This is a genomic window from Pseudomonas sp. CCI1.1 (assembly GCF_034348165.1).
In the GTDB taxonomy this organism is placed as follows: domain Bacteria; phylum Pseudomonadota; class Gammaproteobacteria; order Pseudomonadales; family Pseudomonadaceae; genus Aquipseudomonas; species Aquipseudomonas paracarnis.
This window is the reverse complement of sequence record NZ_CP133780.1, coordinates 6070984-6185877: the sequence shown is the minus strand read 5'-3', so window position 1 is coordinate 6185877 and position 114894 is coordinate 6070984. Positions and strand designations below refer to the sequence as shown.

Genomic DNA, 114894 nt, shown 5'->3' with positions numbered 1-114894 from the left:
TCATGTGCAGTCACCTGAATTACTACCTGCAAGCCAGCACGGCGGGAGATTTTTGTTCATTTTGCAAAGACCTCCAGCAATCGGGGCGCAATTCTATCCAGTGGGCGAATTTCAACAGCAGCATCAATCGCCGCCGCCGCTTTGGGCATGCCATACACCGCCGAACTCTGTTGGTCCTGGGCGATGGTCAAATATCCTTGTTCCCGCATCAGCTTAAGGCCCTGGGCGCCGTCGCGCCCCATGCCCGTGAGCAAGACGCCGACGGCGTCACCGTTCCAGTGGCTGGCGACGCTTTCGAAAAACACGTCGATCGACGGCCGGTAAATCTCGTTCACCGGCTCTGCGGTATAGGCTAGCGTGCCATTTTTCAACAAGCGAATATGGTGGTTGGTGCCGGCCAGCAATACCACGCCGGGTTGAGGCGGCTCGCCTTCACAGGCCAGGCGCACCGGCAGGCCGGAAGCGCTGCTCAGCCACTCGGCCATGCCAGCGGCAAACACCTGGTCCACATGCTGCACCAGCACGATGGCGGCAGGGAAATCCCGGGGCAACCCCTTGAGCAGAACTTCCAGGGCCGCCGGCCCACCGGCCGAAGAACCAATCGCCACCAGCCGTTGACGCTTGCCGGTGACCCGCTGCGGCGGGGTTTCGGCACGCACCCGCGTGCCGCGCTGGCCGATCAGCCAGCCAATATTGAGGATCTTGCGCAACAGGGGCGCCGCCGCATCCTTGGGGTTGCCCACGCCCAGTGCCGGGGTGTCCACCACATCCAGGGCGCCGTGGCCCATGGCTTCGAATACACGGCTGACGTTGGCCTGGCGGTCAACGGTGACGATCACGATCGGGCATGGCGTGTCGGCCATGATCTGGCGGGTAGCTTCCACGCCGTCCATCACCGGCATGATCAAGTCCATCAGGATCAGGTCCGGGGTCAGCTCGGCGCAACGCTGCACCGCTTCCAGGCCATTGCTGGCTACCCACACCACCTCGTGGGCGGGCTCGTAACTCAAGGCACGGCGCAATGCCTCTACGGCCAGGGGCATGTCATTGACGATCGCAATCCTCATGCCCGCGCGCCTCCAATCAGTTCAACCACGGCGTCGAGCAAGGCGTCGTCATGGAAACTGGCTTTGGCTAGATAATAGTCGGCCCCGGCGTCGAGGCCACGGCGGCGGTCTTCTTCACGATCCTTGTAGGAAACCACCATCACCGGCAATGATTGCAGGCGACTGTCACGGCGCAAAAGTGTGACCAATTCAATACCGTCCATGCGAGGCATATCAATATCCGTGATAAGCAGGTCGAAGTCCTCGGAGCGCAATGCGTTCCAGCCATCCATGCCATCGACCGCCACGGCAACTTCATAACCCCGGTTGAGTAACAATTTGCGTTGCAGCTCGCGCACCGTCAGTGAGTCGTCCACCACCAGCACGCGCTTGCGCGGCGCTTCGGTGGCCTGCTGGTTGCGCCGGGCGATGCGCTCCAGGCGGCCGGTATTGAGCAGCTTGTCCACTGAACGCAGCATGTCTTCGACATCGACGATCAACACCACCGAGCCGTCATCGAGCAAGGCCCCGGCAGAAATGTCCTGGACCTTGCCCAGGCGATCATCCAGCGGCAACACCACCAACGTGCGCTCGCCGATAAAGCGCTCCACGGCAATCCCGTACACGGCATCGCGTTCGCGGATCACCACCACTTTCAAGGTATCTGAAGGGGTCTGCCCCGGCGGGCGCTGCAGCAACTGACTGGCGGCAACCAGGCCGACGTGTCGGCCTTCATGCCAGAAGTGCTGGCGGCCTTCCAACTGCACGATGTCGTCGGGGGCCAGGTCGCACATGCGTTCGATATGCGCCAGGGGAAACGCATAGGCTTCTTCGCCGACTTCCACCACCAGGCTGCGCACCACCGACAGGGTCAGCGGCACCTCAAGATGGAAGCGACTGCCCTGCCCCGCCGTCTGTTCCAGCACCACTGCGCCGCGCAACTGGCGAACCATATGCTGCACCGCGTCCAAGCCCACACCGCGCCCGGACACTTCGGTGACTTTGTCCCGCAGGCTGAACCCCGGCAGGAACAGGAAGGTCAGTAGCTCCTCTTCGCTCAGGCGCAGAGCCGTTTCCACCGGAGACAAATTCCGGTCGACAATAGTGCCGCGCAGGCGCTCGAGGTCGACACCGTTGCCGTCATCGCTCAATTCCAGCACCAGCAACCCGGCCTGATGGGACGCGCGCAGGCGAATCAAGCCCTCCGCCGGCTTGCCCGCCAGCACGCGCTGCTCAGGGGTTTCGATGCCGTGGTCGACGGCATTGCGCAATAAATGGGTGAGCGGCGCTTCGAGTTTTTCCAGCACGTCACGGTCGACCTGGGTCTTTTCGCCTTCAATCTCCAGGCGCACTTGCTTGCCCAGGCTGCGACCGAGGTCACGCACCATACGCACCTGCCCGGCCAGCACATCGGCAAACGGCCGCATGCGGCAGGCCAACGCGGTGTCGTAGAGCACCTGGGCGCGCTGGCCGGCCTGCCAGCCGAACTCATCCAGCTCGGCGTTTTTTTCCGCCAGCAGGGCCTGAGCTTCACTCAGCAGGCGACGGGTATCGGCCAGGGCTTCCTGGGCTTCCAGGTTCAGATCCAGGGATTTTAGCTGGCCATCCAGGGCATCCAGTGCACGCAAGCTGTTGCTCTGAATGCGCTTGAGGCGTTGCAGGCTGGCCAGGTACGGCTTGAGCCGCTGGGTTTCCACCAGGGATTTGCTGGACAAGTCCAACAGGCTGTTCAAGCGCTCGGCCGTCACCCGCAGCACGCGCTCGCCGCCTTCAGTCATGCGTTTGCTCTGGCGCGGCGCTTCACTGCTGACCGGCGCGGGCTCCAGCTCGGGCTCCAGCAGCAATGCGTCAACCCGCGTGGGGATGGGCTCGGGATTTGGCACGGGCGTGGCAATCGGCTGCGAGGGATCGAGCAAGCGCTCCATCAGCGCTACGTACGCCTCGATATCCGCCGGCCCCACGTCATTGCCCGGCGTGGCGATTCGCATCAGCAGGTCGGTGCCTTGCAGCAACGCGTCGATATGTTCAGGTTGCAGGTACAGGCGGCCTTCCTGGGCACTGACCAGGCAGTCTTCCATGACGTGGGCCACGCTGACCCCGGCATCCACGCCGACAATCCGCGCCGCCCCTTTAAGTGAATGCGCGGCGCGCATGCAGGCTTCGAGCTGGTCGGCCTGGGTCGGGTTGCGTTCCAGCGCCAGCAGGCCCGCGCTCAACACCTGGGTCTGCGCATCGGCTTCCAGGCTGAACAGTTCCAACAGCGAGGCATCGCGCATCTGGTCGGGGGTCATGCGAGGCTCCGGGTCACGGCGGACAACAATTGCGCTTCGTCCAGCCAGCGCAGACTGCGGCCTTTCCACTGCAACACGCCTTGGGTGTAGCGTGCGCTGGCCTGGGTGCCGGACACCGACGCAGCGTTCAAGGTGCGCTCATCAATGGCGTGGATGCCGTCTACTTCATCTACCGGTACGACGACCGGGCCGTCCTGGGCAGCGATGATCAGCATGCGCGGCATGATCCGCCCGCCGCTGGCGCCGGCACTGGTGCTGTCCAGGCCCAGCAGTTCCACCAACGACAGGCACGCCACCAGCGCCCCGCGTACGTTGGCCACGCCCAGCAGCGCTCGGGAGCGCTGGTGCGGCAGCGAGTGGATCGGCTGCAACGGCGCCACTTCCACCAGGCAACGGGTGGCGATACCGAGCCATTCTTCGCCGAGGCGGAACATCAACAGCGAACGGGTGACCACCTCGTTATCCGCTTCGGCAGTTGCCTGCGCGTGATGGTCGTCCTGTTGCAGTGCGTAGCGGTCGAGCAGGCGTGTGGCGGCGGCGGAATACACCGAGCAATTGCGGCAGTGGATATGCTCGGCCAACAGCGGGCAGGACTTGTCGCCATGAATACCGATGCGGTTCCAACAGTCGTCAATGGCTTGGGTATCGGTCAGCGTCAGGTCCAGGCCTGCGGTGTCGAGCGCGTCAGGGCTACTCATCGTTTGGTCTCACTGTCAGCTCGCTCGCTACGGGCGGCGCGTGCCTGAAGACGACGCGCGCCGACACTGTCACCCTGGGACTCGAGCAACGCGGCCAGGTGCATCAGGGCCTGGGGATGCTGCGGTTCCAGATACAGAGCTTTTCGGTAATACCCCTGGGCCTCCAGGGCACTGCCAGCCACATCGCTGAGCAGCCCCAACCAGTAAAACACCTGGGCGGCCGGCGGGTGACTGCTCAAATACCGCTCGCAGGCCGCTCGGGCCTCGGCACTTTTGCCCTCGTTGGCCAGGGTTGCGATCTGGCTGAGCAGATCCCCTGCATCGGTATGCGTAGCTTTGACCGGTGGCACGTGGGGGGTGACCGAGCTGAACGGTCGCGGCTTGAGCGGTATCGGCGCCGCCCTGCGCTGCGGTAGCGGCGCGGGCGTCGGTTTGATCACAGGTGCAGCCGGCGCGGCCGGTTCTACATGCCGACTGAAGGCAAAGGACTGCGGCACGCCGATGGAGCGCATGCCGTGGCGCCCCAGCAGGCTGCCCTCGGCCGGGCCGATAAACAGCACGCCGTCCACGTGAGTCAATGCCTTGAGCACATCAAAGACCTGTTTCTGGGTCGGCTGGTCGAAGTAGATCAGCAAGTTGCGGCAGAACACAAAATCGTAGGTCGGCTCGTTCGCCAGCAGTGCCGGGTCCAGCAAGTTGCCGACTTGCAGGCGCACTTGTTCACGCACCCGGTCGGCGATGCGGTAAACGCCTGCGTCTTCAGTGAAGTGGCGGTCGCGAAATTCAAGATCGGCGCCGCGAAACGAGTTCTTGCCATACACGCCCCGCCGCGCGCGCTCCACCGACAGCGGGCTGACGTCCATGCCTTGCACTTTGAACTGGTGGGGCGCCAACCCCGCATCGAGCAAGGCCATGGCAATCGAATAGGGCTCTTCGCCGGTCGAACACGGCAGACTGAGAATACGCAGGGCGCGCATCTGGTTGATCTCGGCCAAGCGTGCCTGGGCCAGGCGAGCCAGGGTTGCAAAGGATTCGGGATAGCGGAAAAACCAGGTCTCGGGGACGATCACCGCTTCGATCAGCGCCTGCTGCTCGTCATGGGAGGTTTGCAGGTGTTGCCAGTAAGCCTCCGCCGACGGCGACTGGGACGATTGGCAGCGCTGGCGCACCGCGCGCTCGATGATCGCCTCGCCCACCGAAGCGACGTCCAGGCCGATGCGTTCTTTCAAGAACGCGAAAAACCGCGGGTCATTGCTCATAGGCTCAACTCGGCGGAAAACAGCAAGGCACGCACTGGCGCGGTCAACAGATCGGCGACGCCAATCCACTGCATCAAGCCCTGTGCGTCCTCGCGCACCGGCCCCAGGTATGGCGCCTGCTGATTGTCCAGGCCATAGGGCTGAAATTCGGCGGGGTCGCAACGCAGGGTGTCGGTGGCCTGTTCCAGGATCAGCCCTAGCCAACGCGCCTCACTCCAAGGCTGCGGCTGATAATTGACCAACACCAGGCGCGTACTGGTACGCGCCTGGGCCGAAGTGCCGAACGTCAGGGCGCTCAAGTCGATGACCGGCACCAGCGCCCCACGATGGGCGAAGATACCCGCCACCCATAAGGGCGCTTGGGCGATAGGTTTAAGCGCCAGGCGCGGCAGCACCTCGGCCACTTCTGTGGCCTTGAGGGCAAAGCGTTCGTTGCCGATGCGAAACACCAGAAACAATGCCTTTTTCGCTGCCGGGACGGCACCGCGTTTAGCCGCGAGCTCACTCATCAGACTTTGAAACGCGAGACGCCGCTGCGCAGACCGACCGCAACCTGGCTCAGTTCATCAATGGCAAAGCTGGCCTGGCGCAGGGATTCGACGGTCTGGCTGCTGGCATCGCCCAATTGCACCAGCGCATGGTTGATCTGCTCGGCGCCGGTGGCCTGGGCCTGCATGCCTTCGTTGACCATCAACACCCGCGGCGCCAGGGCCTGTACCTGATGGATGATCTGCGACAGTTGCTCGCCCACTTGCTGCACCTCCGACATGCCACGGCGCACCTCCTCGGAGAACTTGTCCATGCCCATCACCCCCGCCGACACCGCCGACTGGATTTCACGCACCATCTGCTCGATGTCGTAGGTCGCCACAGCGGTCTGGTCGGCCAGGCGGCGCACTTCGGTGGCAACCACGGCAAAGCCGCGCCCGTACTCACCGGCTTTCTCAGCCTCGATGGCCGCATTCAGGGACAACAGGTTGGTCTGGTCGGCCACCTTGACGATGGTCACCACCACTTGGTTGATATTGCCGGCCTTCTCATTGAGGATCGCCAGCTTGGCGTTGACCAGGTCGGCGGCGCCCATCACCGAGTGCATGGTTTCTTCCATGCGGGCCAGGCCCTGCTGGCCGGAACCGGCAGCCACCGAGGCCTGGTCGGCGGCGGTGGACACTTCGGTCATGGTGCGGACCAAGTCCTTGGACGTGGCGGCAATCTCGCGGGAAGTGGCGCCGATTTCGGTGGTGGTGGCTGCGGTTTCTGTCGCGGTCGCCTGTTGCTGCTTGGAGGTCGCGGCAATCTCGGTGACCGAGGTGGTGACCTGCACCGATGAACGCTGCGCCTGGGACACCAGGGCAGTCAGCTCGGTCATCATGTCGTTGAAGCCGGTTTCAACCGCGTTGAATTCGTCCTTGCGCTCCAGGTTCAGGCGCTTGCTCAGGTCACCGGTGCGCATGACTTCGAGGATTTGAACGATGCGCTGCATCGGCGCCATGATCGCGCGCATCAGCAACAGGCCACACAGCGCGGCGGCGAGAATCGCCAGCAACAGCGAGACGCCCATGCTGATCTTCGCGGCCGCTACCGCATCATCGATGGCGGCGGTGGCGTTGTCGGCGACCTGCTTGTTCTCATTGATAATGTCATTGAGCTTCATGCGGCCTGCTGTCCAGGCGGGGGTCAGTTGCTCGTTGAACAACCTCAGTGCTTCGGCGGCGTTATTGCTCTGATGGGCCGCCAAAACCTGGGCGAGAATCTGGTTGTAGCTCTGGTGCAGTTTTTCGAAGGCATCGAATTCGGTGCGATCCTGGGTGATATTGATCGTCCCTGCGTAGCTGGCCATATGTTGCTCAAGCCGAGCCTCGAAAGACTTGTAGTCCTGTTTGTCGGTTTCGGAAATACCCTGGTTCTCGTGGATTCCGACCAACTCCTGGGTTTGCAGGTAGCTGTCGACCCAGGCGCTGCGAATCATCGAGCTGAAAAACACCCCGGGCACCGCATCGTCCCGCACTGAGTTTTCGCTGATTTCGATTTTCAGCAAGCGCGAATACGAGACCACGACCATCAGCAGCATGATCGCGATAATTACCGCAAAGCTCGCCAAAATCCTTTGGCGCAGGGTCCAGTTCTTCACAGTAATTCCTCGCAGGGCCATTCAAATGGAGGGGAGTATAGCTGAGCGGCTGCGCGCTTTTATCAAGGCTTTTGATGTGCAGTGCACAGAATGCAAAAGTGGGAGCGGGCTTGCTCGCGGATGCGGTGAGTCAGCCAGAAATAGAGTGACTGGTCTACCGCATTCGCGAGCAAGCCCGCTCCCACATTTTTGATGAGCGTGTGGCCTTGTTTATGCGTTAAGCCGTACTTGTTTTTCCAACTCAAGCTTCAAGCCGGGCTCAAGTTTCAGTTGGCGTGCCAGTTCGTCCAGGTAGGCTTTTTCCATGAAGTTTTCTTCGTCCACCAGCATCACGCTGGCGATGTACATTTCGGCGGCCATTTCCGGGGTGCTGGCGGCGCGGGCGACGTCGGTGGGGTCCAGGGGCTTGTTGAGTTCGGCGTGCAGCCAGTGTTGCAACTCCTGGTCGTTATCCAGCTTGGTAAACTCGCCTTCGATCAAGGCACGCTCGCGCTCATCCACATGGCCGTCAGCCTTGGCCGCGGCCACCAATGCCTTGAGAATGCCTTGGCTGTGTTGTTCAACCTGGGCCGCTGGCAGGCGGTCGATGGTTTGCGGCTCGCCTTGGGGCGCGCTGGCCTGCTGGGACTGCCAGTTGCCGTAAGCCTTGTAGGCAATCACACCCAGTGCGGCCAGGCCGCCGTAGGTGAGCGCTTTGCCACCGAATTTACGCGCCTTCTTGTTGCCCAGCAGCAAGCCCATGGCTCCCGCCGCCAGGGCCCCGCCGCCTGCACCGCCGAGCATGCTGCCGAGCCCGCCACCGCTGAGCAAGCCGCCGAGGGCGCCCTTGTCATTCGACTTAGGCTGCCCACCCGCCTTGTTTTGCAACATATCCTGGCCAGACTTAAGCAGTTGATCGAGCAATCCACGGGTATTCATTCGTAGCCTCCAGACACTTGGGTTCGTAGGACCAATAGGCCTCCAGCGTAAAACTAAGTGCCAAAAAGCCGCGATCTAGAGTGCTTCCAGATGTAACGTTCTACTGCGATGCTGGAAATGTCTTGTTGCATATGCAACGCCATCATCCCGCCATCAATCAATTTGCCTTGTTCATCGAACCGCTTAAGCTATCCGGCGTCTGTTTATTGTCCGTTGCGTTTGGCCGAAGGCATGTCCGAACCGTTATTTCTGATCCGCTACGTGCCAGGAACGGCGCGGGATTTGCTCACGACAGGTTGTCTCTATGCACCGCAGGAATTTGCTCAAAGCATCCATGGCCATTGCGGCTTACACCGGTTTGTCGGCCAGTGGCCTGCTGGCCGCGCAGGCCTGGGCCGGGAATCGGGCTGCCGATGGCAAGGCCGTGGCGTTCGATTTCGAAGCGCTCAAGGCCCAGGCCAAGCAATTGGCCACCCGTGGCTACCAGGACACTAAGCAGGTGCTGCCGCCAACCCTGGCTACCATGACCCCGCAGAATTTCAACGCCATCGGCTATGACCGTAACCATTCGCTGTGGAAAGAGTTGAACGGCCAACTGGACGTGCATTTCTTCCACGTCGGCATGGGCTTCAAGACGCCGGTGCGCATGCACAGCGTCGACCCCAAGACCCGTGAAGCCCGCGAAGTGCATTTTCGCCCGTCGTTGTTCAACTATGAAAAAACCACGGTGGACACCCAGCAATTGACCGGCGACCTGGGTTTCTCCGGTTTCAAGCTGTTCAAGGCGCCGGAGCTGGACCGCCATGACGTGCTGTCGTTTCTGGGCGCCAGCTACTTCCGTGCGGTGGATTCCACCGGCCAGTACGGCCTCTCGGCGCGTGGCCTGGCGATTGATACCTACGCGAAAAAACGCGAGGAGTTCCCCGATTTCACGCAGTTCTGGTTCGAAACTCCGGACAAGGACGCCACGCGCTTTGTGGTCTACGCCCTGCTCGACTCGCCAAGCGCCACCGGTGCCTACCGCTTCGACATCGACTGCCAGGCCAACCAAGTGGTGATGGCGATCGACGCGCACATCAATGCGCGCACCGCCATCGAGCAACTGGGCATCGCGCCCATGACCAGTATGTTCAGCTGCGGCACCCATGAGCGCCGCATGTGCGACACCATCCACCCGCAAATCCACGACTCGGACCGCCTGGCCATGTGGCGCGGCAACGGCGAGTGGATCTGCCGCCCCCTGAACAACCCGGCCAAGTTGCAATTCAACGCGTTCGCCGACACCAACCCCAAAGGCTTCGGCCTGGTGCAGACCGACCATGAGTTCGCCAGCTACCAGGACACCGTCGACTGGTACAGCAAACGCCCAAGCCTGTGGGTTGAACCGACCACGGCCTGGGGCGAAGGCTCCATCGACTTGCTGGAAATCCCCACCACTGGCGAAACCCTGGACAATATCGTGGCCTTCTGGACCCCGAAAAAGCCTGTGGCCGCCGGTGATTCGCTCAACTACGGCTACAAGCTGTACTGGAGCGCACTGCCGCCAGTGAGCACGCCGCTGGCACAGGTCGATGCGACCCGTTCCGGCATGGGCGGCTTTACCGAAGGCTGGGCACCCGGCGAGCATTATCCGAAGGTATGGGCGCGGCGTTTCGCCGTGGACTTCAAGGGCGGCGGCCTGGATCGCCTGCCAGCGGGCACCGGCATCGAGCCCGTGGTGACCTGTTCCCATGGTGAGGTGAAGGACTTCAGTGTGCTGGTGCTGGACAACATCAAGGGCTACCGCATCCTGTTCGACTGGTACCCCACCAGCGACAGCGTGGAACCCGTCGAATTGCGCCTGTTTATACGAACCCAGGACCGCACCCTCAGTGAAACCTGGCTGTATCAGTACTTCCCACCTGCCCCAGAGCAACGCAAATACACCTGATGCCACACTGCACGATCATTCCCACGCAATAACGTGGGAATGATCGGATTTGGCTCAGAATCGCGACACGCTTTTCATCGCGCCAATCAGATAGCGCATCGCCACCTGATCGCTCTCGGTCAGCGCCCGGTATTGCACCAGCAACTCCATCTCATCTGAACTCAACCTTCGACCCCGCAAGGACATCCGGCGACTCAGAAAAGACGCCACCGCACCCGCTACGCCATAGGACTTGGCCATGGACCGCTACTCCTGATATCAGTCAAACACTCCTGGTGCCCATTTCCCAACTCCCGGGAAGCGCAACGGCTTCGCGGACCAACCGCCTGTCTCCCTGGGCCAGGAGTCGGGCTTACCCTTAGCGTAGAAACTATCTCACCATTCGTGGGATTTTTTTAGAGTATTAACTTAAAAAAATAACGTCGGTAATAAAAGCCTACAGCCATTACTCACGCAGGGGTCGATACAGGTGGATGTCTAGCGGTTCTTGCGCATAAAGCTCAGCGTGGGGTTGCTGCAACAAATGGCAACCATGGCGCAGGTAAAAGTCCACGGTGTTACGCGACTCCGTCGCCGAGATATAGAGCGCTTGGACCTCCACTTGCCGGCCGTGCTCGCAAGCCAGCGCCAACAACCGACCGCCCAGGCCAGTACCGCGGGCACTATGGCTGACATGCAGGAATTTCAACTGCCGCATCAGCAAGCCCTGGTGATGGAAGGACCGATTGTCCACCACCACTGCGGCGACCAGCACCGGGCCGTCGAATACGCCCCACAACCACCCGCCGCGCTGGAGGCAGGCATGCAGCGCCACCGCATCCTGTTCAGCCTCGCCTTCAGGCCAGCCGCGCATATCATGATGTGTGGCATACAACACCAGTTCGCCGCAGTCCATGCGATAGCACGCCGGGATCAGCTCCGTACGATCGATGGTTGCCAGCAAAGGGATATCGTCTTCGGTTAACGCGCGTTCCACCAGCATAAGCTTCTCCTGCTTAACAACCGCCAAGGATCAGCCTTCCTATAAACGCGAGATCGAGTAGGAGGCGGATTCACATCCGCCGTCCTCTCACACCACCGTACGTACGGTTCCGTATACGGCGGTTCAGGTTATACGGTTAAGTCGGTTTATCGTATCCAGTATCGAGACCAGCCCGAGGCGGTCCCACAGCTTCTTCGGCAACGCCTGATTCATATGGGGCGCTCCCGAGTTCCACCATGGGCCTCGGCCATTGACTGCCGATTTCCACGCCCGCGCCGCATTAAGTCCCAAGCGTATCAAGTTGCGCGCCCTCGTAGAGGGCCGCTTCCATTGACGCCAGACGATACAGCGAAGCTTGTGACGCACCCAGCCGTCCAATTCCTCAAGTGGCCGTCTGCTCTGGCTCAGCTTGAAGTAGCCCGCCCATCCGCGCAGCACGGGGTTTATCCGCTCGATGACAGTCGCCACCTTGTGGCCCCGCGCTTTACGTAGCAGCTCTCTGAGCCGGTCGCGCAAGCGACCCAGGCTCATCGTCGCCACTCTCAGTCTCGGTTGCTGATGCCAGCTCATCCCGTAACCCAAGTAATCACACATCCAAGACCCGGCTACTCGGCTCTTATCCCGATTCAGCGTTAGTTTCAGGCGCTGATTCAGGAAGCGCTCAACACTGGCCATCATTCGTTCGCCAGCACGAGGGCTGCGCACATAGATGTTCGCATCGTCGGCATAACGCACGAAGCGATGACCCCGCCGTTCCAGCTCGCGGTCGAGTTCGTTGAGCAGGATGTTCGACAGCAACGGCGAGAGCGGGCCGCCTTGCGGCGTCCCTTCCTGCCGTCGGCTGGCGATCCCACCCGACATCTCACCGGCTTGGAGGTACCGCCGGATCAGTCTGAGCACGCGTTTATCTACGATTTGGCGCGCCACGTACGCCATCAGGAGATCGTGGTTGACCCGGTCAAAGAATTTCTCAAGATCGAGTTCCACGCACCAGCGATGCCCTGCCGCCACATGGGCGCGGGCTGTCTCGATGGCTTGGTGGGCGCTTCTGCCCGGACGGAAGCCGTAGCTGTAATCCGAAAACAGCGGGTCGAAGATCGGCGTGAGCTGTTGCAGCAGTGCCTGTTGGATCAGGCGATCCACGACGCAGGGAATGCCCAGTTGTCGGGTGCCGCCTTTGGGTTTGGGGATGTCGACGGCGCGTACACCTTGCGGGTGGTATTCGCCGGCCAGCAACCTCCTCTGGAGGATCGGCCAATACTGATTCACGTAGTCCGCCAAGTCGTCGACCGTCATGCCATCGGCACCCGGCGCGCCCTTGTTGCTGACCACGCGCTGATACGCACGTCTGAGGTTGGCCGGTGCAAGCACCCGCGCCATCAGCGTGTCCGGCTCCGCGTTCGTCCACGTCACAGATGCCGTCGATACCTTTGCGCTGTCAGCCGTCATCCTCGGATTCTGTCCGGGACTCGGAGTCACAGTCTTCTCTTGGAGAAATTTCTGCATTTCGGTATTCAACGAGACTCTGACGCCTACTGGCGGCATAACCTGTTCGGCCCTTGGTGGCGCGGTTATTCGCCACTTACTACGGCTTCGGCTGACTTCTGCACGCTCATCCCATCGCCTCTCGACGCTCGGTAGCACACTGGCAAACGTGCAGATCTCCCAGGGTAATTCGCGCGACCTTCCTGCTTATGCCTGTCGGATCTACGTCACAGCGTTCCGTGCAAGTATTGGGCTTTGAAGATTTTGGCCTTCTTACCCCGCTGCGCCGCCTCTATCCGCTTCCTGTTCGTCAGGCCAGCATTTTGCCTCGGGCTTCCTTCAGATTCGCAGTCACCCGCGACACCCTTGCCTCTGGCTAACACTTCCCCTTGCCGGGTGTGTAGAGGACTTTCACCTCCCAGTCACCAGCGTGGCCACCACAGCCAAGCTGGTTGCGCTTGCGCGCAACGCGCCATGCCTGGCGCACCAAGAAAAAACCCACCGTGTCAGGGTGGGTCCGGTAGGGCCGTGTGCAGGATCAATCGCGCAGATCCGACTCATGAATCGGCTGGTCGCGGTGGGTGGCGCGCTGGTATTGCGCGGGCCAGATGGCCTTGCGCCCACCCAGATCATCGTCGGCATGCAAAGGCCAGTACGGGTCGCGGAGCAGTTCCCGGGCCAGGAAGATGATGTCGGCCTGGCAAGTGCGCAGGATATGCTCGGCCTGGGCCGGTTCGGTAATCATGCCAACCGTGCCGGTGGCGATGCCCGACTCCTTGCGCACTCGCTCGGCGAAGCGCGTCTGATAGCCGGGGCCGGTGGGAATCTCGGCATTGGCAGCGGTGCCGCCAGAGGACACGTCGATCAAGTCAACGCCCAAGTCTTTCAGGCGGCGCGCCAACTCCACGGTTTCATCCGGGTTCCAACCATCTTCCACCCAGTCGGTGGCCGACACGCGCACAAACAGCGGCAGCTCCTCTGGCCACACGGCACGCACGGCCCTGGTCACTTCCAGCACCAGGCGAATGCGGTTTTCGAAGGAGCCGCCATAGTGGTCCTGACGCTGGTTGCTGATCGGCGAGAGGAACTGGTGCAGCAGATACCCGTGGGCGGCGTGGATTTCCACCACTTCAAAGCCTGCGGTCAAGGCGCGCTTGGCGGCGGCGACAAAGTCGGCGATCACTTGCTGGATCTGCCCTTCGTCCAGTGGCTTGGGCTGGGTGTGATTGGGGTCGAAGGCAATCGGCGAGGGCCCCACCGGCACCCAGCCGCCCTCCTCCGGCTTGACGCTACCGTGTTTGCCGATCCATGGCCGATGGGTGCTGGCCTTGCGCCCGGCGTGGGCCAGCTGGATCCCAGCCACCGCGCCCTGGGCCGCGATAAAACGGGTGATGCGCCGCAACGGTTCGATCTGGGCGTCGTTCCACAGGCCCAGGTCCTGGGCGGTGATACGGCCATCGGCGGTCACCGCCGTGGCCTCGGTAAAAATCAGCCCGGCGCCACCCACGGCCCGGCTGCCGAGATGCACCAGGTGCCAGTCATTGGCCAGGCCATCGTCGCTGGAGTATTGGCACATGGGTGAAACCGCGATGCGGTTGAGCAGGGTCAATTGGCGCAGGGTGTAAGGTTCGAGCAGCTGACTCATGGCGCACCTCTTCTGGGCTTCATAGGCATTTTTGTAGGAGCGAGCTCGCTCCTACCAGCCTAGTCGACAACCATCGTTTGCACAGGGTTCAGAAGGAAAGCGGGAGCCGATTGCCGGCTCCCGGTAGGCAGCGCCTTACATCTCGACCTGGGTACCCAGCTCGATCACACGGTTGACCGGCAGTTTGAAGAACCGCAGGTTGCCGTTGGCGTTTTTCAACATGAAGGCAAACAACACTTCGCGCCAACGGGCCATGCCTTTGATGCGCGAGGCAATCACCGTTTCACGGCTGAGGAAGTAAGTGGTGCGCATCGGGCTGAAGTCCAGGTCATCCAGATGGCACAGTTTCAGCGCTTCAGGCACATCCGGCTCATCGGTGAAACCGAAGTGCAGGATCACGCGGAAGAAGCCTTCGCCGTAGGCATCCACCTCGAAGCGTCGCGCCGCTGGCACCCGTGGAATGTCTTCGTAAACCACGGTCAACAGTACCACCTGCTCATGCAGCACTTGGTTATGCAGCAGGTTATGCAATAGAGCATGGGGCACGGCGTCGGGCCGCGCGGTGAGGAACACTGCCGTACCCTGAACGCGATGGGGCGGCTGTACGCGGATGCTGCTGATGAAGATCGGCAACGGCAGGCCACCCTCGTCGAGACGGCCGACGAGCAATTGCTTGCCGCGCTTCCAGGTGGTCATCAGCACAAACAACACGATCCCCGCCAGTACCGGGAAGGCGCCGCCCTGGAGGATCTTCGGCGCGTTGGCTGCGAAGAACAGGCCATCCACCAACAGGCAGCAGAGCAACAGCGGCACGGCCAGCACCGGTGGCCATTTCCACAGCAGCAGCATCACCGCCGACACCAGGATGGTGGTCATCAGCATGGTGCCGGTCACCGCTACACCGTAGGCCGAGGCCAGAGCGCCGGAGGATTCGAAACCCAGCACCAGCAAGATCACGCCGACCATCAACGACCAGTTCACTGCACCGATGTAGATTTGGCCCTGTTCGGCACTGGAGGTGTGCTGGATATGCATGCGCGGGATGTAACCCAGCTGGATCGCCTGGCGGGTCAACGAGAACGCGCCGGAAATCACCGCCTGGGAAGCAATCACCGTGGCCATGGTGGACAAGCCCACCAACGGGACCAGTGCCCAGCTCGGCGCCAGCAGGTAGAACGGGTTGCGCGCCGCCTCCGGATCGCCCAGCAGCATCGCGCCCTGGCCAAAATAGTTCAGCACCAGCGCCGGCAGCACCAGCAGGAACCAGGCGCGGGCGATGGGTTTGCGGCCGAAGTGGCCCATGTCGGCGTACAACGCTTCAGCGCCGGTCAATGCCAGCACCACCGCGCCGAGGATCGCCACGCCAATACCGGGGTGAACCATGAAGAAGCGCACACCCCATGCCGGGTTCAGTGCATTGAGCACTTCGGGTTGCTGCAGGATGCCGTACACCCCCAGGCCGCCCAACACCAGGAACCAGGTCACCATCACCGGGCCAAACAGCTTGCCGATGCGGTCGGTGCCGTGTTTCTGGATCAGGAACAGCGCCACCAGCACCACCAGGGCAATGGGCACCACCCATTTTTCCAGGCCGTCGAACGCCAGTTCCAAGCCTTCGATGGCCGACAACACCGAAATTGCCGGGGTGATCATGCTGTCGCCGTAGAACAACGCCGCGCCACACAGGCCACACACCACCAGGAAACTGCGCAATTTCGTGTGCTTCCCGGCAGCTCGCCGGGCCAACGCGGTGAGGGCCATGATGCCGCCCTCGCCCTGGTTGTCGGCACGCAGCACGAACAGCACGTACTTGATCGACACCACCCAGATCAGCGACCAGAAGATCAGCGCAAGGATCCCCAAGACACCGTCATGGTTGACCTGCACCCCATAACCGCCGTTGAACACCTCTTTAAGGGTGTAGAGCGGGCTGGTCCCGATATCGCCATAAACCACCCCGACCGCCGCCACTAGCATGCCAATCGGCTTGGCTTTTGAATGCTCGGCACCTGCTGCCTGACTACTTGCCTGACCCATCAACCACTCCTGCCCTTTGACCTGAGGTCTTTTATAAACAGCGCTTCTAAGCTGACCCTAGCATGCGCTGTTTTACTTCTCGTAACAGACGTTTTATTGACCCAAGGGCTTTACCCGTGCGCAACGGCGCGAAGCATAGCGCAGCACTCGTCGTATTTCCCCGTTCAAGTGAACGGGGTGTCGTTTTAGGCAATCAGTCATAGCGGGCACAGCAGCACTTTGGCGCCTTTTTGCCTGCATTGATCACATTTACGGCCAACCGTATATTCCTGGCCCGGCTCAGTCGTGCTGCCTGGGTGGTGTGAGCAGGAGCGCCTTGGCCGGATTACCTGATCAGTCAATCGTGCATTCGCAGGGCGCGCAGTCGATACATATAAAGCCGTCTCTTTTAAGGTACATGCCTCATGCGCAAGGTGAGACACGCACTGACATCGATCAGGCCAAAGGCTCTTTGGAAATCCTACAAGGTGCAGCAAACATGACCATTCGTACCCGACCGCACGAAGATAGCGTTCTGGAAATGCTTCGCAACGACGAGGCATTTGCCCTCGAATATTTGTCTGTCGCGCTTGAGGAAATAGATGAAGCCGGTGGCGAGGACGCTTTCCTTGTTGCTATCCGTCGAGTGGCGGAAGCCCGTGGTGGGATGCTCAGCTTGTCGCAGAACACCGGACTCAATCGAGCAAACCTCTACAGGTCCATCGGCGTCGGCGGCGATCCTAAGCTCTCTACTTTGCTTAAAGTCCTCCAGGCGTTAGGTGTGGGCATGTCTAAAGTGGTATCGCACCGAACCGAACAAGACATCCAGGCTTAAGCGCGCGCCAGTGTGGCTATGGGGATGACCCGGCGCAGCACTCGTCGTATTTCCCTGCATAAAGCTGGTCAACTGCGTTGCCCACCGATAGAATTGCGCACTTTTTGATCAGAGGCGCACCAAGCGCCCATCCGTTGCCTTGTCGTGCACGACCGGCAGCGTCATTCAATACCGAGGTTAGACATGTCCACCACCATCGCAAAAGCCAACCCCAAGGTTGGCTTTGTTTCCCTGGGTTGCCCGAAGGCGCTTGTCGACTCCGAGCGCATCCTCACGCAATTGCGTATGGAAGGCTACGACGTCGTGTCCACTTACCAGGACGCCGATGTGGTGGTGGTCAACACCTGCGGCTTCATCGACTCGGCCAAGGCCGAATCCCTGGAAGTGATCGGCGAAGCCATCAAGGAAAACGGCAAGGTCATCGTGACCGGCTGCATGGGGGTGGAAGAAGGCAATATCCGCAACGTGCACCCGAGTGTGCTGGCGGTGACCGGCCCGCAGCAGTACGAGCAAGTGGTCAACGCTGTGCACGAGGTGGTGCCGCCACGCCAGGATCACAACCCGCTGATCGACCTGGTGCCGCCTCAAGGCATCAAGCTGACCCCACGCCACTACGCGTATCTGAAGATTTCCGAAGGCTGCAACCACAGCTGCAGCTTCTGCATCATCCCGTCGATGCGCGGCAAACTGGTAAGCCGCCCGGTGGGTGATGTGCTCGACGAGGCCCAGCGCCTGGTCAAGTCTGGCGTCAAGGAGCTGCTGGTGATCTCCCAGGACACCAGCGCCTACGGCGTCGATGTGAAATACCGCACCGGTTTCTGGAACGGCGCGCCGGTGAAAACCCGCATGACCGAGCTGTGCGAAGCCCTCAGCAGCCTGGGCGTGTGGGTGCGCCTGCACTATGTTTACCCTTACCCGCACGTGGACGAGTTGATCCCGTTGATGGCCGCCGGCAAGATCCTGCCGTACCTGGACATCCCGTTCCAGCACGCCAGCCCGAAAGTGCTCAAGGCGATGAAACGTCCGGCGTTTGAAGACAAGACCCTGGCACGCATCAAGAACTGGCGCGAGATCTGCCCGGAGCTGATCATCCGCTCCACCTTCATCGTCGGTTTCCCCGGCGAGACCGAGGAAGACTTCCAGTACCTGTTGGACTGGCTGACCGAAGCGCAGCTAGACCGCGTCGGTTGCTTCCAGTACTCGCCGGTGGAAGGTGCACCGGCCAACCTGCTGGACTTGGCCGTGGTGCCGGACGACGTCAAGCAAGACCGTTGGGAGCGCTTCATGGCGCACCAGCAGGCGATCAGCTCGGCACGCCTGCAACTGCGCATCGGCAAGGAAATCGAAGTGCTGATCGATGAAGTCGACGAGCAAGGCGCGGTGGGTCGTTGCTTCTTCGACGCCCCTGAAATTGACGGTAACGTGTTTATCGACGATGCCAGCGGCCTGAAGCCGGGTGACAAAGTCTGGTGCACCGTGACCGACGCCGACGAGTACGACTTGTGGGCTGAAAAGCGCGACTGATCGCACGGTGATAAAAAAGCCTCGCCTCTGAGAAGATGCGGGGCTTTTTTAGGTCTATCGTATTGTCCATCAACCCCGAATACAGCAAGGGACAGCGGGTATGCGTCAGCATTCGGTGATTCACACACCTAAAACCAGCGACTACGCACGCCTGGTGCAGATCTGGGAGGACTCGGTACGCGCCACCCACGACTTCCTCCCGGACAGCTATATCGACATGTTGAAAAACCTGGTGCTGAGCCGCTATCTCGATGCGGTCATGCTGATCTGCACCAAGGACGTGCGCCAGCACATTACCGGCTTCGCCGGGGTGTCGGCGGGCAAGGTGGAAATGCTGTTTATCGACCCGCGCTACCGTGGCCAGGGGCTGGGCCGGCAATTGCTGGGCTACGCGATCGAACACATGAACGCCGATGAACTGGACGTCAACGAACAGAACCCCCAGGCCCTGGGTTTTTACCTCAAGCAAGGCTTCGAGGTAATCGGGCGAACAGAACATGATGGGCTTGGGCAGCCTTATCCATTGCTGCACCTGCGTCTGCGCCAGCAGCAACAGGCCCGTAATGCCTGAACTGTGGGAGCTGGCTTGCCTGCGAAGGCGTCGGGTCAGTCTACCCATCCGGTGCTGGTATACCGCCTTCGCAGGCAAGCCAACTCCCACATTTGACCCGTGTTGCGTCAGTTAAGTAATTGTTATGGCCCATGGGCTGAAATGGGGCCGGGATTAACCGGCGCCAGGCAGGTACAATAGTGGCCCCCTTTTGTTACGGCCCTTGTCATGACTGACCCCATACGCCTCTCCAAACGCCTTATCGAACTGGTCGGTTGCTCCCGTCGGGAGGCTGAGCTGTTTATCGAAGGCGGCTGGGTCTCGGTGGACGGCGAAGTGATCGACGAGCCGCAGTTCAAGGTCACTGACGAGAAGGTCGAGCTGGACCCGGAAGCTAAAGCCACCGCGCCAGAGCCGGTGACCATCCTGATGCACGCCCCCGCAGGCATGGATGCTGAAACCGCCATGGCCTCGATCAGCGCCGAAACCCTCTCTGAAGAACACCGCTTCGGCAAGCGTCCGCTCAAGGGGCATTTCCTGCGCCTGAGCGCCAGCGCCGACCTGCAAGCTAAGGCCAGTGGCCTGCTAGTGTTCACCCAAGACTGGAAGATTCTGCGCAAGTTGACCGCCGATGCCGCCAAGATCGAGCAGGAATACGTGGTGGAAGTCGAAGGCGACATGGTTGCCCACGGCCTTAACCGCCTGAACCACGGCCTGACCTACAAAGGCAAAGAGCTGCCTGCCGTCAAAGCCAGCTGGCAGAACGAGAACCGCCTGCGCTTTGCGCTGAAAAACCCGCAACCCGGCGTGATCGCGCTGTTCTGCGAAGCCGTTGGCCTGAAAGTCATCGCCATCCGCCGCATCCGCATCGGCGGCGTGTCCATTGGCAAGGTGCCAGTGGGCCAATGGCGTTACCTGTCCGGCAAAGAAAAGTTTTAAGCCGTTCCCTTTTCCCGACACCGCCTGATTCCGGCGGTGTCATCAGTTGAATACCAGGATTGCCCACCATGATTCACAACGACGTACTGCGCAGCGTGCGCTACATGCTCGACATCAGCGACAACAAGATGGTCGAGATCATCAAGCTCGGCGGCATGGACGTGACCAAGGAAGACCTGCTGACCTACCTCAAGAAAGATGAGGAAGAAGGCTTTGTGTTCTGCCCGGATGAAGTCATGGCCCACTTCCTCGATGGCTTGGTGATTTTCAAGCGCGGCAAGGACGAAAGCCGCCCGCCGCAGCCGATCGAAACCCCGGTGACCAACAACATCATCCTGAAAAAGCTGCGCGTGGCCTTCGAACTGAAGGAAGACGACATGCATGCAATCCTCAAGGCGGCGGAGTTCCCGGTGTCCAAGCCAGAGCTGAGCGCGCTGTTCCGTAAGTTTGGTCATACCAACTACCGCACCTGTGGCGATCAGTTGCTGCGTAACTTCCTCAAGGGCCTGACCTTGCGGGTCCGTGCCTAAGCCCATGAGTTACCAGGTCTCGCCCGTCGGCTTCGTACGCTCCTGTTTCAAGGAGAAGTTCGCCATCCCGCGCCAACCGCAACTGGCACCGGCTGCCCGTGGCGTGCTGGAGCTGGTGGCGCCGTTCGACCAGGGTGAGGCGGTGCAGGGGCTGGAGCAGGTCAGCCATGTGTGGCTGCTGTTTCTGTTTCATCAGGCACTGGAAGACAAGCCACGCCTGAAAGTGCGCCCGCCACGCCTGGGCGGCAATACGTCCATGGGTGTGTTTGCCACCCGCGCAACCCATCGTCCCAATGGCATCGGCCAGTCGGTGGTGAAGCTGGACAAGGTGGAACCGGGGCGGTTGTGGATATCGGGCATAGATTTGCTCGATGGCACGCCGGTGCTGGATATCAAGCCGTATGTGCCGTATGCCGATATCGTGGATGCGGCCACCAACGACATCGCCAGCAATGCGCCCGCGCTGATCGGCGTGCAATGGCTCAAGGCTGCACTGCAACAGGCGCAAGGCCATGCACAGCGCCTTGGTGAACCGTTGGTGGAGTTGATTGAACAGTGTCTGGCACAGGATCCGCGGCCGGCGTATCAGGTTCCTACCTCAGAACGGGAATACGGTGTGCGGTTCTGGGATGTGGATGTGCGCTGGCACTACCCGGAGCCGGGGATGATTTGTGTGCTGGAAGTGGTTTCGGCTAAATAGGGCGAAAACCAAATGTGGGAGCTGGCTTGCCTGCGATGCAGACACCTCAGTGGTTCAGTTGAACCGAGGTGATGCTATCGCAAGCAAGCCAGCTCCCACATTTTTTGGGATCGCTGGTGTTACTGACTCTCGTATTACTTCTCGACGAACGCACGCTCGATCAGGTAGTCACCCGGCTCACGCATCCGTGGCGAAACCTTCAGGCCAAAGCTGTTCAACACTTCGCTGGTCTCGTCCAACATGCTTGGGCTGCCGCACAGCATGGCGCGGTCGTCCTCGGGATTGATTGGCGGCAGGCCGATGTCGCTGAACAGCTTGCCGCTGCGCATCAGGTCGGTCAGGCGGCCTTCGTTTTCGAACGGCTCGCGGGTCACGGTCGGGTAGTAGATCAACTTGTCACGCAGGGCCTCACCGAAGAACTCGTTCTGCGGCAGGTGCTCGGTGATGAATTCGCGGTAGGCAACTTCGTTGACGTAACGCACGCCGTGGCACAGGATCACTTTTTCGAAACGCTCATAGGTCTCCGGGTCCTGGATCACGCTCATGAATGGAGCGAGGCCAGTACCGGTGCTGAGCAGGTACAGATGCTTGCCCGGCTTCAAATCGTCAAGTACCAGGGTGCCTGTCGGTTTTTTGCTGATGATGATCTCGTCGCCTTCCTTCAGATGCTGCAACTGGGAAGTGAGCGGGCCATCGGGCACCTTGATGCTGAAGAACTCCAGATGCTCTTCCCAGTTCGGGCTGGCAATGGAGTAAGCGCGCATGAGCGGGCGGCCGTTGGGCTGTTGCAGGCCGATCATCACGAACTGACCGTTCTCGAAGCGCAGGCCCGGATCGCGGGTGCACTTGAAGCTGAACAGAGTGTCGTTCCAGTGATGAACACTGAGGACACGCTCGTGGTTCATGTTGCTCATGTACGGGGGACTCCTGGAAATGGGTCTGCGCCAAAGGTAAGGATGCGCAATTGCACAGCATTCTAATGGCGGCGACAATATCTGTTAACTGGATTATTAAGATAAGGGTTATCGGTTATATCGATATGCGATTTACTCTCCGTCAACTGCAAGTGTTCGTCGCCGTCGCCCAGCAGGAAAGCGTCTCGCGCGCTGCTGGCCTTCTGGCCTTATCTCAATCCGCCGCCAGCACCTCAATCACCGAGCTGGAGCGTCAATCCAGCTGTCAATTATTCGACCGCGCCGGTAAACGCCTGAGCCTCAACGCCCTCGGTCACCAGCTGTTGCCCCAGGCGGTGGCATTGCTGGACCAGGCCAAGGAGATCGAAGACCTGCTCAACGGCAAGTCAGGCTTCGGTTCCCTGGCGGTCGGCGCCACGCTGACCATAGGCAATTACTTGGCGACGCTGCTGATTGGCAGCTTTATGCAGCAACACCCCGAGAGCCAGGTAAAGCTGCATGTGCAGAACACTGCCCATATCGTGCATCAGGTTGCCCACTACGAAATTGACCTGGGTCTAATTGAAGGCGACTGCAGCCACCCGGATATCGAGGTGCAGACGTGGGTAGAAGATGAGCTGGTGGTGTTCTGTGCGCCCCAGCATCATTTGGCCAAGCGTGGCGTGGCCACCATGGACGAGTTGACCCACGAAGCGTGGATCCTGCGGGAACAGGGCTCGGGCACGCGACTGACCTTTGATCAGGCAATGCGTCATCACCGCAGCGCGCTGAATATCCGCCTGGAGCTGGAACACACCGAGGCGATCAAACGGGCAGTGGAGTCGGGCTTGGGGATTGGCTGCATTTCGCGGCTGGCGCTGCGCGATGCCTTCCGCCGTGGCAGCCTGGTGCCGGTAGAAACCCCGGACCTGGACCTGGCCCGGCAGTTCTACTTCATCTGGCACAAGCAGAAGTACCAGACCTCGGCGATGCGCGAGTTTCTCGAACTGTGCCGCGCCTTCACCGCTGGGGTGCAGCGCAGCGACGAGATCGTGCTGCCGAGTATCGCGTGATCGTCAGATCAGGATCACCGCCCATACCAGTGTGATCATGGTCAGGGCCACGAACTGCGCGGCGCTGCCCATGTCCTTGGCGTTTTTCGACAGCGGGTGGCGGTCCAGGGAAATACGGTCAATGGCCGCTTCTACCGCTGAGTTGAGCAATTCGACGATCAGCGCCAACAAACACACTGCAATCAGCAGCGCCCGTTCAACCCGGCTGATCTGCAGGAAAAAGCTCACGGGAATCAGGATGACATTCAGCAATACCAGTTGGCGGAATGCCGCCTCGCCAGTGAAAGCCGCACGCAGGCCATCCAGGGAATAGCCCCCTGCATTGAAGATACGTTTGATACCGGTTTGACCCTTGAAAGGCGACATAGATGTAGGCAACTGAACCAAAGAAGTGGGGAAGCTAGATCACGCAAAGTCAAAAAAGCGTGAAGCGGCTGTAACTTAATGTTGCGAGATGGACTCGAGTTGCTGCAAAAGCAACGCCGCCTGAGTGCGCGTACGCACGCCCAACTTACGGAAAATCGCCGTAACGTGGGCCTTGATGGTCGCTTCCGACACACTCAATTCGTAAGCAATCTGCTTGTTCAACAACCCTTCGCAGACCATGGTCAATACTCGGAACTGCTGGGGCGTCAAGCTGGCCAGGCCATCGCGGGCGGCCTTGGCTTCATCGGACACATTGATTTCTTCAAACGCCTGGGGTGGCCAGGACACATCGCCGTCCAACACCGTGCGCACGGCTTTCTGGATATCTTCCATCGCGCTGGACTTGGGAATGAAGCCGCTGGCGCCAAACTCTTTGGAGCGCACCACCACGTCGGCTTCTTCCTGGGCCGACACCATCACCACGGGGATCTGCGGGTATTGACCACGCAGCAGCACCAGCCCGGAGAAACCGTACGCGCCCGGCATGTTCAGGTCGAGCAACACCAGATCCCAGTCGGATTTTTCAGTCAGGCGGGCTTCCAGTTCGGCAATGCTGGCCACTTCGACCAGACGTACATCGGGGCCAAGGCCCAGGGTTACGGCCTGATGCAGTGCGCTGCGAAACAGCGGGTGGTCATCGGCAATCAGGATTTCGTATGTGGCCATTGGTTAAATGATCCTGTTTTTTATGGGAGCCCTGATGGGTTCAGGGGTCACCAATACACGAGGCGACGGCCAGGCAGCGATCGCCACAGGGCCCGTTCAACGTCAAAAACACATGAAACGACGTCGATAATTCACGGTTGCGCCCAATCGGCGCACAGCATGCCCAGCGTAGCCTGGAGGGTCAAGCACTACGCCCGTGGGGATTTTAGCGGGTTGCGGGCTTACAGTGCCATCATGCAAACGTCGTCTGGTTATCCCGCCGGGATGTAGGGTGCAAGGCGGGTATGCACGGTGTCCTCCGCATCCAATGACAGTTGGAATTTGGCAGCCAGGTAATGGGTGCTGAACACATCAAGGTAGGCATCCAGCACTTCGCTGGCGGCCAGGTCATCGGCCAGCTCCAGGCACAGCGCCGCCACCTCGGCGGTGCAGAAATGGTCATCGCGCTTGGAGCGCCGTAGTTTGTAGCGTGACAACTGTTCGGGCGCCAGGCTCAGCACCGGTAAATGTTCCAGATAGGGACTTTTGCGAAACATCTTGCGCGCTTCGCTCCAGGTGCCGTCCAACAGGATGAACAGTGGGCGCTTGCCCTCCTCCACGCGCACTTCACTGACCACCCGTTGCGGCGCCACGAATTCACCGGGAAATACGATGTAGGGTTGCCACTGCGGGTCGGCCAGCAACCTGAGCAACTCGGGGTCGACTTCGGTACGCGACCAGGCAAACGCGGTGGTGTCGTGTATGACATCGGCGATCAGCCAGCCCGTGTTACTGGGCTTCATCGGTTCAACGTCATGCATCAACAGGCACATGGCGGACTTGGCTTCTACCTGAGGCCGCCAGGCACACAGGCAGTACTCAGGAATGACCCGACAGCCGGGACAGCGCTCAGCACGGGAACCCCGATTGAGAAACGGCCTGACGGCACGCGCCAGACGCTGGGTACGCAAACGGGAGACGGCGTGACTCATCGGGCACGCGGCGAAGTAGAAGAAATCGACACGGAACAAACTCGTGAAAAACAGAAGTCCCGCAGTTTACCAGCGATACGCCTGGCTGTAGTGGCAAGGGCTCACCTATAATTGCGCGCCACTGAACGCACAGCCCAGTGGCTGGTCTATGCACCAGTAACCGAATCAGGAGAGTTTCATGCTGCGTTCCATGCTGCGCCTTGTTGCCCCATCCGTCGCCCTTGCGCTGGTCTTGCCTATGGGCGCCCACGCGGCCTCGCTGCTGGAGGCTCAAATGAACAAGAAGCTGCAAAGCGTCGCGGCCGAAAGCAACAAGGACCTGCCCCGGGAAATCGATGAAAAAACCCTGGAAGTCGCCTACACCGTTGAAGGCATGCAACTGATCGATCACCTCAGCGTGTTGCCTGACCGTGCCGAACAGATGCGCGCCAACCCCAAGGCTGTGTATTTCCAGCTGGGCCGCAGTGTGTGCACCAACCCGGGCTACCGCGAGCTGATGGCCAAGGGCGCAGTGATGCGCTATGAAATCACCGAGAACAAGACCAATCGCCCGGTGGCCTCGGTCAAGTTCGCAGAGGCCGATTGCCCGGCTCCGACGAAGAAGAAAAAGTAACCTTTGCTTGCCCCTCCCGCGCCGCTGCCCAGCGGCGCGCACGCCCCCGCCGCGTTTGCTGTCAACGACTAAACTGCCTAATGAGCCATCAATAAGCGGTTGCCAGCCAAGGGTTTTTCGGCCCATGATCAGCTCATCCCAGATGCCCGCCCACCACAGTTTTTAACGCTGTTCTGTCATATTTTCAGGGCAAAAAAGGCCTGCCCTCCTGCGGCATGCCGCGACACAAGCAGTGTCGTGGCCCAGGCGACGTTCTCGTCGACTACCCAGGCCCTGTAGAGAAGGAGAAATTGAATGCCTTATGAATCGAATGATTTGTTGCTTCGTCATTTTGAAGAAAACGGGACCGACCTCGCCCAGCAGGTCGACGCACAAATTCAGTTGATCGCCCCCAACAGCCCGAATATCTCCCTTTATCGAGACATGATTCTCACCGTCCTGCGCATGGCCCAGGACGACCGTGATCGCTGGAACGCCAAGATCACCCTGCGGGCCATCCGCGAACTGGACCATGCCTTTCGGGTGCTCGAACAATTCAAGGGCCGGCGCAAAGTCACGGTATTCGGCTCGGCGCGTACGCCAGTGGAAAGCCCGCTGTATGCGCTAGCCCGAGAGGTAGGTGCGGCGTTGGCACGGTCCGACCTGATGGTCATCACCGGTGGCGGTGGCGGCATCATGGCCGCGGCCCACGAAGGTGCGGGCCTGGAGCACAGCCTAGGGTTCAATATCACCCTGCCCTTTGAACAGCATGCCAACCCAACCATTGATGGCACCGACAACCTGCTGTCATTCCACTTCTTCTTTACCCGCAAGCTGTTCTTCGTCAAGGAAGCCGACGCGCTGGTGTTGTGCCCTGGCGGTTTCGGCACCCTCGACGAGGCATTGGAAGTGCTGACCCTGATCCAGACCGGCAAGAGCCCACTGGTGCCGGTAGTGCTACTGGATGCGCCGGGCGGTGGGTTCTGGCAAGGCGCCCTGGATTTCATCCGCAGTCAGTTGGAAGCCAATCGCTATATCCTGCCCACCGACCTCAAACTGGTCCGCCTGGTCTACAGCGCCGAAGAGGCCGTAGACGAAATCAACCAGTTCTACGCCAACTTCCACTCCACCCGCTGGCTTAAGCGTGAGTTTGTGGTGCGCATGAATCATCCCCTGAGTGAGCGCGCCCTCGCCCATATGCAGCAAGCGTTTGCCAGCCTGCGGCTCAGTGGCGAATTCCAGCAACTCGCCTATACGGGCGAAGACCATGACGAACCGAGATTCAGCCATTTGACGCGCCTGGTGTTCAATTTCAACGGTCGCGATCAGGGGCGATTGCGGGAGTTGGTGGATTACATCAACCTGCCGGAGAACTGGGCACAGGCTCAGGGCAAGGCCCAGCAACGGATGACGCCAGAGACAGCGTGATTTTTTGCAGGATCGAGTAGGAGGCGGATTCACATCCGCCGTCCTCTCACACCACCGTACGTACGGTTCCGTATACGGCGGTTCAGGTTATACGGTTAAGTCGGTTTATCGTATCCAGTATCGAGACCAGCCCGAGGCGGTCCCACAGCTTCTTCGGCAACGCCTGATTCATATGGGGCGCTCCCGAGTTCCACCATGGGCCTCGGCCATTGACTGCCGATTTCCACGCCCGCGCCGCATTAAGTCCCAAGCGTATCAAGTTGCGCGCCCTCGTAGAGGGCCGCTTCCATTGACGCCAGACGATACAGCGAAGCTTGTGACGCACCCAGCCGTCCAATTCCTCAAGTGGCCGTCTGCTCTGGCTCAGCTTGAAGTAGCCCGCCCATCCGCGCAGCACGGGGTTTATCCGCTCGATGACAGTCGCCACCTTGTGGCCCCGCGCTTTACGTAGCAGCTCTCTGAGCCGGTCGCGCAAGCGACCCAGGCTCATCGTCGCCACTCTCAGTCTCGGTTGCTGATGCCAGCTCATCCCGTAACCCAAGTAATCACACATCCAAGACCCGGCTACTCGGCTCTTATCCCGATTCAGCGTTAGTTTCAGGCGCTGATTCAGGAAGCGCTCAACACTGGCCATCACTCGTTCGCCAGCACGAGGGCTGCGCACATAGATGTTCGCATCGTCGGCATAACGCACGAAGCGATGACCCCGCCGTTCCAGCTCGCGGTCGAGTTCGTTGAGCAGGATGTTCGACAGCAACGGCGAGAGCGGGCCGCCTTGCGGCGTCCCTTCCTGCCGTCGGCTGGCGATCCCACCCGACATCTCACCGGCTTGGAGGTACCGCCGGATCAGTCTGAGCACGCGTTTATCTACGATTTGGCGCGCCACGTACGCCATCAGGAGATCGTGGTTGACCCGGTCAAAGAATTTCTCAAGATCGAGTTCCACGCACCAGCGATGCCCTGCCGCCACATGGGCGCGGGCTGTCTCGATGGCTTGGTGGGCGCTTCTGCCCGGACGGAAGCCGTAGCTGTAATCCGAAAACAGCGGGTCGAAGATCGGCGTGAGCTGTTGCAGCAGTGCCTGTTGGATCAGGCGATCCACGACGCAGGGAATGCCCAGTTGTCGGGTGCCGCCTTTGGGTTTGGGGATGTCGACGGCGCGTACACCTTGCGGGTGGTATTCGCCGGCCAGCAACCTCCTCTGGAGGATCGGCCAATACTGATTCACGTAGTCCGCCAAGTCGTCGACCGTCATGCCATCGGCACCCGGCGCGCCCTTGTTGCTGACCACGCGCTGATACGCACGTCTGAGGTTGGCCGGTGCAAGCACCCGCGCCATCAGCGTGTCCGGCTCCGCGTTCGTCCACGTCACAGATGCCGTCGATACCTTTGCGCTGTCAGCCGTCATCCTCGGATTCTGTCCGGGACTCGGAGTCACAGTCTTCTCTTGGAGAAATTTCTGCATTTCGGTATTCAACGAGACTCTGACGCCTACTGGCGGCATAACCTGTTCGGCCCTTGGTGGCGCGGTTATTCGCCACTTACTACGGCTTCGGCTGACTTCTGCACGCTCATCCCATCGCCTCTCGACGCTCGGTAGCACACTGGCAAACGTGCAGATCTCCCAGGGTAATTCGCGCGACCTTCCTGCTTATGCCTGTCGGATCTACGTCACAGCGTTCCGTGCAAGTATTGGGCTTTGAAGATTTTGGCCTTCTTACCCCGCTGCGCCGCCTCTATCCGCTTCCTGTTCGTCAGGCCAGCATTTTGCCTCGGGCTTCCTTCAGATTCGCAGTCACCCGCGACACCCTTGCCTCTGGCTAACACTTCCCCTTGCCGGGTGTGTAGAGGACTTTCACCTCCCAGTCACCAGCGTGGCCACCACAGCCAAGCTGGTTGCGCTTGCGCGCAACGCGCCATGCCTGGCGCACCAAAAAAAAGGCCCACTATTTTCATAGTGGGCCTTTTGTTTTTTGGCGTTCAGTCGTCCATATCCCGGCCGCTCAACAAGCGGCTGATCATGTCCATCGAAAACCCGCGATAACTCAAGAAGCGACCTTGCTTCGCACGTTCTTTGGCATCAATCGGAAGATGCCCCGCAAATTTGCGACGCCAGGTGTCTTCCAACTGCGACTGCCAATTGATACCGCACTCACGTAGCGCAAGGTCAATATCGGCACGTTGCAGTCCACGTTGGCTTAACTCCTCGCGAATCCGCGCAGGGCCGTAACCGGAACGTGCGCGGTAAGACACAAAGCTTTCAAGGTAACGGGCTTCCGACAACAGCCCTTCTTCCGTTAACCGGTCGAGGGCTGTTTCGATCATCTCTGGCTCTGCGCCGCGCTGACGCAACTTACGTGTCAGCTCGACTCGACCATGCTCGCGGCGAGCGAGCAGGTCCATCGCAGTGCGCCGAACGGCGACGAGTGTATCCAGTACAACAGTCATCGTTTGCTTCAGACGTCAGTATCGGCTTCTTCCATTTCATCTACCGGCTCGCGGTTGGCAGCCGCTTTCACGTCCGGCGCTGCGGTCAGAAGCTTGTCGCGGATCTGCTTCTCAAGCGTGGCAGCGATATCCGGATTGTCTGCCAGGAACTTGGCCGAGTTGGCCTTGCCCTGACCGATCTTGCTGCCGTTGTAGGCATACCAGGCACCGGACTTCTCGACAAAACCGTGCAGTACGCCCAGGTCGATCATCTCGCCGTTCAGGTAGATACCCTTGCCGTAGAGAATCTGGAACTCAGCCTGACGGAATGGCGGGGCCACTTTGTTCTTCACGACCTTGACGCGGGTTTCGCTACCGACAACCTCGTCACCTTCCTTCACCGCGCCAGTACGACGGATATCCAGACGGACCGAAGCGTAGAACTTCAGCGCGTTACCACCGGTGGTGGTTTCCGGGCTGCCGAACATCACGCCGATCTTCATACGGATCTGGTTGATGAAGATCACCAGGCAGTTGGCGTTCTTGATGTTACCGGTAATTTTACGCAGCGCCTGGGACATCAGGCGGGCTTGCAGGCCCACGTGCATGTCGCCCATTTCGCCTTCGATTTCAGCCTTGGGCACCAGGGCCGCCACGGAGTCGACCACGATCACGTCGATGGCGTTGGAGCGCACCAGCATGTCGGTGATTTCCAGGGCTTGCTCGCCGGTGTCCGGCTGGGAAACCAGCAGGTCATCGACGTTGACGCCCAGCTTGCCGGCGTATTCAGGATCCAGGGCGTGCTCGGCGTCGACGAACGCGCAGGTAGCGCCCATCTTTTGCGCCTGGGCAATCACCGACAGGGTCAGGGTGGTTTTACCGGAAGATTCAGGACCGTAGATTTCAACGATACGGCCTTTTGGCAGGCCACCAATGCCGAGCGCGATGTCCAGACCCAGAGAGCCAGTGGAAATAGCCGGGATCGCCTGACGGTCGTGATCGCCCATACGCATTACGGCACCCTTGCCGAATTGACGTTCGATCTGACCCAGGGCCGCAGCCAAGGCTTTCTTCTTGTTGTCGTCCATTAAAGTCCTCACGTAATCAATAAGGCCTGACGGCCAACACCTGTATAAGTAGACAGTATTGTTCCACAAAGATCGGTGATCGCCTACCCCTGATTGTCTATTTCTGCTGCAGCTCGTCGCAACAAGCCCTCCAGCGCGGCTTTTACCGTTTGTCGGCGGACCTCGTCGCGGTTGCCGGGGAAGTGCGCAAGCTCGGCGGTCACCTCGTCGCCCACGGCAAAGGCCAGCCAAACGGTGCCCACCGGCTTGTCCGGCGAACCGCCATCGGGGCCGGCCACACCGCTGACCGCCACGGCAAATCGCGCCAGGCTTTTTTCCTGCGCACCGCGGGCCATCGCCTCCACCACTTCCTGGCTGACAGCCCCGACCTTGACGAACAGTTTTTCCGGCACATTCAACTGTCGGGTCTTCTGCCGGTTGGAATAGGTGACATAGCCCGCCTCGAACCAGGCCGAGCTGCCCGGAATTCGCGTGATGGCTTCGGCAATGCCACCGCCGGTACAGGACTCGGCAGTGGTCACGTGAGCACTGAGCACCTGCAAACGGCGACCCAGTTCGGCAGCCAGTTGAGTGATTTCCTTCACGGTCGTCTCCAGGAGTGGGCGGGGGTTCGCCTACCCTACAGGAGCCTATCGGCCATGCAAGGTACAGAGTGCATCAAGAGGCTAATGCGCGACGGCCTGCACCTGCCACACATGCGCCATGAGCAGGCGCGCACCGATCAGGCGAAACGCACCTAAGAAACGCAGAGCACCGCCTTCGCCCGCGCCCACAACTGCAAACGGTCGTCCAGGCCATTGAGGCCGCCGTTGATCCGACGGGTGATGGTGGTGAACTGATCGTTGTCGGCAAGTTCGTTAAGGCCGTTGCTTTGCCAGAACCAGGCGGCGGACTCGCAGGCCCATTGCGGTTGTTCCAGCAGTTGCGGCTGGAGCAGCAGGCGATCATCGCCGAACAGTGCTTGGCTGCACGCAAGGTAATTACGGCGGCCGGTTATCTGGATCAACCCTCTGCCGCGATACTTTTGTCCATCTCCGTCCGCTTCCGGGGTGTTGCCCAGGCGCGCGCCCAAGACGCCGGTGTCATATTTGCTCAAGTATTGATCACTGCCCAATTCGCGCACGTACTGCAACTGGGCAGACTCGTGGCCGATTTGGGCGAGGAAGGCGGCGACGCGACGGGCCGTATTGATCTGATGCCCCGCAAAGGCCGCATTTAGAAAGGTTAAAAAAATGCCCGCGCGAAGGCGGGCTCCAGGCATGACACCCAGAAGCTGAGCATGTGTGATTACCATGGGTTTTACTCTAAGGAAGGATCTACACCGACAAACCGCTGGCCTGGACCGTACTCCGATAGCCACCTTTTCGCTCGCCCCTGGATGTCACCGTTTTAATCGACCAGCGCCCTTGCATGAACCCCGGCCACGACTCATCCAGCAGCAACAGGCCTTCAGCAGCCAACGAAGGATTACCAGGGCAGACCACATCAATCTGCAACCCTTCGCGCCCCACCCGCCGCATCTCTCCCTGCGCCGCCGAGCGTGCTTCGTCCTCGCTCTGGTAGCGCTGTGTCACCACTTTGAAGGGTGCGATGCCCACCTTGACGACACGCTGTTTTCCGGCTGCCGCGTCCCACCATGACGTTTGCGCGCCGTTGTATTTGGCACGGCTGGTTTCGGTGAAACTGGCGCTGATGAACGCGCGGTCACCTGGGCGATTATCATGGGTGATCGACAACCGTACATCCGGCAATGCCTTGCCCGACAGCGTCTTGATCTGGCCTTTGCGCCCCAGTACATACAGCTCATCGACAGGCTTGGCCACCGCATCGAAGCGCTTGGCCAGGCGCGTCAGAAAAGCCATGTCGCTTTCATTGGTCTGATCGATGTGCGCGATCGGCTCACCGTCGAGTTCAGGCGCCACACGCGGTGAAAAACCGTATCGGGTGGTCAGTTGGCGAAACAGCGCACCCAGGGTTATCGGACCATGGCTGGCGGTGCGGCGCTGTTTGAATTCGTGCTCGTCGAACGGTGCCGCCGTGGCCACCAGCACCAGTCGCAATGGGAACATCGAGGGCGTGCGCTGGGTGATCTTGAACACGCCCTTATCCACCAGGCCCGATTCCAGGTACCCAATACGCAGGCCAATTTTGCCGCCCAGATCGGGCAGCCCTTCAAGCCCCTCGATATCGAGGGTCAGCTTCAGTTGATCAGATACAAACCCCGCTGCGTCGGTATGTTCCCACTCCAAGAGCCGCTCGTTGAATAACGCGGCATTGGCTCCGTATAGCTCCACTACAGGTGTAAATCCGAGTGCCATGATGGCTCCTTAATCCCAGGCGGAAACCGGCCGGCTCGCAACTGGTTGCGCGTCCAATTCGGGCACCAGCACGCTGACGCCCGCCGGCAGTACCGCGCCCTGTTCGGCCAGCTCCGGGTTCAAGCGCCACAACGCTTCTTCTGCGGCGTCGTCACTGCGCCCCAGTTCGCGGTAGAGCAACAGGTTCACCGAGTCGCCGGCAATACTTCGAACCCTACGCATTGACGAACTCCTCCAGTAACAATGTCCAATTGATCACCATGGCCGTCCCGTCGTCGATCACGCTGGCTTGTTTTTCACTGATCGACTGGATGGTCCATAGCCCCCAGTTACGCCCTAACCCGTCCACCAAAGGCAACGGCGCACGCAGGGCCTGCAGGGTGCGCAACTCATCCAAGCGCGCCATGCCATTGGCACGGGCAGCCTTGCCGCCCAATGCCAGGGTTTCGAGCCCCTGGCCGACCTGACTGGATTTAGGTTTGCCGGCAATGATGTCGAGACTGACCCAGCCCCCGCTGCTACCACGATCAAGCGTGTCGTAGGCGAACCCACGGGACAGCCCGAAAATAAAAGTACCCAAGACCATCTGTTGTCGCATCACACAGCTCCATCGGTGAGTGCTGCGCCGCGTCGGGTCGCCAGCAGGTTGTCCATCGACAGCGGGGTAAATTGCGCTTCGATCTGTTGCACCACGAGCGCCGCCAGTTGTTGATGGCTGGCTTGCTCAGGCGCGGTGATGGTGATTTGCGGGGCGAAGTTGATTTGGCGGTTGTCGGCTTGAGGGGCGTTGAGGTTTTTGCTGACCTCTGTGGGGGATGGCAGGCGATCGCCCGCCCCCATCACTTTTTCAGCCAGCCACGCACCGACGTCACTGCCTACGAAAGTGCCCACGGCACCACCGACTACCTTACCGATTGCGCCCCCGGCGACGCCGCCCATCACACCGCCCAACACTGTGCCGGCACCCGGAACGACCGAACCGATAACAGCTCCCGCCAGCGTGCCGACCGCTCGGCCTATCGCCATCCCAGCCACATCACCGACGACACCGCCGGCAACACCGCCGCCGATAGAGCCCACGCTAGTGCCAACCGCTTGACCCAGGTTTCCGGTCATCGCGCCTTGCGTCATCTCGACACCGGCCTGGGCCACCACCAAACCCAGGGGGACCCCTTTGGCCAGCTTGCTCACCTTCGCCGCTTTGCCAGAGATGCCAGGGCCGGAAGCAGGCGGGCGATTACCGCTGTGCTCGTCATTGCTCGGGGCTTTGCGCTGGCTGTCCGGCGGTGTGGTTTTATTCCCTGCTGCCGGCCCCTCTCCGAGCACTTTCCCTGCGACCTTTTCGAAAATCTTGTCCTTCACGGCACCGAAAACACCAGAAACCACCGGGATCAGCACCGCCCCCGCCAGGGCGACGGCAGCGGCAGCCTTGGGCAGGCCTTCCGCGAGCCAAGCCACGCCACTGACCAGGCCGTTCATTGCGGTCAGCGAGGCATCTACAACGGGGGCAAGCGCTGTATCAGAGGCGGTGCTCAAGCGTGTGGTACTGGCCTCGTAGGCTTGCCGACGCGCGTAAGTAGAGTCCGCACGAACCGCGGCCGAACGCAGCACCGAACCTTGGTCGCCCAGCGTCGAAGTGGCGTAGGTGGATTTTTCTGCGACCAGCGAAAAGGCCTGTTTCACGCTGTCGATCACCGGTACCAGGCTCAGAATCGTCTGGTTGCCGTCGAACAACTGCGTCGCCAGCACCGCCTGCCTTTCGGCAGGTTGCGACTTGAGCGCCTCCAGCACCGTAAGCACGGCCTGTGGGGCGTCCTGTTTCATGCGCGCCGCGAGTACTTTTGGATCAAGCTTGAGCTCTGCCCAGGCACTGCGTTGCCCTGCAGAGGCGTTGTCGCCTTTAGCCAGGACGGTGCTGATTTTTTCCAGCCCGGCACCAGCAACAGCCTTGCTGTTACCTGCGCTCAACAACGCCGCCGAAAGCGCTGCAGCCTGTTCGGGACTCATGCCCGCAGCCTTCGCGGCAGCGCCCTGGAGTTGCACAACAGCGCCGATATCCGCCGATTCGGCCTTGAGCGATACCTGGGTGCCCAGCACGTTTGTTGCGTCGGCAAGGTCCAAGGCTTGTGCGCGATCAAGGTGCATTGACTCGCGCCAGCCGCCCATGATTTCGCCGGCATTTTTGACGTCGATCTTGAACGCCGTCGCCATGATCGCAGCGTCGCGAGCGAACTGCTGCAGGTCTGCCCGGCGCCCAACGGGGTCGATATTGCCCGAAGCGTCCTTACGATCACTGCCGATACCGGAACGGGCGGCGGCATACTCGACCTTCGCGAGGTCGACGGCATTGGCACCACTGGCAGCTACCACCGGCTCGGACGCCATGGCAAGGTTGGCTTCACGCAATGCCTTGCGCTCATGCCGGGCAAACATCAACAGTTGATCAATATCAGTCATCGCGGCGTCCAGCGCCTGCGAGGGTGTACGCTTGTCTGTAGCCGCGACGGTCTTCGTGCCCTCTGCGTTCCCGGCAGTTTGAGCTTGCCGGGCGTCCATCACCTTGAGCAACGAGACGTTGAACAGCTCCAGCGTATCGACCAACCGTACCTGCCCGTCCGCCAGATGCTTGATCTGCAAGCTGGCATCGGCCAATGCCAGGGCCAAACTCGCCGCACTCCCCGGGGCCACCTCAAGCGGGCTCGGCAGCGCTTGGGTGATAGGTTTGAGACTGGCCTGCATTCCTGTCATCTGAAGGGCGCCCTGAGTCATCACGCCGTCCTTGGCAATGGCTGACCCTGCTCCATGATTACTATCTGCCATTGCGCTCTACTCCTGTTTGACGCCAAGACGACTGATTGCGATGTCGTAGCGGCGCAATGCTTTGCCGGCTTCCCAATCGAGGATTTCCGCTTCGTTCACCGAGTAAACCAGCGGCACTACATCGAGAATCACTTCGATGTCGCGCTCCGAAAGAAGTCCGCCGGTTTGTTTAAAAAATCGTCGATGCGCTCCTGCAGCTCGGTCCAGTCGGGCACGGTCAGGCCGGCAAGATCGGGAATCATCAGGCCCGTGCAATGGGCGGTGATGAACTCGGCGCGCTCTTTGTTAGTGGCGAGTTTTTTCATCACCTTGGTAGCGCGCAGGGCGGGCATTTCCAGGGGCAGTTCCGACAGGTTTCGGCCGGCGGCTTCCAGGGGTAATAGCAGGTGGACAGGCTGGTCGTGGGTCGTCACGTCCTGTTCTTTCAGGAAGAACGAGGCCGGGCGTGTCGACATTTCGTGTACGTACTGCGCAATGCTCACGTAGTCCGGGCGCTTGAGTTGGTCGAGCTCTTTTTCCGACAGGCCGGTGGCGAGTTTCGCCAGTTCGAAGAACTGGTCGTCCTCGTCATCACCGGCCCGGGCCAGCGCGTCTTTTTGCGCGGCATAGAACAACGGTTTGAGTTGAACCTGCTCGATCATTGCACCGGTGTCGGCGGTGATCGGGGACAGCAGGATGTGCAACGGTGGCATCCAGGCCATGGGGAATTCCTTGTTGAGCGGTGTTGAAAAGTGCAAAAAATCTAAACCTGAGCACGGCCCCTGCGGGAGCTGGCTTGCCTGCGATGGCATCCACTCGATGCTCCAGAGATACCGAGTCGCCTGCATCGCAGGCAAGCCAGCTCCCACCTTGACCGTGCTCGCTTCAGATTGCGCCGGCCCTTAAGGCATCAGCACGGCGCGGCGGGCATCGCCAAGGATGTCGACGCCGTTGAGCACGAACTTCTGGGTGCGCACATCGATATCGATCACCGAAATGCCATTTTCCAGACGGTTGTAGGTACGGCAGGACAGCTCCAGCGTGGTGGTGGCCTTGTCGCCCATTTTCAGCTTCGCCTCCTCCAGGGATTTGAGCTTGCCGCCCACGGTGTGGTAGGTGAAATAGGTCTTGCCGTCTTGATCCTGGCCGGCTTCACGCACGTTCAGCAAAATGTCGTCGCCCATGCGCACGCCCAGGGCCAGCATGATTTGCGGGCCGGCACCTTGCAGCACCAGCTTGGCATTGAGCACCTTGCCGCTCTTGGCCATTTCCTCGGCGATAAAGCGCCCGCCGGACATGGCCTCCATGTCGAACTCGATCTTCGGCGGGGTGAATTCTTCCACGGTTGCGGACAACGGCAGGCCTTGAAGGGTGGCCGCAATGGCCTGTCTGACTCGGTTGGTAAACATTAGAGAACGTCCTCCAGGAACTGCTCGATGATTTCATCGCGGGCGTTGAGTTGATAAACCATGTGTTCGTTCGGCGCGTAGCGGCCGTAGTCGATGACGATGAACCAGGTGCCGTTCTTGTATTTCTCGACGCTGTTCAGTTCCGGGTGCAGGTACACGCTGCCGCCGGGGATGGTTTCGTCGGCCACCAGGGTTTGCAGCCAGTCGTTGATGCGCTTGACCTCCTGGTCCATGAAGGACTTGGTGAGGTTCTTGGCCATGGCTTTCTGGCCGGCCTTGACCAGCTTGCGGCTGATGGCATCTTCCAGGCCGACGTAGCTGATGAACTTGCCGGTGATGGAGCGGTTGCCCAACAGCGAGAAGCCGCCGAGGATGGTGCGGGCGTAGTAGCTCACGCCGTAGCGGTTGAGCAGGTCGCCTTCGGTGGAGGTGTCGAGGATGTTGTACTCGACCACGCGGGAAACGTCCTCGGCGAAGGTCACCTGGTTACCTGGACTCTCCCACTGCTTGACCTTGGCCAATGCGGCGATGGCCAGCGAGGATGGCGACAGGAACACGTTCTTCTTCGCGGCTTTGGAGTACACCGACGGCATGTTGTGCACCAGCAGGCAACGGTCGAAGCCGAGGTCGGCCCCGCCCAGTTCACCGCTGTAGGTCACTTGGTCGGCAACGGACGCGTCCTTGCCATCCAGTACCACACGGGCCTTGATGCGCTTGCCGAAGGAGGCGAACTCACCAGCCACGGCCTTGGTGCCGGTAAAGCCTGGAGCGCCGATGATGGTCAGGTCTTCAGGCACGCTGCTCAGGGCCGCCAGGCCCAGCTTGCGACCGGTGACCGGGTCGTTGCCGCCGATCACATTATTGATCGTATCGGCCGGGGTGGCGCCTTCTTCGACGATGACCACATAGACCGGCACCTTGACCACCTTGAGGATCTGGTACACCGCCTGGAACAAGGTGCCCGACTCAGTGCCGGTAGGGTCCAGCAGCGCCTGGGCGGTGAAGCTGTTGATGCGAAACGGCGCGTTTTTCGGGATTGACGCATGGGCATTCGGCGCAGTGCCGACCAGGCCGATGACGTTATCGCCAAGGCCACCCATGGCCTCGGGGGATTCAGTGGCATTCACAGTGATGCCGTTGTGCTCGAAGTTCAGGACTTCTGCCATGGTTATTCAGCCTTCTTGGGGGTGGAGTTGAGGACGCTGGTCAGTTCCAGACGGCCAGCGGTGCGCAGGGCGGATGCTTCGACGTCGAGCAGTTCCAGTTCCTCGCCGGCGGTGGACCAATGGCCGTTGCCGATGGGGAATGGGATGAGGACGGTGTAGGTTTGGCGGGTGGGCATGGGTGGAAATCTCCGGGTGGGAAATGCAAAAGCCCCTGCGGGGAGGGGCTTTGGGGAGGCGAAAAAAAACCGCTTTCGCGGTGGTTTATTACTTATCTTCAGGTAATGGGAAACGCGCCTTGATTTCGGCTACTTTGGCTCGCCATTCTTTTTCCTTTTCAGCCGTACCGTCGAATTGCCATTCGAGGTACATCGGGTCAGCTTCGCTGACGTAGGCAGAGCGGCGGGCAGCAATAGTGCTAGCGAGTGCGGCAGCGGCAGCGGCGTTCTCGATCAGCTCCTGCGCGGCCTTATCACTAAAACCCAGGCCCTTGAGGGTCTGCGCGCTAGCAGGTACGTTGATCAACGAGTCACCAGCAGGCGTTACCAACTTTTCGATAAACAAAGTCATTTGATCAGTCCTTAAACCTTGGCGGTATAGCGAGCGTCGTTATCGTGGGAATAGGCCAGGCGTTTCTCTTCAAAGGCTTTGCCGAGCACAGCATCAGCCTGCGTCAAGCTATAAGGTTTCACCGCCCAACGAACTTCCCAATCGGCGTTAACGTCATCTTTCATAATCACTTCAGTATCTAACTTGCTGTAATTAACAGGATAATCAAACGATTTAGTGATGGTATAGCTCAGCCCACCCCTCAGGTACATCCCGGAAAACTGTGGAGCGTTCGTTTGTTGTCCAGCGACCAAACCTAAGTACATGGGTTTGAGCCCAGTAATGGCACGTGCTGTACAAATCATTCCAAACGAAACACCTCTCACCGTTTCACGGTAAGTTTGGGATATCCGCTTAATCGCTAGAAAGTTAGCATCACCATTCCATATATATCCGACACCCTCAAGTTGCAAGTTCAAGCCAGCAATGTGATAAATCCCTTGACCAAAGGGAGCTTTCTCCTGGTCTCGATAATATACCCGCGAAACGGTAATTTCTGTTTCGCCCGCCTCGTTACCAGGCATGGTCCACCAAACAGGATAGAAGACCTCCGTAGACAAGCCAGTGAGGTCAATGTCCTGTTTGTAAAGCGCACGACCATTAATATCTTTAGCCTGCACACTATTACGCCAAGCAGTAAACTGACTTGAAGCGGCCTCTACCCGCGCATCAATCTTCCCAATTTGGTTGGTAACCGTCTCAGTAAGTTTATTACATGCATCCACAACTTTCGTGATAGTCGTTTCAAGTCCCATCATCAACTCCCTGTCAGTTAATCTTTCCAGCACTTTTATCAGTGCTACTACTTCGCTTCGAGCTGCATAACCCGAAACATCAAATCAACGTGGCGGGACATATTGCCAACCGAAGCCGCGGCCATAATCGCGATCTCCTCCGCCAACAACAGATTCAAGTTCTCACTCCCCACCACAATCGTCACGCTATCCGCCGGCAACGGCGAAACATCCAGCGTAAACTTCTGCAGCACCCGCGCCGCCGCCGCTTTATACGTCAGCAACTTCCCCGCCACGGAATACACCGCCAGCAAGGTGCCGCTGGCGAGGTAAAACCCGAACTCGCCAATCTCATACTCACCGTCGCCATCAAACAGCGCGGCCATCCTGAGTTGGCGCTCGCCCAGGTCTTCGTAATCGACGATGGCCACCCGTTGGCGCTCGTCACGCAAGGCCACTTCCGTGCCGTCGGGGTTGTAGCGGCCGGTGCCGGCGCCGATGTGGGTGATTTCGCCTTTGAGGCCTTGGTTCTTTGCCTGCAGCACTTCATCCAAACCTTTGGAGGTGAAGCGCACCAGGCGCGTGATTTCATCTGTCATGGCTGCGCCCTGAGGTCGTAATCGTTAATGGTGTAGTGCTGGGCAACCCCGGCACTGTTTAGGCGAGCCACCAGCGCCAGGTCCGGCAATGCGCCGTTCAGGTAGAACTCGCCGTCGCTTAAAGGCGCGTCGAGCACTTGCGTGAGCGCGAGCTGGCCTTCGGTTTCATGCACGATGGTAATCGTCGCCTGATCGCGCTCGCTTTTCGCCGCGTTGATGCGACGGATCAGCCGGTTGTGGTCGCCGCTGGACCAACTGCGCCCGATGATCGCCTGCACGTCGAAGGTGTAAGGCACGCCCAAGGGGCGCTGCTGATACCAAGCGCTGATATTCGGCGTGAAGCCCAATGACTCCACCGCATGGCTCAGTGCCTTGGGTGTGCCGGCCTGGCGTTGGATCTGCCAGGACAAGGCCACGGTCAGGCGTTTTTCCGCTTCGCTGGCCTCGGCATCCCATTCGCTGACGCCACGGTCGGCGGCCAGGTAAGGCAGGAACTCGCTAGGGGTATACAGCGGGTTCATCAGCGCCGGAAACGGCGGGGCGACACGCTCAAGCAATGTGCCGAAGCCCAGGTCCAACGCCTTTTCCAGCGGTGAGCTGTTGGCGGGCAGCAAACTCGCTTTGGGTTCACTCATAGTGTGCGCACCTCCACCTCGACGCCCGTGCAATACGGGGCCTGGAACGCCGTGCTGACAATCGGCGCCAGCGGTTCGAGGATGTGCAGTTGCGCGGCCCCGGCACTGTGGATGGCGTAGTCGATCCAGCTGGGGTCCACCCGACCTTCCAGACGGTGGCAGGACTCGGCGTAGTCTTGCAGCAGTTTCTGCGCGGCCACTTGGGTCAGCCCCGAGTCCGGGCCGGCGTTGATCTTGGCCACCACACGAATTTTATAGGGTTGAATCTGCGCGCCTTGGACGCTGACAAGATCGGTTTCTGGCCGTACATCCGGCCGTGCGAAATGTCGACGTACACCGTCAAGCAAGTCGACAGATGGCGTGCCGTCGCCCTCCCTGGAAAGCACGGTGACCATGACTTCCCCCGGTGCGGTGCGGCGAGCGTTGCCGTCCTTGACCTGGGCCGCGTAGCCGTCGGGGTCGAAGGTGTAGGTGACCGTGACCACACCGGGCGTCGCGCTTTGTACTTTCACTGCTGGGCGCTCGCCCAAAGTGAACACTTCGCGGCGATACTGCATGCGCGAGCCCGCCGCTGGGGCGTGGGGTGCCAGGTAGTAGCGCAGGCGGGCGTCGTCGTCGCTTTCCAAGGTGGGCGGCACCGGCGGGAAAGCCGCCGGGTCGCCTGGGTCGAGCACTTGGCGTTCCAGGCCCATATCGGCCAGGCGCGCATCCAGGTTGCTACCGGTGGCCCACCACGCCAGCATCTGCTTGATGCGGGCGTTGTATTTGCGCTCATGGGTTTGCAGGCGCACGCAAAAAGCTTCCAGGGCCAGGGTCAGCAGTTCGCTTTCGTTGTCGAGGCTGACCTGGAGTTTGGCTGCGCTTTGCGGCGCGCGAGTGGCGACGTAGTCGATGACAAACGCTTTGAATTCGGCCAGCAACGGCTCGAACTCATCGACTTTAATGATGGCCGGTTCCGCCAGTTGGTTCTGGCCGGGGATCAGCATACTCATGTCACGACCTCGAAGGATTGTTGGCGGTTTTTCCAGGTGCCGGCAAACCGCAGCAGCAGGCCGGCGCCCTGGCGGGTAGCGACAATGACCTGAGGGTCAAAATCGCCAATGCCGTTATGAATGTTGTAGAACGCTTGGGCGGCGTGGCTTTGGGCGAGGATCAGCAAGTCATCGCCCAGGTTCTGGCCGAGCAATTGCGGGATCAGTGAGCCGTACAGCGGGCGTTTTTGCCGCGTTCCGATGGGGGTGGTCAGCGCGCGGGTGGCGCGCTGCACAAATTGCAGCCAGTCGTCGACGGCCGCCCCGGTGTTCCTATCGATTCCGAGCATGGGGTGTCCTTATCGGGGGCTGATGACGCGTCCTTGATGGTCCACCACCGGGCCGCTGAAGTGCGCGCCGCCGGCATCCAGCAACAGGCTGGTACCGCCGATTTGCAGGGTGATGCTCTGGGCATTCATGGTCAGGCTGGCAGCGCCGACTTTAATGTCGACCTGTTCACGGGAGCCGCTGACGGTGGTTGGGCCGTTGACCCAGTTGAAGGTATGGCTGGCATCGTCGTAGTCGCTTTGGGTGCCGTCTTGATGGCGCCGCCGGGTCAGCGTTGCCACGCTGGAGACCGGCGGGAAGCGATCACTGTTGAGGCCGAACAGGGCCACGGATTGCACACCGCCCTCCCCCCCGCCGTAGTTGAGCAGCAGGCATTGCTCACCCACCGTGGGGATGCGGGTTTCGGTTTGTGCACCGGCACTGGGGTTGAAAAAGCGGATCGCCGGGGTGAGCAGGTCACCGTGGCTGACCTTGCAGGTGTTGCTGGCCGCATCGACGTGCTGGCAGATGCCGATCCGGCAGAAGCTCTCGGCGCGGCGGTAGAGGTCCTCAAGCTGGGACTCCATCTCAGCCAGGCGTTCGACGATCGGTCCCAATTGCATGCGTAACAGCGCGTCGAACATGGGCTACTCCGCCAGTGGCTGGTATTGGGTTGGGTCGTCGATGTTGGAGACGTCCCAAGTGCAGGCAAATAGCGGTTGGCCTGTGGGATCGTCGAGTAACACCGGCCCCAGATAGAGGGTTTGCGTGAAGGAAACCGTCCAGGTGTCGTAGTCCGTTTCCACGGAAGTGCGCGCAGCGGGAGCGGCGACGATATTCGCCGGCAAATCGCACTGCGTCTGGGGCAGGTTCCAACGGTTATCCAACACCAGGTCCATGAGTTGGCTGGCCAGGTCGCAGGCATCGAACGGCAATGCACCGGGGGCGACCATGGCCCTCAGTGAAATGCTCAGCACGTGAGCCTTGCGCCCTTCGCGAGAGCGAATGCCCGGGCCATTGCCTTCGACCGTGACCTGCACACCGGTTTTTTCGGCGTCGCCCTTAAAGTCCTGGTGGCTACCGACCTTGATGTCGGGGAAGGCCGCGTGCAGCACCGCGCCGATGGCCTGGGGCAGTTGGGATGGCTTTTCGATAAGCGTCATTTTAAGTAGCGTCCTTGCAACAATTACTGCGGGTCCTGGCGGGAGCCTTGGTTGATCCCGATGCGCTTGGCTGCCCACCGTTCATAAAGACCGATGGCCACGTCGGCACCGGCCATGGCGGTCAGGCAACCAATGGCGCCGGCGGTCCAGATCGACATTCCGGCGGCGTAGCACAGCATCAGGGCGGAAACCCCGCAAACCATGCACGCCCCGGAACGCAGGGCCAGACGGCGGATCAGTGACCAACCGCGGGCGCCCTCCTTGTCGGCCCGCCACATCTCGCCGGATACGCCGCCGATCACTGCCAATACGATCACCAGCCAGATAGGCATTTCCGCTAACGCTTGCTGTTCATTTGTCATGTCACGCCTCCTGGCTGAGCAATAGATAGTCCGTATTTCATTTACAAATGCTTGAGTAGGTAGGCATTCCAAAAAGCCCGGTCGCCCGGGCTTTTCAGTAATGATGTCCTCGGACTTTCGGCGCTACTGGCGCGGTACGGTCCTTTCCTCGATGTTTTTCCGACCACGATCCCTGTCTGCCGGATAACTGCTTCTGGTGCTTTACGCTGCACACCCGGGTCAGTTGCCAACCCTCTGAACCGTTAAGGCCGGTTCATCGCTGCCTGTTGTTGAAGCGGTGAAACTAAAGAGCGTCGGCATCCTTGCCGGTGTTGCCTGGCATCCCTGCCATCGCTTCGATGGCGTCCTTGCCGATGTTGCGTGCCTTCCTTGTCTTCCTTGGCAGCATCCTTGCCGCCTCCACCAGGCCTTGTTGGCTGGCTTGAGATGAAGAATATGCATGTATGCATATACAGTCAATGCACAAATGCATTTTTTTTGCTGCGGAAATGCGCATATGCATTAGAAGGCCTACTGGCTTGGGGTTTGCCGGTTTTCTGCGGGTGAAAAAAAACCCGCACATGGGCGGGTTTCTTCTTACGAGTGGGAGTTAGCGGGCGTACATACCCCACCAGAAAACATGACCGAGGATGCTAATCTGCTCGTCCTGGATATCCTGGAAGCTGTAGTCCTCATCGGGGTGTTCATCACGATTGAAGCTGCGCAGGCGGATACCGGAAGGCAGGCGGTAGAGCTGTTTAACCCGCAACTGGCCGTTGTGATTGATGGCATACAGGTCGCCATCGACGATGTCGCCAATGCCGCTCTTGCCGGCATTCACCCCCACCGTGGCGCCGTCGCGCAACACCGGCAACATGCTGTTGCCGCGCACCGTCACGCACTTGGCCTGGTCGAACTGCACACCGTTATGCCGCAGGCTGCGCTTGCCGAACCGCAGGCTGGCCTTTTCGCTTTCCTCGATGACGAATCTTCCTGATCCAGCAGCCAATTCAACCTCGCGCAGAAAGGGGATCGACACCTCGTCATCATTGACGGGGGTGTCGTCGTCCCACAGGCTTATGTCCTTGAGTTCCGAATGCATCGGGTCGCGCCCGTCATCGCGCAAAGCGCCCACTGCTGCGCGCCCGCGCAGGTAATCAGTGCTCACGCGAAAATACTCGGCGATACGGGAGATGTGTTTATCCGACGGATCAACGATCTTGCCGCTGAGGATCCGGGACAGTGTGGATTGAGGCACGCCAGTGCGTCGGTGAAGCTCCGTGGGGGAGATCCGGTCGCGGTCCAGCAGCTCTCTTAAGACGATAGAAACGTTGCGTTTTTGCATAGCGCGGATAGTGACGGGAGTTTGGGGGGTTGGCAAATGCTAATTTGCATATTTATGCATTAAACATCCGGACCTCACTTAATTCGAATCAGAATACTGTATATACAACCAGTTATCGACACTCTATTATTTCGACAGCTTGGTATTGCTGCCGATCAACACCTTGCATGTCGACAACTCAAGGCCTATGTATAAAACTCTTTGACAACGTAGCCAGCAACGACGGAGGTGCTCATGGCTTATTCAGCGCTAGCTGTCGCTAACGCCTTCATTGAACGTGCGAAGGAAGGCAAGCTTTCGGGCCTGACGCCCATGAAGCTGCAAAAACTGCTGTTTTATACGCAGTCCTGGCATTTGCGCGAACGGGATCAGCCCCTCATGGATGATCACTTCGCCCGCTGGCAATATGGCCCGGTCATTCCGTCGCTTTACCATGAGTTGAAATCCTACGGTAATCGCCCGGTGACCGCGTTGCTCAGCAACCTGAAGCCCGACGCTGAAGACATTGTCTTCGTGACACCGAGAGTGCCTGAGAGCGATACCTACACCCATCGTTTGATTGACCGGATCATCAACAAATACGGCAAGTGGTCTGGCACCCAACTGTCCAACCTCTCCCACGAGGACGGCACAGCCTGGGCCCTCAAGGGCGCCGACGGTTCGGCCATCGACTGGGAAGACATGGCCACACTCATTCACCCAAAGAGCCGCATCCGTGAGTGAAGAACTCGACAACCTGGAACTCACCTTGCCCCCCGTGGCAGGGCCTGACCAGGACACCCAAGCCGGTGGCGAGCAAGCCATAGGCACCGACGATGAAAGAAGCCAGAACCTCAAAGACCAGAAGGCTGAAAGGCAACTGCGCAAGAAATATGCGGGGCGTGCGTTTTGGTTCGCTGCGTGCGGGGTGATCTTCTGGGGGGTCCTGCTGGTGTGGAATGGCTGGTCGACGTATTACTCGGGTAAAGCGCCGTTCTCGGACAATGTGTTGATTGCCATCACTACGGCGACTTCAATCAACTTGTTTGCGGCGTTTCTTGGGGTGATCAGAGGGTTGTTTCCGGCTAGTGGGCGTAAATCCAAATAGTCTGGTCGTACTCATACCCTGACTTCTCTCTATCCGGCATTAAGGTGTGAGCACGCAAAAGTCAGTTAATCATCTTCAAGGCACTGATCTTTTTTTTAGTTTTTGCCGAGCTTATCCAGCAGCGACCGGCTGCAAAAATCGCACCGAGGTGGAGTTTCATCTTGCGGCCAACACCTCGGATTTCCGCCACGTCTGTATTGCGCAAGACCCGGTCCCGCTTAACCGGGTCGGTGCTATTGACCACCCCGACCAGCATCAACTGAAGCCGCAGCCGCGGCGGCTTCTGTCGTCGGCCAGTCAGCGGCGCGGAGTCTGCAAGGCGTGGTAGCCGTAATCGGCGCGAGCTTTGCGTAAAGGAACGCCCGCCTCGATAGCCGTACGAATATGTTCTTCGGCCTGGTGGATTTCTTCGGCCACCTCCAGCACTTCGCTCAGTGAGCCGGCCGGAATCACCACTAGGCCGTCAGCGTCGCCGCGCAACCAATCATCGGGTTGTACCCGCACGCCACCCAGCGTAACGGGCGCCTGGATCGCTTCGACACGCACGCGATCCTTGCCGGTGCGCATCCAGTTCCCCCGGGAAAAGATCGGGTAGTTAAGCTCCAACGCACGGTCGACATCGCGGCAGATACCGTCAATCACCGTCCCGGCCAACTGCTTACGGGCGGCGGTAGAGGTCAGTAAATCGCCCCACACGGTGGTGTCGAGCCGCGCCTGGTTGTCGATCACTACCACCTGGCCAGCCTCAAGGTCGTCGATGTAGTCACCCACCGAGCCGCCGTCCAGGCCAATAGGGCCGTAGCGCAGGGTCCAGGCTTTGCCTGTGAGGTTGAACGACCGGTCCAGAGGCATGATGTCGGTGCACTGGCAAACGATTTTCAGGCGGTCCATCGCATCGCTGAGGTCGGTGCAACTCAGGGCGTCGAGGCGGGTAACAATAGAGGTTTGCATGATGTGGCCTTCCTTGTGTCCTGTGGGTTAACGCGCGGTGGCGTCGGCACTGAATGCGTGGATCTTGTCGACGATCTGGCGTGACGCCGTCCGGATTGCCGTGGTGGTATTGCCAGCGATGTGCGGCGTCAATTGCGCATTGGCAATAGCGGTCAATGGCGAGTCGAAGCGGTCTTTTTCAAGGGCAAAGGTATCGATGGCGACGGCTTTGATATGCCTGGGAAACTGGCGCATGAAAGCGGCCAACCGGTGTTCGTCGACGATCCCGCCGCGCGCGGTATTGATGAGGATTGATCCCTGGCGCATCTGCTGGAACTCGGCGGTGCCGAACAAGCCTCGGGTCTGCGGGGTGAGCGGTACGTGGATCGAGACGATGTTCGCCTCGGCCAGTAACTGTTCAAGACCTGCCCGCCGCTCAAGCCCAAGGCTGTGCGCCACCGGTTCGGTAAAACGTTCGGACCCGGTGGCGATCACCCTGATGCCCAGCGCCGCAGCCTTGCGCGCCACCTGCCGGGCAATGCTGCCGGTGCCCACCAGCCCAAGCGTCAGTTCGGCGTATTCGCAGGCAGGTGCCAAGGAGCCTTTTGCCCAATGGCCGTTGTGCGTTTCAGCGTTGTAGTCATCCAGGTCGCGCGACAGAAACAGCGCCTGGGCCACGACGTATTCGGCAACAGCGGTCGCGTTGGAGCCCGGAGTGTTGAGGATCGCCACGCCACACTGCTCGCACGCCAGCCGATCAATATGATTGATCCCTGTGCCAGCCTGGGCAATGGCGCGCAGTGGCGTGGCCAACGCCGGCGAGGTGGCAGCGCGGATCAGGCCAGCGCCCAACGGGATGTTCAGGCGCGTCTTGAACACGCTGTAACCCCCGGCCTGACTCACGGCGGCAATAAAGCCAGGCTCGTCATGGCAGTTGATCTCGGCATAGTGAATGCGCGTGCCGTAGTGCTGCCGGATGCACTCTTTGTCCGCGAAATAATGCAGGTTGAGGGTGACGCCCAGGCCCAGTTCAAGAAAGCGATCGACTTCCTCAAACAGTAACGGCGGCCCGGGGGCATCCAGTATCAAGGTGGTAAATGCCATACAGTTGATCCTCTTGGAGGGTAGCGCCTGCCGATACCCAGGTTGCCCTGGGCATCGGGGTTAATCACCAGGTGAAATGGTGGGCGCTTGCGGGATCGACCAAACCTGCATCGGTACTCACGGCCGCGAGGAACCCGCTGTAGAAATCATTCAGCGATGACGACTGGATGAACGCGGGATTGCTTTTGGCGTAGAGCAGAAACAAGCGATAGATTCGCAAGTTCTTTTCCTTGAGATAGACCTCGGCCCTGAGGCTGGGCCAGAGGTTGAGCAAGCTGCCTTCCTTGATTTTCCATGGATCCGCCGGCTCGGTGCCGTTGGTGGCTTTGTACACGAAGCGCTTACCTTCAATCACTTCCAGGTGCAGGCTGGCCAGCAGCTGTTCGGCGGTACCGACGGCTTCGGTCTTCAAGGCTTGCGCCAGCCTCTGGATGTGGGCCTTTTCCGGGATGCTGCCGGTCAGGGTCAGCCAGGCGCATTTGAGGTCGGTTCGCGCAATGGCGTAGGCCATGCCTTTGACGTAGGTGTGAAAGCTCTCATCCTCGTTGAAGGCCTTGGACAAGCAAGTTGCCGGCTCTTGCGCAAACTGCCCGACGCCGATCAGTTCGCTGTGCAATCCACCGGCCAGCAAGGCGCGGGTCCAGGGAATCGCACGAATGGCATCGGGACGCGACTCGAACACCTTGATGTTGAAGATACGAGAAGGCGGCCGGGTGCCTTTGGCGGTGGCCCTGACCACATCGAATCGCGCCAGGTCCAGCAGCAGGGAAGGCAGCGCCGGATGCTCGAAGAACGTCGCCTGGTAGCGGCGCACCACGCCCCCCCAACGTTGAACCCTGCCGGCAATGACCTCCTCGGACGGCTGCGGCTTGGGCTCGGCGTGCATACGGTACAACTGGCTGAGAAAGTTGACGGACTGGTTGCGGGTCAGCAGATGAGCGCGCATCTCCGCGCAGCCGGCCAGCATGAAGCGGGTTTCCGGGCCCTCCAGCGCGCCGAACTCCTGCAAGGTCTCGGCGATCACCCCATTACACCGTGCGTGTTCCCCGCCCATGATGACGTGGACGACCACCTCGATGCCATAACGAGCCGCGATCAACTTGTGCTGGTTGGCAATCGCCATGTTCAGCTTGTGCATGGCCTTGCCGCCTTGCTTGCCCGTGTCGCTGGGGCCAAACGTGATGTATTGGCGGTTGCCGCGCGTTGCCAGGTGCTGGCGGTACACCGGGTTTTCGTACACCTCATGCACCGTGGCCACCGTGCGCTCGGCACCTGCCAGGTCTTCAGGTTGCAGAGCGATGTCAATCCCGTCCCGTACCTGGGCCGCTTTCATCAGGAACAGCACCTCCAGCGCGCTGAGGGCCGAGGTGTACTCGGCGATCCCGTGGATTTTCATCCGGTCGCGATAACGGTCAATCATTTCAAACCGTTCCACCGCGTTGCGCGCATCGTGCATGCGGATATAGCTCGGATCCTGCTCCATCAGCGCAATGTAATCCTGGCCGGCATATTGCTCGACTTTCCGCGTGTAAATCGGCGTGGTGCGTTGCAAATACTCCTGCCACAGGGCAGCGGGCGTCCGGGCCGCCCCGCCCTCCAGCGCGACCTCAAGGGCGGCCTGACGCGCACGCTCATCCAGCTCGTGATAGTGCCGGCCCTGGCCCAGGCCGATGGTTTCCAGCCACTGACTGGAAAGGATCTCATCGACCACGCAGCTGAACATCTCGGCGTTTTCACGAAGCTCGATATCCAGATAGTGAAAGCCAAACGCATGCACCCGCAGCAGCAGACGGTCGATGGCGGCGGGCTGGGTAAAACGGATGCTGCTCAGTGCGTCGATCAGTTCGGCGGGACGCTTGAAATGCTCGGGATGATCCTTGCCCACGCGAGCACGAATCTCTTCAAGGCGATGCCGTGCGCCGCCGTCCTTGATCAGACTGTCGATATCAGCGATGTAGCGATTGCGCAGCGCCGTTTCCAGCGCCACCACCAGGGTTTCGGTGTGCTGGTTGGTGTCATAGGGGCGGCCATCCTTGTCGCCGTATAACCAGGTGAACAAAGTCAGCCATTTTTCCTGCGGCGCCAGGCCCAGGGCGTGATGCACGTCGGGCAACGCGTCATACACACTGTCGGCGTAAAAAATCTGTGACTCGATATCGGTGCCATTACTGCCCGACCACACGGCGTTGTACAACTCCAGCAGAAGCTGCGCAGTGACTTGAGGCTTTTTCAGGCCACGATCCTCGACGTGCTGTGCCAGTTTCTGCAAGACCAGCACAACGGAATGCTTGAGCTGGTCGGTTTCTTTGCACAGCACTCCCAGGCTGATATTCACGCCCGCAGGCGCTGCAATCAACTGCGGATCGAGCGTGAGCAACTGACGAGGCAGACTGGCTTGCGAAGCAATCTGGGTCGCCACACCCCTGACCGACAATTCGAACAGCAGTTGCTTGATCAGTAACAACTTCCAGAATGCCTCGACGTCTTTGCTGGAGCGCGATTCGAAGAACGCCTTGCCCAGCGCTGCGGCCAATTTCGAATCACCCTTGTCCAGATACGACAGCGTATCGATTTCAGCATAGATCCTGAGACAGGCACGGGCATGCGGGGTGTGGGAAGCATCATCCGTGTTGGCCTTGAGTACGTGCTCCAGGGCTCGCCATAGGACGTCATGCAATAGCGCGGGGTTGGTATGGCCGATTGAGGGGCGAGTTGATGCATTTTCCAGTATGGAGTTGATCACATGATTCATGGGTTCAAGCCTCGATAATTGTCAAATCCCTTGTTTGCAGTGCGCCGAACAGACACACGCAAAATCATCAATGTCCCAGGCTTAACCCACTGCGTCGCAACGAACGGAACTCACCTGTTCGCCGACAGAAAGCCCCCTTGTCGATACCGAAAAACGGCAAAAAAATGAAACAATTTGTTACATCTGTGAGCAATAAAACATGCTCCGATTTTTTCGACAAAAGACCTTTTTGGAATAGAGAGCCAGAAAAAAATGATAGGAAGCTAATAAAAATCACATCAACGATTCTTTTTAGTGCGGATGTTTTTTCTAAAACCCTGATTATTCGAAATTATATTCACCCGCTCAAAAACGCTCGCCCCGGAAAGAATCTCGCGAAGGCACGACCTGCGAGCGCAACTTAAACAATTCTTCATAAACACGGCTTTATGAAAAACCAGAGCAGGTTCACGCATTAACAGCGGTGTCTCCTTGCAAAACGCCTTGCACCCCACCTCCAATCTTCTCCACGTCGCCAAGCTGCTCGCAGAAGATGCGGCGATGACCAAGGAGACGGACCGTTACGCCTGGGCTTCGCATGACTTGCAGGAAATGGTCAAGGCGGTGGTTGATGATGGGGTGAAGGTGTTGGATTCGCCGGTTAATACCCAGTAAGCCGCGAAAATAGAAAAGGCGGGCAACCGCTAACCTGTGGCGGCGCCGCTCCTTTAGTGGTGGATATCGGGGCGGCACCGCTTTTGCTTTTTACCTATCCGTTTGCGACCTGCGAACCCCCGACCTCGCGTGTTAACCTTGCCGCCATCGCAAAAAATGCTGGGCCAAGCGCCCCCTTTGCCCCATCACTTTCAACGAATTTGCCTACTACCCAATGAGTAAAAACACTTCAGACCTGTCCTCCCACACCCCAATGATGCAGCAGTACTGGCGCCTGAAAAACCAGCACCCTGATCAGTTGATGTTCTATCGCATGGGCGACTTCTACGAGATCTTCTACGAAGACGCGAAGAAGGCCGCCAAGCTGCTGGACATTACCCTGACCGCGCGCGGGCAGTCGGCGGGGCAGTCGATTCCGATGTGTGGGATTCCTTATCACTCGTTGGAAGGCTACTTGGTCAAGCTGGTCAAGCTGGGCGAGTCGGTGGTGATCTGTGAGCAGATCGGTGACCCGGCCACCAGCAAAGGGCCGGTGGAGCGCCAGGTGGTGCGCATCATCACCCCAGGCACGGTGAGTGATGAGGCGTTGCTGGATGAGCGTCGCGATAACCTGATTGCGGCGGTGTTGGGCGATGAGCGTCTGTTCGGCCTGTCGGTGCTGGATATCACCAGCGGCAACTTCAGCGTGCTGGAGATCAAGGGTTGGGAAAACCTGCTGGCGGAGCTGGAGCGTATCAATCCGGTGGAGTTGTTGATCCCGGATGATTGGCCCAAGGACTTGCCCGCCGAGAAGCGTCGGGGAACCAAACGTCGTGCACCGTGGGATTTTGAACGTGATTCGGCACTGAAAAGTCTGTGCCAGCAGTTCTCGGTGCAGGACCTTAAAGGCTTTGGTTGCGAAACCCTGACCCTGGCTATCGGCGCTGCCGGCTGCCTGCTCAGCTACGCCAAGGAAACCCAGCGTACCGCCCTGCCGCACTTGCGCAGCCTGCGCCATGAGCGTCTGGACGATACCGTGGTGCTTGATGGCGCCAGCCGTCGCAACCTGGAACTGGACACCAACCTGGCCGGTGGCCGCGATAACACCCTGCAATCGGTGGTAGACCGTTGCCAGACCGCCATGGGCAGCCGTTTGCTGACCCGTTGGCTGAACCGTCCGCTGCGGGACTTGACCGTGCTGCAAGCACGCCAGTCTTCTATTACTTGCCTGCTCGACGGCTATCGCTTTGAAAAGCTGCAGCCGCAACTGAAAGAAATCGGCGATATCGAACGTATCCTGGCACGGATCGGTTTGCGCAATGCACGGCCCCGTGACCTGGCGCGCCTGCGTGATGCCTTGAGCGCCCTGCCTCAGTTGCAAGTGGCGATGACCGAACTGGACACGCCGCACCTGCAACAGCTGGCAGTGACTGCCGGCACGTACCCGGACCTCGCGGCACTGCTGGAAAAAGCCATCATCGATAACCCGCCAGCGATCATTCGTGACGGCGGCGTGTTGAAAACCGGCTACGACAGCGAGCTGGATGAGCTGCAATCCCTGAGCGAAAACGCCGGGCAGTTCCTGATCGACCTGGAAGCCCGCGAAAAAGCCCGTACCGGCCTGGCTAACCTGAAAGTCGGCTACAACCGCGTGCATGGCTACTTTATCGAGTTGCCGAGCAAGCAGGCGGAGTCTGCGCCTATCGACTATCAACGTCGCCAGACCCTCAAAGGCGCCGAGCGTTTTATCACCCCAGAGCTCAAAGAGTTCGAAGACAAGGCGCTGTCGGCCAAAAGCCGCGCCCTGGCGCGGGAAAAGATGCTGTACGAAGCCTTGCTCGAGGACCTGATCAGCCGCCTGGCGCCGTTGCAAGTCACCGCCGCCGCCCTGGCGGAGCTGGATGTGTTGAGCAACCTCGCCGAACGGGCGCTGAACCTGGACCTCAACTGCCCACGGTTTGTCAGCGAACCGTGCATGCGCATCGTGCAAGGCCGTCACCCGGTGGTAGAGCAGGTGCTGACCACGCCGTTCGTCGCCAATGACGTGTCGCTGGACGACGATACCCGCATGTTGGTAATCACCGGTCCGAACATGGGTGGTAAATCCACCTACATGCGCCAGACCGCGTTGATCGTGCTGTTGGCGCATATCGGCAGCTTCGTACCCGCAGCCAGTTGCGAATTGTCGCTGGTGGACCGCATTTTCACGCGGATCGGCTCCAGCGATGACCTGGCCGGTGGCCGTTCGACCTTTATGGTGGAAATGAGCGAAACCGCCAACATTCTGCACAACGCCACCGAACGCAGCCTGGTGCTGATGGACGAAGTAGGTCGCGGTACCAGCACCTTCGACGGCCTGTCCCTGGCTTGGGCCGCGGCCGAACGCTTGGCGCATTTGCGTGCGTACACGCTGTTCGCCACGCACTACTTCGAGCTGACGGTGTTGCCGGAAAGCGAGCCGCTGGTGGCCAACGTGCATCTCAATGCCACCGAGCACAACGAGCGCATCGTGTTCCTGCACCATGTGCTGCCAGGGCCTGCGAGCCAGAGCTACGGCCTGGCCGTGGCGCAGTTGGCCGGTGTGCCGAACGAGGTGATCACCCGTGCCCGCGAACACCTCAGCCGCCTGGAAACCACGGCCCTGCCCCATGAAACCGTGGTCGCCAGCCCGGCCAAGGCCAGCAAGAAACCTGCCGCGCCGCATCAGAGCGATATGTTCGCCAGCCTGCCCCATCCGGTGCTGGATGAGTTGGCAAAGCTTGACCTGGATGACTTGACGCCGCGTAAAGCGCTCGAAATGTTATATGCACTGAAGACTCGGATATAACGCAGACGCTTGCAAGCTGATAGAATCTCGCGCGGTTTGGGATGCTGCGGGCTTTTAGCCTGGTCCGCAGACTATCGCTCTCAAACCTCGCGAACCCCACCACAAGGGGTTTCGCTGCCGCCGCCTGAGGAGAAAATTAGAAATGACCTTCGTCGTCACCGACAACTGCATCAAGTGCAAGTACACCGACTGCGTAGAAGTCTGTCCGGTGGACTGCTTCTACGAAGGCCCGAATTTCCTGGTTATCCACCCGGATGAGTGCATCGACTGCGCCCTGTGTGAACCAGAATGCCCGGCCGTCGCGATTTTCTCCGAGGACGAAGTGCCTGCGGGCATGGAGCAATTCATTCAGTTGAACGTCGAGTTGGCAGACATCTGGCCAAACATCACTGAGCGCAAAGATCCGATGCCGGACGCCGCCGAATGGGATGGCAAGCCCAACAAGATTGAGCAACTAGAGCGCTAAAGCGCCACTGCCCAACAAAAAAAGGCCCTTGAGGGCCTTTTTTGCGTTCGGGTGCCTGGGTTCACTTTTCTACAGGCAAAAAAAGGGGCGGTATGACCCGCCCACATTTTTTCCCTAGTCCCTGTATTCCTTTTCATCATCCTGATGAATCGCATCCTGCGACGTTCCTTCAAACCATCGTTCCTTGATGGCTGTGCCAATCCGTGGACACAGGGCTGATGTTAGAGCGTTCCAAGGGAAGTTCAACGCGATCCCCACGGCGGGCTGACAAAAGTTGCCGCTCGCCAGCATGAAAATAATCGTTATTTTTCAAAAAGATAGATAATAGCTTCGTCGATTCAAGACGTACGCAACCGCTAAAAAAACCAAACACTTACGAAAAAGTAAGCGAATGCTTACACGTGCATTGCGCAAAGTAGCAACAAGCCCTATTGGCGCCCCACCTGTAGGAGCGAGCTCGCTCGCGAAAAACCTGAGAGCACCACGGATCGTCAGGCTTTTCGCGTAACCGTTAAAGCCTAATCAATCGTCGCTCACGGTAATGGTCGGCATTGCCGGCGCCGTCGCTTCCTGCAAAACAATCCGCGCACCGACGTGACGGGCCAATTCCTGATAGATCATCGCGATCTGCCCATCGGCCTCTGCCGCGACGGTAGGTTTGCCACCATCGGCCTGCTCGCGAATCTCCATCGCCAATGGCAGCGATGCCAGCAGTTCAACGCCATACTGGGTAGCGAGCTTCGCCCCCCCGCCCTCACCGAACAGATGCTCGGCATGCCCGCAGTTGGAACAGATGTGCACCGCCATGTTTTCCACGACGCCCAACACCGGGATGTTGACCTTGCGGAACATCTCCACACCTTTCCTGGCATCGAGCAGCGCCAGGTCCTGAGGCGTGGTGACAATCACCGCACCGGCCACCGGCACTTTCTGCGCCAGGGTCAGTTGAATGTCGCCGGTGCCTGGCGGCATGTCGATCACCAGGTAGTCGAGGTCGCCCCAAGCTGTTTGTGTGACCAGTTGCAGCAACGCACCGGAGACCATTGGCCCGCGCCAGACCATCGGCGTGTTGTCATCGGTGAGAAACGCCATGGACATCACTTCCACACCCAGCGACTCGATCGGTACAAACCATTTCTGATCCTTGACCTTCGGCCGTGTGCCTTCGGCGATGCCGAACATCACGCCCTGGCTCGGCCCGTAGATATCGGCATCGAGAATGCCCACGCGCGCCCCTTCCCGGGCCAAGGCCAGGGCCAGGTTGGCCGCGGTGGTGGATTTACCCACGCCACCCTTGCCGGAAGCCACCGCCACCACATTCTTGACGTTGGCCAGACCCGGGATCTGCGCCTGGGCCTTGTGCGGCGTGATCACGCATTGGATGTCGACCTTGGCCGAACCCACACCGTCGAGGCCCTCGATAGCCATTTGCAGCATCTGCGCCCAACCGCTTTTGAACAGGCCCGCGGCATAACCCAGTTGCAACTGCACCGACACCTGGTCGCCCTGGACCTCGATGGCACGTACACAGCCGGCACTGACCGGGTCCTGGTTCAAATAGGGGTCGGTGTACTGGCGAAGAACGGCTTCCACCGCTGCGCGATTGACGGCGCTCATGGGCTACTCCCGAAAAAAGACTGACTGAAACAGGCGGCTATCCTAACCGTTCCGACGGTTGAACGGCACGCTTTCGAGGTTCCGGAAGATTCTGAAACAGCGTCACGGGGTGAAATAAATTTCCCGGCGCTTTATAGTGGCCGACCTCCGTTTCATCAAGTAGCCGAGCCCCATGTCCGAGCCACGCAAGATCCTCGTCACCAGCGCCCTGCCCTATGCCAATGGTTCCATCCATCTTGGCCATATGCTTGAGTACATCCAGACCGATATGTGGGTGCGCTTCCAGAAGCATCGCGGCAATCAATGCATTTATGTCTGCGCGGACGACGCCCACGGTTCGGCCATCATGTTGCGCGCCGAAAAGGAAGGCATCACCCCGGAACAACTGATCGCCAACGTGCAGGCTGAACACAGCGCCGACTTTGCCGAGTTTCTGGTGGACTTCGACAACTTCCATTCGACCCACTCGGACGAAAACCGCGAGTTGTCGAGCCAGATCTACCTGCGCTTGAAAGAAGCCGGGCACATCGACCAACGTTCGGTGACCCAGTATTTCGACCCGGAAAAGAAGATGTTCCTGGCCGACCGCTTCATCAAGGGCACCTGCCCGAAGTGCGGCACCGAAGACCAGTACGGCGACAACTGCGAAAAATGCGGCGCGACCTACGCACCGACCGACTTGAAGGACCCCAAGTCGGCGATCTCCGGCGCCACTCCGGTGCTTAAAGACTCGCAGCACTTCTTCTTCAAGCTCCCGGATTTCCAGCAAATGCTGCAAACCTGGACGCGCAGCGGCACCTTGCAGGACGCCGTGGCCAACAAACTCTCCGAATGGCTCGACAGTGGCCTGCAGCAGTGGGACATCTCCCGCGACGCGCCGTACTTCGGCTTCGAGATTCCGGGCGAGCCAGGCAAGTATTTCTATGTATGGCTGGACGCGCCGATCGGCTACATGGCCAGCTTCAAGAACCTGTGCGATCGCACCCCGCAGTTGGACTTCGACGCGTTCTGGGGCAAGGACTCCACCGCCGAGCTATACCACTTCATCGGCAAGGACATCGTCAACTTCCACGCGCTGTTCTGGCCGGCAATGCTTGAAGGCTCGGGCTACCGCAAGCCGACCGGCATCGCCGTGCACGGCTACCTGACGGTCAACGGCCAGAAAATGTCCAAGTCCCGTGGCACCTTTATCAAGGCGCGCACCTACCTGGACCATCTGTCGCCGGAATACCTGCGCTATTACTACGCATCCAAGCTGGGCCGTGGCGTCGACGACCTGGACCTGAACCTGGAAGACTTCGTACAGAAGGTCAACTCGGACCTTGTAGGTAAAGTCGTCAACATCGCCAGCCGTTGCGCCGGGTTCATCCACAAGGGCAACGCCGGTGTACTGGTAGCCGAGAACGCCGCACCGGAACTGACCGACGCGTTCCTGGCCGCCGCGCCGAGCATCGCCGACGCTTATGAAGCCCGCGACTTTGCCCGCGCCATGCGCGAGATCATGGGCCTGGCCGACCGCGCCAACGCCTGGATCGCCGACAAGGCGCCATGGTCGCTGAACAAGCAGGAAGGCAAGGAAGCTGAGGTTCAGGCGATCTGCGCCACCGGGGTCAACCTGTTCCGTCAGTTGGTGATCTTCCTCAAGCCGGTGCTGCCATTGCTGGCCGCTGATGCCGAGGCGTTCCTCAACGTGGCGCCGTTGAGCTGGAACGATCACACCACATTGCTCGGTAATCATCAGTTGAACGCGTTCAAGCCCTTGATGACCCGGATTGACCCGGTGAAAGTCCAGGCAATGACCGACGCTTCGAAAGAAGACCTGGTGGCCAGCCAGACCGATACCGGCCAATCCGCGCCGGCGGGCAATGGCGAGCTGGCCAAGGACCCGATTTCCCCGGAAATCGATTTCGACGCCTTTGCCGCCGTGGACCTGCGCGTGGCGCTGATCATCAAGGCCGAAGCCGTGGAAGGCGCCGACAAGCTGCTGCGCCTGACCCTGGATATCGGTGACGAACAGCGCAACGTGTTCTCCGGCATCAAGAGCGCGTACCCGGACCCGTCCAAGCTCGATGGTCGCCTGACCATGATGATCGCCAACCTCAAGCCACGGAAAATGAAGTTTGGCATTTCCGAAGGCATGGTGATGGCGGCTGGCCCTGGCGGCGAAGAAATCTACCTGCTGAGCCCGGACAGCGGTGCCAAGCCGGGTCAACGCATCAAGTAACCTCTGCAAAATGCCCCGCTGTTGCTACAGCGGGGCTTCTCAGCTTGCCCTCCTCCCTGGACCGGGCATCAACGCTATGATCACAGCATGAACCTCATTCAACGTATCGACGCGCTGCTGCCGCAGACTCAATGCGGCAAGTGCGGGCACCCGGGCTGCAAGCCCTACGCAGAAGGCATCGCTAAAGGCGAAGCCATCAACAAGTGCCCGCCCGGTGGGCAGGAAACCATTGCCGGGCTCGCGCAACTGCTGCGCCTGCCGGTACTGGAGCTGGACACCAGCCGTGGAGATGCGCCTGCGCAAGTCGCCTATATCCGCGAGGCCGAATGCATCGGCTGTACCAAATGCATCCAGGCCTGCCCGGTGGACGCCATTGTGGGTGCCGCCAAGTTGATGCACACCGTGATTGTCGACGAGTGCACCGGTTGCGACCTGTGCGTTGCGCCTTGCCCTGTCGACTGTATCGAGATGCGCCCACTTGCTGACGTTCTGCCTATCGTCGGTGACTTGGCCAGCAACGATGATGAACGGCGTGTACGCGACCTCAAACGCAACCGGGCGCGGCGGCGCTTCGAGCAACGTAACGCCCGCCTGCAACGTGAAGAAGCCTACAAGCTCGCCGAACGCCTGGCACGAGCCAAGCGCACAGCGCCGATGGAGGTGGCACCGGTTGATAACACTCAGGCCGCTCAGGACGCTGCGATCAAGCAGGCCAAAAGCAGCGTCGCCATGAGTCGCGCTCAGTTGCACAAATCCTTGAAAGCGTTTGGGCATCCGCCGACCTTTGAGCAACAGTCGCAATTGATTATGCTGCAGCGGCAGTTCGAGGCATCCGAGCAGGCGCTTGCCGCACTGGAGGCCAACAGCTCACCGCAGCCACCAAAGACGACCACTAAAAGCGCCGAGTTCAAGCGCGCAAAAATCCAGCTGGCCATGCGCCGTGCAGCGTTGAAAAAGGCTCAGGATCACCATGCCGACGAGCATCAATTGGCAACCTTGAAAGCCGCATTGAATGCCGCCGAGCAAACGCTGCAAGATGCCGAGGCCAACGGCTGACCCAGTGCGCTGTGTATTGCTAACATCACGCCGACCGCCTGCAAGGAAACGCCTGTCCCTATGAATGCCGCAAAACGCCTGGAAATCTTCCGCAGGTTTCACGAAGACAATCCGGAACCGAAAACCGAACTGGCCTACTCCTCACCGTTCGAATTACTGATTGCGGTGATCCTATCGGCTCAATCCACAGACGTAGGCGTTAACAAGGCCACGGCGAAGTTGTACCCCGTGGCCAATACACCCGCCGCGATTTACGCCCTGGGTGTGGAAGGCTTGTCCGAATACATCAAAACCATCGGCCTGTATAACAGCAAGGCCAAGAATGTGATCGAAACGTGCCGCCTGTTGTTGGAGCTGCATGGGGGTGAGGTGCCACAAACCCGCGAAGCCCTCGAAGCCTTGCCAGGCGTGGGCCGCAAAACGGCGAACGTGGTGCTCAATACGGCGTTTCGGCAGTTGACCATGGCGGTGGACACGCACATTTTCCGCGTCAGCAACCGAACCGGCATTGCACGGGGCAAGAATGTGGTTGAGGTGGAAAAGCAATTGATGAAGTTCGTGCCCAAGCCCTATTTGCTCGACTCCCACCATTGGCTGATCCTGCACGGACGCTACGTTTGCCAGGCCCGCAAGCCGCGCTGCGGCAGCTGCCGTATCGAAGACTTGTGCGAATACAAGGACAAGACCTCCGACGATTGAGCGATCATTGCTTTTTGTGATCAGGCGATTGAAAAAATCTTTTTTACCCGTTCGCGGATTATCGCTATAAGGAGCCCCAACGGCAGTCTTAGCCTGGAGTTGACCTTATGAGCGCTGGCAACGAACAACTGGAAGTGGAAGACGACCTCGTTGAGTCGGATGACGATGTGGTAGAGGCACCTGTGGCAGAGGTGGCCAAGACCAATTTAAGCAAACGCCGCACTATCGACAATCTTCTGGAAGAGCGACGCTTGCAAAAACAGCTGGCCGATTACGACTTCGATCTCTGATCGAGCCGTTGGCGGCCGGAAGCCTCCCTGACGGAGGCTTTTTTCTGCCGGTTACACGGGTATTCAAGAGATGCAATATCCTCCTAGACCAGGCCGTTGCGCTGGGCCAGTTCGATCAAGTCCACGAGGGACCTGGCATTGAGCTTGAGCAGCAAGCGCGTCTTGTAGGTACTGACGGTTTTGTTGCTGAGGAACATGCCATCGGCAATCTCCTTGTTGGTTTTGCCACGGGCCAGTTGCTGCAGCACCATCATCTCCCGCCCCGATAAGCGTTCGACCATGTCGGCTTCACTGGCATTGCCCATGGTTGACCGCACTGAGTTGAGCGCCTGGTTCGGGAAATAGCTATAGCCGGAAAGCACCGCCTTGATGGCACTGAGCAACTCTGTCAGATCCTGCTGCTTGCACACATAGCCGGCGGCACCTGCCTGCATGCAGCGCATGGAAAAATGGCCAGGCGCCTGGGACGTCAGCACCAGCACCTTGAACGAGACGGCTTGCTTGGTCGAAGCCAGCCGACAAATAACTTCCAAGCCGTCGAGCTTGGGGATTCCGATATCCAGTATCACAATATCCGGCATATGTTCCCGTGCAAGTTGCAACGCATCGACACCGTTATCAGTCTCGGCAACGACCTCATAACCATGACGCTCCATTAGCATGCGCACAGCAAGACGAATGACGGGATGATCATCCACGATCAGCACTTTATTCATGAGAAAGTCCAATTTCGCTGTTCGAATTATTTAGAGCAAACACAATAGCCTAGTCGATTACTAGTTGGCATAGCATTCCACCCCGAGCAAGAGCAGGCAGAGACCCAACCCACAAGAAGATAGGAATTAACCTACAAAAACTCGCCAACTTAGATGCATGTAGCTTTATGGTTGCTTTCAGACCTTTCCCGGCGCGCACATATTTTGAGTGAAATGTCTGGGGCATGAGCCCCTGAAGGTAAACGTGCCGCACAAGACTTTCAGGAAATGCCCCTTGCTTGTCGCAATGACGCCCGCAAACCGACCCGGAAAAACCGTCCGCATTAGTTCCATTTAACATATTTCAACACTTCCGCAATTCCTACAGAAAATTCAACAACTCACATCTCCATTGCAACTACATGAGTGAATTTTCTGTCAGACATAGTTCCTCCCCAGATGTAAAAAATGATTCAGCCTTAAAAAAAGATAAACCGGTAAATAATTGCGCAAGTTACGAAAAAACCTTAAACACACGCTAAACGCTAATAAACAGTGCGACATCTAAAATCCAGGCAAAAAAAATGGCCCCTTGCATAAGGGGCCATTTTTCACGACAGGCGCACGGTTCAGAACAACGAGCGCCCCTTGTTGGCAGCAATGCGCATGCGCAGTGCGTTCAACTTGATGAAGCCTGCCGCGTCCGCCTGATTGTAGGCCCCGCCGTCTTCTTCGAAGGTGGCGATGTTGGAGTCGAACAGCGACTCATCGGACTTGCGGCCGGTGACGATCACGTTGCCCTTGTACAGCTTCAGGCGCACAACACCGTTCACATGAGCCTGGGAGGCGTCGATCATCTGTTGCAGCATCAGACGCTCAGGGCTCCACCAGTAACCGGTGTAGATCAGGCTGGCGTACTTGGGCATCAGCTCGTCTTTGAGGTGAGCGACTTCGCGGTCCAGGGTGATGGATTCGATGGCGCGGTGGGCGCGCAGCATGATGGTGCCACCTGGGGTTTCGTAGCAGCCACGGGACTTCATGCCCACGTAACGGTTCTCGACGATGTCGAGACGGCCGATACCATGCTGGCCACCGATCCGGTTCAGGGTCGCCAGTACGGTGGCCGGGGTCATTTCAACGCCGTCCAGCGCAACGATATCGCCGTTACGGTAAGTCAGTTCCAGGTACTGCGCCTTGTCTGGAGCGTTCTCCGGGGAGACGGTCCATTTCCACATGTCTTCTTCGTGCTCGGTCCAGGTGTCTTCCAGCACGCCGCCTTCATAGGAAATGTGCAACAGGTTGGCGTCCATTGAGTACGGCGACTTCTTCTTGCCGTGGCGCTCGATCGGGATGGCGTGCTTTTCAGCGTAATCCATCAGCTTTTCACGGGACAGCAGATCCCATTCACGCCACGGCGCAATGACTTTAACGCCTGGCTTGAGTGCGTAGGCACCCAGTTCGAAACGGACCTGGTCGTTGCCCTTGCCGGTGGCGCCGTGAGAAATGGCGTCGGCGCCCGTTTCGTTGGCGATCTCGATCAGGCGCTTGGCGATCAGCGGACGTGCGATGGAGGTACCCAGCAGGTACTCACCTTCGTAGACAGTGTTGGCGCGAAACATCGGGAAAACGAAATCGCGGACGAATTCTTCGCGCAGGTCGTCAATGTAGATCTCTTTCACGCCCATGGCTTGCGCCTTGGCACGTGCAGGCTCGACCTCTTCACCCTGACCCAGGTCAGCGGTGAAGGTCACCACTTCACAGTTATAAGTATCCTGCAGCCACTTGAGGATCACCGAAGTGTCCAGGCCGCCGGAATACGCGAGAACGACCTTGTTTACGTCGGCCATGCCATCACTCCACGGGGTTGTACGGAAAGGCGACGATTCTACCGATCAAAACCGTGAAATTACAGGGGCGCGACAGCAAATGAAGATAAAGCGACAGATTATGTCGAGTGGGCGACCGATGGTCGCCCTTATGAGGTAGCCGCCGGGTTGCTTGGCGCAATGGTCTGGGGCGCCGGTTTCTCGGGGGCAGCCACGCGCTCCAGCTGAATATTCACACGGCGGTTACGCGCGCGGTTGGCGGCATTGGTGTTGGGCGCCAAGGGGTAGCTTTCGCCATGAAAGCGCATCGTGATCTGCGATTCCTGGATGCCGTTGGCCTTGAAGTAGTCCATCACCGCCAGGGCGCGGCGACGTGAAACGTCACGGTTGGTCAGGCGGTTGCCACTGTTGTCCGAATGGCCGTTCAACTCGACATGGTTGACCGTAGGATCGGCCTTCATGAAGGCAAGGATCACGGACAACTTCTTCTTGGCCGCCGCGTCCAGCTCAATGCCGCCGCCGGGAAAGCCCACTTCGGTCTGTCTGACCTGGTCGTAATTCATGGGCAGCAGCTTGGTGGTGCACAGCTGATAATCGCTGTAAGCCTTGTTGAACTTCACAGGCAGCAGGCGAATTTCCGAGTAGCCGCCTTGACGCCCGTAATGCCGCACGGTCGGGCTGCGCCCTTCAAGCAAACCCGTGAACAGGCGGCCGGCCTGGGCCTGGGAGCTATTGAACAGGACGTCGCCGCTGCCGACACGCACGGCTCCAAGGTTGATATCACCTCGGCCCGGCTGCCACGGCGCGGCCGCGGCCAATAAGGTTGCCGAGCCGGCGCCAAGGGTGCCGCCATAGGTTTTCAGACGAAACGTCGCCTGTTCGCCGGCCCGGCGTACGAATTCACCGGAACCGAAATCGCTGATCGGCTGGGTCAGGCGGCACTCGAACTGATCGCCCTCTACCTTCCACTCAATATTCTCCAGACGTGTCTGGAACGTGAGGGCAGCCGCAGGCAGGCTGGCGAACACACTGAGCAGGGCTAGATAATACTGGCGCACGGGAGGCTCCACTGGTTTCTACAACACTTCAAAGCGTCATACATCGTTAAGGCATACCCGGAGATATCGGTAGCATCCGGCAAAACTTGATAGCGAGTGCCTGCAAGAGTCTTTTCCGGTAGCATTCCCACCAGATTGACCCGCCTGGAATCCCCAATGTCCGACCGCCTGACCCTGCTGCGTCCCGACGACTGGCATATTCATCTTCGCGATGGTGCTGCGTTACCTCAAACCGTGGCCGATGTCGCGCGCACGTTTGGCCGCGCCATCATCATGCCTAACCTCGTACCTCCGGTGCGCAATGCCGCAGAAGCCGACGCCTATCGCCAGCGCATCCTCGCTGCGCGACCGGCCGGCAGCCGCTTCGAACCGTTGATGGTGCTCTACCTCACCGACCGCACCCAGCCTGAAGAAATCCGTGAAGCCAAGGCCAGCGGTTACGTGCACGCCGCCAAGCTGTACCCGGCAGGCGCGACCACCAACTCCGATTCCGGCGTGACCAGCATCGATAAGATCCTGCCGGCAATCGAAGCCATGGCGGAGGTCGGCATGCCATTGCTGATCCACGGGGAAGTCACCCGTGGCGATGTGGACGTGTTCGATCGCGAAAAAATCTTCATCGATGAACACATGCGTCGTGTGGTCGAGCTGTTCCCCACGCTCAAGGTGGTGTTTGAACACATCACCACCGCCGATGCGGTGCAGTTCGTCAGCGAGGCGTCGGCCAACGTTGGCGCGACCATCACGGCCCATCACCTGCTCTACAACCGCAACCACATGCTGGTGGGCGGGATTCGGCCGCACTTCTACTGCCTGCCGATCCTCAAACGCAACACCCATCAGGTAGCCCTGCTGGATGCCGCCACCAGCGGCAACCCGAAGTTCTTCCTCGGCACCGACTCGGCGCCCCACGCCCAGCACGCCAAGGAAGCCGCATGCGGCTGCGCCGGCTGCTACACCGCGTTTGCCGCCATCGAGTTGTACGCCGAAGCGTTCGAACAGCGTAACGCGCTGGACAAACTCGAAGGTTTCGCCAGCCTCAACGGCCCGCGTTTCTACGGCCTGCCGGCGAATACCGACCGCATTACCCTGGTCCGTGAAGACTGGACCGCCCCTGCCAGCCTGCCGTTTGGCGAGCTGACCGTTATCCCGCTGCGCGCCGGTGAGAAACTGCGCTGGCGCCTGCTGGAGGAAAGCAAGTGAGTGAAGACCATTACGACGACGAACAAGAGCACGGCGGTGGTGGCTCGCGCCATCCGATGGCCGAGCGTTTTCGCGGCTATCTGCCGGTCGTCATCGACGTAGAAACCGGTGGTTTCAACTGCGCCACCGATGCCTTGCTGGAAATTGCCGCAACCACCATCGGCATGGACGAACAGGGCTTTGTGTACCCGGAGCACACCCATTTCTTTCGCGTCGAGCCGTTTGAAGGCGCCAATATCGAAGCCGCTGCCCTGGAATTCACCGGGATCAAGCTCGACCACCCACTGCGCATGGCGGTAAGTGAAGAAGCGGCGCTGACCGACATCTTCCGTGGCGTGCGCAAGGCATTGAAGGCCAATGGCTGCAAACGTGCGATCCTGGTCGGTCACAACAGCAGTTTCGACCTGGGCTTCCTGAACGCCGCCGTGGCGCGGTTGGACATGAAGCGCAACCCGTTTCATCCGTTCTCCAGTTTCGACACCGCAACGCTTGCAGGCCTGGCCTACGGTCAGACCGTTCTGGCCAAAGCCTGCCAGGCGGCCGGTATCGACTTTGACGGGCGTGAAGCCCACTCGGCCCGCTACGACACCGAGAAGACCGCCGAGCTGTTCTGCGGCATCGTCAACCGCTGGAAGCAGATGGGCGGCTGGGAAGACTTCAACGACTGAAGTCAAATCCCGCGCATAAAAAAACCGGCCTTTTCAGGCCGGTTTTTTTTACCGTGACGTTGGCTTACAGCTTGCCAGCGTTCTCGGTCAGGTAAGCCGCAACGCCTTCTGGCGAAGCGTTCATGCCTTTGTCGCCTTTTTTCCAGTTGGCAGGGCAGACTTCGCCGTGCTCTTCGTGGAATTGCAGCGCGTCGACCAGGCGGATCAGCTCTTCCATGTTACGGCCCAGCGGCAGGTCGTTGATGATCTGCGAGCGCACAACGCCCTTGTCATCGATGAGGAACGCGCCACGGAACGCCACGCCGCCTTCGGACTCAACGTCGTAGGCCTTGGCGATGTCGTGCTTCATGTCGGCAGCCATGGTGTATTTGACTTTACCGATACCGCCGTCATTGATGGCGGTGTTGCGCCAGGCGTTGTGGGTGAAATGGGAGTCGATGGAAACCGCGACCACTTCAACGTTGCGCGCCTTGAAATCGTCCATGCGGTGGTCCAGGGCGATCAGCTCCGAAGGGCAGACGAAGGTGAAGTCCAGCGGGTAGAAGAACACCAGGCCGTATTTGCCTTTGATGGCTTCAGACAGCTTGAAGCTGTCTACGATTTCGCCATTGCCGAGGACGGCTGGTACGTCGAAATCCGGGGCTTGTTTACCGACGAGTACGCTCATTGGATATCTCCTGATATAGGGGTGACGATTGAAGTAAAAGGACCGGTCGAATCTGCCTGTGGAAACAGACAGAAATATGACGCAATCACGCTTCGTGAAGACCGACCATCATACACCGAAAAAACCGTTCGTCAGCGCACGGGCAATTCCCCCCGGATTGCTGCTGAAACTATTTTGACAATCATTCTCGTTAACATTAAGATCCATCGCACTTAAGCCATAAACCCGCGACGGTTCTCACTTATGTATGTCTGCCTCTGCACTGGCGTCACCGACGGACAAATCCGCGAAGCAATCTACGAAGGTTGCTGCAGCTATAAGGAAGTACGTGAAACCACCGGCGTTGCCAGCCAGTGTGGCAAATGTGCTTGCCTGGCCAAGCAAGTGGTACGGGAAACCCTGACGCAGCTGCAAACAGCCCAGGCCGCGCTCCCCTACCCAGCAGAATTTAAACACGCCTGAATAGGCATGTTTTGAAGAACCGGACCTGGTGTCCGGTTTTTTTATGCCATCAATTCAAATAGTTAGCGCCAAGACGCGGAACACAAACATTCTTATTCCGATTAATTTTCATTTATTATTCAACAACTTAGGTTTGACACTAGGATTTTCACCGCTCAGACTCCGCCCTATACACAGCTATTACAGGGCAGGACCCCAGTCATGAAAGGCGACATCTCAGTCATCCAGCAACTCAACAAAATCCTTGCCAATGAACTGGTCGCGATCAATCAGTACTTCCTGCATGCGCGCATGTACGACGACTGGGGCCTGGAAAAGCTCGGCAAGCGTGAATACAAAGAATCGATCAAGGCCATGAAGGACGCCGACGCGCTGATCAAGCGCATCCTGTTTCTGGAAGGCCTGCCGAACGTGCAGGACCTGGGCAAGCTGAACATCGGCGAGCACACCCAGGAAATGATCAGCAGCGACCTGGGCTTCGAGCGCAAGAGCCACAGCGATCTGAAAGCCGCTATCGCTCACTGCGAAACCAAGGGCGATTTCGGCAGCCGTGAACTGCTGGAAGATATCCTGGAAGATCAGGAAGAGCATATCGACTGGCTTGAAACCCAGTTGGGCCTGATCGACAAGGTCAGCCTGGAGAATTACCTGCAATCGCAGATGGGTGAATAACCCGTAGCGTTCAGGCACAAAAAAGCCCCGCTCTCACCAGAGAAGCGGGGCTTTTTATTGCTCGCCAATTAGGCGTCAGTCTTGACTGCTGCTTTTTGCGCTGCGTCTTTGATCAGCGCTTGCAGCGAACCATCAGCTGCCATTTCAGTGATGATGTCGCTACCGCCAACCAGCTCACCGGCTACCCACAACTGCGGGAAAGTCGGCCAGTTGGCGTACTTTGGCAGGTTGGCACGGATTTCAGGGTTTTGCAGGATATCCACGTAAGCGAACTTCTCGCCGCATTGCATGACGGCCTGGGACGCTTTTGCGGAGAAACCGCACTGAGGCGCGTTAGGTGCGCCCTTCATGTAAAGCAGAATGGTGTTGTTGGCAATCTGCTCTTTGATCGTTTCGATGATATCCATGGAACACCTCTGCAGGAACTTTGCGACTCACGGGTCGGCACGGTGGCGCATTGTAACGCAAAAATCCAGCAGGATGCTCAGGCCGCCGCCACCTTCACCGGTACGCCGTTGAGCGCCGCATTACCCGACAACTCGTCCAATTGCCGCTCGTCGGTCAAGTCATTCGCACTCGCCCCCGGCTGGCCGCTCGCGATGCTCATCTGCACGCCCGGACGACCGTGGCCCCAGCCGTGAGGCAAGCTGACCACACCCGGCATCATGTCCGTGCTGGCCGCTACTTCCACTTCGACCATACCGATACGCGAACTCACCCGCACCCGCTGGCCATCGCTCAACTGACGGCTAGCCAGATCATCGGGGTGCATCAGCAGTTGATGGCGTGGCTTACCCTTCACCAGCCGGTGATAGTTATGCATCCAGGAATTATTGCTGCGCACATGCCGTCGGCCAATCAGCAGCAGTTCGTCGGCCACCGGCGCCGGCTCCGCGGCGAAACGCGCCAGGTCTGCCAGGATCACGGCCGGTGCCGCTTGCACCTTGGCATCCGCGGTTTTCAAACGTGCCGCGAGGTTGGGCTTGAGCGGCCCCAGGTCCACGCCATGGGGATGATCCGCCAGCATGGCCACCGACAGTTTATGACTGGATGCGTCACCATAGGCACCCGCACGCAGGCCGAAGTCGATCATCTGTGCCGGTGGCAGGGTGGGCTTGAGCACCGCGCCAGTGTGCGCCGCAAACGCCTTGGCCAAGCCGACAAAAATCTCCCAGTCATGCAACGCCCCCTCAGGCTTGGGCAGGATGGCACGATTGAAACGCGTGACATTGCGCACCGCAAACAGATTGAAGGTGGTGTCGTAGTGATCGTTTTCCAGCGCCGAGGTGGAGGGCAAGATCAGGTCGGCATAACGCGTGGTCTCGTTGATATACAGGTCGATGCTGACCATGAATTCCAACCCGTCCAGTGCTTGCTCCAATTGGCGACCGTTAGGTGTGGACAGCACCGGGTTGCCGGCCACCGTCACGAGGGCGCGGATCTGCCCTTCACCCTCGGTCAGCATTTCTTCGGCCAGCGCCGACACCGGCAGTTCTCCACCGTACTCCGGGCGTCCGGACACGCGGCTCTGCCAGCGGTTGAAATGGCCGCCGCTGGTGGAGGCCACCAGGTCCACCGCGGGGCTGGTGCAGAGCGCGCCGCCGACGCGGTCCAGATTGCCGGTCACCAGGTTGATCAGTTGCACCAGCCAATGGCACAGCGTGCCAAACGCCTGGGTCGAGACCCCCATGCGGCCATAACAAACGGCCTTGTCAGCGCCGGCGAAGTCCCTGGCCAACTGGCGGATCTGCTCGGCAGGCACCGCACACTGGCGGCTCATGGCCTCGGCATCGAAGCCGGCAATCGCCTTGCGTACATCATCCAGGCCTTCCACCGGCAAATGGCTGTCGCGTGTCAGCCCTTCTGTGAACAACGTGTTGAGCACCCCAAACAACAACGCCGCATCGCCGCCGGGGCGTACGAACACGTGCTGGTCGGCGATGGCTGCCGTCTCGCTGCGCCGCGGGTCGACCACCACCACTTTTCCACCCCGCGCCTGGATGGCCTTGAGGCGTTTTTCCACATCGGGCACGGTCATGATGCTGCCATTGGAGGCCAGCGGGTTGCCGCCGAGGATCAACATGAAGTCGGTCTGGTCGATGTCGGGGATGGGCAACAACAGGCCGTGGCCGTACATCAGGTGGCTGGTGAGGTGATGAGGCAGCTGGTCTACCGAGGTCGCGGAAAAGCGATTGCGCGTCTTCAACAGCCCTAGAAAGTAGTTACTGTGGGTCATCAACCCATAGTTATGCACACTGGGGTTGCCCTGATACACCGCCACCGCGTTCTGCCCATGCCGCGCCTGGATACCCGCAAGCCGCTCGGCCACCAGGGCAAAGGCTTCATCCCAGCCAATCGGCTGCCATTCGCTGCCCACCCGCCGCATGGGTTGGTGCAGGCGGTCCGGGTCATTCTGGATGTCCTGCAGGGCCACGGCTTTGGGGCAGATGTGGCCGCGACTGAAACTGTCCAGAGGGTCGCCCTTGATCGAGGTGATCGCCAGGCGACCGTCTTCGCCTTGGGTGGTTTCCAGGGTGAGGCCGCAGATGGCTTCGCACAGGTGGCAGGCACGGTGGTGGAGAGTCTTGGTCATGGCCAGTCTCTTTTATAGGGGCTTTGGCTCAACTATGGGCCGCGACCACTTGGGGCGCCAGCAACCTTCGCGTTGTGAATCGACAGGCATAGGCCAGGGCATGGCTAAGCATGAGCAAATGTTTCAGAAACCTTGCCAGCAGGCGCTGAAACCGACGCGGCCTGGCCCAAGCCCGCCCCCGCGCATTGCAAAAGGCCTGGACGCCAGTGTACAAATGGCTCGCTGCTGTCAGGAAATCGTCTTCAAACGCGCGCCAGCGCCCTGCTTGAACATCCCTAAAGCCGTAGCCCTATTGGTAAAACGCGACATTTAATGTCAATATCGCGTCTTCCCCTATTTCGTCGCCCCGTGCGGCTTTCGCCGCAGGTCTCGCCCGTTGTCGCAATAAACAAGGCTTTGAGTATCTGCGGTCTGTTGCAAAAGGTAGTTAATGATGAGCGCAAGGCACTTTCTCTCCCTGATGGATTGCACGCCCGAAGAGCTGGTCAGCGTGATCCGTCGCGGCATTGAGCTTAAAGACCTGCGTAACCGCGGTGTACTGTTTGAGCCGTTGAAAAACCGGGTGCTCGGGATGATTTTCGAAAAGTCCTCGACGCGCACACGCCTGTCGTTCGAAGCCGGCATGATCCAGCTGGGTGGCCAGGCCATCTTCCTGTCACCGCGCGACACCCAGTTGGGCCGTGGTGAGCCGATCAGCGATTGCGCCATCGTGATGTCGCGCATGCTCGATGCCGTGATGATCCGTACCTTCGCCCACAGCACCTTGACCGAATTTGCCGCCAACTCCCGTGTGCCCGTGATCAACGGCCTGTCCGATGACCTGCATCCCTGCCAGTTGCTGGCCGACATGCAAACCTTTCTCGAACATCGTGGCTCGATCCAAGGCAAGACCGTGGCCTGGATCGGCGACGGCAACAATATGTGCAACAGCTATATAGAAGCGGCGATCCAGTTCGACTTCCACCTGCGTATCGCCTGCCCTGAAGGCTACGAGCCCAGCGCCGAGTTCATGGCCAAGGCCGATGGCCGTGTGCAACTGCTGCGCGATCCAAAAGACGCAGTGGTCGGCGCGCACCTGGTGAGCACCGACGTCTGGACCTCCATGGGCCAGGAAGACGAAACCGCCAAACGCCTGGCCCAATTCGCGCCGTTCCAGGTGACCCGCGCGTTGCTCGACCTGGCCGCGCCGGACGTGCTGTTCATGCACTGCCTGCCCGCCCACCGAGGCGAAGAAATCAGCCAGGACCTGCTCGACGATCCGCGCTCAGTCGCGTGGGATCAGGCCGAGAACCGCCTGCATGCGCAAAAAGCCTTGCTCGAATTCCTCGTCCCGCCGTCGTACCACCACGCATGAGCCAGCCATTACTGCTGAACCTGCGCAATCTGGCATGCGGCTATCAAGACCAGCGGGTGGTGCTGAACCTCAACCTGCACCTCAACGCCGGCGATATCGGTTGCCTGCTCGGCTCTTCGGGCTGCGGCAAGACCACTACCCTGCGCGCGATCGCAGGCTTTGAGCCGGTGCATGAAGGCGAAATCAGCCTGGCGGGCGACGTCATCTCCCGCGCCGGTTTCACCCTCGCGCCGGAGAAGCGTCGCATCGGCATGGTGTTCCAGGACTACGCATTGTTCCCGCACCTGAGCGTGGCTGACAACATCGCCTTTGGCATTCGCAAACACCCGCAAAAAGAGCGCGTGGTCGCCGAGTTGCTGGAACTGGTCAACTTGAAGAACCTGGGCAAGCGCTTCCCCCATGAGCTTTCCGGTGGCCAGCAACAACGCGTCGCCCTCGCCCGCGCCCTGGCGCCGGAGCCGCAGCTGCTGTTGCTGGATGAACCCTTTTCCAACCTCGATGGCGAACTGCGCCGCAAGCTCAGCCATGAAGTGCGCGACATCCTCAAGGCACGCGGCACTAGCGCGATCCTGGTGACCCATGATCAGGAAGAGGCCTTCGCCGTCAGCGATCACGTCGGGGTCTTCAAGGAAGGCCGACTAGAGCAGTGGGACACACCCTACAACCTCTATCACGAACCGCAGACGCCTTACGTTGCCAGTTTCATCGGCCAGGGGTATTTCATCCGTGGGCGGCTGAACTCACCGGAATCGGTCAGCACTGAACTGGGCGACTTGCGCGGAAACCGAGCCTATACCTTGCCGACCGGTGCAGCAGTGGATGTGCTGCTGCGCCCGGACGACATCGTGTATGCGCCGGACAGCGCGTTGAAAGCCCGGATCGTCGGCAAGACCTTCCTCGGCGCCTCAACGCTGTACCGGTTACAGCTGCCGACCGGCGCGCAATTAGAGTCGATTTTCCCCAGCCATGCCGATCACCAAGTGGGCGCAGAGGTGGGGATCCGTGTGGCGGCTGAACATTTGGTGGTGTTCCAGGCATCCGGCAGCACAGCGGCGCAGATTCCCGCTGTTGAGTCAGGCGTGCGCCGCCACAGCGTCGCTCACTGACGAAACCGGATCAAACTGTGGGAGCTGGCTTGCCTGCGATACAGACAACTCGGGTTATCTGTTACACCGCGTTGATGCTATCGCAGGCAAGCCAGCTTCCACACTTGATCCTCATAGACTTCAAAGATGATTATCAGGCCCGCCCGATCGGTGCGAATTTGGCCTGGGTGTGTTCTGCCAGCACCGCCGCTGGCAATTCAACTTCCAGGCCTCTTCTGCCCGCGCTGACAAAAATCGTTGCAAAGGGTTGCGCCGTTTCATCGATAAACGTGCGCAGGCGCTTTTTCTGCCCCAACGGACTGATGCCGCCCAACAGATAACCCGTGGAGCGCTGCGCCGCTGCCGGGTCAGCCATTTCGACTTTCTTCACACCCGCAGCGTGAGCCAGGGCTTTCAAGTCCAGACTTCCGACGACCGGCACCACCGCCACCAACAATTCACCCTTCTCACTGCTCGCCAGCAGCGTCTTGAACACCTGGGCCGGGTCCAGGCTCAATTTCTCCGCGGCCTCCAGCCCATACGAGGCTGCCTTGGGATCATGTTCATAACTATGCACACGATGTTCGGCGCGAACTTTTTTCAACAGGTCCAATGCAGGGGTCATAGCGGCTCCGGGCGGGCAAACTGATGGCCAATTCTAGGCCAAGCCTACCTAAAACGCTCTAGCACAGACCTATTACCGCTTAAGCAACGCGCCTTGGCCATGATCATTCATCACACCAATAGTTCGGAAATGACCAATGGTTCACTTTCGACCTTTGACAGCGGTCATTCTTGTCTATATTTTTTCGTTTCCGAATACCGTAGGAATAATCCTCTGGTACTCCGCAGTAAGCCGCGATCCAGGATGGGGATCCTTCTCGTGGTGAATATCGCGCAACTGCCCGTTGAGGCCGTGCGCAAGACAAGAACAACAATTGAGGTTTTCCATGACAACTGCTCTTCAACAGCCTTCACTTTCGAGCCAATGCATGGCCGAATTCCTGGGCACCGCGCTGCTGATCTTCTTCGGTACAGGATGCGTCGCCGCGCTCAAGGTCGCGGGTGCGAGCTTTGGCTTGTGGGAAATCAGTATCATCTGGGGGGTCGGCGTGAGCATGGCGATCTACCTGAGTGCCGGTATTTCCGGGGCTCACCTCAACCCAGCGGTCAGTATCGCCCTGTGCATCTTTGCCGATTTTGAAAAGCGCAAACTGCCCTTCTATATTCTTGCCCAGGTCGCCGGCGCCTTTTGCTCCGCCGCCCTGGTGTACACGCTCTACAGCAATCTGTTTTTCGATTACGAACAAACCCACCACATGGTCCGCGGCTCCCAAGCCAGCCTGGAATTGGCCTCGGTGTTCTCCACCTATCCTCATGCGCTGCTGAGCACGGCCCAGGCATTCCTGGTGGAAATGGTCATCACCGCCATCCTGATGGGCGTGATCATGGCCCTCACCGACGATAACAACGGCCTGCCACGCGGCCCCCTGGCGCCCCTGCTGATCGGTTTGCTGATCGCGGTGATTGGTAGCGCCATGGGCCCCCTGACCGGCTTTGCGATGAACCCGGCACGGGATTTCGGCCCCAAGCTGATGACCTTTTTCGCCGGTTGGGGTGAAATGGCCTTTACTGGCGGTCGAGATATTCCTTACTTCCTGGTGCCGATTTTCGCCCCGATTGTCGGCGCATGCCTGGGTGCTGCGGCCTATCGCGGGCTGATTGCCCGCCATCTGCCGAGCGCAGCACCGGCTATCGCTGAAGAAACACCTGACACGGCTGTCAACGGCAAGACTCGTATTTCCTGAAAGCGCCAGCCTGGTCCCCTGCCCTTCGCGGCCCAGGCTGATTTCTGACTTCCTTATTTCGTCCAAGGCAATTGACATGACCGACCTTCAGAATAAGAACTACATCATTGCCCTTGATCAGGGCACCACCAGTTCCCGGGCGATCATCTTCGATCGTGACGCCAACGTGGTGTGTACCGCCCAGCGTGAATTCGTCCAGCACTACCCGCAGGCGGGCTGGGTTGAACATGACCCGATGGAAATCTTCGCCACCCAGAGCGCGGTGATGGTTGAGGCGCTGGCCCAGGCCGGCCTGCACCATGACCAGGTGGCCGCCATCGGTATCACCAACCAGCGTGAAACCACGGTGGTCTGGGACAAGATCACCGGCCGCCCGATCTACAACGCCATCGTCTGGCAGTGCCGTCGCAGTACCGAGATCTGCCAGCAGCTCAAGCGCGACGGCCATGAGCAATACATCAGCGACACCACGGGCCTTGTGACCGACCCGTACTTCTCCGGCACCAAGCTCAAGTGGATCCTCGACAACGTCGAAGGCAGTCGCGAACGTGCGCGCAATGGCGAACTGCTGTTCGGCACCGTCGACAGCTGGCTGATCTGGAAATTCACCGGCGGCAAGACCCACGTCACCGACTACACCAACGCGTCGCGCACCATGCTCTTCAACATCCACACCCTGGAGTGGGATGCGAAGATGCTGGAGATTCTCGACATCCCACGGGAAATGCTCCCTGAAGTGAAGTCATCGTCGCAAATCTATGGCCGTACCAAGAGCGGCATCGCTATCGGTGGCATTGCCGGCGACCAGCAAGCGGCCCTGTTTGGCCAGATGTGCGTGGAAGCGGGCCAGGCCAAGAACACCTACGGCACCGGCTGCTTCCTGCTGATGAACACCGGCGACAAGGCGGTGAAATCCAAACACGGCATGCTCACCACCATTGCCTGCGGCCCGCGCGGTGAGGTGGCCTATGCCCTGGAAGGCGCGGTCTTCAACGGCGGCTCCACCGTGCAATGGCTGCGTGACGAACTGAAGATCATCAACGATGCCCACGACACCGAATACTTTGCCGGCAAGGTCAAAGACAGCAACGGCGTGTACCTGGTACCCGCCTTCACCGGCCTCGGCGCGCCCTACTGGGACCCGTATGCCCGTGGCGCACTGTTCGGCCTGACCCGTGGCGTACGCGTAGACCACATTATTCGCGCAGCCCTGGAGTCGATTGCCTACCAGACCCGCGACGTCCTCGACGCCATGCAACAGGACTCGGGCGAACGCCTCAAGGCCCTGCGCGTGGACGGCGGCGCGGTTGCCAACAATTTCCTGATGCAATTCCAGGCCGACATCCTCGGCACCCAGGTAGAACGCCCGCAAATGCGTGAGACCACTGCCTTGGGCGCAGCCTACCTGGCCGGCCTGGCGTGTGGCTTCTGGGGCAGCCTGGACGAGTTGCGCGGCAAAGCAGTGATCGAGCGCGAGTTCGAACCACAGCTGGATGAAGCGGCCAAAGAAAAACTCTATGCCGGCTGGCAAAAAGCCGTGAGCCGCACCCGTGACTGGGAACCGCACGAAGGCGCCGAATAAGCCAAGCGCTGGCTTACGGTAGGTTGTAACTGGCAGGGAGCGGATTCCTGCGTCATCATGGGCCACTTTTGTATGGCAGCCCAAAGGACGCCCCATGAATCTGCCTCCCCGCCAACAACAAATCCTCGAACTGGTCCGCGAAAGCGGCTACGTCAGTATCGAGGAAATGGCGCAGCTATTCGTTGTCACCCCGCAAACCATCCGCCGCGATATCAACCAGCTGGCGGACGCCAACCTGTTGCGCCGCTACCACGGCGGCGCAGCCTATGACTCCAGTGTCGAGAATACCGCGTACGCCATGCGTGCCGACCAGATGCGCGACGAGAAGCAACGCATCGGTGAAGCCATCGCCGCGCAGATTCCCGATCATGCCTCGCTGTTCATCAACATTGGCACCACCACCGAATCCATCGCCCGTGCGCTGCTCAATCACAACCACCTGAAAATCATCACCAACAACCTCAACGTTGCCACCATGCTCAGCGCCAAGGACGACTTCGATGTGTTGCTCACCGGCGGCAATGTGCGCCGTGACGGTGGCGTGGTGGGCCAAGCCAGTGTCGACTTCATCAACCAGTTCAAGGTCGACTTTGCCCTGGTGGGCATCAGCGGGATCGACGAGGACGGCAGCCTGCTGGACTTCGATTACCAAGAAGTGCGGGTTTCCCAGGCCATCATCGCCAATGCGCGGCAAGTGATTCTGGCGGCAGACTCCAGCAAATTCGGGCGCAATGCCATGATTCGCCTGGGGCCGATCAGCCTGGTGGACTGCCTGGTGACTGACCAGCAGCCGGTGCCGGCCTTGGTGCAAGTGCTGAATGAGCACAAGGTGCGGCTGGAAGTCGTTTAGCGCCTGTTCAGGCGTCATCGCGGGCAAGCCCGACTCCCACAGTTTGAAATGCGATTAAATGTGGGAGCCGGGCTTGCCCGCGATGACGGCCTCACTCACACCCATACATTCACCTTTGTTCATAATTCTTCCTTTCTCCGCCCTTCGATGAGTTTTTTCAATCGAAGTCGGGTGGCTGTGCCCGCAATTATCAGCTACCATTTTCGCAAATGAACATTAATGTTCGAATTCCAAGACGAAAAGATCGCGAGGCCAGCCGATGAACCCTTCCACCTTGCCTGCTCCACCGCTTGCCGAAGTCTATGACGTTGCCGTAATTGGTGGCGGGATCAATGGCGTCGGGATTGCGGCAGACGCAGCCGGTCGCGGTTTGTCGGTATTCCTTTGCGAAAAGGATGACTTGGCCAGCCACACCTCCTCGGCCAGCAGTAAGCTGATCCACGGCGGCCTGCGTTACCTGGAACACTACGAATTCCGCCTGGTGCGCGAAGCCCTGGCCGAACGTGAGGTGCTGCTAGGCAAAGCCCCACACATCGTCAAGCAAATGCGCTTCGTGCTGCCGCACCGCCCGCACTTGCGCCCGGCGTGGATGATTCGCGCTGGCTTGTTCCTGTATGACCACTTGGGCAAGCGCGAAAAACTGGCAGGCTCCAAAAGCCTCAAGTTCGGTGCCGACAGCCCGCTGAAAAGTGAAATTACCCGAGGCTTCGAATACTCCGACTGCTGGGTCGATGACGCCCGCTTGGTCGTGCTCAACGCCATGGCGGCCCGCGAGAAAGGCGCGCACATCCACACGCAGACCCGTTGCGTCAGCGCCCATCGCAGTAACGGCCTGTGGGAAATGAACATGGAGCGTGCCGACGGCAGCCTGTTCTCGATCCGCGCCCGCGCCCTGGTGAATGCTGCCGGCCCTTGGGTGGCCAAATTCATCAAGGACGACCTGAAGCTGGATTCGCCCTACGGCATCCGCCTGATTCAAGGCAGCCACCTGATCGTGCCGCGCCTGTACGAAGGCGCCCACGCGCACATCCTGCAGAACGAAGACCAGCGCATCGTCTTCACCATTCCGTACCTGAACCACTTGACGATCATCGGCACCACCGACCGCGAATACACCGGCGACCCGGCTGCAGTGGCGATCACCGAAGGCGAAACCGACTACATGCTCAAAGTGGTCAACGCGCACTTCAAGAAACAACTGAGCCGTGACGATATCGTCCACACTTACTCCGGCGTGCGCCCGCTGTGCAACGACGAGTCCGACAACCCATCGGCCATCACGCGCGATTACACCCTGGCCTTGTCCGGCGGCACCGGCGAAGCGCCGATCCTGTCGGTATTCGGCGGCAAGCTGACCACCTATCGCAAACTGGCCGAGTCGGCCATGGCCCAACTGGCGCCGTACTTCACCCAGATGCGCCCTAGCTGGACCGCCACGGCCAGCCTGCCCGGCGGTGAAGACATGACCACCCCTGAAGCCCTGGCTGACGCCATCCGTGCCAAGTTCGACTGGGTACCGAGCGAGATCGCCCGCCGCTGGTCCACCACTTACGGCAGCCGCACCTGGCGCTTGCTGGAGGGCGTGCAAACGCTCGCCGATCTGGGTGACCACCTGGGTGGCGGCCTGTATAGCCGCGAAGTCGACTATCTGTGCGCCGAAGAGTGGGTGACGCAACCGCAGGACGTGCTGTGGCGCCGTACCAAGCTTGGCCTGTTCACCACCGAGCAGGAGCAGGAAAACCTGCAACGCTATTTGTCCAAGGTCGAGCAGAACCGCAGCAAGATCGAAGCGGCCTGACCGCCTGACTGTAGGAGCGAGCTTGCTCGCGAAAAACTAGAGAGCGCCGCGTTTATTCAGCATAAACGCGGCGTTTTTGCGTTTTTCGCGAGCAAGCTCGCTCCTACAGACTATTCGGTTTTCCGAACGCGCCCCTCAACTCTATTCGGTTTGCCGGATCAAAGACCGAAAATATCACCGAAACAAAAAGTTAATTTCCATATAAATCATGCAGTTATCCTTTTATTTTCGGTATGGCACGACTCATGCTCTACACTCTTCAACGATTGCCTGAGGCGCCTTAGGAGCCGTCACGGGCAGTTGCTGTACAAGAGAGCCGTTCAGCTGGCTTCATAAAAAAAACAAATGTCGAGGAAGTATTGATGCGCATCGTTCCCCATATCCTGGGCGCAGCTATCGCTGCTGCTCTGATCAGCACTCCAGTTTTTGCCGCCGAACTCACCGGCACACTGAAGAAAATCAACGACTCCGGCACCATCACTCTCGCTCACCGCGACAGCTCCATTCCGTTTTCCTACATCGCGGATGGTTCGGGCAAACCCGTGGGCTACTCCCACGACATCCAGTTGGCCGTTGTCGAGCAACTGAAAAAAGACCTGAACAAACCCGACCTCAAAGCCAAGTACAACCTGGTGACCTCGCAAACCCGTATCCCGTTGATCCAGAACGGCACCGCGGATCTGGAGTGCGGCTCCACCACCAATAACGCCGAACGCGCCCAGCAAGTTGACTTCACCGTCAACATCTTCGAAATCGGCACCCGCCTGCTGGTCAAGAAAGACAAGGAAGGCAAGCCGTCCTACGCTGACTTTGCCGACCTGAAAGGCAAAAACGTCGTGACCACCGCCGGCACCACGTCCGAGCGCATCATCAAGGCGATGAACGCCGACAAGCAAATGGGCATGAACGTTATCTCCGCCAAAGACCACGGCGAATCCTTCCAGATGCTCGAAAGCGGCCGTGCCGTTGCATTCATGATGGACGACGCCCTGCTGGCCGGTGAAGAAGCCAAGGCCAAGAAGCCCGATGACTGGGTTATCACCGGCACTCCGCAGTCATTCGAAGCCTATGCATGCATGGTTCGCAAAGGCGACCCGGACTTCAAGAAAGCCGTGGATGACGCCATTGTCGCCCTGTACAAGTCCGGCGAGATCAACAAGATCTACGCCAAATGGTTCGAAAGCCCGATCCCACCGAAAGGCCTGAACCTGAACTTCCCGATGAGCGACAAGGTCAAGGAGCTGATCGCTAACCCTAGCGACAAACCAGCGCCAGAAGTAAAAATCTGATACCTGACTAAGCTTATGTCCTGAGGGAGCCAACCCTCCCTCAGGCGTCTGTAATTACCTGCTGGTTTTAACTTGGAACACTCGACCTGGCGGTTTTCGAGCCGATCGTGTGTGCCTGGCGTTCAACGTCAGGCGGGAACGGATCTTCCCCAAGCGGGTGCTTGTACATCGATCGATCTCGAGGGGAGACCCTAATGAATTACAACTGGGACTGGGGCGTGTTCTTCAAGTCCACCGGCGTGGGCAGCGAGACTTATCTCGACTGGTACCTCTCCGGGCTGGGCTGGACCATCGCCATTGCTGTCGTGGCATGGATTATCGCCTTGCTGCTGGGCTCCATTCTGGGGGTCATGCGCACGGTGCCAAACCGCCTCGTATCGGGCATCGCGACCTGCTACGTGGAACTGTTTCGTAACGTGCCGCTGCTGGTTCAGCTGTTCATCTGGTACTTCCTGGTACCGGACATGCTGCCGCAGAACCTGCAGGACTGGTACAAACAAGACCTGAACCCGACCACTTCGGCCTACCTGAGTGTCGTAGTGTGCCTGGGCCTGTTCACTGCCGCCCGTGTGTGCGAGCAAGTGCGTACCGGTATCCAGGCGCTGCCACGCGGCCAGGAATCCGCGGCGCGCGCCATGGGCTTCAAGCTGCCGCAGATCTACTGGAACGTGCTGCTGCCCCAGGCTTACCGCATCATCATTCCGCCGCTTACCTCGGAATTCCTCAACGTGTTCAAGAACTCCTCCGTGGCGTCCTTGATCGGCTTGATGGAACTGCTGGCGCAAACCAAACAGACCGCCGAGTTCTCGGCCAACCTGTTTGAAGCCTTCACCCTGGCCACGCTTATCTACTTCACCCTGAACATGAGCCTGATGCTGCTGATGCGCGTGGTCGAGAAGAAAGTCGCAGTGCCCGGCCTGATCTCCGTGGGGGGCAAATAATGGACTTCGATTTCAGCGGCATCATCCCCGCCATCCCGGGCCTGTGGAACGGCATGGTCATGACCTTGAAGCTGATGGTCATGGGTGTGGTCGGCGGCATCATCATCGGGACCATTCTGGCCCTGATGCGCTTGTCGTCCAATAAACTGCTGTCCCGCGTGGCCGGCGCCTATGTGAACTACTTCCGCTCGATCCCGCTGCTGCTGGTGATCACCTGGTTCTACCTGGCGGTGCCGTTCGTGCTGCGCTGGATCACCGGCGAAGACACCCCGATCGGCGCGTTCACCTCCTGCGTCGTGGCGTTCATGATGTTCGAGGCTGCGTACTTCTGCGAAATCGTACGAGCCGGCGTGCAGTCGATTCCCAAGGGCCAGATGGCGGCGGCACAAGCCATGGGCATGACCTACGGCCAGACCATGCGCCTGATCATCCTGCCCCAGGCGTTCCGCAAGATGACGCCGTTGCTGCTGCAACAGTCGATCATCCTGTTCCAGGACACCTCCCTGGTCTACACCGTGGGCCTGGTGGACTTCCTCAACTCCGCCCGCTCCAACGGCGACATCATCGGCCGCTCCAACGAGTTCCTGATCTTTGCCGGTGTCGTCTACTTCATCATCAGCTTTTCCGCCTCGCTGCTGGTCAAGCGTCTGCAAAAAAGGTTTGCCGTATGATCTCTATCAAGAACATCAACAAGTGGTATGGCGACTTCCAGGTGCTGACCGATTGCAGCACTGAGGTTAAAAAAGGCGAAGTGATCGTGGTGTGCGGGCCGTCCGGGTCGGGCAAATCCACCCTGATCAAATGCGTGAACGCGCTGGAACCGTTCCAGAAAGGCGACATTGTCGTCGACGGCACCTCCATCGCCGACCCGAAGACCAACCTGCCAAAACTGCGTTCGCGCGTGGGCATGGTGTTTCAGCACTTCGAGCTGTTCCCGCACCTGACCATCACCGAAAACCTGACCATCGCGCAGATCAAGGTATTGGGCCGCAGCAAGGAAGAAGCCACCAAGAAGGGCCTGCAACTGCTCGACCGCGTGGGCTTGTCGGCTCACGCCCACAAGCATCCTGGCCAGCTCTCCGGCGGCCAGCAACAACGTGTGGCGATTGCCCGCGCCCTGGCCATGGACCCGATCGTCATGCTGTTCGACGAACCGACCTCGGCGCTGGACCCGGAAATGGTCAACGAAGTGCTCGACGTGATGGTGCAACTGGCCCACGAAGGCATGACCATGATGTGTGTGACCCACGAAATGGGCTTTGCGCGCAAAGTGGCCGACCGCGTGATCTTCATGGACGCCGGCAAGATCATCGAAGACTGCCCGAAGGAAGAGTTCTTCGGCGACATCAGCGCACGCTCCGAGCGTGCGCAGCACTTCCTCGAGAAAATCCTGCAGCACTAAAAGCAACACCGTTCGTTCTGTAGGAGCCGGGCTTGTGTGGGAGCTGGCTTGCCTGCGATGGCATCGCCTCGGTGCAACTGTCACACCGAGGCGCCTGCATCGCGGGCAAGCCCGACTCCCACACAAGCCCGCTCTTACACTGGCGAGAAGTAGCTGACCCAAGGCATCTGTGATGAAATGCGACCCCAATCAATATCGCGCCGCGCCGCCATCACTTGCCGTGAAGCCTCGTCTGATACGCCAACTGTTCCTGCCGCCGTTGATCATCGCCCTGATGGTCGGCCTGGGTTATATCGGCTTCTGGGTCAGTGACTACTACGGCATCCGCACCCTCAGCGACAACGGCGAACGCCAGTTGGAGCTGCACGCCCGCACCGTCGAAAGCGAACTGAGCAAGTACACCTACCTGCCCAGCCTGCTGGAACTGGAGTCCAGTGTTTCCCAACTGCTCGCCGACCCGAACCAGGAAACCCGCAAGACGGTCAACGACTACCTCGAAGGCCTGAACCGCCGCAGTCGCAGCCGCGCCATCTATGTGATGGACACCACCGGCCGCGTGCTGGCCACCAGTAACTGGCGCGATGCCGACAGTTACCAAGGTGAGGACCTGTCCTTTCGCGCCTATTTCCAGAACGCCGTACGCGGCCAGCCCGGTCGTTTCTACGGCATCGGCAGCACCAACGGCGAACCCGGCTATTACCTGGCCCATGGCCTGGAAGAGCACGGCAAGATCATCGGCGTCGCCGTGGTCAAGGTGCGCCTCGAAGCCCTTGAAGAGCGCTGGCAACGTGCGCGCCTCGAAGCTTTCGTGAGCGATGAGAACGGCATCATTATTCTTTCCAGCGACCCGGCGCGCCGCCTCAAGGCCGTACGCCCGCTGAGCGATGACACCAAGGACCGCCTGGCCCACAGCCTGCAATATTACTGGGCGACGCTCAATGAACTGCAACCCCTGGCCCGTGAGCGCCTGAACGAAGGCACCGAGAAACTGACCTTCCCGGCCAACACCGAAGTGGTCAACGACCAGCACGCGGTCAGCTACCTGGCGCAGACCCGCCCGCTGAACGACACGCCGTGGAACTTCACCCTGCTCACCCCGCTCAACGACCTGCGCCGCGCCGCGATCAACCAGGGCATCCTGGTGGCCGTCGCCTTCGGCCTGGTCGCCTTCCTGCTGATTGCCTGGAACGAGCGACGCAAGGTCATCGCCACCCGCCTCGCCGCACGGGAAGCCTTGCAGGAAGCCAACAGCCAGCTTGAGCGTCGGATTGCCGAACGCACCGCCGACCTGCGCGCCAGCAACGAACGGCTCAAGGGCCAGATTCGCGAACGACGCCAGGCCGAAGAAACCTTGCGCCGCGCCCAAGACGAACTGGTACAGGCCGGCAAACTCGCGGCCATCGGCCAGATGTCCACCAGCATCGCCCACGAACTGAACCAGCCGCTGGCGGCCTTGCGCACGCTGTCGGGCAACACCGTACGCTTCCTTGAGCGCGGCGCCCTGGACACCGCCAGCACCAACCTCAAGACCATCAACGAACTGATCGACCGCATGGGCCGCATCACCGCCAGCCTGCGCTCCTTTGCTCGGCGCGGCGACGACCAGGGCGAAGCCAGCCTCGGCAAGGCCGTGGACGCCGCGTTCCAGGTGCTCGGCGCGCGCCTGGACAGCCTGCCGTTGACCGTGCACCGTGACTTTGCCAACGCCCAATTGCAGATCGACCAGACCCGCCTGGAGCAGATCCTGGTCAACCTGATCGGTAACGCGCTCGATGCCATGCAAGCCCAAGCGGTGCCGCAACTGTGGCTGGAAGGCCAGAGCGGCGATGGCAAATACCGCCTGTTGGTGCGTGATAATGGCCACGGCATCGACCCCGAGGCGCGCAAGCATTTGTTCGAACCCTTTTTTACCACCAAGCCCGGCGAACAAGGCCTGGGCCTGGGCCTGACCCTTTCCGCAAGCCTCGCGGCCGCTACCGGCGGTAGCCTTGCCGTGGAACATCCGGCCAATGGTGGTACCGCCTTTGTCCTGAACCTGCCATTGGTGGGCGCTCAACGAGCTGAGTCGACATGAATACACAAGCCCAAGACCTTACCGTCCTGATCGTCGAAGACGACCCCCATGTACTGCTCGGTTGCCAGCAAGCACTGGCGCTCGAAGACATCACCAGCGTCGGCGTGGGCAGCGCCGAAGAAGCGCTCAAGCGCATCGGCGAGAACTTCGCTGGCATCGTCATCAGCGATATCCGCCTGCCGGGCATCGATGGCCTGGAACTGCTGACCCGCCTCAAGGCCATGGATAAAAGCCTGCCGGTGGTGTTGATCACTGGGCATGGCGATATCTCCATGGCGGTGGGCGCCATGCGTAACGGCGCCTACGACTTCATGGAGAAACCCTTCTCGCCCGAACGCCTGGTGGACGTGGCACGCCGCGCCCTGGAACAGCGCGGCCTGGCGCGGGAAGTCTGGTCGTTACGCCGGCAACTGGCCGAGCGCGACTCGCTGGAAGGCCGCATCATCGGCCGCTCGCCGGCGATGCAAAACCTGCGTGAACTGATCGCCAACGTCGCCGACACCTCGGCCAACGTGTTGATCGAAGGCGAAACCGGCACCGGCAAGGAACTGGTCGCGCGCTGCCTGCATGATTTCAGCCGACGCCATACCCACCAGTTCGTTGCGCTCAACTGCGGTGGCCTGCCGGAGAACCTCTTCGAAAGCGAGATTTTCGGCCACGAGGCCAACGCCTTCACCGGCGCCGGTAAACGTCGCATCGGCAAGATCGAGCATGCCCATCAAGGCACGCTGTTCCTCGATGAAGTAGAGAGCATGCCGATCAACCTGCAGATCAAATTGCTGCGGGTGCTGCAAGAACGTACGTTGGAACGCCTGGGTTCGAACCAGAGCGTGGCAGTGGATTGTCGGGTAATCGCTGCCACCAAGTCCGACCTCGACGAGTTGAGCCGCGCCAGCCAGTTCCGCAGCGACCTGTACTACCGCCTCAATGTCGTCACCCTGGAACTGCCGCCTTTGCGCGAGCGGCGCGAAGACATCCTGCAACTGTTCGAACACTTCCTGCAGCAATCGTCGCTACGCTTCGACCGCGCCGTGCCGGAGCTGGACAACCAGACCCTGTCCAGCCTGATGAGCCACGACTGGCCGGGCAACGTGCGTGAGTTGCGCAACGTCGCCGAACGCTTCGCCCTGGGCTTGCCCGCCTTCAAGAAAAGCGGCGCCGGCAGCGGCAACCAAGGGGTTGCCTTTACCGAGGCGGTGGAAGCCTTTGAGCGCAACCTGCTCAACGATGCCCTGCAACGCAGCGGCGGCAACCTGACCCAGGCCAGCCAGGAACTGGGGATGGCCAAGACCACCCTGTTCGACAAGGTCAAGAAATACGGGTTGAGTCACTGATGGATCTGTTCTTGAAGGCTGCACTTGGCGCCGCAGTGGTGCTGATCTTGGCGGCGCTGGCCAAGACCAGAAACTATTACATCGCGGGCTTGGTGCCGCTGTTTCCCACTTTTGCGCTGATCGCCCATTACATCGTCGGCAAAGGCCGAACAGTTGCGGATTTGAAGACCACCATCTTGTTCGGGATGTGGTCGATCATTCCGTACTTTGTGTATTTGGCGACGCTGTATGTAATGGTCGATCGGCTGCGGTTGGAGGCATCGCTGGCAGTCGCCGCCGTGGCCTGGTTGATGGCCGCGACGGTGTTGGTCAGCGTGTGGGTACGCCTGCACACCTGACACAACGCGGCAGATCGTTCCCACGCTCCCGCGTGGGAATGCAGCCAACGACGCTCCGCGTCCACGCGCGTGACGCAGAGCGTCACCAGAGGCACTCCCACGCGAAGCGTGGGAGCGATCATCGCAGGCAAGCCAGCTCCCACACTCAGATCAGCGCACGATCTTGTCTACCTGAATCCCCAGCTTTTTCAGGCGATACCAGAAGCTGCGCTCGGAAATCCCGATCCGCTGCGCCGCTGCGGCCTGCACCCCATTACTCTCCTGCAACGCCGCAAGAATGTAGGCTTTCTCCACCTCGGCCAGCGCCGCATCCAGATCCCGCGGCACGCCCGGCCCGTCGCTGAGGATCGCGGTCACATCGCCCTCGCTTGGTTTGGACGCAAACAGATACCCCGGCAAATCAATATCCTCGATCACCGATGAAGCCGCGACGATGGTTGCGCGCTCCACGCAGTTTTGCAGCTCGCGAATATTGCCCGGCCAGTGATACGCCGCCATGGCCTGCAACGCCTCGGGGCTGAAACCGGTGATGCGTTTGCCGGTGGTGGCGCTCAGGGTGTGGGCGAAGTGGCGCGCCAGGGGCGCAATGTCTTCCACACGTTCGCGCAACGACGGCAACGGAATCGGGAAGACATTCAGGCGGTAATACAAGTCTTCGCGAAACTCCTTGGCTGCCACCGCATCCAGCAGGTTCTTGTTGGTGGCGGCAATTACCCGTACATCCACCTTGCGCTCGCGGGGGTCGCCCACCGGTTCGATAACCCGCTCCTGCAAGGCGCGCAGAATCTTGGCCTGCAACGCCAAGGGCATATCACCCACCTCATCCAGAAACAGCGTGCCCTTGTCGGCCTGCATGAAGCGCCCTACCCGGTCAGCCACGGCGCCGGTGAACGCGCCTTTGCGATGGCCGAACATCTCGCTTTCCAGCAAGCCTTCAGGGATGGCCGCGCAATTGACCGCCACGAAGGGTTGGTCGGCACGGCTGCCATGCTTGTGGATGGCGCGGGCGACCATTTCCTTGCCAGTGCCGCTTTCGCCGGTCAGCAGGATAGTAGCGTTGCTGTCGCGCACCGAATCGACCGCCTGGAGCACTTGGCGAAACGCCGGGCTATCGCCCACCAGGCTGTCGAACTGCGCATGCTCGTCCAGCTCGGCGCGCATGCGCGCGTTGTCGCGCATGATGTCGCGAAACTGCAGGGCCTTGGCCACGGTGATGTCCAGCTCGTCGATGTCGAACGGCTTGGCAATGTAGTCATAGGCACCGTTACGCATCGACTGCACGGCGTTTTTCACCGTGCTGTAGGCCGTCATCACGATCACCGGCAAGGTCGGATAACGCACCTTGATTTCGGCCAGCAACGCCGGCCCGTCCATGCCCGGCATGCGCCAGTCGCTGATGACCAGGTCGATGTCCTCCTCCCCCAGCACCTTGAGCGCATGCAGGCCATTGCCCGCGCTGAACACCTGGATGCCGTTCTGGCTCAAGGCCTGGGTCAGCAGATCACAGAGCTTGGGCTCGTCGTCGACCACCAATACGTTATGCGTCATGCCCTTCCTCATCTTCACCGTCGTCTTCACCGTCAGCCGGAATGTACAGGCTGAAGGTCGCGCCGGCATCTTTCTCACTGGCGCATTCGATGCTGCCGTCGTGACTTTCCATGATCGAATAGACTTTGGCCAGGCCCAGGCCTGTGCCCGAGGCCTTGGTGGTGACGAATGGCGTGAAGATACGCTCCACCATGTCCGCAGGGATGCCCTCGCCGGTATCGGCGATGCTGATCACGGTGTTGTCGCCCACGCTGCGAATGCCCAGGGTCAGGCGCCCGCCGTCGGGCATCGCGTCGATGGCGTTGAGAATCAGGTTGAGACAGGCCTGCTTGAGCTGCTTGGCATCGGCGTAGATCGTCGCGCCAGGCGCCTGGTCGTCGATCTGCGCGTCAATGCGATGGCTGCTCAGCTCCGGGCCGCAGAAACCGAGGATTTCTTCCACCAGGGCGCGTGCCGGTTGCTGCACGCGTATCGGCGGGTTGGGCTTGGCGAAATCGAGGAACTCGGTAATCAGCTCGTTGATGCGGCTGACTTCGCTGATGACATATTCCAGGTGACGCTTGTCGGTTTCCGCCAGGTCAGCGCGCCGATGCAACAGTTGGGTGGCGGTCTTGATGATGCCCAATGGGTTGCGAATTTCGTGAGCCAGGCCCATGGCGACTTCACCCAGGGCATGCAAGCGGTCACGCCGGCGCAGTTGGGCTTCCAGATGATGCAACTCGCCCAGGCGTTCGGTCATGTGGTTGAAGGTGCTGCTCAATTGCGCCAGTTCGTCACCGCCACTGACCACCACACGGTGTGCATAACTGCCCGAGATCACCGCATCCACGCCCTGGGACAAATCGCGCAGAGGCTTGGTCAGGCGCCGCGACACCAACAACCCAGCCGCCAATGACAGCGCCGAGCTGACCAGGAAGATCAGCACGAACAGGTTGCTCTGGTTCACCAACCCCACCAGGCTGGTATGGCGTAGCAGGCCGCTGAAGATCACGCCTTGCAACTCACCGGCGTCATTGAAAATCGGCCAATACAAACCGCTGTACTGGTTAGTGAACTGCTCGCTGGGCTGCTTGGTGCTGCGCAGGTAGGCCTCGACATTCTTGGGGATGCGCGAGGGATGATTGGCGAAGCGCTGGGTGGAAAATATTTCGGAAAAACCGGCAGGGTTGGCCAAATACAGACGCAGGTCGAGGGAATGCACATCGGCCACGCTGGTGAGGAAACTGCTGTCCAGGTAAGTGGCGACCAGCAACAAGTAATCAACGCCGTCACGGCTGGTTTCGAAGGTCGACACCACCAGGCCCGTGCTCACGCCGGCGACTTGCACGGTTTGCAGCACCGCGTTGCTGGTGAGGTTGATCTGCCTGACGATGTCATCGGCGGCCGTGCTGAACATCACTTTGCGGTCGCTGGTGCGAATCAGTGCGACCACGTCGATATCGGTGGCATCGGCAATGTCGGCGGTGAGCCGGTCATGCTTTTCGGCATTTTTGGACGACGGCGGGCTGGTATAGCGCAGGAACAGCTTGGCCATGCGCGCGTTGTCGTGAAGGATGTCGCCGATTTCGTCCTTGACGATCTTGGTCGACTCTTGCAGCCAGATACGCACGTTGCTGTCGAAAATCTGCGACAGCGTGGTGGCAGCCAGCTCAGCCGCGATCATCGTAGGAATCACGCTGACCAGCCAGAACGCCAGCACCAGCTTGCGCTGGACGCTCCAACGCGAAATGGCAAAGGGGCGGGCTTTCTGGCGGGTCTTGGTAATCATCAGGTTTCGCTTATCGCAGCAGCCATGGCAGGGTCGGAACGATCCGGTCGAATAAACAGTTTTACAAGCTTGAGCAGGCCGTTGACCAGCCAGTTACGGTGGCGGAAGAACAGGCTGTTGCCCTCGAACTCGCACCCCAGGCGCAGTTTACTGGCATACCCGGCCTGGCCGCACTCGTACAGCGCAATACGGTGTTCAATACAGTAGTCGACATTGGTCAACCAGCTACGGAAGTACAGGTTGTACTCGCGGCTGAACGCAAGGTCATGGCCAAAGAACTTGTCCACCAGCCGATGCTCATCCAGCAGGATCAGGTTGAACGCCACCAGGCGCTCGTCCACCCAGTACAGAACACAGACCGCCCGCTCGTGCAGGTGTTCGAGCACCCCCGTGAAGTAACCAGCGGGCAGGCGCTCGAACTGCAAGTCTGCGCGCGCGAGCGTGGCCTCGTACAGGCGCATGACCTCGGGCAGCACGTCATCGATATTGCGCCGCCACTCGACCCGCGGCCCTGGTGCGCGCAGTTTGCGGCGCAGGTCCTTGCGCGTGGATTTGCCCAGCGACCCCAGGTAGGCATCCACCGAGCCATAAGGCAGGGGCAACACCCCCGTGGGCAAACTGGGCATGCTTTGAAAGCCTGCGGCAAGGCAGCTCTGGGCCCAATGCGGGTCGTTGGTGGGCGCATCCTTGACCGCCAGCAAGCCGATACCGAGCGCGTTGGCATCGCTGCGCGCAGCCGCCAGTAACTGCTGCAACAGCAACGGGCGCCGGGATTCGGCCACATGGCTGGCGACACCGGCATCACAGCGCTCAGCCACCGGCGAACCGATGGCGTACAACGCCAGTTGCAAAACACCAGGCCACAGCCGCTCCAGGCGCTCGGTCAAGCGTTTGCCGGCCCCCGACAGCGTAGTGTCGAGGCGATAATGGGTGATGAACGCGGCAGCCACGGCCACCAGCGTTTGATCCTCGAAGACCGCCAGGTAACGCCACTGAAAGTCATCGATTGCGGCGTTTTCCACGGCCAGGTAATAGTCCCAATCCTCCAGGGCACCGGGAAAACAGTCGTTCCAGGCATCGCGCTGGATAGCCCGGATGGTCGGGAAGGCTTGGGTGGTTATCACAGATTGCCCTTATTTCAATGGCGAACGCCGATCCAATGTGGGAGCTGGCTTGTCGGGTCGCCGCATCGCTGCGATGCAGGCGCCGCGGTGTATCAGGCAGATTGCAGTGATGCCATCGCCGGCAAGCCAGCTCCCACAGGTGCCTGCGTTGGCTTGAAGACTGCGTGCTGCTCGACAAACCTGGCACTCAACTCGATCACCCGGCGGTACTGCAAATCGACCGTGATCATGTGGTAGCAGTTGTCCAACAGGATCTTGGTCACCGGCCCGCCGAGGTGACGCTCCACATAATCGGCGTTCCAACGGCTGGTGATGTCGTCCTCGATGGAATGCAGCACCAGCGCCGGCACCTTGATCTGGGGCATGCGTTTCTTGACCACCGCGTTCATGCGGTGCAGCTCGCGCACGGTGATGCCTTCCATGGTCAGCAACCCCACCTCACTGCTCTCGCCTTCCTTCATCTGCCGCTCGACGATGGCCCGCAGGCGCTCGTTCTTAATGCCATAGGGCGGCTTCTCTTCGAAGCTGCAAATGTGCACGCCGAACGGAATCTTCATCAGCAAGGGCGTGAGAAACGCCAGTTTGTTGATGCTCCAGCCGTCGTACTTCAAGGTGGTGGAATACATCAGCAACCCGGCGACTTGCCCTGGGTGTTCGGACGCCACATACATCGACATCACCGCGCCCATGGACAAGCCACCGACAAACACCTGCCCGTGGCGTTGCTTGACCTGTACGAAGGTCTTGCGCACGCCTTCGTACCAGTCCTGCCAGCCGGTGGCCTGCAAGTCGCTGTTGTCGCCGCAGTGCCCGGCCAGCGTGGGCACATACACCGTGCAGTTGCCCGCCTTGGCCAGGCCCTTGGCGACCTGGCGCAACTCGGTCGGTGTGCCGGTCAGGCCGTGGATCAACAGGATCCCGACCGGACCATCACCGAGAACGAAACCGGCAGTGCCTTCACCGAGGTCGATCCCTTGAGCATTCACCGCGTGGTCGCTCGCACCAGCAGTTGCTCCAGCAACTTCAGGCCCAGGTCGATTTCCGGGTAGCTGATTTCCAGGGACGGCGCCAGGGTGATCACGTTCTTGTAGTAACCGCCCACATCGAGGATCAACCCGAGCTTCTGGCCGTCTACCAGCATGTCGCCTTTCATGCCTTCTTCGACCATGTAGTCCAGGGTCGCCTTGTCCGGGGTGAAGCCATCCGGGCCGCAGATTTCGCAGCGCAGCGCCAGGCCCAGGCCGTCCACATCGCCGATGATGGGGAAGCGTTTTTGCAAGTCTTGCAGGCCTTCCAGGAAGTATTTGCCCTTGGCCATGACCATGGCGCCGTAGTCGACTTCGCTGGTCATCTTGAACATTTCCAGGCCCACCGCAGTGCCCAACGGGTTGGAGGCGAAGGTGGAGTGAGTCGAACCTGGCGGGAACACCTTCGGGTTGATCAACTCTTCACGGGCCCAGATACCGCCCAATGGGTTGAGACCATTGGTCAACGCCTTGCCGAACACGATCACGTCCGGCTGTACATCGAAGTGCTCGATCGACCAGAGTTTGCCGGTGCGATAGAAGCCCATCTGGATTTCGTCGGACACCATCAGGATGCCGTGCTGGTCCAGGACGTGCTTGAGCTCGCGGTAGAAATTCATCGGCGGGATCACGTAGCCGCCGGTGCCCTGGATCGGCTCGACATAGAAAGCTGCGTATTCGCACTGGTTGGTCTTAGGGTCCCACACGCCGTTGTATTCGGTCTCGAACAAGCGGGCGAACTGCTGCACGCAATGGCTGCCGTACTCTTCCTTGGTCATGCCCTTAGGGCCACGGAAGTGGTAAGGGAATGGGATGAAATTGGCGCGTTCGCCAAAGTGGCCGTAGCGACGACGATAGCGGAAGCTAGAGGTGATCGACGAGGCGCCGAGGGTGCGCCCGTGGTAGCCGCCTTCGAAGGCGAACATCAAGCTTTTGCCGTTGCTGGCGTTGCGCACCACCTTCAGGGAATCTTCGATGGACTGCGAACCGCCGACGTTGAAGTGCACACGGCCGTCGAGGCCGAACTTGTTCTTGGCATCGACCGCGATCATTTCCGACAGCTCGATCTTGCCTTTGTGCAGGTACTGGCTGGCGATTTGCGGCAGGGTGTCGATCTGCTTTTTCAGCGCGTTGTTCAGGCGCGGGTTGGCATAGCCGAAGTTGACGGCCGAGTACCACATCTGCAGATCGAGGTAGGCCTGGTCTTCGGTGTCCCACACATAGGAGCCTTCGCAGCGGCTGAAAATACGCGGCGGCTCGATGTAGTGAACGGTGTCGCCGTAGGAGCAATACTTGGCTTCTTTATCCAGAAGCACCTGGTCTTCAGCGGTAGCGATACGGATATCAGACATGATGGAAGAGTTCCTGATTGTCAGAAGAGGTGTTGAAGGTGGTGGCGTTGGCGGCGAGGCCTTGTGGCAGCTTGGCCAGCAACGCCGGCACTTGCGCAAAGCTGTCGAAGCGCGCATGAGGAATCTGGTGGGCGACGCAGTAGTCGGCGAGGCTGCCCTTGGCGAACACGAAGTCGGCGGTGGAGGCCACGCACATGTCGGACTTGCCGTCGCCGATCACCAGCACGCGCTTGTTGCGCGGCGTGGATTTGCACTTGCAGTTGCCGGCAGCGGCGCGACAGGCATCGCTGGCATACGGGAAGTCGATGCGCCAGCTGTCCTGGTCGACCTGGCGCAGGCGGTTGGCGAGGATCGGCAACAAGGTCACGTAATTGCGCGAAAGGATGCGGGCAATGCCCTGCTCGATGCCATCGCTGACCACCTCGATGGAAGCACCCAGGCCCATGACGTGATCGACAAAATCCGGGAAGTCCGGGTCGATCTGGACGCTGTCAAAGTACGCCAGCAGTTCAGCCGGGGTGGCCTTGATCAGCGCCAGTTGGCGGCTCAGGCATTCGCGTGAACCGATATGCCCATCCAGCCATTCCTGCTCAATGGTTTCCCACTCGGGGCCGGCGAAGCGTTGGAGGACGTTGTCGATGACATCCGTGGGAGTAATGGTCCCGTCGAAGTCACACACGATATGCCAGTTGATCATCTGCCTTTCCTTTAGGTAAAGGGCCTTGGAGGAGCGCGCTGTCTGCGCTTGCCAAGGGATAGAGCAGGGACTGTGCCAACTGGCCAAAACCCCGCAGGGCTGGGGGTGAGCGCGAAATGCGCAGCGATATATGTCGCAGGAGCTACAATTTTTGTAGCTTGCTACAAACAACATGAGTGCTTGCGCAGGCGCGTCGGTTTGCGCGTTCATGCGCGCCTGCCCACCTTCAGGAAACGTCTCCATGTCCAAGCTCGCTGCTGCTGTATTCACCGGTTTACTTGGAGGGTGGGGCCTTTGCAGTGCCGCGTGGGCAGAAGGCATCACGGGCGACGTGGGCGCGGGCCTCAGCTATCAGCCCCACGACCCCAGCGCCAGCCGCTACGAAACCCGGCCTGTGCCTTACCTGGACCTGGATTGGGGCGACGTCAGCCTGAGTACCGATGACGGCCTCACCTGGAGCGCCCTGGATACACACGGCCTGACCGCTGGCCCCTATATCAACTACCTTCCGGGGCGTACTTCCAACGGCGAATTGCAGGGCCTGCGCAACGTGTCGGACATGGCCGAGGTGGGCGGCTTCGTCCAATACGCCCCGGCCAATTTCTGGCGGGTCTATGCGCAATTGGGCCAGGCCGTGGGCGGCGGGCATTCCCAGAGCGGCGCCCTGGGCAAAATCGGCGGCGAGCTGGGTTACCCCGTGGGTGGCGGGATTATCGGCAGCAATAGCCTGGTTGCGCATTTTGCCGATGCGCGCCAGACCAATACCTTCTTCGGCGTGGACGACAACGAAGCCGTCGCTTCAGGCTTGCGGCCCTATAACGCGAGCGGGGGCTTCCAGAATGTGACGCTGAGCCAAAGCTTCGCCTTCCCCCTGGCGCCCCATTGGTCGCTGCTGACCAGCGCCAGCTGGGTACACCTGGTGGGGTCGGCGGCCAAGAGCAGCATCGTCAAGGAGGCTGGCCATGTGAATCAGGGCCAGGTGCAGACGGCGATCAGCTACACCTTCGACTGAATTACACGGGAGCAAAATTGTGGGAGCGGGCTTGCTCGTGAAAGCAGTGTGTCCGTCACCCGCTACTTAACTGACCCACCGCATTAGCGAGCAAGCCCGCTCCCACATTGAGCCTGTGTTTCACAGCACTAACTTCAGTGTTCTTCGCCTTCAGCCAACAGCGCGATACCACCGATAATCACCACCACGCCCACCCAATGCAGCACGCTGATGTGCTCGCCCAGCCCCAGCCAAGACCCCAGCAATACGGCCACAAACACCAGCGAACTCAGCGGAAACGCCAGGGACAAACTGCTACGCCGCAGGATCAGCATCCACACAAAAAACGCACCCAGATAGCTGGCAATCGCCGCCAGAATCCCCGGGTTGCGCGCCACGTCCGCCAGCCATTGCCAACTGAAGTCCATCGGCCCCAATTGATCGCCGGCCACCTTGGTGAACAACTGCCCGGCGCTTTCGGTGGCGATCAGCAGTGCCCACAGCACCAGGGTGCCAAGCCGCCCATGCAGCCAGCCGGTATTGATTGTTTGCGTTGTCATGCCTGGTTCCCCGCGATTGCTACCAACATCACACCCAAAGTGATCACCAATGTGCCCAGCCAGCGACGTCCGCTGACGGTTTCCTTGAGCACCACCCTGCCCGCCAACACCACCAGGCAATAGGCCAACGCCGCCAGCGGAAACAGCAGACTCAAGGGCGCACGGGACAGCGCTTCGAGCCAGACAAAAAACTCAATCACATAGGCGCCGACGCCGGCCCACAGCAGCGGCGCATTGAACACCTGGCCCCAGAACGCACGCAGGCGAAAACCGCCATCGAGTTGGGGCAAACGGTCCACGCCCAATTTGAAACACAGCTGGCCAATCACATCGAGGACGATGGAAAACGCCAGTAACAACACCACGGTCAGGGTCACGGGAACAGCTCCTCAAACAGGTCGATCAAGGCTTCATTGGTTGCAGCATTGCGCTGCAAGTCTTGCGGGCTCCAGCGCTCCGGTGGCGGCTGGTCGGACTTGGCTTCCCAGCGCTTGAACGCGTTGCTGAACGCCGGTGTGGCGAACTCACCGCAGATGTCGATGCCAATGATGCGTTTACCCGCCGCCAACGCCCGCAGGGCCTGGAGCAAATGGGTCAGGCGCATGCCGCCCTGGTCCCAGTTGGTGGCGGCGTCTTCACTGGCCAGCACATCTTTGTCGATGGTGATCCAGATCGCCTCGGTGGGCAGGCTGGCAATCATCTGGTCGAGGAAGGCTGCCCAATCCAGGTCCGCCAGGTTGCGCCAATGCAGGTGGTTTTCCTGTTGCTGGTGGCCGGCGCCGTCCCCCACCCGGCCCCAGACCTTGGACGGCGGATGCTGCCAGGGAAACAACTGCAAACGCCCGCGCTTGAGGGCGCCAAGGTTGCCGCCGCGCAGTTGCGGGTTATGCAGGTCATCGCTGCACGGGCCGAGGGTGACGATGCGTTGGATCGCCGGCATCTTCAGCGCCCGGTTGACCCACGAACCGCAGTGCCGCTTGGGCGCAAAGCGCACCCAGTCGGGGTGGTTGTCAAAGTGAATCAGGCTGACGGGCTCTTTGAGATCGGCCAAAAACGCCGGCGTAAGGTGGTGATAATCGCCGGAACCGACAAACAGGATTTCCGGGCGCGCGTCACGGGGCCGTGGCCGTTGGGCCAGGCGCTCGACGAAACGCTTCCAGGTTTTTTCGGTGGACCACAAACGCAATTTCGGGCCCAGGTCCAGCAGGTCCAGGCGCGTGGCCCGACCGCTGGCCAACCGCCGGGCAATCGGTGCCTGGCCGGTGAGGCTGTGGTCAAGGTCTAGAATGTTCAAGGTAAGTTTCACCCCTAATGGCAGCGCCCAACCGCAGGCCGGTTGGGCTTTAGGGGTGTAATGCAAGGGATGGGCCAGCGCTCGGATGAGCGCCATGTTTGCAAACAATGAGTATCACGTGTGGGAGCTGGCTTGCCGGCGATAACGGTGTGTCAGCCAGCCCATTTGCAACTGACAGTCCGCTATCGCAGGCAAGCCAGCTCCCACATTTTGCTCCGTGCTCGGCCTCAGGATTTCGATTCGTTGATAATCTGGCGAATCGCGCCGACGAAGGCTTCCGCCGGTTGCCCACCGCTCACCGCATATTGGTCATTGAAGACAATGGTCGGCACCGAACTCACCCCACGAGAAACCCACAGCTGTTCCTGCTCGCGGACTTCGGCGGCGTATTCATCGCTGGCAAGAATCTCGGCGGCGCGCGCAATGTCCAGCCCTACGCTCTCGGCGATGATCGCCAGGGTCGCGTGGTCGGAAGGGTCCTGGCCATCGCTGAAATACGCCTTGAACAGCGCTTCCTTGAGGTTGTATTGCAAACCTTCCAACCCGGCCCAATGCAACAGGCGGTGCGCGTCGAAGGTGTTGTAGATACGGCTCTGGCCGTCGGTGCGGAACGCAAAGCCCAATGCGGCGCCCATGTCGCGGATACGCGCACGATTAGCCTGGGACTCTTGCGCCGTGGAGCCGTACTTTTCGGTGATGTGCTCGACGATGTTCTGCCCGATGGCGGGCATGTTCGGGTTCAGTTCGAACGGCTGGAAATGAATCTCGGCCTGCACTTCGCTGCCGAGCTGGTCGAGGGCTTCGGTCAGGCCGCGCAGGCCGATGATGCACCAGGGGCAGGATACGTCGCTGACGAAATCGATTTTCAGGGGGGTACTCATGGTGGGCAACCTCGCGGGCAGTCATGCGCATACATAAAGGTTGCACGATACACCACCTTCACAGCACCTTCGAAGGCTCGCTCAAATCGATCTGCGCCCAGTGCGCGGCATCCTGGCGATGGGCTTGCAGGTAGGGCAACACCGCCGCCAGCAAGGGCGCCTTGAACGCTTCCTGAAAACGGTGGGCCAGGCCGGGAATCAATTTCAACTGGCTGCCCTGGATATGCGCGGCCAGATGCACGCCGTGCATTACCGGCAACAACGGGTCGGCGGTGCCGTGTACGACCAGGGTCGGCACCCGCAGTTGGTTGAGCAAGGGCACACGGCTCGGCTCGGCCAGGATCGCCATGATCTGGCGCTTCACGCCTTCGGGGTTGAAGGCGCGGTCATAGGACAGCGCCGCCTGGTGCAGCAACGCCTGGCGATCGTCCTTGATATCCGGGCTGCCCAACGCCGCGAGCAAGTCTGCCTGTTGCTCCAGCGCCACCTCACGATTGGGCGCGCTGCGCCGCGACAGCAATTGCACCAGGGCTGCGTTCGGTGCGGGCAGGCCCTCGGCGCCGGAGCTGGTCATGATCAGGGTCAGGCTTTCCACACGCTGTGGCGCCATGGCCGCCAGGTGTTGAGCGATCATGCCGCCCATGCTTGCGCCAAGGACATGAAATTGCTGCACCTGCAATGCATCCATCAAGCCCAGCGCGTCGTCGGCCATGTCGGTCAACGTATAGGGTGCCGCCACCGGCAAACCGAGCTTGTAGCGCAGCACTTCGAAGGTCAGGTTGGCGCTCGCCGGCGCCTGCCGCCAGGTGGACAGGCCGACGTCGCGGTTGTCGTAGCGAATCACCCGAAAGCCTTGTTCGCACAGGGCCACCACCACTTCATCCGGCCAGTGAATCAACTGCCCGCCCAGCCCCATCACCAGCAGCAACGCAGGGTCGGACGCACGGCCGATACTTTGATAGGCGATGCTCACCTGAGCCAGGTCGACCGTTTGGGTCGGGACATTGACATCACACCGAGAAGCCGCAAAAGACGGCAGGCCGAACAGGAGAGCGGCCACTAAAAACAACGCACGCATGAAAAACACCAAAACGCAGAACCCCAGTAGAGCGCGAGTCTGATGAAGTTTGTTCAAGCGCGCTGCCACAGTTCGATGACAGTTTGATGAAGAGTGCCCAGCGGTCATGTCGATAGCTATGTGCCGCAGCCCACTTGGCATGTCGATCTCTAATAGGGCTTTGGCCTTTTAGATAGAGCGAATCCGCCCCATGCCTTCTTCCATTGCCCTACCTCCTGCGACACACCCACTGATGCAACCGGCCATCGACGAACACCTGCTCGCCGATGCCACGCCACGCTTGCAGAACTGCCGCGCCGAGCTGCTCGTGCTAATGGAGGGTATCCCGACGGTGCGCGACATCATCAATCGGATGCTCCAAGCGCAGCTTCAATTGGACGGCGAGCGCGTGGCACTGGAGTTTCCCGCCACCGAGCGACGTGGGCGCAGCCGCATTGTCCTGACAGATGCCTGCCTCTATATGCAACAGCATCCGGCCCTGGATACAGCGCAGGAGCCAGACGCACGTGTGCTCAACCTGCCGCGGTCCCACGCGTTGTCGCGCTACACCGCGGCGATGCTGCTCGACGAGCTCAAGGGCCTGGACCTGGAACAAAGCCTGGATGACCACTGGCTGCGCTACTGGCGTACAGAGCGAGCGCCCCGCTCGCCGGTAACTTGCTACAAGCGGGTGCTGGAGCTGTACCGGATTCACATTGAAGCCAGCGCTGAGCGGTCACTCGCCTCGGGGAAGGTGCATGCCGAAGTCCTCGATCCCGTGTTTTCACTGCTCCATTCGCAGTCTGCTACAGCGCAGACACCTCGCCGCTACACCGAACACCTATTTCTCAAGCCCCACGACGCCCCAGCCATCGCCCTGCCTGGTGCCTGGGTATTGAGCCTCGATACGGAAACGCCGGCCAGTCAACTGCTGTACCTGCCCACTCAGGTTCCGACATGGAAGGTATTGAGCAGACGCGAAGACTTGGAACGCTGGCTGCTCGACCGACAGCAAGCGCTGTTCGGCATCACCGAGGTCGATCCTTTGGCAAGGATCGACTATAAGGCCAGCCACAACCCGCTGGAAACGGGCATCACCCTTTGGCTGAAACAATTGACCGAGGCGCAATATCAGGACGCGCTGAGCCCGCTTGCGAACGTACAGATTCACAACGCTTACTTGGCCCTCCAGCACGTCGACCGGCTTGATGACATGCGTAAAACCCGCTGTCTGTTTGCCTCGGAGCCTGAACACCCGGAATCGGCCGTCGGCACCACTAGCACCCCACCCGTTCCCCAATTCGGCCGGCTGCATAACGGTGTCGATACCCGCCAACGCAAAGCTTTGATCGAGCACCAACGGCGCGCCCTGGAAAACCTGTTGGGCAACGACACACCAACGAGTGAGCGCTGGCAGTCATTCAAGCAACAACTGGACGCACTCAAGGCGCTACAACACGCTGCCGAAGCGGCGGCGCGGGCCATGCTCAACCGAGCGCCCCTGGATTTCGACACGCTCAACACCCACTACACCGCGCTGTACCAGGCACGTTTGCAGGGGGTCAAGACCGAAGCGCGTATCCAGAGAACCCTCGATCAACTAAGTGAGGACGAACTGCAACTGATCGAAAACGCCCTGGCCGCACCCTCGCCGGATGTCGTCGCATTGACCTTGTCGGTCACTCAGGCCGGGAATCCAATGCCTTCCCGCACCGAACTCAACGGGCCACTGGTTTTCCTTCCACCCCAGGACGAATCCACGGCCGGGACACGTGAAGGCGTGCATATCATTTACTGGCCCGGCAGGGACGGTGGTTTGCAGCGTTTCTCGTCGCGCCAGGCACTGGAGGATGGGATATTTGGCATTCAGCCCGAGGATCAACAACTGGCGCTGCAATTCACGACACTGACCCAGGACCCATTCGACTACAGCTTGAGCAGTCAACAGGCCGCCTTTGAAGAACAGGCCGCCCGCGTGCGCCAGACGTGGTCAGCCGATGAACACGCGTCACAGCGCGTCGGTGAACTGGAGCAACGGGTGGAGCAAACGCTGCCTGGCTTGTTGGTGCCCGAAAACTCGGCGCGTGAGGCGGCGTTTCTGCTACTTGTCGAACAACATAATGCGCGGCTGCTGGCCGAACGACTGCCGTCATGGCTGATCACTCAACCCGTTGAAAAACGCGAGGCATTCAAGGCCCTGCTACGCGCCTATATACCGGCGCTGAACAATGCCCAGACGCTGCTGGAGCGCTCCCTGCCACCGCGTGACGCGTTCGTCAGGCACAAGCTCGATGCGCGTATACGCAAGGATTTTTCCATCCGCAAAGGCTTTACTCTTCAACTGGAACTGCCTGACTCGGTGGAGCAAAAACGCGACATCATTGCCGGCGCCGCACCGGGTACTCCGGTCAAAATCATTGATGTACCCAGTGCCAGGCGCAGCCAGATGACGTTGGACGACCTGGCGCTACGCAACATCGACGCCGAACTGAGCCAGCGCCTGGGGTTCGTGACTGTCCAGGTGACAGCCGACGATGTCGAGGAGCGTGACACCCTCAAGGCTGGCATCACAAAAAGCTACCTGAAGGATCTAGTTACCGGCCTTGACCTGGCTAAACAGTACGAAGTCCGCATCCTCGACGCGTTCAAGGGCGCCCAGGGCGAATCCATCCATCAAAAACTCTACCGCCGCGAATGCCTGGTGGAGCCTTTGCGCCTGATGCTCAAAACGCAGGGCATATTGGCGCACATGCAGAACCACATCAGCGCCGACGAAGTACGGGTGTTGAACACCGCCATCGACGCCGATACCCAGGCCGCCTGGCACGCCAGCGCGAAGCGCATCCGTCTGCTGCCGGCTCATCTGAGTGTTGGTGGTGCGGACACCCGGCAGGAGAGCCAGATTACCCTGTCGGGCATCACATTCATCGAGGAACAAAACTCGGGCAGCACCTTGCTTTACCTTCCGGACGCGCCTGACGAACGCTACCTGCGCCGTTATGCCAATCTTGAGCAGGCGCGCATTGCCCTGTTCGAACTCTGCCGTCTCGACAGCATGGCGCTATACGTGGCGGGTCGCGCAATCAAGGGTGATGTGCGAGCACACCTGGGTCGTATCGACCATGCCACCGGTAAAGGCTACGACGCGATGATACAGGCCGGACTCCCCTGGCCAGTCACCACTTCGTTGGCCGCCCATCAGTTGAATGCTCAGATGGGCCGTTTGCTGGAAGCGCATCGTAATGATGCGCGATCCAATGATGACCTGGCCCACGAAAAATATTCTCTCAAAAGCGGCAAGGTGTTCAACGGCATTAAAATCGCTCTGTCGTTCGTACCCTTCATCGGCACTGCAGTGTCCCTGGCAGACGCCACCACCAGCCTGTACCAAGCCGTAGCTGCCTTCAGGCGCGGTGACAGCGGGCATGGCATCGAACAATTAGCCTCGGTGTTCGAGTGCCTGGTATACGCGGCGATGGATACCCTGGCGCTGGCGGCCGTGCCCGGCTCACGCGGCAGTTCGGCCCGGCGATTGAGCGCCGCCCACCAGCTCAAGCATCCGCGACGCCCAAACTTTTGGCGCTCTGTCAAAACACACCAGCGCACAACCGCACGCCAGCGTTTTGCCGGTTACGAACACCCGCATATCTTCAGTATCGACAGCCTGCAACCGGTACATACCGGGCCTTATCGCCATACCCTGCGCCACACCTCTGGCGAGCATTTCATCCTCAGTGAGGGGCGCTATTACAACGTCAAGTTTGATCCAACGGCTCACGAGATGCGTCTGGTCGCCAAGGGCAAGTATTACTCACCGGCCGTTGCCCTGGACCACGCGTTGCAGTGGGACACTTACTCGGCACTGCATGGCGGCCACCTCACGGGTTATGGCGGCGGCAGCAGGCGCACAGGACGTGACGCATCGCGGGCGCGGGCCAACGTGCCAGCAACCGTCGCTCGGCAACTGCCTGCAGACGCGCTTGAGGTCAATATGCAGCGCCTCGAACTCGGCCAATCCCTGCAAAACCAGGCCCGTGCCTGTTACGGTCAGGTCAGCGAGACCACCAGCAAGCTAAAGAAATTTGCCAGTGACTATCCGGCCCCGTCAGACGTATCACCACAAAAATTAACGGACAGCAAAATCCTGGATATCGCGCTGACCAGAGACGTCGACGATGCCAAGCACCTGTATGCATCGTTCGAAACGGCTAAACAGCGTCAAGTGCATATTCGCGACCTCGACTATTCCGAGGAACTGAACCGGACAGCCCACATCGTAGCGGACCGCCTGAACCACCTGATCCAGAATGCAAAAGACCGGGCCGGTGTGCTTATCGATCGAATCATCGAGATCAACCACCAACTGAACCGCTCATCTCACACACCAGGGGCTCTTCAAGCACTGACCCAGGAAATCAGACAGTGTCGCCTTGACTTGCTCGATGAGCTGAACCGGATAGAGGCCTCGATGAAAGACATGAGCACGTGGGTCAAACGCATCACCGTCAGGCACACGCGCACGGAGGTCTCCACCTACTTGGATGCCTGGAAAAACAGGTTTACCGACCTGCGCATGGCGAGCACGAGAAGCAGCAATCTCATGCAAGCGCTCAGCCTGCGGCCAGACACCTTGAGCATTGACTGGCTGTTTCTGGAGGCCGCAGTGCATCGAGCCAGAAGCAAGTTCGATCGTGCCGTCACCAGCCACATGACGTTGCCCGATGCCAACATCAGCCGTGTCGAACGCAACCGGGTCCTGCAAAACTGCATCAAGGTCTATGAAGACTTGTCGCTTGACTTGATAACCTGGAACGAAAAATCGCCCAGCCATTTCGACCAAAGCTTTCTGGCGCTGCTGCAGAAGGATCTTGCCCGCCTGATACGAAAAGCCCAGCGCACGATAAAAAAGCCCGCTTCCCAGTCAACATCGAACACCACCCAAACGGTGTTTGAAACTGAAGAGGGTCAGTTATTGATTGGTATCGAGAAGCCGGCCGGCCAGCAGTCGCCGAGGCAATTGATCATCAACGATGCGGATGGGGCGACTGTTGAAGTGTGGGACAAGATTGGCGACAGCAACACCTTTCGCTTGAACACCAACCAAAGCCGAACGGTTGCCGCCCCACCGAAGCTCCCCACCGACGTAAACGCCTTGCTCGCGAACGCCCGTGCACGCTTGGCGGCGGCGGATGCCTTTGAAAATAAGGTGCGAAGCTACAAAACCATGGAACCGATCAATCTTGAACATATGCTGGTGACCGAGGCCAACGATCTGCGTGCCCGCGCCAGCAAAGTGCAGAGCCTGGATGCAAACAACCCGATCATCGAACAACTGAACACTCGAGCCAGTGCGCTTGAAAAGTCCGGTGAAGCGTTGCGTATCACGCGCAGCCTGCAAAGCAGTACGCCTACCGAGGGCTACCTGGATTACCTGATGGGCAAAGGTCGCGTGGTAATCCGCAAGAAAGGCACACGGCAAAAAATGCGCGAAAAGCGTCCCGATGGACAAGACGACTACCTGCAAGAATATGAAATATACGAGGCGAGCAAGCAGGCGAAAACCGACAAACCGATCTGGTACGCCCATTTTCATTACGATGCGCCGAACTCGGCATTCGACAGTTTTCGCAAAGCACATTTAAAGCTGCAACATCAGCAATATCTCGGGATGAAATGGCAAGCCGCCAAAGAGGGTGCTGGCGCTGCCTTTGCCGACACCAGGATCTGGCGCGGCAACATCGACAAGTCGATCGCCGAAACCCACTTCCTGCCATTGGGTTGACGCCGTTACGCTGCGGCCAACATGAACAAAGCTCAATGCATTATCATTGAACGCAAATTGCACTCATGAAGGCCGCCATGCTCGAAATTCGCCACCTCAAGACGCTTCACGCCTTGCGCGAAGCTGACAGCCTGGTCGAGGCCGCCGAACGCCTGCACCTGACCCAGTCCGCCCTGTCCCATCAGTTCAAGGAGCTGGAAGAGCGCCTGGGCATGCAGTTGTTCGCGCGCAAGACCAAGCCTGTGCGCTTCACCAGTGCCGGCCTGCGCCTGCTGCAATTGGCCGACGCCACCCTGCCCTTGCTGCGCGGCGCCGAGCGCGATATTGCGCGGCTGGCAGGGGGCACCGCCGGGCGTTTGCACATGGCGATCGAATGCCACAGTTGTTTCCAGTGGCTGATGCCGACCATCGACCAGTTCCGCGATGCCTGGCCGGAAGTCGAGCTGGACCTGGCCTCGGGCTTTGCCTTCGCGCCGCTGCCGGCCCTGGCCCGTGGCGACCTGGACCTGGTGGTGACCTCCGACCCGCTGGAACTGCCGGGCATCACCTACGTGCCGCTGTTCACTTACGAAGCCATGCTGGCGGTGGCCAACCAGCACGCGTTGGCGAACAAGTCCTACATCGTGCCGGAAGACCTGCTGACAGAAACCCTGATCACCTACCCGGTGGAACGTGACCGCCTGGACATCTTCACCCGCTTCCTGGAACCGGCCGACGTTGAACCGGCCCAGGTACGGACTTCGGAGCTGACGGTGATGATGATGCAACTGGTGGCCAGCGGCCGTGGGGTGTGCGGCATGCCCCACTGGGCGCTGCATGAATACAGCTCGCGCGGGTATGTGAAGGCCAAGCGTTTGGGTGAGAAGGGTTTGTTCGCCACCTTGTATGCGGGCATTCGTGCCGACATGCTCGATGCGCCTTACATGCGCGACTTTTTGCTGACGGCCAAGGACACCTCATTTTCCACCTTGGATGGCGTCAGCGCGGCGCGTTGAACGGGCTTCAAGTGTGTGGCCTTGTGTGAGTAATGCCGGTCAGTTAAACGCAGCCCCCCCCTGTGGGAGCGGGCTTGCTCGCGAATGCGGTGGGTCAGTCAACGTATCCAGTGACTGGTGTCGCGCTTTCGCGAGCAAGCTCGCTCCCACATTTTGATCTTCGTTGCTTTGAGTATTGCGTTCGCTTAACTGACCGGGATCAGGGCTTGCCAGCGATGCAGGCAAGCCAGCTCCCACAGTGAATTTCAGTCAACGTGCAATTCACGCCACATGTGGATCTTGTCGAAGTATTCGACGCCTACCCGCACCGCCAGTGGCTCCAGGCCGTACTGAATGAAACCGCAGCGCTGGTAGAGCGCAAAGGCGGCGTCATTGCCGGCGGTGACCGTCAGTTGGATCAGCTTCAGGCGCGGGTGGCGGCGGGCCTCTTCCAGTGCCGCTTGCACCAGTTGCCGCCCCAGCCCCTGCTGTTGATAAGCCTCGGTCACGTACATGCCGAACAAGGTCACTTTGTGCCGGGCCTTTTCCCGTGGCTCGAACGCAAGGCCGACAATACCCGCCAACTGATCGCCGTCGAAGGCGCCAAACAGACGGTCCAGCGGGCTGTCGAGGCGTTTTTCCCACCAGTTCAGGGGCATCAGAGCACGCTCGGCCACGCTGGAGGTGAACGCCTGGGGATAAGCGCCATACGCCTGTAGCATCAACGCCCGGTAAGCAGGCGCGTCTTTAGCCTCCAGCGCGCGAATGATCATGCGTCGATCAGCGACGCGCGGTAGAGCGGCAGGATCGTATCGCGGGTCAGCGGCGCCAATTGCAGGCCGCCATCGCCCGAGGGGTCGATCCAGCGGATTTCTTCAATTTCCGCCGCTGGCATCACCGCAACGTCGATCTGCACCTGGAACAGCTCGGCTTGCACGGTGAAGCCCGGTTCGTTGGCGGCAGGCGCCGAGAATTGGCCCAGGTACGTGGCGTCCTCTACCTTGATGTGCAGGTTCAACTCTTCATAAAGCTCACGGGCCAGCGCCTGGACGGGTTGTTCGCCCGTGTCGATCTTGCCGCCAGGTTGCATGAACGCCTGGGTGCCGCGCTTGCGCACCAGCAGGGTCTGGCCGGATTGATCAATGAGGATGGCGGCGGCGATGCGGATGGTAGAATCATTCATGAAAGAATCGAGGTCTCTTCGGGCTGTTTGATAAATACGCTGTACTTGGCGCCTTCCATCGCTTCGAACGCGATCAATTTGTCCACCAGCGGCAAGTTCAGCACTTTGCCGGCATTGAGCAACAGCATGCCGTTATCGGCGTTGAGGTTACGGGCCAACACCATACCGGCCTCAAGCTCACGGGTGGTGAGGACTTTGACCGTAGGGTCGCCCAGGGTCACGTCGCTGAGGAAGGTGGCGCAGGCTTGCACAAAATCTTCCACCAACGCCGGGTCATACAGGCGCCCGGCGTACTTGCGGATATACAACAGCGCTTCGTCGCTGTTGAGGTGTCGCTCCAGGATCAGGCCTTTCTGCAATTCGATAAAGTCCACCGCCAGCTTCAGCAGCCGTGAACCGGGCGGGATGGTATCGCCCTTGAGGTGGTCGGGAAACCCCGTGCCGTCCCAACGTTCCTGGTGATGACGAATGATCCGCGCCGCGTCCTTCATCGGCTCCAGGGTCATCAGCAACGACTCGCTCTGCCCCGGATACTCACGGTACAAACCGCGGTCGGTGCTATGCAGTTTGTCCGACGGTGCAACCATCATGCTGTCGGTCCAGCTCAACTTGCCGATGTTGTACAACGCGGCGGCCATGGTCAGGTCACGGGTGCTGGATTCGTCCATGGACTGGGCGGCGCAATACACGCGGATCAACTCGATCAACGCACGGTTGGTCTGTTTGTCCTTGGGCAAGCGCAGGTTGGCCAGCAGCGAGAAGACTTCGGTGCCGGTCACGTAGCTGCGCTTGAGCTCGTCGTAGGCCAGGTCGAGCATGTCGGCGGTTTGTTGCAACTCGGCGGTACGCGCCGCCACACGTTTTTCCAGGGTGGCGTTGAGCAGCTTGAGCTGTTCGGTCTGGTCTCGGGCCAGGCGTTCAAGCCGTTGGTGCTCGAGGGTTTGCTGCAACACCAGTTGCAACTCCTCGTCGTTCCAGGGTTTGCTGATGTAGCGGTGGATCTGCCCGTCGTTGATCGCCTTGATGATGGTGGTCAGGTCGGCGTAGCCGGTGAGCAGGATGCGGCTGGTGGCGGGATACAGGCGGTGGACCTCGGCCAGCAGCGTGGCGCCGTCCATGCCGGGCATGCGCGCATCGCTCATCACCAGATCGATAGGCCGGGTCGCCATGATCTCCAGCGCCTGGGCGCCGCTGGTGGCCAATACCACGTCATAGGGCTGGCCGCGCAGCAGGCGGCGCAGGCTGTTAAGGATCGACTCTTCATCGTCGACCAGCAAAACAACGGACTTCGTAGCGAGTTGTTCATCCATGGCGACTCTGCCTTCAAATTAAACGAAGTTAGGCTAAATTGAATCCGCGCAATACAAAGCGCGATTGATTTGACGCCAACTGGCCGTCGATATCAAGGGAACTCAACTATGCTGCACTGCATGCTCGCGCCCCGTTCAGTTGTAGAACCAGGGAAGGAATTGTCATGCCATCAAGCCTTTTGCACGTGCCGAGTACGCCATGAGGACGGAATCGGGCCGGGCCAACCGGCGCATCCTGATCGTGGATGACACGGCTTCGATCCACCAGGATTTCCGCAAGATCCTTTGTGCCGACGAGTACGGCGAGCCCTCCCTCGACACTCTGGAGTCCGCCCTGTTCGGCACCACGGTGCCGGTGCGCCAGGCGTTTGACCTGGACTCGGCCTATCAGGGCCAGGAAGCCTTGGCGCTGGTCAAGAAAGCCCTGGACGCCCACTCGCCCTACGCCATGGTGTTTATCGACATGCGCATGCCCCCTGGCTGGGACGGCCTGCACACCATCGAACAGTTGTGGGAGGTGGACCCCAACCTGCAAATCGCGCTCTGCACGGCCTATTCCGACTATTCCTTCGAGGCCATCGAAGCGCGCCTGAAGTACAACGACCAACTGCTGATCCTGAAAAAGCCCTTCGACCACCTGGAAATCCGCCAGATGGCCAGCGCCCTGACCTGGAAATGGCAACTGGCCCAGGACGCGGCCCTCAAGGTGATCAGCCTGGAGCGCACCATCGAGGAACGCGTGCAGGAGCTGCTCAAGGTCTCGCACTTATTGCAATACGACGCCCTGACGGAGTTGCCCAACAGCACGTTGCTGGGCGACCGCCTGACCCAGGCGATCGCCTTGGCCCGCAGGCACGACACGCAGCTGGCGGTGATGTTTCTGGGGCTCGACCGCTTCAAGCGCATCAACAACGCCCTGGGCTATCCGGCAGGCGACGAGGTGCTGGCGCAGGTGAGCCTGAGCCTGGTGGCGGCGGTGCGGGCGTCGGATTCGGTGTTTCGTTATGGCTCCGACGAGTTCGTGGTGCTGCTTAACGATATCCAGCATCCCCAGCAAACCCAGCACATTGCGCAAAAGGTACTCAATGCCGTCAGCGCGACTCGCCATGTCGCGGGGCATGACCTGAGTGTGAGCGCCAGCCTGGGCATCAGTATTTACCCCGATGACAGCGACAATGCCGTGGGTTTGCTCAAGCACGCTGAAACCGCGATGCGCACCAGCAAAGAACGCGGCCCGGGGGATCTCAGCTTTTACACCGAAGACATGAACCTGCGCGCCCAGCACCAGCAAAACCTGGAAAGCGCGATCCGCCAGGCGCTGGACCGCGATGAGTTTGTGCTGCATTACCAGCCCAAGCTGGCGCTGGAGACCGGGCGCATCGTCGGTGCGGAAGCGCTGACACGCTGGTTTCGACCGCAGTCGGGTTGGGTCAGCCCGGCGGAGTTCATTCCGGTCGCCGAAGACAGCGGCCTGATCGTACGCCTGACTCAGTGGGTACTGCGCCAAGCCTGTACACAGGCCCAAGCCTGGCGCGAGATGGGCCTGGCGCCCCTGCGCATGTCGGTGAACATCTCGGCGATCGACTTTCGCCAACGGGACTTCGTCGACAACCTGGCCGCCATCCTCAAGGACACCGGCCTGCCGCCCACCCAACTGGAACTGGAAATCACCGAAAGCGTGCTGATGCAGAACGTCGACGAAACCGTGGAAACCCTGCAAAAGATCAAGGCCATGGGCATCCGCCTGGCCCTGGACGATTTCGGCACTGGCTACTCCAGCCTCAGCTACCTGCGGCGCTTTCCCATCGACGTGCTGAAGATCGATCAATCCTTCGTGCGCGGCCTGCGCATCAATAGCCAGGACGAACAACTGATCAGCGCTATCATCGGCATGGGCAAGAGCCTGGAACTGAACATCATTGCCGAAGGCGTGGAAACCGTCGACCAACTGAATTTCCTCAAAGCCCAGCAGTGTGAGGAGGGCCAGGGTTTTCTGTTCAGCAAGGCGCTGCCTTCGAAAGATTTCGTGCAGTTGCTGCAAACGGATAGCGCGACACTGATGCCGGATCAATAAAATCATTAGCCCTGGGCCTGCAAGGAGTGCTCGCTTGAGCAATGTCGTAAACCACCGTTCCGGCCTGATGTTCGCGTTATGCCTGGGCACCGCATCGCTGTCAGCCGCGCCGCTGGACGAAGCACTCAAGCCCTTGCCGGCGGTTCCAGTACTGGACCCGGCCAAGGTTGAATTGGGTCGCCAACTGTTCAACGAGCCGCGTTTGTCGGTCAACAACACCTTGTCCTGCGCGAGCTGTCACCAACTGACCAGCGGCGGCGCCGACAACAAGCCATTCTCCATTGGCTTTGACGGCAAACCGGTGCAGATCAACACCCCGTCCGTGTTCAACGCCAGCCTGAACTTCAAGCAGTTCTGGAACGGTCGGGTGGACACGCTGGAGGCCCAGGTCGAGCAGGTGGTGATCAGCCCGGTGGAAATGGGCAGCGACTGGAATACCGTGGTGCGCAACCTGTCTGCCCTGCCCGCCTACCAGAACGCGTTCGAACAGGCCTATCCCGATGGCGTCACCGCTTCCAATGTGCAAAATGCCCTGGCCACCTACGAGCGCACGCTGCTGACACCCAACTCGCGGTTTGACCAATACGTGCTGGGCAACACCGATATCCTGACCCGCCAGGAAAAATACGGCTACCAACGCTTCAAGGATTACGGCTGCATCGCCTGTCACCAGGGCGTGAACATTGGCGGCAATATGTTCCAGAAGTTCGGCGTGATGGGCGACTACTTCAAGGCCCGCGGCAACCCGCTGGAATCAGACCTGGGGCGCTACCTGCTGACCCAGGATGAAGAGGACCGCCATGTGTTCAAGGTGCCCAGCCTGCGCAATGTGGCCGTCACGGCGCCGTACTTCCACGACGCCTCGGCCAAGACCCTTGAAGAGGCGGTTGACGTAATGTTCAAGTACCAGTTGGGGCGCAACCCGTCCCAGGAAGACAAGGACCTGATTATCCAGTTTCTCAAGACCCTGACCGGTGAATGGGCGGGCAAGCCGTTATGAGACCCTTGTCACGCCGACGCACCAGTCAGATCCTGCTAGGCCTCATCACCCTGCTCCTGGCCTCCACCCTGGTGTTTTTGTACCTCAAGTCTTCACGCGACCAGACAGCCACTTATACCCAGTCGCGCGACTTGATCCGCCAACTCCAGCAGCTCAATGCCCAGTGGGACAGCGAAGTACTCAAGGCCCGCATCGCGATCACCCACAACTACGACCCACTGGTCACACCGCTGACCGAAATGACCCGCATCGGCGCTGAACTGGAGAGCCGCGACACCTACCACAGCGCTGCCGACCTGCCCGGTTGGCAAGCCAGCCATGCGGCGTACCTGACGGCCATCGAGGAAAAAGCCCGGCTCGTCGACCAGTTCAAATCCCACAACGCAGTGCTGCGTAACTCATTGGCTTTTTTGCCGACGGCCGAAGACGACATCCAGGCCCAATTCAACAGCATGACCGACGAAGGCCGCCTGCAACTGCAAAGCGTGGCCACCGACACTTACGACCTGCTGCTCAGCAGCCTGGAGTTCGCCCAAGTCACCAGCGACGAACGTGCCGCCGATATCCTGGTGGGCCTGGGCAAGCTGGCCATCAACCAACAGAGCCTGCCCAGCGAGTTCCAGGCACCGGTGGAGATTCTCAGCAATCATATTTCGCTGATCCTGCGCGAACAGCCACTGGTCAACAGCCTGCTCGAGCGGATTGCCGCCGTACCGGTGGCCGAACACCTCGATGACCTGACCACTCACCTCAATCAGGACCAGCAGGCCACTGACCTCATCGATCATCAGTACCATCGCTACCTGCTGATCTTCTCGACCTTGCTGGTGGTGTTACTGCTTTATCTGGCGGTGCGCCTGTTGCGCAGCTTCGCCGAGATCAACCGCGTCAACCGCGCGTTGCAGGCCGCCAACGAAACCCTGGAGCAACGGGTGGAGCGGCGCACGCAACAGCTCAAGGATGCCCAGAGCGAGCTGATGGACAGCGCCCGCCAGGCCGGCATGGCGGAGATCGCCACCAACGTGCTGCACAACGTCGGTAACGTGCTCAACAGTGTGAACATCTCCGCCGACCTGGTCAGCCGCAAGTTGCGCAGCAGCAAGGCCCTCGGCCTGGGCAAGGCCATGCAACTGATCAACGCTCACCAAGGCGACCTGGGTACCTTCCTTACCGAGGATGAAAAGGGCAAGTTGCTGCCGGGCTATCTGAACCAGTTGGTCGAAGCGATTGCCACCGAACAGCAAGGCATGAGCGATGAGCTGGCGCAGTTGAGCAAAAGCGTGGACCACATCAAGGACATCGTCTCGACCCAGCAATCCTATGCGGGTGCGTCTACCTTGCTGGAGCCGGTCAATATCAGCGCCTTGATGGATGACGCCCTGCGCATGAACGCCGGCGCGCTGAGCCGTCACCATGTCACTGTTGTGAAGGCGTACGCCCCGGTGCCGGAGATATTGGCGGACAAGCACCGGTTACTGCTGATCATGGTCAACCTGATCAGCAATGCCAAATACGCCATGGACAAACTGTCTGAGCGGCCACGGCAAATCACCCTGGCGGTGGAATCGGTAGGCGATGAGACCCTGAAGATCAGTGTGAAGGACGATGGCGAAGGCATACCGCCCGAGAACATGGCACGCATCTTCACCCACGGTTTTACCACCCGCAAGGAAGGCCACGGCTTCGGCCTGCACAGCTGCGCCCTGGCCGCCGTGGAAATGAACGGCCAGCTCAGCGCCCACAGCGACGGGCCGGGCCTTGGCGCCGTCTTCACCTTGACCATCCCCTTGACCCTTGCCGGAAGCAGCTCATGAACCAACCTCCCAACCGGCGCATCCTGCTGATCGATGACACACCGTCCATCCATGAGGATTTTCGCAAGATCCTGATGCCCGACGAAGCCTCAACCGAAGCGCTGGATGAGATGGAGTCGGCACTGTTTGGCGACGCGGCCAAACCTCAAGCCCAGGCATTCGAACTGCACGGCGCTTATGGCGGCGAAGAAGGCCTGGGCTTGCTGACCAGCGCCATGGCGCAAGAGCGCCCCTATGCGTTGGCCTTCGTTGACATGCGGATGCCCCAGGGTTGGGACGGCGCCAAGACCATTGAAGAACTGTGGAAAGTCGCCCCTGACCTGCAAGTGGTGGTGTGCACCGCCTACTCGGACTATTCCTGGGATGACCTCTTGTTTCGCCTGCACGCCCACGACCGCCTGCTGATCCTGAAAAAGCCGTTCGACAACATTGAAGTCCAGCAAATGGCCAACACCCTGGCCAACAAATGGGACATGGCGCGCCGCGCGTCCCTGCAAACCTCGCAGCTGGAGCGGTTGGTGGAAGAACGCACCCAAGCGCTGCAACTGGAAATTGAAGAGCGCAAGCTCCTGGAAAGCCAACTGGTGCAGTCGGAAAAACTCGCCTCACTGGGGCAACTCGCGGCCGGTGTCGCCCATGAGATCAACAACCCGGTGGGCTTTATTTCCTCCAACCTCAGCACCCTCGACAGCTACTTCAAGCAGCTGCAACAGATGCTCGATGCCTACCAGCGCAGCGAAGCGCACATCGGGGCGCCAGAACATCGCGAACCGCTCACGGCATTGCGCAACGAGCTGGACCTGGATTTTCTCAAGGACGACATTCCGATCCTGATCCGCGAATCCAAGGACGGCATCGGCCGTGTGGTGCAAATCGTCAAGGACCTGAAGAACTTCTCACGGGTGGATAACGACCAGACCTGGCAATTCGCCAACCTGCAGCAAGGCATCGATTCGACGCTGAACATCGTCGCCAGCGAACTCAAGTACAAGGCCGATGTGGTCAAGCACTACACGCCGCTGCCGGAAATCGAATGCCTGGCCTCCCAACTCAACCAGGTGGTGATGAACCTGGTGATCAACGCCGCACAAGCCATGGGCCCTGAGCGCGGCACCATTACCATCAGCAACGGAGTGGAGGGCGAAAACGTGTGGCTGGAAGTCGCAGACAACGGCTGTGGGATTGCCCCCGACACCGTGCAGAAGATTTTCGACCCGTTCTTCACCACCAAGCCGGTGGGCGAAGGGACGGGGTTGGGGTTGTCGTTGTCCTACGGGATCGTCAAGAAACACCGTGGCGATATCAGCGTCAGCAGTGAGGTAGGCAAGGGTACGAAGTTTCGGGTAGTACTGCCGATTCGGCAGACGGCGGCGTAGGGCACGCCGCCGAATCATGCTCATGCGTCAGCTTTTTTCGGGCTCGACCCAAACGATGCAAAACGCTTGTTGAACCCGGCAATCCGGCCTTCGGCCTGGGTCTTGCGCTGCTGACCGGTGTAGACCGGGTGCGAGGCGCTGGAGACGTCCAGCGGGATGTAGGGATAGGTGTTGCCGTCGCTGTGCTTATGGGTGCGATCACTGTCGGCGGTGGAACCGATGAGGAAGAACACGTCGGCGGCAG

General features: G+C 59.9%; 110 protein-coding genes and 1 pseudogene (2 of these 111 cut by a window edge). 43 read left to right on the top strand and 68 right to left on the bottom strand.

Features of this window, described 5'->3' with window-relative positions:
• The 8 genes from RHM69_RS27965 to RHM69_RS27930 all read right to left on the bottom strand — a co-directional run.
• Positions 1–4 carry the beginning of a response regulator gene (locus RHM69_RS27965; RefSeq protein WP_014717198.1) on the bottom strand. It extends 998 nt beyond the left edge of the window, so only the first 4 of its 1002 coding nucleotides appear in the window; the start codon lies at positions 2–4; its stop codon lies off the left edge, out of view.
• Between the two features lie 52 nt (positions 5–56).
• Entirely contained in the window at positions 57–1067 is a 1011-nt protein-coding gene (locus RHM69_RS27960; RefSeq protein WP_003189079.1) for a chemotaxis response regulator protein-glutamate methylesterase, read from the bottom strand.
• A complete protein-coding gene (locus tag RHM69_RS27955) occupies positions 1064–3337 on the bottom strand; it encodes a hybrid sensor histidine kinase/response regulator (RefSeq protein WP_014717197.1) in 2274 nt (757 codons plus the stop codon). Before RHM69_RS27955 ends, RHM69_RS27960 begins: the two co-directional genes overlap by 4 nt.
• Positions 3334–4035 carry a chemotaxis protein CheW gene (locus RHM69_RS27950; RefSeq protein ID WP_200600383.1) on the bottom strand — a complete coding sequence of 234 codons (702 nt, stop codon included), beginning with the start codon at positions 4033–4035 and terminating at the stop codon, positions 3334–3336. Before RHM69_RS27950 ends, RHM69_RS27955 begins: the two co-directional genes overlap by 4 nt.
• Positions 4032–5294: a CheR family methyltransferase gene (locus tag RHM69_RS27945; RefSeq protein ID WP_073453131.1), complete on the bottom strand. Its 1263-nt coding sequence runs from the start codon at positions 5292–5294 to the stop codon at positions 4032–4034. The genes RHM69_RS27950 and RHM69_RS27945 overlap by 4 nt, the downstream gene beginning before the upstream one ends.
• The gene (locus RHM69_RS27940) at positions 5291–5803 is read right to left on the bottom strand and encodes a chemotaxis protein CheW (protein WP_014717194.1); all 513 of its coding nucleotides are present in this window, start codon (positions 5801–5803) and stop codon (positions 5291–5293) included. Before RHM69_RS27940 ends, RHM69_RS27945 begins: the two co-directional genes overlap by 4 nt.
• Entirely contained in the window at positions 5803–7425 is a 1623-nt protein-coding gene (locus RHM69_RS27935; protein WP_014717193.1) for a methyl-accepting chemotaxis protein, read from the bottom strand. The genes RHM69_RS27940 and RHM69_RS27935 overlap by 1 nt, the downstream gene beginning before the upstream one ends.
• 210 nt (positions 7426–7635) lie before the next feature.
• Positions 7636–8343, bottom strand: coding sequence for a tellurite resistance TerB family protein (locus RHM69_RS27930; protein ID WP_014717192.1), 708 nt, complete (start codon positions 8341–8343; stop codon positions 7636–7638).
• A 304-nt stretch (positions 8344–8647) separates the two neighbouring features.
• Between RHM69_RS27930 and RHM69_RS27925 the strand changes: the two genes are divergently transcribed.
• On the top strand, positions 8648–10273 hold the full coding sequence (locus RHM69_RS27925) for a glucan biosynthesis protein D (RefSeq protein WP_014717191.1): 1626 nt from the start codon (positions 8648–8650) through the stop codon (positions 10271–10273).
• 54 nt (positions 10274–10327) lie between these two features.
• Here the strand turns inward: RHM69_RS27925 and RHM69_RS27920 are convergent, their stop codons facing one another.
• The 5 genes from RHM69_RS27920 to RHM69_RS27900 form a co-directional block, all read right to left on the bottom strand.
• Positions 10328–10513 (bottom strand): hypothetical protein, encoded by a 186-nt coding sequence (locus RHM69_RS27920; protein ID WP_014717190.1) that lies wholly within the window; start codon positions 10511–10513, stop codon positions 10328–10330.
• Between the two features lie 205 nt (positions 10514–10718).
• The gene (locus RHM69_RS27915; RefSeq protein ID WP_014717189.1) at positions 10719–11255 is read right to left on the bottom strand and encodes a GNAT family N-acetyltransferase; all 537 of its coding nucleotides are present in this window, start codon (positions 11253–11255) and stop codon (positions 10719–10721) included.
• 123 nt (positions 11256–11378) lie between these two features.
• Positions 11379–12800: a group II intron reverse transcriptase/maturase gene (gene ltrA, locus RHM69_RS27910; RefSeq protein ID WP_322255327.1), complete on the bottom strand. Its 1422-nt coding sequence runs from the start codon at positions 12798–12800 to the stop codon at positions 11379–11381.
• A 478-nt stretch (positions 12801–13278) separates the two neighbouring features.
• Positions 13279–14385, bottom strand: coding sequence for an NADH:flavin oxidoreductase/NADH oxidase (locus RHM69_RS27905; protein WP_019817719.1), 1107 nt, complete (start codon positions 14383–14385; stop codon positions 13279–13281).
• A 135-nt stretch (positions 14386–14520) separates the two neighbouring features.
• Positions 14521–16422: a potassium transporter Kup gene (locus tag RHM69_RS27900; RefSeq protein ID WP_014717187.1), complete on the bottom strand. Its 1902-nt coding sequence runs from the start codon at positions 16420–16422 to the stop codon at positions 14521–14523.
• Between the two features lie 478 nt (positions 16423–16900).
• On the opposite strand from RHM69_RS27900, the gene RHM69_RS27895 reads away from it, so the two are divergent.
• The 6 genes from RHM69_RS27895 (at position 16901) to tsaA (ending at position 21479) form a co-directional block, all read left to right on the top strand.
• The gene (locus RHM69_RS27895) at positions 16901–17236 is read left to right on the top strand and encodes an addiction module antidote protein (RefSeq protein ID WP_032893244.1); all 336 of its coding nucleotides are present in this window, start codon (positions 16901–16903) and stop codon (positions 17234–17236) included.
• 183 nt (positions 17237–17419) lie between these two features.
• Complete coding sequence (gene rimO, locus RHM69_RS27890) at positions 17420–18760, top strand: 30S ribosomal protein S12 methylthiotransferase RimO (RefSeq protein WP_003231334.1); 1341 nt, start codon at positions 17420–17422, stop codon at positions 18758–18760.
• Between the two features lie 100 nt (positions 18761–18860).
• Positions 18861–19331 (top strand): GNAT family N-acetyltransferase, encoded by a 471-nt coding sequence (locus RHM69_RS27885; RefSeq protein WP_020301153.1) that lies wholly within the window; start codon positions 18861–18863, stop codon positions 19329–19331.
• A 207-nt stretch (positions 19332–19538) separates the two neighbouring features.
• On the top strand, positions 19539–20249 hold the full coding sequence (locus RHM69_RS27880; protein ID WP_032903270.1) for an rRNA pseudouridine synthase: 711 nt from the start codon (positions 19539–19541) through the stop codon (positions 20247–20249).
• 68 nt (positions 20250–20317) lie between these two features.
• A complete protein-coding gene (locus RHM69_RS27875; RefSeq protein WP_005785469.1) occupies positions 20318–20779 on the top strand; it encodes a DUF1456 family protein in 462 nt (153 codons plus the stop codon).
• A gap of 4 nt (positions 20780–20783) precedes the next feature.
• Entirely contained in the window at positions 20784–21479 is a 696-nt protein-coding gene (gene tsaA / locus RHM69_RS27870) for a tRNA (N6-threonylcarbamoyladenosine(37)-N6)-methyltransferase TrmO (RefSeq protein ID WP_014717182.1), read from the top strand.
• Positions 21480–21613: 134 nt separating this feature from the next.
• Here the strand turns inward: tsaA and fpr are convergent, their stop codons facing one another.
• Complete coding sequence (fpr, locus tag RHM69_RS27865; RefSeq protein WP_003189055.1) at positions 21614–22393, bottom strand: ferredoxin-NADP reductase; 780 nt, start codon at positions 22391–22393, stop codon at positions 21614–21616.
• 125 nt (positions 22394–22518) lie between these two features.
• On the opposite strand from fpr, the gene RHM69_RS27860 reads away from it, so the two are divergent.
• Positions 22519–23445: a LysR family transcriptional regulator gene (locus RHM69_RS27860; RefSeq protein WP_003189054.1), complete on the top strand. Its 927-nt coding sequence runs from the start codon at positions 22519–22521 to the stop codon at positions 23443–23445.
• A 3-nt stretch (positions 23446–23448) separates the two neighbouring features.
• On the opposite strand, the gene RHM69_RS27855 is transcribed toward RHM69_RS27860, so the two are convergent.
• From RHM69_RS27855 to RHM69_RS27845, 3 genes are all read right to left on the bottom strand, one after another.
• The gene (locus RHM69_RS27855; protein ID WP_014717181.1) at positions 23449–23811 is read right to left on the bottom strand and encodes a diacylglycerol kinase; all 363 of its coding nucleotides are present in this window, start codon (positions 23809–23811) and stop codon (positions 23449–23451) included.
• A 75-nt stretch (positions 23812–23886) separates the two neighbouring features.
• Complete coding sequence (erdR, locus tag RHM69_RS27850) at positions 23887–24537, bottom strand: response regulator transcription factor ErdR (RefSeq protein WP_003189050.1); 651 nt, start codon at positions 24535–24537, stop codon at positions 23887–23889.
• A gap of 251 nt (positions 24538–24788) precedes the next feature.
• Complete coding sequence (locus RHM69_RS27845) at positions 24789–25508, bottom strand: tRNA-uridine aminocarboxypropyltransferase (RefSeq protein WP_014717180.1); 720 nt, start codon at positions 25506–25508, stop codon at positions 24789–24791.
• A 178-nt stretch (positions 25509–25686) separates the two neighbouring features.
• Between RHM69_RS27845 and RHM69_RS27840 the strand changes: the two genes are divergently transcribed.
• On the top strand, positions 25687–26121 hold the full coding sequence (locus RHM69_RS27840; RefSeq protein ID WP_014717179.1) for a PA3611 family quorum-sensing-regulated virulence factor: 435 nt from the start codon (positions 25687–25689) through the stop codon (positions 26119–26121).
• Positions 26122–26415: 294 nt separating this feature from the next.
• The gene (locus RHM69_RS27835) at positions 26416–27528 is read left to right on the top strand and encodes a TIGR00730 family Rossman fold protein (protein WP_103451335.1); all 1113 of its coding nucleotides are present in this window, start codon (positions 26416–26418) and stop codon (positions 27526–27528) included.
• 82 nt (positions 27529–27610) lie between these two features.
• On the opposite strand, the gene ltrA (RHM69_RS27830) is transcribed toward RHM69_RS27835, so the two are convergent.
• From ltrA (RHM69_RS27830) to RHM69_RS27710, 25 genes are all read right to left on the bottom strand, one after another.
• A complete protein-coding gene (gene ltrA, locus RHM69_RS27830; RefSeq protein WP_011805433.1) occupies positions 27611–29032 on the bottom strand; it encodes a group II intron reverse transcriptase/maturase in 1422 nt (473 codons plus the stop codon).
• Between the two features lie 476 nt (positions 29033–29508).
• The gene (recX, locus tag RHM69_RS27825; protein ID WP_014717177.1) at positions 29509–29976 is read right to left on the bottom strand and encodes a recombination regulator RecX; all 468 of its coding nucleotides are present in this window, start codon (positions 29974–29976) and stop codon (positions 29509–29511) included.
• 8 nt (positions 29977–29984) lie between these two features.
• Complete coding sequence (gene recA, locus RHM69_RS27820; RefSeq protein ID WP_014717176.1) at positions 29985–31043, bottom strand: recombinase RecA; 1059 nt, start codon at positions 31041–31043, stop codon at positions 29985–29987.
• An 83-nt stretch (positions 31044–31126) separates the two neighbouring features.
• Positions 31127–31627, bottom strand: coding sequence for a CinA family protein (locus tag RHM69_RS27815; protein ID WP_014717175.1), 501 nt, complete (start codon positions 31625–31627; stop codon positions 31127–31129).
• A 152-nt stretch (positions 31628–31779) separates the two neighbouring features.
• Positions 31780–32337 carry a glycoside hydrolase family 19 protein gene (locus RHM69_RS27810; protein ID WP_014717174.1) on the bottom strand — a complete coding sequence of 186 codons (558 nt, stop codon included), beginning with the start codon at positions 32335–32337 and terminating at the stop codon, positions 31780–31782.
• Between the two features lie 22 nt (positions 32338–32359).
• Entirely contained in the window at positions 32360–33361 is a 1002-nt protein-coding gene (locus RHM69_RS27805) for a contractile injection system protein, VgrG/Pvc8 family (RefSeq protein WP_014717173.1), read from the bottom strand.
• A gap of 9 nt (positions 33362–33370) precedes the next feature.
• Positions 33371–33583 (bottom strand): tail protein X, encoded by a 213-nt coding sequence (locus RHM69_RS27800; protein ID WP_014717172.1) that lies wholly within the window; start codon positions 33581–33583, stop codon positions 33371–33373.
• A complete protein-coding gene (locus RHM69_RS27795; protein ID WP_014717171.1) occupies positions 33576–33959 on the bottom strand; it encodes a phage tail protein in 384 nt (127 codons plus the stop codon). Before RHM69_RS27795 ends, RHM69_RS27800 begins: the two co-directional genes overlap by 8 nt.
• Positions 33959–36181, bottom strand: coding sequence for a phage tail tape measure protein (locus RHM69_RS27790; RefSeq protein ID WP_200600381.1), 2223 nt, complete (start codon positions 36179–36181; stop codon positions 33959–33961). Before RHM69_RS27790 ends, RHM69_RS27795 begins: the two co-directional genes overlap by 1 nt.
• Before the next feature lie 6 nt (positions 36182–36187).
• Positions 36188–36313 carry a hypothetical protein gene (locus tag RHM69_RS27785; RefSeq protein WP_014717169.1) on the bottom strand — a complete coding sequence of 42 codons (126 nt, stop codon included), beginning with the start codon at positions 36311–36313 and terminating at the stop codon, positions 36188–36190.
• Complete coding sequence (locus tag RHM69_RS27780) at positions 36310–36882, bottom strand: phage tail assembly protein (protein ID WP_014717168.1); 573 nt, start codon at positions 36880–36882, stop codon at positions 36310–36312. Before RHM69_RS27780 ends, RHM69_RS27785 begins: the two co-directional genes overlap by 4 nt.
• Positions 36883–37062: 180 nt before the next feature.
• Positions 37063–37569: a phage major tail tube protein gene (locus tag RHM69_RS27775; RefSeq protein ID WP_014717167.1), complete on the bottom strand. Its 507-nt coding sequence runs from the start codon at positions 37567–37569 to the stop codon at positions 37063–37065.
• Entirely contained in the window at positions 37569–38735 is a 1167-nt protein-coding gene (locus tag RHM69_RS27770; protein ID WP_014717166.1) for a tail protein, read from the bottom strand. The genes RHM69_RS27775 and RHM69_RS27770 overlap by 1 nt, the downstream gene beginning before the upstream one ends.
• A 2-nt stretch (positions 38736–38737) precedes the next feature.
• Complete coding sequence (locus RHM69_RS27765; protein ID WP_003189022.1) at positions 38738–38911, bottom strand: hypothetical protein; 174 nt, start codon at positions 38909–38911, stop codon at positions 38738–38740.
• 88 nt (positions 38912–38999) lie between these two features.
• Positions 39000–39302 (bottom strand): hypothetical protein, encoded by a 303-nt coding sequence (locus RHM69_RS27760; RefSeq protein WP_060767083.1) that lies wholly within the window; start codon positions 39300–39302, stop codon positions 39000–39002.
• Positions 39303–39313: 11 nt separating this feature from the next.
• Positions 39314–40096 (bottom strand): phage tail protein, encoded by a 783-nt coding sequence (locus RHM69_RS27755; protein ID WP_073453120.1) that lies wholly within the window; start codon positions 40094–40096, stop codon positions 39314–39316.
• A gap of 47 nt (positions 40097–40143) precedes the next feature.
• Positions 40144–40674 carry a phage tail protein gene (locus RHM69_RS27750; protein ID WP_073453118.1) on the bottom strand — a complete coding sequence of 177 codons (531 nt, stop codon included), beginning with the start codon at positions 40672–40674 and terminating at the stop codon, positions 40144–40146.
• On the bottom strand, positions 40671–41309 hold the full coding sequence (locus RHM69_RS27745; RefSeq protein ID WP_014717162.1) for a phage tail protein I: 639 nt from the start codon (positions 41307–41309) through the stop codon (positions 40671–40673). Before RHM69_RS27745 ends, RHM69_RS27750 begins: the two co-directional genes overlap by 4 nt.
• Positions 41306–42301: a baseplate J/gp47 family protein gene (locus RHM69_RS27740; protein WP_014717161.1), complete on the bottom strand. Its 996-nt coding sequence runs from the start codon at positions 42299–42301 to the stop codon at positions 41306–41308. Before RHM69_RS27740 ends, RHM69_RS27745 begins: the two co-directional genes overlap by 4 nt.
• Positions 42298–42630 carry a phage baseplate protein gene (locus RHM69_RS27735; protein ID WP_014717160.1) on the bottom strand — a complete coding sequence of 111 codons (333 nt, stop codon included), beginning with the start codon at positions 42628–42630 and terminating at the stop codon, positions 42298–42300. The genes RHM69_RS27740 and RHM69_RS27735 overlap by 4 nt, the downstream gene beginning before the upstream one ends.
• Positions 42631–42639: 9 nt before the next feature.
• On the bottom strand, positions 42640–43251 hold the full coding sequence (locus RHM69_RS27730) for a phage baseplate assembly protein V (protein WP_038449087.1): 612 nt from the start codon (positions 43249–43251) through the stop codon (positions 42640–42642).
• A gap of 3 nt (positions 43252–43254) precedes the next feature.
• Positions 43255–43770: a hypothetical protein gene (locus RHM69_RS27725; RefSeq protein WP_014717158.1), complete on the bottom strand. Its 516-nt coding sequence runs from the start codon at positions 43768–43770 to the stop codon at positions 43255–43257.
• Between the two features lie 23 nt (positions 43771–43793).
• The gene (locus tag RHM69_RS27720; RefSeq protein ID WP_005785384.1) at positions 43794–44132 is read right to left on the bottom strand and encodes a phage holin family protein; all 339 of its coding nucleotides are present in this window, start codon (positions 44130–44132) and stop codon (positions 43794–43796) included.
• A gap of 283 nt (positions 44133–44415) precedes the next feature.
• Positions 44416–44634 (bottom strand): hypothetical protein, encoded by a 219-nt coding sequence (locus RHM69_RS27715; protein ID WP_200600397.1) that lies wholly within the window; start codon positions 44632–44634, stop codon positions 44416–44418.
• A gap of 87 nt (positions 44635–44721) precedes the next feature.
• Entirely contained in the window at positions 44722–45465 is a 744-nt protein-coding gene (locus RHM69_RS27710; protein ID WP_172832690.1) for a LexA family transcriptional regulator, read from the bottom strand.
• A gap of 225 nt (positions 45466–45690) precedes the next feature.
• Between RHM69_RS27710 and RHM69_RS27705 the strand changes: the two genes are divergently transcribed.
• Both RHM69_RS27705 and RHM69_RS27700 read left to right on the top strand, forming a co-directional pair.
• The gene (locus tag RHM69_RS27705) at positions 45691–46179 is read left to right on the top strand and encodes a Panacea domain-containing protein (RefSeq protein WP_014717156.1); all 489 of its coding nucleotides are present in this window, start codon (positions 45691–45693) and stop codon (positions 46177–46179) included.
• Entirely contained in the window at positions 46172–46543 is a 372-nt protein-coding gene (locus RHM69_RS27700; protein WP_014717155.1) for a hypothetical protein, read from the top strand. Before RHM69_RS27705 ends, RHM69_RS27700 begins: the two co-directional genes overlap by 8 nt.
• Before the next feature lie 297 nt (positions 46544–46840).
• On the opposite strand, the gene RHM69_RS27695 is transcribed toward RHM69_RS27700, so the two are convergent.
• The 3 genes from RHM69_RS27695 to RHM69_RS27685 all read right to left on the bottom strand — a co-directional run bounded on the left by RHM69_RS27695 (position 46841) and on the right by RHM69_RS27685 (position 51329).
• Positions 46841–47494, bottom strand: coding sequence for an RraA family protein (locus RHM69_RS27695; protein WP_200600379.1), 654 nt, complete (start codon positions 47492–47494; stop codon positions 46841–46843).
• Positions 47495–47521: 27 nt separating this feature from the next.
• Positions 47522–48577, bottom strand: a complete 1056-nt coding sequence (locus RHM69_RS27690) for an NAD(P)-dependent oxidoreductase (RefSeq protein WP_058410451.1) — start codon at positions 48575–48577, stop codon at positions 47522–47524.
• A 64-nt stretch (positions 48578–48641) separates the two neighbouring features.
• Entirely contained in the window at positions 48642–51329 is a 2688-nt protein-coding gene (locus tag RHM69_RS27685) for a phosphoenolpyruvate carboxylase (protein ID WP_200600377.1), read from the bottom strand.
• Between the two features lie 450 nt (positions 51330–51779).
• Here RHM69_RS27685 and RHM69_RS27680 point away from each other — a divergent pair.
• The 3 genes and pseudogenes from RHM69_RS27680 to fdxA all read left to right on the top strand — a co-directional run.
• Positions 51780–51983: pseudogene (locus RHM69_RS27680) on the top strand (DUF3077 domain-containing protein); the annotation flags it as partial.
• 214 nt (positions 51984–52197) lie between these two features.
• A complete protein-coding gene (mutS, locus tag RHM69_RS27675; RefSeq protein ID WP_322255326.1) occupies positions 52198–54789 on the top strand; it encodes a DNA mismatch repair protein MutS in 2592 nt (863 codons plus the stop codon).
• Positions 54790–54931: 142 nt separating this feature from the next.
• On the top strand, positions 54932–55255 hold the full coding sequence (gene fdxA / locus RHM69_RS27670; protein ID WP_014717148.1) for a ferredoxin FdxA: 324 nt from the start codon (positions 54932–54934) through the stop codon (positions 55253–55255).
• Between the two features lie 522 nt (positions 55256–55777).
• On the opposite strand, the gene apbC is transcribed toward fdxA, so the two are convergent.
• Positions 55778–56872 carry an iron-sulfur cluster carrier protein ApbC gene (gene apbC, locus RHM69_RS27665; protein WP_020301170.1) on the bottom strand — a complete coding sequence of 365 codons (1095 nt, stop codon included), beginning with the start codon at positions 56870–56872 and terminating at the stop codon, positions 55778–55780.
• A gap of 172 nt (positions 56873–57044) precedes the next feature.
• Here apbC and metG point away from each other — a divergent pair, with 172 nt between their 5' ends.
• From metG to RHM69_RS27645, 4 genes are all read left to right on the top strand, one after another.
• On the top strand, positions 57045–59096 hold the full coding sequence (gene metG, locus RHM69_RS27660; RefSeq protein ID WP_014717146.1) for a methionine--tRNA ligase: 2052 nt from the start codon (positions 57045–57047) through the stop codon (positions 59094–59096).
• Positions 59097–59183: 87 nt separating this feature from the next.
• A complete protein-coding gene (rsxB, locus tag RHM69_RS27655) occupies positions 59184–60152 on the top strand; it encodes an electron transport complex subunit RsxB (RefSeq protein WP_019817697.1) in 969 nt (322 codons plus the stop codon).
• 60 nt (positions 60153–60212) lie between these two features.
• On the top strand, positions 60213–60851 hold the full coding sequence (nth, locus tag RHM69_RS27650) for an endonuclease III (RefSeq protein WP_003188989.1): 639 nt from the start codon (positions 60213–60215) through the stop codon (positions 60849–60851).
• A gap of 107 nt (positions 60852–60958) precedes the next feature.
• The gene (locus RHM69_RS27645; RefSeq protein ID WP_014717144.1) at positions 60959–61141 is read left to right on the top strand and encodes a PA3496 family putative envelope integrity protein; all 183 of its coding nucleotides are present in this window, start codon (positions 60959–60961) and stop codon (positions 61139–61141) included.
• Between the two features lie 83 nt (positions 61142–61224).
• Here the strand turns inward: RHM69_RS27645 and RHM69_RS27640 are convergent, their stop codons facing one another.
• From RHM69_RS27640 to RHM69_RS27630, 3 genes are all read right to left on the bottom strand, one after another.
• A complete protein-coding gene (locus RHM69_RS27640; protein ID WP_003188986.1) occupies positions 61225–61857 on the bottom strand; it encodes a response regulator transcription factor in 633 nt (210 codons plus the stop codon).
• Positions 61858–62465: 608 nt separating this feature from the next.
• Entirely contained in the window at positions 62466–63683 is a 1218-nt protein-coding gene (locus RHM69_RS27635) for an argininosuccinate synthase (RefSeq protein WP_003188984.1), read from the bottom strand.
• Positions 63684–63811: 128 nt separating this feature from the next.
• Positions 63812–64720 carry a flagellar protein MotY gene (locus RHM69_RS27630; RefSeq protein WP_060767093.1) on the bottom strand — a complete coding sequence of 303 codons (909 nt, stop codon included), beginning with the start codon at positions 64718–64720 and terminating at the stop codon, positions 63812–63814.
• A 156-nt stretch (positions 64721–64876) separates the two neighbouring features.
• Here RHM69_RS27630 and pyrC point away from each other — a divergent pair, with 156 nt between their 5' ends.
• Both pyrC and rnt read left to right on the top strand, forming a co-directional pair.
• The gene (gene pyrC / locus RHM69_RS27625; protein ID WP_197865024.1) at positions 64877–65923 is read left to right on the top strand and encodes a dihydroorotase; all 1047 of its coding nucleotides are present in this window, start codon (positions 64877–64879) and stop codon (positions 65921–65923) included.
• Positions 65920–66591 carry a ribonuclease T gene (gene rnt / locus RHM69_RS27620; RefSeq protein ID WP_003188980.1) on the top strand — a complete coding sequence of 224 codons (672 nt, stop codon included), beginning with the start codon at positions 65920–65922 and terminating at the stop codon, positions 66589–66591. Before pyrC ends, rnt begins: the two co-directional genes overlap by 4 nt.
• 64 nt (positions 66592–66655) lie before the next feature.
• Here rnt and RHM69_RS27615 read toward each other — a convergent pair whose 3' ends face one another.
• Entirely contained in the window at positions 66656–67258 is a 603-nt protein-coding gene (locus RHM69_RS27615) for a peroxiredoxin (RefSeq protein WP_003172097.1), read from the bottom strand.
• Positions 67259–67501: 243 nt separating this feature from the next.
• Here RHM69_RS27615 and RHM69_RS27610 point away from each other — a divergent pair, with 243 nt between their 5' ends.
• Together RHM69_RS27610 and bfr are read left to right on the top strand one after the other, a co-directional pair.
• Positions 67502–67720, top strand: a complete 219-nt coding sequence (locus RHM69_RS27610) for a bacterioferritin-associated ferredoxin (protein WP_003188977.1) — start codon at positions 67502–67504, stop codon at positions 67718–67720.
• A gap of 201 nt (positions 67721–67921) precedes the next feature.
• Complete coding sequence (gene bfr / locus RHM69_RS27605) at positions 67922–68392, top strand: bacterioferritin (RefSeq protein WP_012722487.1); 471 nt, start codon at positions 67922–67924, stop codon at positions 68390–68392.
• 68 nt (positions 68393–68460) lie between these two features.
• On the opposite strand, the gene grxD is transcribed toward bfr, so the two are convergent.
• Positions 68461–68799 carry a Grx4 family monothiol glutaredoxin gene (grxD, locus tag RHM69_RS27600; RefSeq protein ID WP_014717141.1) on the bottom strand — a complete coding sequence of 113 codons (339 nt, stop codon included), beginning with the start codon at positions 68797–68799 and terminating at the stop codon, positions 68461–68463.
• Between the two features lie 77 nt (positions 68800–68876).
• Complete coding sequence (locus RHM69_RS27595) at positions 68877–70985, bottom strand: molybdopterin oxidoreductase family protein (protein ID WP_200599153.1); 2109 nt, start codon at positions 70983–70985, stop codon at positions 68877–68879.
• 433 nt (positions 70986–71418) lie between these two features.
• Between RHM69_RS27595 and argF the strand changes: the two genes are divergently transcribed.
• On the top strand, positions 71419–72339 hold the full coding sequence (argF, locus tag RHM69_RS27590; protein ID WP_003188973.1) for an ornithine carbamoyltransferase: 921 nt from the start codon (positions 71419–71421) through the stop codon (positions 72337–72339).
• Positions 72336–73445, top strand: a complete 1110-nt coding sequence (locus RHM69_RS27585; RefSeq protein ID WP_200599152.1) for an ABC transporter ATP-binding protein — start codon at positions 72336–72338, stop codon at positions 73443–73445. Before argF ends, RHM69_RS27585 begins: the two co-directional genes overlap by 4 nt.
• A gap of 133 nt (positions 73446–73578) precedes the next feature.
• Here the strand turns inward: RHM69_RS27585 and ybaK are convergent, their stop codons facing one another.
• Positions 73579–74049, bottom strand: coding sequence for a Cys-tRNA(Pro) deacylase (gene ybaK / locus RHM69_RS27580; protein ID WP_014717137.1), 471 nt, complete (start codon positions 74047–74049; stop codon positions 73579–73581).
• Between the two features lie 325 nt (positions 74050–74374).
• Here ybaK and RHM69_RS27575 point away from each other — a divergent pair, with 325 nt between their 5' ends.
• The 11 genes from RHM69_RS27575 (at position 74375) to RHM69_RS27525 (ending at position 86840) form a co-directional block, all read left to right on the top strand.
• Complete coding sequence (locus tag RHM69_RS27575) at positions 74375–75232, top strand: MIP/aquaporin family protein (protein WP_014717136.1); 858 nt, start codon at positions 74375–74377, stop codon at positions 75230–75232.
• Between the two features lie 76 nt (positions 75233–75308).
• Positions 75309–76814 carry a glycerol kinase GlpK gene (glpK, locus tag RHM69_RS27570; protein WP_014717135.1) on the top strand — a complete coding sequence of 502 codons (1506 nt, stop codon included), beginning with the start codon at positions 75309–75311 and terminating at the stop codon, positions 76812–76814.
• A 94-nt stretch (positions 76815–76908) separates the two neighbouring features.
• On the top strand, positions 76909–77664 hold the full coding sequence (locus tag RHM69_RS27565; RefSeq protein WP_282377384.1) for a DeoR/GlpR family transcriptional regulator: 756 nt from the start codon (positions 76909–76911) through the stop codon (positions 77662–77664).
• Between the two features lie 259 nt (positions 77665–77923).
• Positions 77924–79462: a glycerol-3-phosphate dehydrogenase gene (gene glpD / locus RHM69_RS27560; RefSeq protein WP_020301173.1), complete on the top strand. Its 1539-nt coding sequence runs from the start codon at positions 77924–77926 to the stop codon at positions 79460–79462.
• Between the two features lie 362 nt (positions 79463–79824).
• A complete protein-coding gene (locus RHM69_RS27555; protein ID WP_005785249.1) occupies positions 79825–80751 on the top strand; it encodes a glutamate/aspartate ABC transporter substrate-binding protein in 927 nt (308 codons plus the stop codon).
• Positions 80752–80945: 194 nt separating this feature from the next.
• Positions 80946–81692 (top strand): amino acid ABC transporter permease, encoded by a 747-nt coding sequence (locus tag RHM69_RS27550; RefSeq protein ID WP_014717132.1) that lies wholly within the window; start codon positions 80946–80948, stop codon positions 81690–81692.
• Positions 81692–82363 (top strand): amino acid ABC transporter permease, encoded by a 672-nt coding sequence (locus RHM69_RS27545; RefSeq protein WP_003188954.1) that lies wholly within the window; start codon positions 81692–81694, stop codon positions 82361–82363. Before RHM69_RS27550 ends, RHM69_RS27545 begins: the two co-directional genes overlap by 1 nt.
• Positions 82360–83094, top strand: a complete 735-nt coding sequence (locus RHM69_RS27540) for an amino acid ABC transporter ATP-binding protein (protein ID WP_003188952.1) — start codon at positions 82360–82362, stop codon at positions 83092–83094. Before RHM69_RS27545 ends, RHM69_RS27540 begins: the two co-directional genes overlap by 4 nt.
• 172 nt (positions 83095–83266) lie before the next feature.
• Positions 83267–85168 carry a sensor histidine kinase gene (locus RHM69_RS27535; RefSeq protein WP_014717131.1) on the top strand — a complete coding sequence of 634 codons (1902 nt, stop codon included), beginning with the start codon at positions 83267–83269 and terminating at the stop codon, positions 85166–85168.
• Positions 85165–86502, top strand: a complete 1338-nt coding sequence (locus tag RHM69_RS27530) for a sigma-54-dependent transcriptional regulator (RefSeq protein ID WP_014717130.1) — start codon at positions 85165–85167, stop codon at positions 86500–86502. The genes RHM69_RS27535 and RHM69_RS27530 overlap by 4 nt, the downstream gene beginning before the upstream one ends.
• On the top strand, positions 86502–86840 hold the full coding sequence (locus tag RHM69_RS27525) for a GlpM family protein (protein ID WP_014717129.1): 339 nt from the start codon (positions 86502–86504) through the stop codon (positions 86838–86840). Before RHM69_RS27530 ends, RHM69_RS27525 begins: the two co-directional genes overlap by 1 nt.
• Before the next feature lie 150 nt (positions 86841–86990).
• On the opposite strand, the gene RHM69_RS27520 is transcribed toward RHM69_RS27525, so the two are convergent.
• The 6 genes from RHM69_RS27520 to RHM69_RS27495 form a co-directional block, all read right to left on the bottom strand.
• Complete coding sequence (locus RHM69_RS27520; protein ID WP_014717128.1) at positions 86991–88388, bottom strand: sigma-54-dependent transcriptional regulator; 1398 nt, start codon at positions 88386–88388, stop codon at positions 86991–86993.
• Entirely contained in the window at positions 88378–90156 is a 1779-nt protein-coding gene (locus tag RHM69_RS27515; protein ID WP_032903293.1) for a sensor histidine kinase, read from the bottom strand. The genes RHM69_RS27520 and RHM69_RS27515 overlap by 11 nt, the downstream gene beginning before the upstream one ends.
• On the bottom strand, positions 90156–91280 hold the full coding sequence (locus RHM69_RS27510) for a GNAT family N-acetyltransferase (protein WP_020301176.1): 1125 nt from the start codon (positions 91278–91280) through the stop codon (positions 90156–90158). The genes RHM69_RS27515 and RHM69_RS27510 overlap by 1 nt, the downstream gene beginning before the upstream one ends.
• A gap of 92 nt (positions 91281–91372) precedes the next feature.
• The gene (locus RHM69_RS27505; protein ID WP_200599151.1) at positions 91373–92266 is read right to left on the bottom strand and encodes an alpha/beta hydrolase; all 894 of its coding nucleotides are present in this window, start codon (positions 92264–92266) and stop codon (positions 91373–91375) included.
• The gene (locus tag RHM69_RS27500; protein WP_003188936.1) at positions 92263–93657 is read right to left on the bottom strand and encodes an aspartate aminotransferase family protein; all 1395 of its coding nucleotides are present in this window, start codon (positions 93655–93657) and stop codon (positions 92263–92265) included. The genes RHM69_RS27505 and RHM69_RS27500 overlap by 4 nt, the downstream gene beginning before the upstream one ends.
• A complete protein-coding gene (locus RHM69_RS27495; protein WP_137270374.1) occupies positions 93650–94354 on the bottom strand; it encodes an MtnX-like HAD-IB family phosphatase in 705 nt (234 codons plus the stop codon). The genes RHM69_RS27500 and RHM69_RS27495 overlap by 8 nt, the downstream gene beginning before the upstream one ends.
• A gap of 241 nt (positions 94355–94595) precedes the next feature.
• On the opposite strand from RHM69_RS27495, the gene RHM69_RS27490 reads away from it, so the two are divergent.
• Positions 94596–95366 (top strand): MipA/OmpV family protein, encoded by a 771-nt coding sequence (locus RHM69_RS27490; RefSeq protein WP_058410459.1) that lies wholly within the window; start codon positions 94596–94598, stop codon positions 95364–95366.
• Between the two features lie 134 nt (positions 95367–95500).
• On the opposite strand, the gene RHM69_RS27485 is transcribed toward RHM69_RS27490, so the two are convergent.
• The 5 genes from RHM69_RS27485 to RHM69_RS27465 form a co-directional block, all read right to left on the bottom strand.
• Positions 95501–95905, bottom strand: coding sequence for an EamA family transporter (locus RHM69_RS27485; RefSeq protein ID WP_014717122.1), 405 nt, complete (start codon positions 95903–95905; stop codon positions 95501–95503).
• Entirely contained in the window at positions 95902–96282 is a 381-nt protein-coding gene (locus RHM69_RS27480) for an EamA family transporter (protein WP_014717121.1), read from the bottom strand. The genes RHM69_RS27485 and RHM69_RS27480 overlap by 4 nt, the downstream gene beginning before the upstream one ends.
• Positions 96279–97199 (bottom strand): arginase, encoded by a 921-nt coding sequence (locus tag RHM69_RS27475; RefSeq protein WP_032872911.1) that lies wholly within the window; start codon positions 97197–97199, stop codon positions 96279–96281. Before RHM69_RS27475 ends, RHM69_RS27480 begins: the two co-directional genes overlap by 4 nt.
• A gap of 227 nt (positions 97200–97426) precedes the next feature.
• Complete coding sequence (locus tag RHM69_RS27470) at positions 97427–98080, bottom strand: DsbA family oxidoreductase (protein ID WP_014717119.1); 654 nt, start codon at positions 98078–98080, stop codon at positions 97427–97429.
• Positions 98081–98138: 58 nt separating this feature from the next.
• Positions 98139–99158 (bottom strand): alpha/beta fold hydrolase, encoded by a 1020-nt coding sequence (locus tag RHM69_RS27465; RefSeq protein ID WP_019817689.1) that lies wholly within the window; start codon positions 99156–99158, stop codon positions 98139–98141.
• 190 nt (positions 99159–99348) lie between these two features.
• Here RHM69_RS27465 and RHM69_RS27460 point away from each other — a divergent pair, with 190 nt between their 5' ends.
• Positions 99349–104919 carry a dermonecrotic toxin domain-containing protein gene (locus tag RHM69_RS27460; protein ID WP_234451966.1) on the top strand — a complete coding sequence of 1857 codons (5571 nt, stop codon included), beginning with the start codon at positions 99349–99351 and terminating at the stop codon, positions 104917–104919.
• A gap of 77 nt (positions 104920–104996) precedes the next feature.
• Positions 104997–105914, top strand: a complete 918-nt coding sequence (gene metR, locus RHM69_RS27455) for a transcriptional regulator MetR (protein WP_014717116.1) — start codon at positions 104997–104999, stop codon at positions 105912–105914.
• A gap of 245 nt (positions 105915–106159) precedes the next feature.
• Here metR and RHM69_RS27450 read toward each other — a convergent pair whose 3' ends face one another.
• The 3 genes from RHM69_RS27450 to RHM69_RS27440 are packed head-to-tail and all read right to left on the bottom strand — an operon-like array spanning position 106160 to position 108386.
• Positions 106160–106666, bottom strand: coding sequence for a GNAT family N-acetyltransferase (locus RHM69_RS27450; RefSeq protein ID WP_014717115.1), 507 nt, complete (start codon positions 106664–106666; stop codon positions 106160–106162).
• Entirely contained in the window at positions 106663–107076 is a 414-nt protein-coding gene (locus tag RHM69_RS27445) for an NUDIX hydrolase (RefSeq protein WP_200599150.1), read from the bottom strand. Before RHM69_RS27445 ends, RHM69_RS27450 begins: the two co-directional genes overlap by 4 nt.
• Positions 107073–108386, bottom strand: coding sequence for an HD domain-containing phosphohydrolase (locus tag RHM69_RS27440; RefSeq protein WP_014717113.1), 1314 nt, complete (start codon positions 108384–108386; stop codon positions 107073–107075). The genes RHM69_RS27445 and RHM69_RS27440 overlap by 4 nt, the downstream gene beginning before the upstream one ends.
• 199 nt (positions 108387–108585) lie before the next feature.
• Between RHM69_RS27440 and RHM69_RS27435 the strand changes: the two genes are divergently transcribed.
• From RHM69_RS27435 to RHM69_RS27420, 4 genes are all read left to right on the top strand, one after another.
• Positions 108586–110460 carry a putative bifunctional diguanylate cyclase/phosphodiesterase gene (locus RHM69_RS27435; RefSeq protein ID WP_020301183.1) on the top strand — a complete coding sequence of 625 codons (1875 nt, stop codon included), beginning with the start codon at positions 108586–108588 and terminating at the stop codon, positions 110458–110460.
• A gap of 67 nt (positions 110461–110527) precedes the next feature.
• Positions 110528–111460 (top strand): cytochrome-c peroxidase, encoded by a 933-nt coding sequence (locus RHM69_RS27430; RefSeq protein ID WP_416151980.1) that lies wholly within the window; start codon positions 110528–110530, stop codon positions 111458–111460.
• Positions 111457–113274, top strand: a complete 1818-nt coding sequence (locus RHM69_RS27425) for a DAHL domain-containing protein (protein ID WP_060767101.1) — start codon at positions 111457–111459, stop codon at positions 113272–113274. Before RHM69_RS27430 ends, RHM69_RS27425 begins: the two co-directional genes overlap by 4 nt.
• Positions 113271–114650 carry an ATP-binding protein gene (locus tag RHM69_RS27420; protein WP_014717109.1) on the top strand — a complete coding sequence of 460 codons (1380 nt, stop codon included), beginning with the start codon at positions 113271–113273 and terminating at the stop codon, positions 114648–114650. The genes RHM69_RS27425 and RHM69_RS27420 overlap by 4 nt, the downstream gene beginning before the upstream one ends.
• A gap of 20 nt (positions 114651–114670) precedes the next feature.
• Here the strand turns inward: RHM69_RS27420 and RHM69_RS27415 are convergent, their stop codons facing one another.
• Positions 114671–114894: the 3' portion of a type B 50S ribosomal protein L31 gene (locus tag RHM69_RS27415; RefSeq protein WP_014717108.1), read on the bottom strand. 49 nt of this gene lie beyond the right edge of the window; 224 of the gene's 273 nt are visible here — the last part of the coding sequence; its start codon lies off the right edge, out of view; its stop codon occupies positions 114671–114673.

Coding starts and splice junctions, on each gene's coding strand:
- RHM69_RS27520 (WP_014717128.1), bottom strand. CDS start 88,388: ATGACGCATAACGTATTGGTGGTCGACGACGAGCCCAAGCTCTGTGAT.
- RHM69_RS27715 (WP_200600397.1), bottom strand. CDS start 44,634: ATGCATATGCGCATTTCCGCAGCAAAAAAAATGCATTTGTGCATTGAC.
- pyrC (WP_197865024.1), top strand. CDS start 64,877: ATGTCCGACCGCCTGACCCTGCTGCGTCCCGACGACTGGCATATTCAT.
- RHM69_RS27960 (WP_003189079.1), bottom strand. CDS start 1,067: ATGAGGATTGCGATCGTCAATGACATGCCCCTGGCCGTAGAGGCATTG.
- RHM69_RS27930 (WP_014717192.1), bottom strand. CDS start 8,343: ATGAATACCCGTGGATTGCTCGATCAACTGCTTAAGTCTGGCCAGGAT.
- RHM69_RS27955 (WP_014717197.1), bottom strand. CDS start 3,337: ATGACCCCCGACCAGATGCGCGATGCCTCGCTGTTGGAACTGTTCAGC.
- RHM69_RS27835 (WP_103451335.1), top strand. CDS start 26,416: ATGCCTTATGAATCGAATGATTTGTTGCTTCGTCATTTTGAAGAAAAC.
- RHM69_RS27575 (WP_014717136.1), top strand. CDS start 74,375: ATGACAACTGCTCTTCAACAGCCTTCACTTTCGAGCCAATGCATGGCC.
- RHM69_RS27500 (WP_003188936.1), bottom strand. CDS start 93,657: ATGTCTGATATCCGTATCGCTACCGCTGAAGACCAGGTGCTTCTGGAT.
- RHM69_RS27545 (WP_003188954.1), top strand. CDS start 81,692: ATGGACTTCGATTTCAGCGGCATCATCCCCGCCATCCCGGGCCTGTGG.
- RHM69_RS27940 (WP_014717194.1), bottom strand. CDS start 5,803: ATGAGTGAGCTCGCGGCTAAACGCGGTGCCGTCCCGGCAGCGAAAAAG.
- RHM69_RS27640 (WP_003188986.1), bottom strand. CDS start 61,857: ATGAATAAAGTGCTGATCGTGGATGATCATCCCGTCATTCGTCTTGCT.
- RHM69_RS27735 (WP_014717160.1), bottom strand. CDS start 42,630: ATGCTCGGAATCGATAGGAACACCGGGGCGGCCGTCGACGACTGGCTG.
- RHM69_RS27855 (WP_014717181.1), bottom strand. CDS start 23,811: ATGTCGCCTTTCAAGGGTCAAACCGGTATCAAACGTATCTTCAATGCA.
- argF (WP_003188973.1), top strand. CDS start 71,419: ATGAGCGCAAGGCACTTTCTCTCCCTGATGGATTGCACGCCCGAAGAG.
- RHM69_RS27555 (WP_005785249.1), top strand. CDS start 79,825: ATGCGCATCGTTCCCCATATCCTGGGCGCAGCTATCGCTGCTGCTCTG.
- RHM69_RS27840 (WP_014717179.1), top strand. CDS start 25,687: ATGCTGCGTTCCATGCTGCGCCTTGTTGCCCCATCCGTCGCCCTTGCG.
- recX (WP_014717177.1), bottom strand. CDS start 29,976: ATGACTGTTGTACTGGATACACTCGTCGCCGTTCGGCGCACTGCGATG.
- RHM69_RS27760 (WP_060767083.1), bottom strand. CDS start 39,302: ATGACTTTGTTTATCGAAAAGTTGGTAACGCCTGCTGGTGACTCGTTG.
- RHM69_RS27645 (WP_014717144.1), top strand. CDS start 60,959: ATGAGCGCTGGCAACGAACAACTGGAAGTGGAAGACGACCTCGTTGAG.
- RHM69_RS27585 (WP_200599152.1), top strand. CDS start 72,336: ATGAGCCAGCCATTACTGCTGAACCTGCGCAATCTGGCATGCGGCTAT.
- RHM69_RS27495 (WP_137270374.1), bottom strand. CDS start 94,354: ATGATCAACTGGCATATCGTGTGTGACTTCGACGGGACCATTACTCCC.
- RHM69_RS27610 (WP_003188977.1), top strand. CDS start 67,502: ATGTATGTCTGCCTCTGCACTGGCGTCACCGACGGACAAATCCGCGAA.
- grxD (WP_014717141.1), bottom strand. CDS start 68,799: ATGGATATCATCGAAACGATCAAAGAGCAGATTGCCAACAACACCATT.
- RHM69_RS27420 (WP_014717109.1), top strand. CDS start 113,271: ATGAACCAACCTCCCAACCGGCGCATCCTGCTGATCGATGACACACCG.
- RHM69_RS27925 (WP_014717191.1), top strand. CDS start 8,648: ATGCACCGCAGGAATTTGCTCAAAGCATCCATGGCCATTGCGGCTTAC.
- RHM69_RS27945 (WP_073453131.1), bottom strand. CDS start 5,294: ATGAGCAATGACCCGCGGTTTTTCGCGTTCTTGAAAGAACGCATCGGC.
- RHM69_RS27880 (WP_032903270.1), top strand. CDS start 19,539: ATGACTGACCCCATACGCCTCTCCAAACGCCTTATCGAACTGGTCGGT.
- RHM69_RS27755 (WP_073453120.1), bottom strand. CDS start 40,096: ATGGGACTTGAAACGACTATCACGAAAGTTGTGGATGCATGTAATAAA.
- RHM69_RS27745 (WP_014717162.1), bottom strand. CDS start 41,309: ATGAGTGAACCCAAAGCGAGTTTGCTGCCCGCCAACAGCTCACCGCTG.
- ybaK (WP_014717137.1), bottom strand. CDS start 74,049: ATGACCCCTGCATTGGACCTGTTGAAAAAAGTTCGCGCCGAACATCGT.
- RHM69_RS27800 (WP_014717172.1), bottom strand. CDS start 33,583: ATGCGTAGGGTTCGAAGTATTGCCGGCGACTCGGTGAACCTGTTGCTC.
- RHM69_RS27465 (WP_019817689.1), bottom strand. CDS start 99,158: ATGCGTGCGTTGTTTTTAGTGGCCGCTCTCCTGTTCGGCCTGCCGTCT.
- mutS (WP_322255326.1), top strand. CDS start 52,198: ATGAGTAAAAACACTTCAGACCTGTCCTCCCACACCCCAATGATGCAG.
- RHM69_RS27615 (WP_003172097.1), bottom strand. CDS start 67,258: ATGAGCGTACTCGTCGGTAAACAAGCCCCGGATTTCGACGTACCAGCC.
- RHM69_RS27900 (WP_014717187.1), bottom strand. CDS start 16,422: ATGGGTCAGGCAAGTAGTCAGGCAGCAGGTGCCGAGCATTCAAAAGCC.
- RHM69_RS27470 (WP_014717119.1), bottom strand. CDS start 98,080: ATGAGTACCCCCCTGAAAATCGATTTCGTCAGCGACGTATCCTGCCCC.
- apbC (WP_020301170.1), bottom strand. CDS start 56,872: ATGAGCGCCGTCAATCGCGCAGCGGTGGAAGCCGTTCTTCGCCAGTAC.
- RHM69_RS27950 (WP_200600383.1), bottom strand. CDS start 4,035: ATGAGTAGCCCTGACGCGCTCGACACCGCAGGCCTGGACCTGACGCTG.
- erdR (WP_003189050.1), bottom strand. CDS start 24,537: ATGGCCACATACGAAATCCTGATTGCCGATGACCACCCGCTGTTTCGC.
- RHM69_RS27875 (WP_005785469.1), top strand. CDS start 20,318: ATGATTCACAACGACGTACTGCGCAGCGTGCGCTACATGCTCGACATC.
- RHM69_RS27635 (WP_003188984.1), bottom strand. CDS start 63,683: ATGGCCGACGTAAACAAGGTCGTTCTCGCGTATTCCGGCGGCCTGGAC.
- fdxA (WP_014717148.1), top strand. CDS start 54,932: ATGACCTTCGTCGTCACCGACAACTGCATCAAGTGCAAGTACACCGAC.
- recA (WP_014717176.1), bottom strand. CDS start 31,043: ATGGACGACAACAAGAAGAAAGCCTTGGCTGCGGCCCTGGGTCAGATC.
- RHM69_RS27450 (WP_014717115.1), bottom strand. CDS start 106,666: ATGATCATTCGCGCGCTGGAGGCTAAAGACGCGCCTGCTTACCGGGCG.
- RHM69_RS27790 (WP_200600381.1), bottom strand. CDS start 36,181: ATGGCAGATAGTAATCATGGAGCAGGGTCAGCCATTGCCAAGGACGGC.
- RHM69_RS27445 (WP_200599150.1), bottom strand. CDS start 107,076: ATGAATGATTCTACCATCCGCATCGCCGCCGCCATCCTCATTGATCAA.
- RHM69_RS27720 (WP_005785384.1), bottom strand. CDS start 44,132: ATGACAAATGAACAGCAAGCGTTAGCGGAAATGCCTATCTGGCTGGTG.
- RHM69_RS27690 (WP_058410451.1), bottom strand. CDS start 48,577: ATGGCATTTACCACCTTGATACTGGATGCCCCCGGGCCGCCGTTACTG.
- RHM69_RS27485 (WP_014717122.1), bottom strand. CDS start 95,905: ATGACAACGCAAACAATCAATACCGGCTGGCTGCATGGGCGGCTTGGC.
- RHM69_RS27730 (WP_038449087.1), bottom strand. CDS start 43,251: ATGTTCGACGCGCTGTTACGCATGCAATTGGGACCGATCGTCGAACGC.
- RHM69_RS27705 (WP_014717156.1), top strand. CDS start 45,691: ATGGCTTATTCAGCGCTAGCTGTCGCTAACGCCTTCATTGAACGTGCG.
- rsxB (WP_019817697.1), top strand. CDS start 59,184: ATGAACCTCATTCAACGTATCGACGCGCTGCTGCCGCAGACTCAATGC.
- RHM69_RS27535 (WP_014717131.1), top strand. CDS start 83,267: ATGAAATGCGACCCCAATCAATATCGCGCCGCGCCGCCATCACTTGCC.
- rimO (WP_003231334.1), top strand. CDS start 17,420: ATGTCCACCACCATCGCAAAAGCCAACCCCAAGGTTGGCTTTGTTTCC.
- RHM69_RS27885 (WP_020301153.1), top strand. CDS start 18,861: ATGCGTCAGCATTCGGTGATTCACACACCTAAAACCAGCGACTACGCA.
- ltrA (WP_011805433.1), bottom strand. CDS start 29,032: ATGCCGCCAGTAGGCGTCAGAGTCTCGTTGAATACCGAAATGCAGAAA.
- RHM69_RS27440 (WP_014717113.1), bottom strand. CDS start 108,386: ATGGATGAACAACTCGCTACGAAGTCCGTTGTTTTGCTGGTCGACGAT.
- RHM69_RS27540 (WP_003188952.1), top strand. CDS start 82,360: ATGATCTCTATCAAGAACATCAACAAGTGGTATGGCGACTTCCAGGTG.
- RHM69_RS27845 (WP_014717180.1), bottom strand. CDS start 25,508: ATGAGTCACGCCGTCTCCCGTTTGCGTACCCAGCGTCTGGCGCGTGCC.
- RHM69_RS27725 (WP_014717158.1), bottom strand. CDS start 43,770: ATGACGCTTATCGAAAAGCCATCCCAACTGCCCCAGGCCATCGGCGCG.
- RHM69_RS27895 (WP_032893244.1), top strand. CDS start 16,901: ATGACCATTCGTACCCGACCGCACGAAGATAGCGTTCTGGAAATGCTT.
- glpK (WP_014717135.1), top strand. CDS start 75,309: ATGACCGACCTTCAGAATAAGAACTACATCATTGCCCTTGATCAGGGC.
- RHM69_RS27770 (WP_014717166.1), bottom strand. CDS start 38,735: ATGGCAGAAGTCCTGAACTTCGAGCACAACGGCATCACTGTGAATGCC.
- RHM69_RS27915 (WP_014717189.1), bottom strand. CDS start 11,255: ATGCTGGTGGAACGCGCGTTAACCGAAGACGATATCCCTTTGCTGGCA.
- RHM69_RS27685 (WP_200600377.1), bottom strand. CDS start 51,329: ATGAATCATGTGATCAACTCCATACTGGAAAATGCATCAACTCGCCCC.
- RHM69_RS27905 (WP_019817719.1), bottom strand. CDS start 14,385: ATGAGTCAGCTGCTCGAACCTTACACCCTGCGCCAATTGACCCTGCTC.
- RHM69_RS27430 (WP_416151980.1), top strand. CDS start 110,528: ATGTTCGCGTTATGCCTGGGCACCGCATCGCTGTCAGCCGCGCCGCTG.
- RHM69_RS27805 (WP_014717173.1), bottom strand. CDS start 33,361: ATGGCACTCGGATTTACACCTGTAGTGGAGCTATACGGAGCCAATGCC.
- RHM69_RS27775 (WP_014717167.1), bottom strand. CDS start 37,569: ATGTTTACCAACCGAGTCAGACAGGCCATTGCGGCCACCCTTCAAGGC.
- RHM69_RS27515 (WP_032903293.1), bottom strand. CDS start 90,156: ATGATTACCAAGACCCGCCAGAAAGCCCGCCCCTTTGCCATTTCGCGT.
- metG (WP_014717146.1), top strand. CDS start 57,045: ATGTCCGAGCCACGCAAGATCCTCGTCACCAGCGCCCTGCCCTATGCC.
- RHM69_RS27460 (WP_234451966.1), top strand. CDS start 99,349: ATGCCTTCTTCCATTGCCCTACCTCCTGCGACACACCCACTGATGCAA.
- RHM69_RS27810 (WP_014717174.1), bottom strand. CDS start 32,337: ATGGTAATCACACATGCTCAGCTTCTGGGTGTCATGCCTGGAGCCCGC.
- RHM69_RS27550 (WP_014717132.1), top strand. CDS start 80,946: ATGAATTACAACTGGGACTGGGGCGTGTTCTTCAAGTCCACCGGCGTG.
- RHM69_RS27525 (WP_014717129.1), top strand. CDS start 86,502: ATGGATCTGTTCTTGAAGGCTGCACTTGGCGCCGCAGTGGTGCTGATC.
- RHM69_RS27565 (WP_282377384.1), top strand. CDS start 76,909: ATGAATCTGCCTCCCCGCCAACAACAAATCCTCGAACTGGTCCGCGAA.
- RHM69_RS27750 (WP_073453118.1), bottom strand. CDS start 40,674: ATGACAGATGAAATCACGCGCCTGGTGCGCTTCACCTCCAAAGGTTTG.
- RHM69_RS27530 (WP_014717130.1), top strand. CDS start 85,165: ATGAATACACAAGCCCAAGACCTTACCGTCCTGATCGTCGAAGACGAC.
- fpr (WP_003189055.1), bottom strand. CDS start 22,393: ATGAGCAACATGAACCACGAGCGTGTCCTCAGTGTTCATCACTGGAAC.
- glpD (WP_020301173.1), top strand. CDS start 77,924: ATGAACCCTTCCACCTTGCCTGCTCCACCGCTTGCCGAAGTCTATGAC.
- bfr (WP_012722487.1), top strand. CDS start 67,922: ATGAAAGGCGACATCTCAGTCATCCAGCAACTCAACAAAATCCTTGCC.
- RHM69_RS27765 (WP_003189022.1), bottom strand. CDS start 38,911: ATGCCCACCCGCCAAACCTACACCGTCCTCATCCCATTCCCCATCGGC.
- RHM69_RS27595 (WP_200599153.1), bottom strand. CDS start 70,985: ATGACCAAGACTCTCCACCACCGTGCCTGCCACCTGTGCGAAGCCATC.
- RHM69_RS27425 (WP_060767101.1), top strand. CDS start 111,457: ATGAGACCCTTGTCACGCCGACGCACCAGTCAGATCCTGCTAGGCCTC.
- RHM69_RS27695 (WP_200600379.1), bottom strand. CDS start 47,494: ATGCAAACCTCTATTGTTACCCGCCTCGACGCCCTGAGTTGCACCGAC.
- RHM69_RS27920 (WP_014717190.1), bottom strand. CDS start 10,513: ATGGCCAAGTCCTATGGCGTAGCGGGTGCGGTGGCGTCTTTTCTGAGT.
- metR (WP_014717116.1), top strand. CDS start 104,997: ATGCTCGAAATTCGCCACCTCAAGACGCTTCACGCCTTGCGCGAAGCT.
- RHM69_RS27780 (WP_014717168.1), bottom strand. CDS start 36,882: ATGGCCTGGATGCCACCGTTGCACATCCTGCTGTCCCCGATCACCGCC.
- RHM69_RS27740 (WP_014717161.1), bottom strand. CDS start 42,301: ATGAGTATGCTGATCCCCGGCCAGAACCAACTGGCGGAACCGGCCATC.
- RHM69_RS27860 (WP_003189054.1), top strand. CDS start 22,519: ATGCGATTTACTCTCCGTCAACTGCAAGTGTTCGTCGCCGTCGCCCAG.
- ltrA (WP_322255327.1), bottom strand. CDS start 12,800: ATGCCGCCAGTAGGCGTCAGAGTCTCGTTGAATACCGAAATGCAGAAA.
- nth (WP_003188989.1), top strand. CDS start 60,213: ATGAATGCCGCAAAACGCCTGGAAATCTTCCGCAGGTTTCACGAAGAC.
- RHM69_RS27435 (WP_020301183.1), top strand. CDS start 108,586: ATGAGGACGGAATCGGGCCGGGCCAACCGGCGCATCCTGATCGTGGAT.
- tsaA (WP_014717182.1), top strand. CDS start 20,784: ATGAGTTACCAGGTCTCGCCCGTCGGCTTCGTACGCTCCTGTTTCAAG.
- RHM69_RS27795 (WP_014717171.1), bottom strand. CDS start 33,959: ATGCGACAACAGATGGTCTTGGGTACTTTTATTTTCGGGCTGTCCCGT.
- RHM69_RS27490 (WP_058410459.1), top strand. CDS start 94,596: ATGTCCAAGCTCGCTGCTGCTGTATTCACCGGTTTACTTGGAGGGTGG.